Origin of the sequence: Streptomyces sp. L-9-10 (assembly GCF_004151105.1) — a bacterium.
In the GTDB taxonomy this organism is placed as follows: Bacteria; Actinomycetota; Actinomycetes; order Streptomycetales; family Streptomycetaceae; genus Streptomyces.
On sequence record NZ_PHRF01000095.1, the window covers coordinates 228232 to 342773 of the forward strand.

The following is a 114542-nucleotide window of genomic DNA, read 5'->3' on the forward strand; positions in this document are numbered from 1 at the left end:
CTCGTCGTCCGGGTGCGCGTGCACCAGCAGCAGACGGCGGGCGGGTAGATCGGTCATGGGGACAGCCTACGAGCCGGCACCCGAAACCCCTCGGCCAGTGGGCGACGACGGTGGCCGAGGGGCGGCGAGCAGCGGACAGTGCCGGATATGCCCGACTTCAGGACATGGTGAAGTTGACCGGATGAGAGCGGAAGTTGGCTAGAACTTGATCCCGCCGATCATCCCTGCCACGTTCGTGGTCAGCTCGCTGATGGTGGGAGCGATGGATGAACTGGCGATGTAGAAACCGAGCAACATGCAGACCACCGCGTGTCCGGCCTTCAGTCCGGATTTCCGGATCAGCAGGAAGACGACGATCGCCAGCAGCACCACCGCCGAAATCGAGAGTGCCACGGCGGTTCACCTCCATAAATATTCAGTCGGAAAATCGCAGCATGCATGTGCCCGGCGGATTCATACCCACCTAACGCTACGGATCATAACTATCCGTGCGGACGCATTGATCGGTGCACGGCAGCACACTGGGGGCGCACGGCCATCGCCCAGTAGGTTCGTTCCATGACCTTGAGGCAACAGCTCTCGTTCCCGCGCCGGCACGCCAGGACCCAGCGCTTCACCCTCGGCGCCCCACGGGCGTTCACGGCCTCCCCCGACGGTGCGCGGGTGGTCTTCCTGCGCTCCTCCTCGGGCACGGACCGGGTGAACAGCCTCTGGGTACTGGATCTTGCGGACTCCGCCGCCGGTTCCGGTGAGGGGCGTGAGCGGATCGCCGCGGATCCGGACGTGCTCCTGGGCGGCGCCGCCGAGCGGCTCTCCCCCGAGGAGCGGGCCCGGCGCGAGCGGAGCCGTGAGGGCTCGGGAGGCATCGTCGGCTACGCGCTGGACGGTGCGGGGCAGCTGGCGGCGTTCGCGCTCTCCGGACGGCTGTTCACCGCCGAGCTGCTCGCCGGGACGACCCGCGAACTTCCCGTACGGGGCCCGGTGATCGACCCGCGGCCCTCACCGGACGGACGCCATGTCGCGTACGCGGCCGACGGCGCCCTCCGTGTGATCGGCGCGGACGGGGAGCGGGACCGCGTGCTGGCGGGGCGCTCGGCGGACGAGGGCGAGGACATCACCTACGGGCTGGCGGAGTTCATCGCCGCCGAGGAGATGGGCCGCACGCGCGGCTACTGGTGGTCCCCCGAGTCCGACCGGCTGCTGGTCGCCCGTGCCGATACGACGCGGGTACGGCGCTGGTGGATCTCCGACCCCGCGCACCCGGAGCGGGAGCCCGTCAAAGTCGCCTACCCGGCGGCCGGCACCCCCAACGCGGACGTACGGCTCTATCTGGTCGACGTGGAGGCGGCGGAGGGGTCCGGCGCGGCCGAGGGCGCGGACGGCGCCGAGGGGTCCGGTGGGGCGCGTACAGAGGTCGTCTGGGACCGCGCCCGCTACCCGTATCTGGCCCGGGTGCACTGGTCGGCCGCGGGCGCGCCCCTGCTGCTCGTACAGAGCCGTGACCAGCGCGGTCAGCTGTATCTGGCGGTGGACACGGCGACCGGCGCGACGAGGACCGTGCACCGGGACGAGGATCCGGCCTGGCTGGAGCTCTTCGCCGGGCTGCCCGCCTGGGCGCCGGACGGACGGCTGGTACGGATCGCCGACGAGGGCGGCGCGCGGGTCCTGGTGGTCGGCGACCGGCCGCTGACCGGGCCGCAGTTGCATGTCCGCGCCGTGCTGGACATCGGCGAGCACGACGTCCTCGTCTCGGCGTCGGCGGGCGAGGAGGCGGCCGATCCCGAGATCGGCGAGATCCACGTCTATCGGGTCAGCGAGCTGGGCGTCGAGCGGCTCTCGGAGGGCGCGGGGGTGCACTCGGCCGTACGGAGCGGCGAGGTGACCGTGCTGGTGTCGGCCCGGCCCGACACCCCCGGAACGTCCGCGCGGGTCCTGAAGGACGGCAAGCGGCTCGCCGCGGTCGCGTCGTACGCCGAGCAGCCGGCGCTCACCGCCCGGCCGCGGCTCACCGAGGCGGGCACGCACCGGATTCCGAGCGCCGTACTGCTCCCGACCGGCTACCAGGACTCGGACGGCCCGCTTCCGGTGCTGCTGGACCCCTACGGGGGCCCGCACGGGCAGCGTGTGGTGGCCGCGCAGAACGCGTATCTCAGCTCGCAGTGGTTCGCCGACCAGGGGTTCGCGGTGATCGTCGCGGACGGCCGGGGCACTCCGGGCCGTTCGCCTGCCTGGGAGAAGGCGGTCAAGCAGAATCTGCTGCTCAGCCTGGACGACCAGATCGAGGCGCTGCACGCACTCGCCGAGCGGTTCCCGCTCGATCTGGGGCGGGTGGCGATGCGCGGCTGGTCCTTCGGCGGCTATCTCGCCGGGCTCGCGGTCCTGCGCCGCCCGGATGTCTTCCACGCGGCGGTCTCCGGCGCTCCGGTCACCGATCTGCGGCTCTACGACACCCACTACCAGGAGCGGTACTTCGGCGGCGGCCCGCAGGACGTCCCCGAGGTCTACGCCCGGCACTCACTGGTCACGGACGACGGTCTCTCGGCGCCGGAGAGTCCGGCGCGGCCGCTGATGATCATCCATGGGCTCGCGGACGACAATGTGGTCGTGGCACACACCCTCAGGCTCTCCGCGGCCCTGCTGGCGGCGGGTCGGCCCCATGAGGTCCTGCCGCTCACGGGTGTGACCCATATGACGCCGCAGGAGGAAGTAGCCGAGAATCTGCTGCTGCTCCAGGTCGACTTCCTCAAGAGGTCGCTGGGCATGAGCCGAGCGCGGGCCGAGGACGGGGACGTGCAGAACCCGGAATGAGCCCGGAGTGAGCACGGGCGACCGGCCGGGACCCTGGGAGTCCCGGCCGGTCTACGGCACCCGCACGGCCGTACGCTGTCCAGCCTGACGCGTTCGTATATCGGTGTCGGGTCGGCGAAGTTGCCTGCGTGTTAACGAAATTGATGCGCTTTATTACGCTTCGCCCCCCGAATCCCGACCCTGCGGGATACCTCCGCCTCCGGCCGGCACGATCTGCCGTTCCTCCGCGAAGTGGCAGGCGGAAAGGTGCGCGGCGGGCCCCTGCCGCCCTCGCAGGACCTCCGGGACCGCCAGTCCGGGCACCTCCACCGCGCACCGTTCCCGCGCCTTCCAGCACCGCGTACGGAACCGGCAGCCGGACGGCGGGTTCGCCGGGGACGGCACATCGCCGGTCAGAATGATCCGGTCGCGGTGCTCGCGCGCCGTGGGGTCGGGCAGCGGCACGGCCGAGAGCAACGCCTGGGTGTACGGATGCGTGGGGTGCTCGTAGATCTCCGCGTCCGAGCCGATCTCGGCCAGCCGCCCCAGATACATCACGCCGACCCGGTCGGAGATGTGCCGGACGATCGACAGATCGTGGGCGATGAAGACGTACGAGAGGCCGAACTCGTGCTGGAGCCGTTCCATCAGATTGATGACCTGCGCCTGGACGGAGACGTCGAGGGCCGACACCGGCTCGTCGGCGACGATGATCTCGGGCCGGAGCGCCAGCCCCCGGGCGATGCCGATGCGCTGGCGCTGGCCGCCGGAGAACTGGTGCGGATAGCGGTTGATGTACTCCGGGTTGAGACCCACGACATCCAGCAGCTCACGGACCCGGCGCCGCCGGTCGCCCTTCGGCGCCACCTCGGGGTGGATCTCGTACGGCTCCCCGATGATGTCGCCGACGGTCATCCGGGGGTTGAGCGAGGTGTACGGGTCCTGGAACACCATCTGGATGTTGCGGCGCACCGCCTTCAGCGCGCGGCCCGACAGCCGGGTGATGTCCTCGCCCTTGTACCGGATCGCACCGGACGTCGGCCGTTCCAGGTTCACCACCAGCTTCGCGACGGTCGACTTGCCGCAGCCCGACTCCCCCACGATGCCGAGGGTCTCGCCGGCGGCCAGCGCGAAGGAGACCCCGTCGACCGCCCGCACCGCCCCGATCTGCTTCCTGAACAGGATGCCGCGGGTCAGCGGGTAGTGCTTGACCAGGTCCTGGACCTCCAGAATGGGTTCAGCCATGGAGCGTCTCCTCCCAGAAGTAGCAGGCGCTCCGGCGCCCCTCGGCCGCCCCCGGCACGTCCCCCACGTCGAAGAGCGGCGGCACCTCCCGGCGGCACACGTCCCGGGCCGAAGGGCAGCGGGGGCTGAAGGCGCAGCCGGGCGGGACGCGCAGCAGATTCGGCGGCAGGCCCTTGATCGCGTAGAGCTCGCGGCCCTTCCGGTCCAGCCGCGGGATCGACCGGAGCAGACCGCGGGTGTAGGGGTGGGCGGGCGCCCGGTAGATCTCGTGCACCGGGGCGGTCTCCACGATCCGGCCCGCGTACATCACGGCGATCCGGTCGGCGACGTCGGCGACCACCCCGAGGTCGTGGGTGATCAGGATCAGCCCCATGTCCAGCTCGCGCCGCAGCTCGGCGAGGAGATCCATCACCTGGGCCTGGACGGTCACATCGAGCGCGGTGGTCGGCTCGTCGGCGATGATCAGCGAGGGTTCCAGCGCGAGCGCCATCGCGATCATGATGCGCTGGCGCATCCCGCCGGAGAACTGGTGCGGATAGTCGTCGACCCGTTCCCCGGCCGCCGGGATCCTGACCCGGTCCATCAGCTCGACGGCCTTCGCCCGCGCCTGTTTGCGGGACATCCCCCGGTGCACGGTGAACATCTCGCCGAGCTGGGCGCCCACGGTGAGCACGGGGTTGAGCGAGGACAGCGCGTCCTGGAAGATCATCGCCATCTCGGCGCCGCGGACCCTGCGCCGCTGCTCCTCCTTGAGCTTCAGCAGATCCCGCCCCTGGAACAGCACTTCACCGCCAGTGATCCGGCCGGGCGGCATGTCGAGGATTCCCATGACCGCCTGCGCGGTGACGGACTTCCCGGAGCCCGATTCGCCCAGTACGGCCAGTGTCTCGCCGGCGTCGACGGAGTAGCTGACGCCGTCGACGGCCCTGGCGACCCCGTCCCGGGTGCGGAACTCCACCTGTAGATCGCGTACTTCGAGCAACATGGGCGGGCTCCTCAGCGCAGCTTGGGGTCGAGGGCGTCGCGTACCGCGTCGCCGAGCATGATGAACGCGAGCACGGTGACCGCCAGCGCTCCGGCCGGCCAGAGCAGCATGTGCGGGGAGTTGCGGATGTACGGCGAGGCGTCGGAGATGTCGATCCCCCAGGAGACGGTCGGCGGTTTGAGGCCCACGCCGAGGTACGAGAGGGTCGCCTCCAGCGCGATGAACGTACCGAGCGCGATGGTCGCCACGACGATCACCGGCGCGACGGCGTTGGGCAGGATGTGCCGCAGCATCAGCCGGGGGCTGGAGGCGCCGAGCGCCCGCGCCGCCTGGACGAAGTCGTTCTGTTTGACGGTGATGACGGAGCCGCGCGCGATCCGCGAGATCTGCGGCCAGCCGAGCAGCACCATGAAGCCGATCACCGGCCAGACGGTGGAGCTGGTCACCACGGACAGCAGCACCAGACCGCCGAGGACCACCGGGATGCCGAAGAAGATGTCGGTGACCCGGGAGAGGACCGCGTCCCAGAATCCGCCGTGGAAGCCGGCCAGTCCGCCGAGGACCGAGCCGACGACGGCGACCCCGAGGCTGGCGAGGACGCCGACGACGACCGACGTCCTGGCTCCATGGACGGTACGGGTGTAGACGTCGCAGCCCTGCCCGTTGAAGCCGAAGGGGTGGCCGGGCCGGGAGCCGTCCTGGGCCCTGGCGAGATCGCAGGAGAGCGGGTTGCCACTGGTGATCAGCGAGGGCCAGAGGGAGATGAGGACCAGGAAGACGATGACGAGCCCGGAGAGGACGAAGACGGGGTTGCGGCGCAGATCGCGCCAGGCGTCGGACCAGAGGCTGTGCGGGCGCCCCGTGGACTCGCCGCCGGGTCCGGCCTCGGGTCCGGAGCCGCGTCCGCCGTCGGGTCCGCCGTCGGGGCCTCCCCGCTGCCGCTCCAGGGTGCCCCCCTCGCTGGTGGCGAGGTCCATCGCACCGCCCGCCCCGGTCGCCGCGATGGCTCCGCCGTTGTCGTCGGGGCGTGGGGACTGCGGCTCAGGCATAGCGGATCCTCGGGTCGAGTACGGCGTAGAGGAGGTCGACCAGCAGATTCGCCACCAGGAAGACGATGACCAGCACGGTCACGAAGCCGACGACGGTCTGGGTGTTCTGGCGCAGGATGCCCTGGTACAGCTGGAATCCGACGCCATGGATATTGAAGATCCGCTCGGTGACGATCGCGCCGCCCATCAGGGCGCCGATGTCCGTACCGATGAACGTGACCACGGGGATCAGCGAGTTGCGCAGCAGATGCCGGGTGATCACCCGGTGCCGTGGCAGGCCCTTGGCGACGGCGGTACGGACGTAGTCGGAGCGGGCGTTCTCGGCGATCGAGGTCCGGGTCAGCCGGGTGACGTAGGCCAGGGAGACGGACGCGAGCACCAGCCCCGGCAGGATCAGCTCGTCGATCGGGGCCGCCGGGGAGACCGACGGCCTGATGAGCCGCCAGTTCACGCCGAACACGAGCTGCGCCAGCAGACCGGTGACGAAGGTCGGTACGGCGATGACCACCAGCGTCAGCAGCAGTACGGAGGTGTCGACGGGGCGGCCCCGGCGCAGCCCGGTGATCACGCCGAAGGCGATCCCGATGATGATCTCGAAGACGATGGCCACGATCGTGAGCCGGATGGTGACAGGGAAGGCCGAGGCCATCAGGTCGATGACCTTCTGGCCGTTGAAGGCGGTGCCGAAGTCGCCGGAGAAGACATGTCCCATATAGGTGAGGTATTGCTGCCACACCGGCTGGTCGAGGCCGAACTCCTGGCGCAGCCGGGCCTCGGTGGCCGGATCGCACTGCCGCTCGCCGCAGAGGCCCGCGACGGGGTCGCCCATCACATTGACCATCAGGAAGATCAGCAGGGTGGCGCCGATGAAGACGGGGATCATCTGCAGCAGACGCCGGATCACATAACGTCCCATGGAGGGCTCCGGGGTTCGGGGGAGGGCGCGGGCGGGCCCGGGGCGTCAGCTGACCGTGATCTCGTCGTAGACCGGGACGCTGAAGGGGTTCAGTTCGACGTGGGAGACACGGTCCGAGTAGCCGGCGCTGCCGTTCTGGTACCAGAGCGGGATGGCCGCCATCCGGTCCCGTACGACGCCCTCCGCCTCCTGGAACTTTCGGATCGCCGACTTCGTGTCCGCGTCCGCGTTGGCCTCGTTGACGAGCCGGTCGAACCGGGGGTCGCTCCACTTGCCGTCGTTGGACGAGGCGTTGGTGTAGTAGAGCGGCTGAAGGAAGTTCTGGATCAGCGGGTAGTCCATCTGCCAGCCCGCCCGGAACGGCCCCCTCAGCTTCCGCTGGCCGATCCGGTTGCGGAAGTCCGCGAAGGTGCCGACCGGGCTCCCGGCACACGCCTTGTCGTTGCCCAGCGCGTTGTTGATGCTGTTGCAGACCGCGTCGACCCACTCCTTGTGGGAGCCGCTGTCGGCGTTGTACGTGATCGTCAGCCGGCCGCGCGGGATGCCGCCGCCCCGCCGGATCAGCCGCTTGGCCGCGGCCGGGTCGTAGTCGCAGGCCCGGCCGCACAGCCCCGCCAGGTAGCCGCCGTCCGCGCCGAGGACCGGGGAGGTCCAGTCGGTCGCCGGGGTGCGGGTCCTGCGGAAGATCGTGTCGGTGATCTGCCGGCGGTTGATCGCCATGGAGAGCCCGGTGCGCACCTGGGCGGCCCCCGGGGTGTTCCACTCCTTGTCGTAGTACGGGAAGGCGAGGGTCTGGATGATGCCGGCCGGGCTGTTGATGTACCGCCCGTCGAGGTCGGACCGTACGTTCTTGAGCTGTGCGGCGGGGACGTCGTCGACCAGATCGAGGTTCCCCGCGACCAGATCGGTGTACGCGGTGTTGTTGTCCGTGTAGACCACGAGGTCCACGCCGCCGTTGCGCGGCTTGTCGGCGCCCGGGTACCCCTTCCGGGTGCGCAGGGACATCTGGGAGCCCTTGGTGTAGTTCCGCACCGTGTAGGGGCCGTTGCCGACGGGTTTGGCGAGCCAGGCGGCGTGGTGGTCGTAGAACGCCCTGGGCAGCGGCGCGAACGCCGGGTACCCCAGGGTGTCCGGCCAGGTGGAGAAGCGCTGCGACAGCCTGACCGTGAACGTCCTGGGGCCGGTGACCTTGAGCCCCGACAGGGTCCGGGCGGTGGGCTGCCCCTTGGCCGGGTGGACCGTGTCGTATCCGTCGATGTACTGGAAGAAGTAGGCGTTCTTCTGGTTGTTGTCGAGGTACGCGCCGTAGTTCCAGGCGTCCACGAAGGACTTCGCGGTCACCTTCTCGCCGTCGCTGAAGGTCCAGCCGTCCTTGACGGTGACGGCGAAGTGCGTCGAGTCCGTCGTGTCGATCCTCTCGGCGAGGGCGTTCTCGGCCTTGCCGGTCTTCGGGTTGTAGCGCTTGAGCCCCCGGAAGATCATGTCGAGGACCTTGCCGCCCTGGACCTCGTTGGTGTTCGAGGGCTCCAGTGGATTCTGCGGATCACCCCAGGAGGAACGCACCACGCCGTCGGGACCGCCGATGACGTCGGCCGCCCCGCCGCAGCCGGACGCGGCGAGGACGACGGCCGCCGCGCAGGCGGCCCGTCCGGCGTGTACGGCTCCTCGCATGGATGCGCCTCCTCGGAGTATGTGGTCTCGCTCAGACCAAAGATCGGACCATCAGGGACGGTCCGCACACTCAGCCCACCCAGATGGGCGAAGGAGAACGGAAAAATCATCAGCATCGGTGAGGGGCAACGCCTCCCGGCCGCCACGGGCCGCCACCACGCGAAGCGGCGCCCGGAACCTTTCGGTTCCGGGCGCCGCTCGCTTGCTCGTACGCGTACGTTCCCGTACGGCTACGGGTCACGCCGCGTGGACGACGTCCCTCTCCTCCGCGAAGTGGCACGCCGACTCGTGGGCGGTGTGCCCGTCCGTGCCCTTGAAGCGCTCGGGAATGGCCAGCAGCGGGACCTCCGTGGCGCACTTGTCCTGCGCCTTCCAGCAGCGGGTCCGGAAGCGGCAGCCGGAGGGCGGGTTGGCCGGTGACGGGACGTCACCGGTGAGGATGATCCGGTCACGGCCCTCACGGGCGTCCGGGTCGGGCACCGGAACCGCCGACAGCAGCGCCTGGGTGTAGGGGTGCGTCGGGTGGTCGTAGATCTGGGTGTCCGTCCCGATCTCGGCCATCTTGCCGAGGTACATCACGCCGACCCGGTCGGAGATGTGCCGGACGATCGACAGGTCGTGCGCGATGAAGATGTAGGAGAGGTTGAACTCGTCCTGGAGCTTCTCCATCAGGTTGATGACCTGGGCCTGGACCGAGACGTCCAGGGCCGAGACCGGCTCGTCGCAGATGATGATCTCGGGGTTGAGGGCGAGACCGCGGGCGATGCCGATGCGCTGGCGCTGGCCGCCGGAGAACTGGTGCGGATAGCGGTTGATGTACTCCGGGTTGAGACCCACGACATCGAGCAGTTCCTGGACCTTGCGGCGCCGGTCGCCCTTCGGAGCCACCTCCGGGTGGATGTCGAAGGGCTCGCCGATGATGTCACCGACGGTCATCCGGGGGTTGAGCGAGGTGTACGGGTCCTGGAACACCATCTGGATGTTCCTGCGGACGGCCTTCAGCGCGCGCCCGGACAGCCTGGTGATGTCCTGGCCCTTGAAGAAGACCTCGCCGGCGGTCGCCTGCTCCAGCGTCATCAGCAGCTTGGCCACGGTGGACTTGCCGCAGCCGGACTCTCCGACGATGCCCAGCGTCTCGCCCTGGTAGAGGTCGAACGAGATACCGTCCACGGCCTTGACCGCGCCGACCTGCTTCTTGAACAGGATGCCCTGGGTCAGCGGGAAGTGCTTGACCAGGTTGCGCACCTGGAGGATCGGCTCGCCCCGCTGTGCCGGCGCCTCGATGGCGGCGACGGAGTCGTCGACCGTGACGGCGTCGGCCGTCTCGACCGCGGTGACGTTCGGGGTGGCGTCCATGGAGTCGTCACTCTTCTTCGGCTCAGCCATGGATCGTCTCCTTCCAGAAGTGGCACGCGCTGCCGCGGCCCGGCAGTGCCGCGCCGTCCCGCTCGGTGACGGAATGCAGCACAGGAACGTCCGTACGGCAGATGTCCTGCGCCGAGGGGCAGCGGGGGTTGAAGGCGCAACCGGACGGAATCCGCGTGAGGTTGGGCGGAAGTCCCTTGATCGCGTACAGCTCCTGGCCCTTCTGGTCCAGGCGCGGGATCGAGTCGAGCAGACCGCGGGTGTACGGGTGCGCGGGACGCTTGTACAGCTCGTGCACGGGGGCGGTCTCCACGATCCGGCCCGCGTACATGACCGCGATCTTGTCCGCGACGTCGGCGACGACGCCGAGGTCGTGGGTGATCAGGATCAGACCCATGTTGAACTCGCGCTGCAACTCCGCGAGCAGGTCCATGACCTGGGCCTGGACGGTCACGTCGAGCGCGGTGGTCGGCTCGTCCGCGATGATCAGGTCGGGTTCCAGGGCCAGCGCCATGGCGATCATGATGCGCTGGCGCATACCGCCGGAGAACTGGTGCGGGTAGTCGTCGACCCGGTCCTTGGCCGCGGGGATCCGTACGCGGTCCATCAGCTCGATGGCCTTGGCCTTGGCGTCCTTCTTGGACAGACCCTGGTGGACGCGGAACATCTCGCCGAGCTGGTAGCCGACGGAGAGCACCGGGTTGAGCGAGGACAGCGCGTCCTGGAAGATCATCGCGATCTTCTGGCCGCGGATGAGCCGGCGCTCCTCGTTGCTCATCGTGAGCATGTCCCGGCCGCGGAAGAGGATCTCTCCCTGCGGAATGCGCCCCGGGGGCATGTCGAGGATGCCCATGATCGCCTGCGCGGTCACGGACTTGCCGGAACCGGACTCGCCCAGCACGGCGAGCGTCTCGCCCGCGCTGACGCTGTAGTTGACTCCGTTGACCGCTTTGGCCACACCGTCGCGGGTGTGGAACTCCACGTGCAGGTCACGGACTTCGAGGAGCGGTCCGCCGTCCTCCGGCGAGCCGTGCGGAGAAGGAACGTCCGCCGTCGTGTCGTCGATGATGGTCATGTACGCCTCCCTCAGCGCAGCTTGGGGTCGAGGGCGTTGCGTACCGCATCGCCGAGCATGATGAAGGCCAGAACAGTGATCGACACCATGACCGACGGGATGATCAGGACGTACGCGGCGTTGCGCAGCTGCTCCTGGCCCGAGGAGATGTCGACACCCCAGGAGACCGCCGGCTCGGCGAGACCGATGCCCAGGAACGACAGCGTGGCCTCGGCCGAGATGTAGCCGCCGAGCGCGATGGTCGCGACCACGATCACCGGGGCGATCGCGTTGGGCATGATGTGCCGGAGCAGGATGCGGCTGGTCGAGGCGCCGAGCGCCTTGGCCGCCATCACGTAGTCCGCCTGCTTGATGGTGAGGACCGAGCCGCGCGCGACACGGGCGATCTGTGTCCAGCCCAGGAAGGCGAGGGACAGGATCACGACCCAGATCGAACGCTCGGTGAAGGAGGTCAGCACCACCATCGCGCCGAGCATGAAGGGCACGGCGAAGAAGATGTCGGTGACCCGGGACAGGACCGAGTCGATCCAGCCGCCGAAGTAGCCGGCGAGCATGCCGACCAGGGTGCCGAGGACGGTCACGAGCGCGGTGACGACGACGGCGACGAGGATCGAGGCCCGCGCGCCGTAGACGACACGGGCGTAGATCGACCGGCCCTGGATGTCGTACCCGAACCAGTCCTCGTCGAAGAAGTGGCCCCAATTGGGCTTCTGGAGATAGTGCTTGGCCAGATCCGCGTAGCGGGGGTCCGCGCTGGTGAACAGCTGCGGGAAGGCCGCCATCGTCAGCAGGAACAGGATCAGGACGGCGGAGATGACGAACAGCGGGTTGCGCCGCAGGTCGTGCCAGGCGTCCGACCAGAGGCTGCGGGGCTTGCCCACCTTGCCGTCGGCCCGCGGGGCGACCGGAGCCTCGGCGGGCTGGTCCTTGACGGTGTCCTTGAGTGCCTCAGGCATAACGGATCCTCGGGTCCAGGACCGCGTAGAGCAGGTCGACGAGCAGGCTGGCGACGAGATAGACGACGACGATCAGGGTCACGATTCCCACGACCGTGGCGCCCTCGCGGTGCCTGAGCGCGTCGAAGATGTTGTAGCCGACACCCTTGACGTTGAAGATGCCTTCCGTGACGACCGCACCGCCCAGCAGGGCGCCGAGGTCGGTACCGAGGAAGGTCACCACCGGAATCATGGAGTTGCGCATCAGGTGTACGCCGATGATGCGGCGGCGCGGCAGTCCCTTGGCCACGGCGGTGCGCATGTAGTCGGAGCGCAGGTTCTCCGCGATGGAGGTACGCGTCAGACGTGCCACGTAGGCCAGTGAGAGGGAGCCGAGTACGACCGCTGGTAGGAACAGCTCGTTCCAGTTCGCTTCCGCGCTCACGTTCGGGTCCACCCAGCCGAGCTGGAAGGCGAAGAAGTACTGGCCGAGGAAGCCGAGTACGAACGAGGGAACGGAGATCAGCAGAAGCGTGAGGATCAGCAGGCCGCGGTCGCGGAGCGTGTCGGCCTTCAGTCCGGCGAAGACGCCGATGGTGATGCCGACCAGCGCGGTGAAGGTGAAGGCGAACAGGGTCAGCCGGACCGTGATCGGGAATGCCTCCGAGATGATGTCGGCGACAGGTCTTCCGCTGGCGATCTGTGTGCCGAAGTCGCCCTGGAACAGGCCGACCAGATAGTTCCAGTACTGGTGCCAGAGCGGAAGATCGAGACCGAGGTCTCTCTTCATCGCCGCGATCTGCGCCGGGTCGACCGTCTGCTCTCCGGCGAGCGCGCGCACGGGGTCGCCGGGCAGGGCGTACATCATGGAGAAGACCAGCAAGGTTGACCCGATGAAGACCGGGATCATCTGGAGCAGTCGCCGCGCGACATATCGCCCCATGTTTGCCTCCGAATGGATAACTGCAGCCCTGGGGGCCGCTCCCGTTGCGGGGAGCGGCCCCGGGGGCCTACCGCCGTTACGTCGACGGCTGATGGCCGAGTGGGGGGATGACCCTCGGGCTGGTTACTTGGCGACCGTGACTTCGGTGATGTTGTAGTCACCGTGGAAGTCGACGGTCACGTTGTCCACAGCCTTGGAGTAGCCGCCGTTGGTCTTGTACTCCCACAGCGGGATCGCCGGCATCTTGTCGACGAGGAGCTTCTCCGCGTCCTGGTAAGCCTTGATCGACTCCTCCAGGGACTTGGCGTTGTCGCCCTTCTTGAAGGCCGCGTCGACGGCCTTGTCGGAGAACCGGCCGTTGTTGGCCTCGGCGGTGGTGCCGTACAGCTCCCGCATGAAGTTGACGTTCAGCGGGTAGTCGGCGACCCAGCCACCGCGGTACATCCCCTTGACCTGGTCGTTGTCACGAGCCTCCAGGTCGGTCTGGAAGTCCGGCTTGGCGTCCGGGACACAGTCCACACCGGTGGCGTTGCGGATCGACTCGCAGACCGCGGTCACCCACTCCTTGTGGCCGCCGTCCGCGTTGTACTGGATCGAGATCTTGTTGCCGGGGACGCCGCCGCCCTCGGTGACAAGCTGCTTCGCCTTCGCCGCGTTGAACGTGAAGACGTCGGTGTCCAGGGTCTGGTTGCCCTCGACGCCCGGCGGGGTGAAGCTGGTGGCGGGCTTGCGGGTGCCGTTGAGGACGGTCTTGGTGATCGTGTCGCGGTCGATCGCCATGGACAGGCCCTGGAGGACCTTCGGGTTGATGTCCTTGAACGTCTTCGAGTAGAACGCCGGCACGATGCTCTGAACGGCCGCGTACGGCTGGTCGATCGCGCGGTCGCCGAGGTCCTGCTTGTACTTCGGCAGGTCCTTCGGGCCGACCTGGCGGATCATGTCCAGGTTGCCGGAGAGGAGGTCCTGGTACGCGGCCTCGACGGTCGCGTAGTTCTTGAAGAGGACACCCTTGTTCTTGGCCTTGTTCGGACCCTGGTAGTCAGGGTTGGCCTTGACCTGGATGAGCTTCTTGTGGTCCCACTTCTCGAAGATGTAGGGACCGTTGCCGACCGGCTTCTGGCCGAACGCCTTGGTGTCCTTGTAGAAGACCTCGGGCAGCGGCGCGAAGGTCGCGTAGCCGAGCTTGTACTCGTAGTACGGCACCGGCGCGGAGAGCCCGATGGTGAAGGTGGTGTCGTCGACGACCTTCAGACCCGACATGGCGTCGGCCTTCGGGTCACCCTTCTCCGGGTGGACGTCGGCGTAGCCGGCGATGTCCTCGAACCAGAAGGCGTTCTGCTGGTTGTTCTTGATGTTGGCGTACCAGTTCCACGCCTTGACGTAGGACTCGGCCGTGACGGGGGTGCCGTCGTGGAACTTCCAGCCCGGCTTGAGCTTGACGGTCCAGGTCTTGTTGTCGGTCGACGTCACCGACTCGGCGTTCGTGTAAACGATCTTGCCCTGCGCGTCGAAGTCCAGCAGCTGGGTGAACAGCGACTGGATCACGTAGCTGCCGAGCGACTCGTTCGTGTCGGCCGGGATCAGCGGCTTCTGCGGCTCACCGACATCGATGGAGACATAGCCCGCGGGCTTCCCCTTCTCCTTCGACGCCGATTCGCCGCTGTCATCTCCGCCGCCACAGGCCGTCGCCGACAGGGCCACGACTATCGCGCCGACTACCCACTTGGCGCTCTTGGCACCACGCATGGGTTCCTCCTCATGAGTCCACTAGTCACAAACGAGAAGGGCATTATCTACGCGCGCTGACACCCCTGACAGCGGGCTCCTCAAATGCCCTGAGTGTGCTCGTGAGTCGGCGCCCCCCATGGCGCATGACCCATTGACCCGAGCTCAATGGAAGCAACTATTAAGTACGGCAGAGCTGTAAACCACACTTAAAGGGTCTCGTTTTGACAACATCGAAGCGCCCTGCACGCCCGAAATCCGGACAAAATTAGCGCAGACAGACACACGCGAAACGGACTGTTAACACATGTTCCGGAGAGCGATGTCCGATATCCGGACAGATCGCCGAGGAAAGCGGTTTGACGAACGTCGGCCCGGTCACCGCGAGTCCGCGGTGACCGGGCCGTCCGTCGTACCGTCCGGGCGTCAGGCGCTGTACGCCGCGAGCCCGGTCGTGTCTCGTGTCAGGCGTGCTTGGCGCGCGAGGCGGTACGGCCGCGCTGCTTCTGGTCCAGGACGACCTTGCGGATCCGGACCGTCTCCGGCGTGACCTCGATGCACTCGTCGTCGCGGCAGAACTCCAGGGACTGCTCCAGCGAGAGCTTCCGCGCCGGCACCACGTTCTCCGTGGTGTCCGCGGAGGCGGCCCGCATGTTGGTGAGCTTCTTCTCCTTGGTGATGTTCACGTCCATGTCGTCGGCGCGCGAGTTCTCGCCGATGATCATGCCCTCGTAGACCTCGGTGCCGGCCTCGGTGAAGATGACACCGCGCTCCTGGAGGTTGACCATCGCGAAGGGGGTCACCGAACCCGCGCGGTCCGCCACCAGCGAGCCGTTGTGACGGGTGCGCAGCTCGCCGAACCACGGCTCGTGGCCCTCGAAGATGGAGTGGGCGATGCCCGTACCGCGCGTCTGGGTCAGGAACTCCGTACGGAAGCCGATGAGACCGCGTGACGGAACGATCCACTCCATGCGGATCCAGCCCGAGCCGTGGTTGGTCATCGTCTCCATACGGCCCTTGCGGGTCGCCATCAGCTGGGTGATCGGGCCGAGGTGCTCCTCGGGCGAGTCGATCGTCATGCGCTCGATCGGCTCGTACGTCTTGCCGTCGACCTGCTTCGTGACCACCTCGGGCTTGCCGACGGTCAGTTCGAAGCCCTCACGGCGCATGGTCTCGACGAGGATGGCCAGCGCCAGCTCGCCGCGGCCCTGCACCTCCCAGGCGTCGGGGCGCTCGGTGTCCAGGACGCGCAGCGAGACGTTACCGATCAGCTCGCGGTCGAGACGGTCCTTGACCTGGCGGGCGGTGACCTTGTGGCCCTTGCCGCCCTTGCCGACCAGCGGCGAGGTGTTGGCGCCGATGGTCATCGAGATCGCGGGCTCGTCGACCGTGATCAGCGGCAGCGCGACCGGGTTCTCCGGGTCGGCCAGGGTCTCGCCGATCATGATGTCCGGGATACCGGCGATGGCGCAGATGTCGCCGGGGCCGGCCTTCTCGGCCGGCTTGCGGGTGAGCGCCTCGGTCATCAGCAGCTCGGTGATCCGGACGTTGGACATCGTGCCGTCACGCTTGATCCAGGTGACGGTCTGGCCCTTCTTCAGCTCGCCCTGCTCGACGCGGCACAGCGCGATACGGCCGAGGAAGTTGTCGGCGTCCAGGTTGGTGACATGGGCCTGGAGCGGAGCGGCCTCGTCGAACTCGGGCGCCGGGACATGCGCCAGGATCGTGTTGAAGAACGGCTCCAGGCTGTCGCTGTCGGCCGGGACCGTACCGTCCTCCGGCTTGGTCAGCGAGGCCACGCCGTCCCGCGCGCACGCGTAGACGATCGGGAACTCGATCTGCTCCTCGGTCGCGTCCAGGTCCAGGAAGAGGTCGTACGTCTCGTCGACGACCTCGGCGATCCGGGAGTCGGGGCGGTCCGTCTTGTTGATACAGAGGATGACCGGCATCTTCGCCTGGAGCGCCTTGCGGAGCACGAAGCGGGTCTGCGGAAGCGGGCCCTCCGACGCGTCGACGAGGAGCACGACGGCGTCGACCATCGACAGACCGCGCTCGACCTCGCCGCCGAAGTCGGCGTGGCCGGGGGTGTCGATGATGTTGATCGTGATGGGGTCGCCACCCGTCTTCGGGTGGTACTTCACGGCCGTGTTCTTGGCCAGGATCGTGATGCCCTTCTCACGCTCCAGGTCGTTCGAGTCCATCATCCGGTCATCGAGTTGCTCGGCGGCGTGCGCGGCGAAGGCGCCGGCCTGCTTCAGCATGGCGTCGACCAGAGTGGTCTTGCCATGGTCGACGTGGGCGACGATGGCGACGTTACGGATGTCGTGGCGCGTGGGCATGCTGGCTGGCGCTTCTCTCGATCGTGGGATGCGGCGTTGTTTCCTCGTACGCCCGCCGGGCGGACACGCCACGGCTAGTCCCATGGTACGGGGCCGGGGCGTCGGGGGCTTCCCAGCCCGATTGGAGAGGCCGAAATCACGGTGTGCGGGGCCGCGGGGTGGCGAGGGGGACCGCGCGGGAGGCTGCGCCGGGGACGCGCGGGAGGGGTGGAGCTGCCCGGGTCGGGGACAGGAACGAGCTTGCCCGCCGGGGAGGCCGGCGGGCAAGCCAATTGATGGGGTTCTGAGCTTCCGAAAACGCCCTGACCTGCGATTTCGGGAACCAGTCCGTTTTTTCTTCTCGCGATCTTCGCCGAACGTACGCTTCCGTCGCCGGTTCCGTCGCCGATTCTTCGCTACTTCTTCTTCTTGGAGTCCGGGCCCGCGGCCCCGCCCTCCTTGAACCCGATGTCCTGGTAGCGAGGGGTCTGGAAGCCGAAGGCGCCCGCGTTCACCACCGTCGGCTTCACCGCGACCAGCTGCGGACGCTGGTAGAGGGGGATGGATCCGGCCGCGGCCCAGATACGGGCATCGGCCTGCCGGACCAGATCGCGGGACTTCTTCTCGTTGAGCTCGGCGGCGGCGCTGGCGAAGAGCTGGTCGATGTGGTCCGTACCGACACGGGTGTAGTTCTGCTCCACCAGCAGCGAACCGTCGCTGGCGGGCACGGGCTTCGCGTAGATCGGCCGTCCGTCGGTCGCCGGGAAGGCGCTGGCCGGCCAGGAGTAGAGGGCCAGGTCGTAGTGGCCGGAGGCGATGTGGTCCTTGAAGTACTCGTCGTCCGAGACCTTGGTGATCTCCGTACCGACACCGATGCGGTCGAGCATCCGCGAGATCCGCTCGCCGACGGAGCGGAGCGACTCCGCGCCCTCACCCGCGGGCAGGACGAAGCGGAGGCTGAGCGGCTTCCCGTCCTTGCCGAGCGGGCCGCTCGGCAGGGTCGCGGCGGAGGCGGAGGGCGACGTGGAGGAAGAGGGAGCGGCCGTGCCGCGCGGGGCGTAGGCGCCCGCCACACCGCCCGGCTTCTTGTCGGAGTCGTCCACGGCGGCGGCCTGCCGGAGCAGCACGTCCCCCTGGAGGCGGGCGACGGAGGCGGGGGAAAGGACATGCGCGGACTCGGGGCGGGGGGCGGACCTGCCCGGCTTGTTGTCCCCGACGATGTACAGGCCCTCGTCCGAGGGGACGTCGCTGCCCGCGTCCGTGTCGTCGGCCTTCTTCTTCGCCGCGGCCGCGTCCTTGTCGTCGTCCTTGTCGCCCTTCTTCTTCTCCTCGGCCGCGACCTTCTCCTCGTACTTCCGCTTCTGCTCCTCGGCCTTCTTCTTCTCGGCCTCTTCCGTCTTCGCGTCGGGGCGCTTGGCCTGGGCCGCGGCCTCCGCTTCCTCCTCGCTCAGCTCCTCGTCGCCCTCCTCGCCCTCCTCACCCTCCGCGCGCTTCTTCTGGGCCTTGCTGCCCGCCTTGGCGGTCACCTTCTTCTTGGCCCCGTCCGGCGTCCAGCCCGCGTCGGCCAGCAGGGCCTGCGCCTCAAGCGTGTCCTGCTTGCCGAGCGCCTCGCTGCTGTCCGCGTACGCCTTCTGTCCCATCAGCGCCAGATGGCTGCCGGGCGGCTTCGCCTGTAGTCCGAGCGGCTGGAGCACCGTGTCGGCCAGTTCCTGACGGTTGATCGCGCGGGCGACCGCCCGCCGTACCCGCTCGTCCGCGAGCGGCCCGGACTCGCCGTTCAGCGCGAGCTGCGTGAACGCGGGCTCCAGCGACCTGCGGATCTCGTAGCCGCGCAGTCCCTTCTGCTCCCGCGCGTACCGCGCGATGGACTCGGCGGTCCGCTTGCGCGCCTCCGCGGCCTCCTCGGCCTGCTCCTCGTCGGAGCCGTTGGCCAGCGCCCAGGACCGGAGCGCGGAGCCCGGGGTGATCGCGGCGCCAGGACCGTGGGTGAGCGGCTGCCCGCCGCCGGATTCGGCGTGCTTCCCGCCGTGCTTCTCGGTGTCCTTCTCCGCTTCTCTCTCCGCTTCCTTCTCCGCTTCCTTCTCCGCCAGGGCCATGCGCTTGACCACGGTGCTGTCGATCTCGACGATGTCGACCTTGCGGGCCGCGATCGCCCCCGCGGTCTCCTTCCTGGGGACCGTGCGCATGATCAGCTGGTCGAGCTTGGCGGGCTCTCCCCACCAGTGGGGGTTGCGCGCGAGCGTGGTCTCCTTGGCCTTTCCGTCCACCTTCTTGACGGTGAAGGGTCCCGCCGTCACCTTCAGGTTCTTCCTGGCGCCGTCGTTGAACGCGTTGGGCGTCCCCATCACGTCCTTGGGGTAGAGCGGGCTGAACAGCGACTCCCAGTCGGAGTACGGCTTGTTGAAGGTGACTCTGACCTCAAGGTTGTTGGCACCGCGCTCGATCTTCTCGATCCGCTCGTACCCGGCGTTGCGTGCCGTCCAGTAAGCGGAGTCCTTGCCGCGCAGCGCACGCCACTGCGCCACGAAGTCCGGTGCCCCGATCTCCCGGCCGTTGCTCCACACCGCCTGCTGGTTCAGCTTGTAGAGCACGACCTGCTTGGGCTCACGCTCGACGATCTTGGCGGACTCCAGATAGTCGGGGTTCCGCTGGGGCCGGCCGCTCTTGTCGAGCGTGAAGAGGGCCGGCAGTACGGCACCGGCGATCCGGCTCGTGGCCGCGTCCGCGTCGGCCTGGTAGGTGTTCAGTGTCGCGGGCATGGTGTCGACCGCCCAGCGCATGGTGCCGCCCTGGGCGACTCCTTCACGTTTTACGGCCGAGATGTCCGGGGCGGCGGCGGCCGAGGGCTCGCTTCCGTCCTCCTCCGAGGTGCACGCGGACAGGGCCCCCAGTGCCAGCACACCGGTGGTGAGAAGCGCGACGGAGCGGAGCGTTCGGGAGCGGAGCGTTCGGGAGCATGTCCTCCCGCGTGGGGCGCCGACGTGGGACATGGCTTGTACCTCTTCGTCCTGTTTGTGGAATTTAGAGATGATCACACCTATTTGCCCACTCACTGAAGGGGACCGCGAGTCAGCGGCGGCGCAGACACGTCGTGACGTGCGATCAAACCCACCCGAGCGGCCCAATGCGCCCGGCCGCGGGGCTTGGCTCAAACCGCTCCCGGAACGGGCCCGCGCACCGGAAAACAAGTGACCTACGGCTTCACAACGGGGGATGTGACACGGAACACTCTCAGGCGCACACAGAGAGCGAGAGAACCGAGAGAGCCGAGAGAGAGCCGTCTGAGGGGATCCGTCAGAGGGGATTCCCGCGACCCCGCATGCCACCCGAGCCCCTGGAAGTGAGGGCAACTCATGTCCCTGCAGGACGATGTGACAGCGATCAGGCGATGCCTCGACGACCTGGTCCGCACGGTCGACCGGCTGGAGCGGAATCTCGCGCTCCTGCGTGAGAACGAGTCCCGGCCCCAGCCGGCCGGCCGCGTCGAAGACCTGGTGACCATCCCCGACACCCCGTACAACAGCGCGCTGTGGACGGACTCGGACGACGAGGGCCTGGGCGTACGCGACCGGCGGGCTCCCTAGATCCCTTCCGTCAGGAGTCCTCGTTGGCCACCGGTACCGAACCCCCAGCCGTCAGTACGGGCTCATCCGGCGGTACGGGCGTGCGCGGCGCCTCGCGCGCCGCCATCGCGCCCCGCCACCTGCGGACGGACCGCTGGTGGCTGGCGCCCGCCGTGACCGCCGCCGGACTGCTCGCCTTCATCGTGTACTCGACCTGGCGAGCGTTCGCGAACAGCGACTACTACGCGGCGCCGTATGTCTCGCCGTTCTACTCGCCCTGTCTGGCGGAGAGCTGCGCGCCCATGCGGAACGGTCCGAACTGGGAGATCTTCGGCAGCTGGTGGGGCCTGTCCCCCGCGCTGCTGATCCTCATCTTCCCGCTGGGCTTCCGGCTGACCTGCTACTACTACCGCAAGGCGTATTACCGCGGCTTCTGGGCCTCGCCGCCCGCCTGCGCCGTCGCCGAGCCCCACGCGAAGTACACCGGTGAGACCCGCTTCCCGCTGATCCTGCAGAACATCCACCGGTACTTCTTCTACGCGGCCGTACCGGTCGCGGGCATCCTCACGTACGACACCGTGCTCACCTTCCGGGACGCGGAGTACGCCTGGGGCCATATGGGGCTCGGCTCGCTGATCTTCCTCGTCAACACCGTGCTGATCTGGGCGTACACGCTCTCCTGCCACTCCTGCCGGCACATCATCGGCGGCCGGCTGCGGCACTTCTCGAAGCATCCGGTGCGCTACCGGCTGTGGGGCTGGGCCGGACGGCTCAACAACCGCCATATGCAGCTCGCGTGGGCCTCGTTGATCAGCGTCGCCGCCTGCGACTTCTACGTGTACCTGCTCGCCACCGGAACCTTCGCCGACCCGCGCCTCTTCTGACGATCCGCGCCTCTTGTAGGGAGAGCCTTCCGAAATGACGCAACTCGAACGCCGGCAGTGGGACGTCGTGGTGGTGGGTGCGGGAGGAGCGGGCCTGCGCGCCGCCATCGAGGCGCGCGAGCGGGGCGCTCGTACCGCCGTCATCTGCAAGTCCCTCTTCGGCAAGGCCCATACGGTGATGGCCGAGGGCGGGATCGCCGCCTCCATGGGCAATGTGAACTCCGGCGACAACTGGCGGGTGCACTTCCGCGACACCCTGCGCGGCGGGAAGTTCCTCAACCAGTGGCGGATGGCGGAGCTGCACGCCCAGGAGGCGCCGGACCGCGTCTGGGAGCTGGAGACCTGGGGCGCGCTGTTCGACCGTACGCCCGACGGAAAGATCTCCCAGCGCAACTTCGGCGGGCACGAGTACCCGCGGCTCGCCCATGTCGGCGACCGTACGGGCCTGGAGCTGATCCGCACCCTCCAGCAGAAGATCGTCGCCCTGCAGCAGGAGGACTTCCGGGAGTACGGCGACTACGAGGCGCGGCTCAAGGTCTACCAGGAGTGCACGGTCACCCGGATCCTCAAGGAGGAGGGTGCGGGAACCGACGGCGGGCAGGACGGCGGCCGGGTCGCGGGGGCCTTCTGTTACGAGCGGGAGTCCGGCCGCTTCTTCGTGCTGGAGGCCCCGTCCGTCGTGCTCGCCACGGGCGGGATCGGCAAGTCCTTCAAGGTGACCTCGAACTCCTGGGAGTACACGGGCGACGGCCACGCGCTGGCGCTGCTCGCGGGCGCTCCCCTCCTCAACATGGAGTTCGTGCAGTTCCATCCGACGGGCATGGTCTGGCCGCCGTCGGTCAAGGGCATCCTGGTCACCGAATCGGTGCGCGGTGACGGCGGTGTCCTGCGCAATTCCGAGGGCAAGCGGTTCATGTTCGACTACATCCCGGACGTCTTCAAGGAGAAGTACGCGGAGTCGGAGGACGAGGGCGACCGCTGGTACGACGACCCGGACCACAACCGGCGTCCCCCCGAACTGCTCCCCCGCGACGAGGTGGCCCGCGCCATCAACTCCGAGGTCAAGGCGGGCCGCGGCTCTCCGCACGGCGGCGTCTTCCTCGACGTCTCGACGCGGATGCCCGCCGAGGTGGTCCGGCGCCGGCTGCCGTCGATGTACCACCAGTTCAAGGAGCTGGCGGATGTCGACATCACGGCGGAGGCGATGGAGGTCGGCCCGACCTGCCACTACGTGATGGGCGGGATCGCCGTCGACTCGGAGACCGCCGCCGCGCCCGGGGTCGCCGGGCTGTACGCGGCGGGCGAGGTCGCGGGCGGCATGCACGGTTCCAACCGGCTCGGCGGGAACTCCCTCTCCGATCTGCTGGTCTTCGGCCGGCGGGCGGGGCTGCACGCCGCCGCGTACGCGGCCGGGCTCGACGCACGCCCCGCCCTGGACGAGGGACAGATCGACGCGGCGGCGGCCGAGGCGCTGCGCCCGTTCGGCGCGGACGGCACATCGCGGGGCGACGGGAGCGGTCCGGGCGGCCGGCCCGCGGAGAATCCGTACACCCTCCATCAGGAGCTCCAGCAGACGATGAACGACCTGGTCGGCATCATCCGGCGGGAGCAGGAGATGGAGCAGGCGCTGGAGAGGCTGGCCGAGCTGCGCGTACGGGCGGGCCGGGCCGTGGTCGAGGGGCACCGCCAGTTCAATCCCGGCTGGCACCTGGCGCTCGACCTGCGGAACATGCTGCTGGTCAGCGAGTGCGTCGCACGGGCCGCCCTGGAACGTACCGAGAGCCGGGGCGGGCACACCCGGGAGGACTGGCCCGGCATGGACGCCGACTGGCGCCGGGTCAATCTGTACTGCCGGCTCACCGGCACGGAGGAGAGCACGGCCACCGGATCGGGGGGAGCCGCGGCCACCGGATCGGAGGGAGCCGCGGCCACCGGTCCCACGCCCGGCCGGATCGCGCTCACGCGCCGGACGACCGAGCCCATACGTCCCGACCTGCTGGCCCTGTTCGACAAGGAAGAGCTGGTCAAGTACCTCGCCGAAGAGGAGCTTCACGAGTGAGTGCGAGTACGGGTACGAGCGCGAGCGCGTCGACGACATACGAGGCGAAGTTCCGGGTCTGGCGGGGCGACGCCGACGGCGGGGAGCTGAAGGACTTCGCCGTCGAGGTGAACGACGGGGAGGTGGTCCTCGACATCATCCACCGGCTCCAGGCGACCCAGGCGGCGGATCTGGCCGTCCGCTGGAACTGCAAGGCGGGCAAGTGCGGTTCGTGCAGCGCGGAGATCAACGGCCGGCCGCGGCTGATGTGCATGACCCGGATGTCGGTCTTCTCGCGCGAGGAGACGATCACGGTCACCCCGCTGCGTGCCTTCCCGGTGATCCGCGATCTGGTGACGGACGTCTCCTTCAATTACGCGAAGGCGCGGGAGGTGCCGTCGTTCGTACCGCCGCCGGGGGTGGCCGCCGGTGAGTACCGGATGCAGCAGGTGGATGTGGACCGCTCACAGGAGTTCCGTAAGTGCATCGAGTGCTTCCTGTGCCAGGACACCTGCCATGTGGTGCGGGACCACGAGGAGAACAAGACCGCGTTCGCCGGGCCACGCTTCCTGATGCGGGTGGCCGAGCTGGATATGCATCCGCTGGACGCGGCGGAGGAATCGGGGCTCGACCGGAAGAAGACCGCCCAGGACGAGCACGGCCTCGGCTACTGCAACATCACCAAATGCTGCACCGAGGTATGCCCTGAGCACATAAAGATCACCGACAACGCGCTGATCCCGCTCAAGGAGCGGGCCGTGGACCGGAAGTACGACCCGCTGGTGTGGCTGGGCAACAAGATCCGGCGGCGCGGCGAATGACGTAGCCGTGGAGACGGGAGGGGCCCGTGATTCCGGGCCCCTCCCGGCCCCTCCTGTTGCCACTGGTGGTGCCGTCAGCCGAGGAGCTTCACGATGGCCTCGGTGGTGCCGGTCTCGCCGAGCCTCGGGAAGATCTTCTCGACGCTGTTCCGGTGCGCGCCCCCGTCCATGTCGGCGACCGCGTCGACGGCGATGGTGACGTGATAGCCGTGCTCGTACGCGGCGCGGGCGGTGGACTCGGCGCCGATGCTGGTGGCGATGCCCGTCACCACGATCTGGGTGACGCCCCGGCGGCGCAGCTGGAGGTCGAGATCGGTGCCGTGGAACGCGCCCCACTGCTGCTTGGTGACCACGATGTCGCCGTCCTGGACGCCCAGTTCGGGCACGAGGTCGGCCCAGTCGGCGGCGGGCTGCCCACCGCGCATCTGAGCCTCGGTACGGCCGGGCGCGCCGCCGGTGACACGGACGAACACGACGGGCAGCCCCTTGGCGCGGAAGGCGGCGGCGAGCTCGGCGGAGCGCGCCACTACCTCCGCGGCCGGGTAGGGGGCGGTGGGCAGGGCGACGACGGCCTTCTGGAGGTCGACGACGACCAGGGCGGTCTTGGGGTCGAGGGTGGTGACGGTCATGGTGGTGCTCCTTGCGGTACGGAATGCGGTAGGGGGTGTGGTCTCGGGCGTGGTCTCGGATAGGGCGGTTGGGGCGGTTATCGGTGGTGGGCGCGGAGCGCCCGGTCTGTGACGGTCAGGATGATCAGCAGCACGCAGAGGACGGCGGAGGCGCCCGCCATCAGATGCAGTCCGCTGTCGCTCGCCGCCTGTCCATAGGCGAGGGCGATCAGGCTCGATGCCGATATGGCACCGATGTACTGCGCGGTGCGCTGGAGCCCGGCCGCAGATCCGATGCTCTCGGGCGGGGCATGCGCCTGGACCGCCGCCTGGTTGCTCGTACCGATCAGCCCCTGCGGAACGCCGAAGCACGCCCCCGCGAGCAGCAGTACGGCGATCGGGGTGCTGTCGTCGACGAAGAGCAGCAGGCCCGCGCCGCCGGTGAGCAGCAGGCAGCCGAGGACGAGCGGGCCGCGGATGCCCTTGGTACGGGCCCCGAGCAGCGAGCAGACCAGCGCGGTCACCGACATCGGGAGCATGAGCAGTCCGCTCTCACCGGAGGAGAGGCCACGGCCCTCCTCCAGCCACTGCGTGAAGCCGTACATGACGCAGTAGATGACCAGATAGCTGACGCCGTGCCGCAGATAGGTGCGCGCGAGCGGGCCGTTGCGCACGATCATCCGCAGATCTATGAACGGCAGCGGCCTGCGCAGCTGCCACCACACGAGCACGGCCGTCAGGACGCCGAAGGGCGCGAGCAGCCACCACATCGGATGGGCGAGATCGAGCAGGAAGAAGACGAGGAGCGTCAGGGCCGTGGCGAACAGCCCGATGCCGAGTGGGTCGAGCGTGAGACGCGGTGAACGGCCGGCGGCCGCGGCGGCGGGCTCGCGCGGCGGGTCGGCGGGGATCCAGATGAGCCCGGCGACGAAGGCGATCAGCGCGATGGGCAGGTTGACGGCGAAGATGCCGCGCCACCCGACCAGGGCGACAAGGAGTCCGCCGAGCGTGGGACCGACGGCCGCGCTGCCGAGCGAGGCGAAGGAGAGCCGGGCCAGCACGGTACGCGGGGCGGGATGTCCGACCCGCCGGCCCTCGTCGCGCAGGACGGACATGGCCGCCGGATAGGCGGCGGAGGTACCGATGCCGAGCAGCAGCCGGGAGACGATGAGCCAGCCGAAGGACGGTGCCACCGCGCCGACCAGGCCGGAGGCGAAGACGACGACCAGGCCCGCGAGGAAGATCCGGCGCGGGCCGAGCGAGTCGGCGAGCTTGCCGAGTACGGGCTGTGCGACGGCGCTGGCGAGATAGAGGACGGAAATCAGCCAGGCGGTGTCGGCGGCGCCGATCCCGAAGCTGTGTCCGATCGCCACCAGCGCGGTGGAGATCATGGTGGTGTTGAGCGGGTTGAGCAGCGAGCCCAGGAGCAGCGGGGCGGTGAGACGGCCTCGGAAACCGGGGGTCCTGGGGCCGCTGCCGCTGGGCTCGCCGGGCGCCGTCAGGTCCGTATGCGTATGGGTGTGTGTCTGCGTGTGTGCCTGCGTGTGTATCTGTGTCTGCTGTACGTCGGGTGCGCCTTCTTCCGTCCCGCGGGCTTCCGTGTCACTCACTCCTCTCCACCAGGCGTCCCAGCAGGGCCGCCGCCTCGGCCAGCGCGCGGCGTTCCGCGCCGTCCAGTTCGCCCGCGATCGCTTCGGAGAGCCAGCCCTGCTTGGCCGCGCGGGCCGAGGCGAGCGTGGCGTGGCCGGCGTCCGTGACCGAGACGACGGACTGCCGCCCGTCGTCGGGGTCCGGCGTCCGCTCGACCAGGCCCTGTTCCTCCAGGACGCCGAGGGTCAGCCGCATGGACTGCGGACGTACGTACTCCGCGCGGGCCAGCGCGGCCGTGGTCGACGGCCCTTCGCCGTCCAACCGCGCCAGGACCGATTGCTGGGACGGCGTGAGCCTGCTGTCCGGCGTTGCCGTGCGCAGCCGTCGCACCAGCCTGCGGACCACCGCGGTGACATCGGCGGCGACCTGCTCGGCGGTCGGGTCTTCGGACCTCTCGAACTCCTCGGGCATACGCTCACCGTAGAGATAGACAGGTAACCTTGCAAGTTACCCTGTCATTCTTGGCTGGATCCCGGCCCTGGCCGGGAGGGCCCGCCTTGCTCCCCGGACGGCGCGGCGCCTAGGGTGAATGCGCTTTCATGAAACACGCGGGCAACAGTGAAGAAGAGAGAGAAGGGGACGGGTCGGTCGGGTGAGTGCCCCCACGGTGTACGACGTCGCCGAGCGGTCGGGCGTCTCCATTGCGACGGTCTCGCGGGTCTACCGGAACCCCGACTCCGTACGCGCCCAGACCCGCGACCGGGTACTGGAAGCGGCGCGCGCGCTCGGGTACGTACCGAGCGGCAACGCGCGCGGTCTGGCCAGCAGGACCACCGGCGTGCTCGGGCTCTGCTTCCCCGACTACTCCGATCCGGACGCCGAGACGGACGCCGAGGCGGACGACACGTACGACGACTCCGCGGTGATGCTCTACTCCGACCAGATCATCCGGGGCATGGAGCGGGCCGCGCGGCGGCACGGCTACGCGCTGCTGATCGCCGCGTCCCTGAAGGGCGGGCCGGAGTCGCTGGTGGCGAAGGTCGCGGGCCGGGTCGACGGATTCGCCGTACTGGCGCGGACCGTCCCCACCGAGGACCTTGAGGTGATTTCGCGCCGGCTGCCGGTGGTGATGCTGGCGGGGCCGCGCGAGATCGACCATCTCGACCACATCGAGGTGGCCAACTCCGACGGCGAACGGGAACTGACCCGCCATCTGATCCGCGACCACGGCCTGCGCGGACTGGTCTTCGTCGGGGGCGAGAAGGACTCACCGGACGCGGAGGCGCGGTTCCGGGGATTCAGGGACGCCTGCGCCGAGGCCGGGCTGCCGGTCCCGGACGAACCCGATCTGCGCACCGTGATGATGACCCAGGCCGAGGGAGAACGAGCCGCGGAAACACTGCTCGACCGCGCCGACCGGGACGGGGGCCGCCCGCAGGCGATGCTCTTCGCCAACGACCAGATGGCGATCGGCGCGCTCCACGCGCTGGAGCGGCGCGGGGTACGGGTACCCGAGGACATCGCGGTCACGGGGTTCGACGGGATCCCCCTGAGCCGCATGGTGCGCCCGGCGCTGACGACCGTACGCCAGCCGATCCGCCGGCTCGGCGAGGAAGCGGTGGAACTGCTCGTCCGACGACTCGCGGAACCGACCCGCGAACCGGTCTCCCTGATGCTCCCGGTCGCGGTGGCCCGCAGGGCCAGCTGCGGCTGCGGGTAGCGGGGGTGGGGGCAGGTCAGGACCGAGGGGTAGTCCGGGTGGGTCGGGGGGTTTGATGGCGGGTGGGGCCGCCCCTGATCTTTGAGTTTCGCGGTTGCGGGTCGGGCGTCAAGGGCGCTCCTTCGTCGCGTCGGCTACGCCGATTCCGCTTCGCTCCACCCTTGACTCCCGCCCCTCCACCGCAAGTGCTGCTTTGAGGGGGGGCGGCCCCGGGGGGAGGGGTCCCCGGGGGAAGCACCTCTGTCGCGGGGGCCCGGTTGCCGACCGCAGGTCGGTGGGCCCTGCGGGGCTGCGCGGCAGTGGAGTGGGGCGGCCCGGCACCGGCTCAGCGAGCAGAGGTGAGTGGGCAGTTGGGCCTCATGCCCCGCTGGTGAGGCTCCGTTGCTGGCTGCTGCTGTCGCCCGAGGCGGACGAGACCCGCAGCATGCCCCCTATGCCCCAGTTTGGCGGTCCCTTTGGAGGGCCCTTGGACCGGTGATGCGTCCTGTGTCCACTTGACCTGGATCCACGGCACATCACGGTCTCTCAGGGGCCCACTCACCGCCTCTCCCGTCACACCCACCCCACCGCCCACACACCGTCATCAGCGGGGCATGAATCCCAGCCCCTCACCTGCGAACAGTCGCTGAGCCGGGGCCGGGCCGCCCCACTCCACTGCCGCGCAGCCCCGCAGGGCCCACCGACCTGCGGTCGGGAACTGGCCCCAGGAACAGAGGTGCTTCCCCGGGGACCCCTCCCCCCGGGGGCCGCCCCCCTCAAAGCCGCACTTGCGGTGGAGGGGCGGGAGTCAAGGGTGGAGCGCAGCGGAATCGGCGTAGCCGACGCGACGCAGGAGCGCCCTTGACGCCCGACCCGCAACCGCGAAACTCAAACCTCAGGGGCGGCCCCCACCCGCCATGATCAATTCCGGGTCACCACGACTACCCCTCGGTCCTGACCCTCACCCCAGCCTCTCCCCGAAGAAGCGCTCATCCGCCGCCCGCAGCTCCCGTTCCTCCCGCTCGCTCCCCTCGTGCTCGAAGTGGCCGGCCGTCAGTACGTGCAGTTCACGCGGGCCCGCGAGCGCGTTGTAGACGGCGAACTGGCCCGGCGGCGGGACCGATGGGTCGAACAGGGCCGGGGCGACCAGCGTCGGGATCCGGATCCGGCTCGCCGCCGTGGCGGCGTCGAAGTACGGGAGTACGTCCATGATCCCGGGGTGATCGCGGTAGTGGGCCCGTACCGCCTCGCCGCTCCCGACGGAGGGCAGCGTCAGCCGCAGCGGATGGTCGCCGAAGGTCGGTACGGTCAGCCGGCCGCAGGCGAAGCGGTCGTCCCAGGGCAGCGCCAGCGCGCCGAGGCCGCCGCCGAGGCTCTCGCCCGCGTAGGCGAGCCGGGGACCTCGCGCCGTCACCAGTTCCGGTACCAGGTCGAGCAGCGCGGACGCGGCGCACCACAGGTCGGCCACGCAGTCGCCGAGGACATACGTGTCACGGGACTCGATGCCGTGCAGGACATGGCGGTCGGCGTCGCCCGGGATGCCCGGTCTGCGGCTGCGGGACCCCATCCCCCGTACGCACGGCAGGATCGCCGCGCCGCCCGGCAGCGGAAGCGGCACGTCCCGGCCGGCCTCCTGGCGTCCGCCGTAGCCGTGGCCGATGACGAATCCGTACCGCACCGGCCCTTCGGCGGGCAGGACGAGCCAGCCGCCGAGGCGCAGCCCGCCGACCGAGGTGAACGACACCCCGAAGATCCGGAATCCGTCGCGCTCGTCCTCCTGGGGGCCCACCGCCGGTGCCGTCCCCACCCGTAGCGCCGCCTCGTAACGATCCCGCCAGAACGTGTCGAATCCGTCAGGCGGGGCAGGCGCCGCGATGACGAGCAGCTCATCAAGGGTCCGGCCGTACGCCGGATCAAAGGGAAAGCCGTGCACGAACGCGGACATGATCGCGACAGTAGCCCACCGGACACAACGAGACACACTCGGCCGGACACCAGCGGAAACCGCCCGACCACGCGCCGCACGCACGCCTCTCCCCCGCACGGATACCTGAACAGCTGTCGCACGCACAGATGTCGCACATGTTGCACGAGTGTGACCAAGGCACCTCTTGCGGATTCCCGAAGCGCGGCGGCAGAGTGATGTATGCGCTTACAGGCAGCGCATACATCGGGGAGCTCAAGGAGGAGCCGTCCATGCACCGCACCGCCAGAACCGCCTCTGCCGCCACCGCGCTCGCGGTGGCATTCGGACTCACCGCGTGCGGAAGCTCGGGGGGTGAGGGGGTCGCCGCCGACAAGGAGCAGACGCTCACCGTCTGGGCCATGGGCGCCGAGGGCGAGAAGCTCGCGGACGTCGCCAAGGTGTACGAGAAGGCCAACCCGCACATCACGGTCAAGGTCACCCCCATCAGCTGGGACGTCGCGCACCAGAAGCTGGTCTCCGCGGCCGCCGCCGGCACCCTGCCCGATGTGGCGCAGATGGGCGGCACGTACATCGGTGAGTTCTCCGAGCTGGGCGTTCTGGAGCCGGTCGACACGAAGGCCTTCGAGAAGGACGACTTCTTCCCCGCCGCCTGGAAGCAGGGAGAGGTGGACGGCGAGGTGTACGGCGTCCCCTGGTACGTCGACACCCGCGTCCTCTACTACCGCACCGACCTCGCCGAGAAGGCCGGCGTCAGCAAGGCCCCGGCCAACTGGCAGGAGCTGGGGCAGCTCGCCACCGCCTACCAGGACAAGGCGCGTACGAAGTGGGGCCTCTACCTCCAGCCCAGCGGTCTGGACACCGTACAGAGCTGGTACCCCTTCCTGTACTCGGCCGGCGGCGAGATCGTGTCCGAGGACGGCAAGGCCGTCTTCAACAGCCCCGAATCCATCAGGGCCATGACGGAGTACGCCTCGTACTTCGACAAGGGGCTCACCAAGAAGAGCACCCCGCCCGGCTACGAGGTGCTGAAGGACTTCAACTCCGGCGATGTGCCGATGTTCTTCTCCGGCCCCTGGATCATGACCCTGATCAATGACGACTACCCCGACCTCAAGGGCAAGTGGGGCGTCGCGAAGGTCCCCGGTGACAAGGCGTCCGTCTCGATGGCGGGCGGCTCCAGCCTGGTCGTCTCCAAGGACAGCACGCACAAGGCCGCGGCCAAGGACTTCATCACGTACCTCACGGACACCGAGGGCCAGAAGGACTGGTTCACCCGCACCAGCGACCTGCCCGCCAACACCAGCGCCTGGGACTCCGGCAAGCTCTCCGACGACCCGGGGCTCCAGGTCTTCCGTGAGCAGATGGAATCCGCCAAGGGCACGCCGGTCCTGGCCAAGTGGAGCGAGATCACCTCGAAGGTCGACGAGGCCCTCGGCGCGGTGACCCAGAACAAGTCCTCGGCCAAGGACGCCGCCGACAAGGCGCAGTCCGAGATCGAAGGGCTCGTGGAGTAGCCGCCATGACCACCACGACCGAATCCGCCGCGGACGCCGCCCCGGCGCCGGCCGGGGCCAGTCCGCCGACGAGCGGCGCGAAGGGCCGTGAGCCGCGCTCCCTGGGGGTGCAGAATCTGGCCGGGTGGCTGTTCTCCACCCCGTTCCTGGTGCTGTTCACGGTCTTCATGGCCTTCCCGATCGTCGCCACGCTCGCCATGAGCTTCACCGATTTCGGGCTGCGCAATGTGACCGACCCGCTCTCCGCGGAGTTCATCGGTTTCGAGAACTACACGAAGCTCTTCGGCGACGAGAAGTTCCTGAAGGCGCTGTTCAACACGGCGTACTTCGTGGTCGTCGGCGTACCGCTCACCATCGGCGCGGGACTCGCCGCCGCCGTCCTGCTGAACAGCGGGATCGACCGGGCGCGGACCTGCTTCCGGGTCGGCTTCTACGCCCCGGTGGTGACCAGCATCGTCGCCGTCGCCGTCGTCTGGACCTTCGTCCTCGATCCGTCCGAAGGACTGATCGCGGGCCTGGCCTCCGAAGTCGGGCTCACCACCCCCGACTTCCTCGGCTCCGAAGCGCTGGCCATGCCGTCGCTGATCCTGATGGCGGTCTGGCGCAACCTCGGCACGGTGATGGTGCTGTTCATCGCGGGCCTCCAGGCCATTCCCGCCGACGTACGGGAAGCCGCGCGGCTGGACGGTGCCGGTCCCTGGCAGGAGTTCCGCCGGATCACCGTGCCGCTGCTGCGGCCGACGATGCTGTACGCCACGGTCATCACCACGATCGGCTATCTCAACGTCTTCGAGGAGCCGTTCGTGATGACCGAGGGCGGCCCCTCGAACAGCACCCTCACCGTCTCGCTGAACATGTACCGCGAAGGCTTCAACTTCTTCCACATGGGCTACGCGAGCGCCATGGCGTATGTGCTCTTCGTCGTCATCATGGGCATTACGGTGCTCCAGCTCCGTCTGCTGAAGGACAACACGAAATGAGTGCCGCGGAGACTTCGACCCAGCAGGCCGCGCCGCGCCGGAACGGGCGCACCGGCCGACGCGGGAAAACCGGCGTGTACGTCCTGCTGTCGCTCGGTGTGCTGGTCATGTCGGCGCCGTTCCTCTGGATGGCGCTGTCCGCCTTCAAGACCGACCGCGAACTGGCGGCCAGCCCGCCGGTGTGGCTCCCCACCGACTGGACCCTGGCGCACTTCTCGCGCCTGCTCGACCGGCTCGACCTGCCGCTCTACTTCTTCAACTCCGTGCTCGTCGCCGTGCTGGTGACGGTCTCCAATCTGGTGTTCTGCTCGATGCTGGGATACGCCCTGGCCAAGCTGCGGTTCGCCGGCCGGAACAAGCTGTTCGCGCTGGTGCTCGGCGCGCTCATGGTGCCCGGCAACCTGATGCTGCTGCCGCTCTTCGTCCTGATGAGCAAGTTGCGGCTGATCGACTCGTACGCGGGTCTGGTGCTGCCGTTCGCGGCGGGGGCCTTCGGGGTCTTCCTGATGCGGCAGTTCATGCAGTCGATCCCGGACGAGCTGCTGGAAGCGGCCAGGATGGACGGCGCCGGTGAGTGGTACATCTTCTGGCGGATCGTGATGCCGCTGGTCAAACCCGCCCTGGCGACGCTCGCGATCCTCACCTTCCTGGGCTCCTGGAACAACTTCGTCTGGCCGCTGATCGCCACCAACGACCCGGGCAAATACACCCTTCCGGTGGCGCTGGCGACCTTCGCCACCGACCCCAACCAGTCGGAGGGCTCCAACGGAATGCTGATGGCCGGCTCCTTGCTGGTCGTGCTGCCGGTGCTGCTCGTCTTCATGGTGCTCCAGCGGTACTTCACCCAGGGCATCGCCACGGCCGGCATCAAATGAGCGTCACGGCCGCCGTCATGTAGTCGCCGGACCCTCGACGCGTCTCCGCGTGTCTCCACGGCTCCCGCGCGTCTCCACAGCTCTCGCGTGTCTCCACAGCTCCGCGCCCGTCCGTAACTCCGCGCCCTTCCTCAACTTCCGCGCTTCTCCGGCTCCACACCCCCCTCCGAGAAAAGGTTTGTACAGTCATGACCGAAAAGTCCGCCGCTCGCGCCGACTGGGAGTCGCGCATCGGGAAGCCCAGTGACGGGCGGCTCCTCGGCATCGGGGAGCTTCCCGCTCCCACCGGTCTGTCCGCCGACGACGGCACCGGCCATGTGCTGCTGACCTGGCGTCCGGTGCCGGGCGCGCTCGGATATCTGGTGCACCGCGCCGACTCCGCCGAGGGCCCCTTCGAGCCGCTCGACCACCTCGGCGGCGATGTGCTCGCCGTACCGCACCCGCCGTACGCGGACACGCTGGCCCAGCCGGGCCGCGGCTACTTCTACAAGGTCGCCACCTGGTCGGACACCGGTGCCGGCGCGCTGTCCGAGGCGGTGCCCGGCTCCGCCAGGGCCGCCGGCTCGCGCGCGGCCGAGGTCACCGTGGCCGTGGACGCGGCGGCCCCGGCCACCGAACTCCCGGGCGTCTGGAACCGGATGATCGGCGCCGAGCACTTCTCGCTGCTGACCTGGGACAAGCCGGGCGCGGGCGGCTCCGATGTCGCGAAGGAGTACGGCGAGGCGCTGGCCATCGTCCGCGACGAGATCGGCGTACGCTCCGTCCGCGCGCACGGCACCTTCCTGCCCGAGACCGTGACCGTACGCGGCGACGGCTCGTTCGACTTCTCCGGTCTCGACGCCGTCTACGACCGTTTCCTGGCCACCGGCCTCAAGCCCGTGGTCGAGCTCTCCTTCATGCCGAGGGAACTCGCCTCCGACCCGCACTACACGGTCTTCGACTACAAGGCCCTGGTCTCCACCCCCGCGCGGTGGGAGCGCTGGGGCGATCTCTGCCGCGAGCTGACCGTCCACCTCCAGGAGCGGTACGGCCGCGACACCGTCGCCGGCTGGGAGTTCGAGGTCTGGAACGAGGCCAATCTGGAGGTGTTCTGGAACGGCACCCAGGACGACTACCACCGGCTGTACGAGGTCGCCGTACGCGCCGTGAAGGGCGTGGACGAGCGGATCAGGGTGGGCGGGCCCTCCTCCGCCGCGGCCGGCTGGGTCGGCGCGCTGCTGGAGTACTGCCAGGAGCACGACGTACCGGTCGACTTCGTCTCCACCCACACCTACGGCAACGCCCCGCTGGACTTCCGCCCGATGACACGCGCCTTCGCCGAGGCGACGGGCAGGCCCGAGCCGGAGATCCTGTGGACGGAGTGGGGCGTCACGCCCACGCACTTCCACCGCGTCAGCGACTCCGTCTTCGCCGCGCCGTTCGTGCTGCGCGGCATGAAGAGCGCACTGTCGTCCACCGACTGCCTCTCCTACTGGGTGGCCTCCGACCAGTTCGAGGAGCTGGGCTGGCCGCCCCGGCTGTTCCACGGCGGTTTCGGGCTGCTGACGGTGGGCAATCTGCGCAAGCCGCGCTTCTGGGCGCTGTATCTCCTCTCCCAGCTCACCGGCGGCCGGATCCCCGCGGCGGTCGGCGGCGACGGCGCGGGCGCGCTCGTCGAGTCCCTCGCCACCCGCGCGGAGGACGGCTCGACCGTGGACGTCCTGCTCTGGAACGGCACCCTCGACCAGTCCAAGATCGACGGCGCGGCCGTGCTCGACCGCGCCGCGACCGTCCGCGTCACCGGCCTCGAACCGGGCGCCGTCCACACCGTCGAGTCGCGCAGGGTCGACGAGCACCATGCCAATATCCAGGCCGTCTGGAAGGACCTCGACGGCGGTGACTGGCCCGACGACCAGCAGTGGCGGAAGCTGCGCGCCGCCGACGAACTGCCCGTCGAGACGCTCGCGCCCGTCACCGCGGACGCCGAGGGCACCGCGGTGCTGACCGTCGAGCTGCCCAACCCCGGCATCCGCTTCCTGCGGCTCGCCCGCGGCTGAGACCGCGACCGGGACCGCGACGAGACCGCGGCTAGATCGCGGCTAGATCGCGGCTAGATCGCGGCTAGATCGCGGCTGAAACCCGCGGCTGAGCCACCCGCCGCCACAGACCCGGGGGCCGACGGCACCTGACCGTCGTCGGCCCCCGTCGTACCACCACCGCACCTCCACAACCCCACAACTCCACACCCGCCAACAGGAGCTGGACTCTCATGGACCGTCGCACGTTTCTCGCCGCAGCGGGAACCGGGGCCGCCGCTCTGTCCCTCGGAGCCGTATCCACGCCCGCCCTCGCCGCACCCGCCCCCTCCGGACGGGCCGTCACCGCGCCCTCCTCCGATCTCCCCCTGCTGCACCGCTGGTTCCAGGACACGTACCGCTCGATCGAGGCGATGACGACCGACCACGGTCTCACCGCCGACAAGATCGACGTCTCCGGGCCCGGTACGCCCGTCCCCTCGCGGAACACCTCACCGACCAATATCGGCTGCGGCCTGTGGTCCACCGTCGCCGCGGCGGGCCTCGGCGTCATCGGCCGCGACACCATGTACCGCAGGCTGGCGCACACCGTCTCGGCCGTCGAGCGGCTCGAACGCCACCACGGCTTCTGGCTCAACTGGTACGACGCGTACGACGGTTCCGTCCTCACCAGCTGGCCCGGCACCGGCGACCCGGTCCGCCCCTTCCTCTCCTCCGTCGACAACGCCTGGCTCGTCACCGGCCTGCGGATCGCCGCCGACGCGGAACCCCGGCTGCGCGGCCGGGTCGCCGCGCTCCTCGCGACCGCGGACTGGTCGTACTACTACACGCCGTACGACCCGGCCGACCCGGTGAAGGGCCCCGGCCAGCTCCGCGGCGGCTTCTGGACCGACACCGGTGAACCCACCGCGCACCACTACGGCGCTCTCAACACCGAGCCCCGCATGGCCAGTTACCTGGGCATCGCCGACGGCACGCTCCCCGGCGACCACTACTGGCACATGCTGCGCACGATGCTCCCCGAGCACGGCCAGGAGCAGCCGCCGGGCGGCGCGTACGAGACCATCGACGGTGTCCGCCTCTGGCAGGGCCACTACACCTACCGGGGCCGCAAGCTCGTCCCCACCTGGGGCGGCTCGATGTTCGAGGCGCTGATGGTGCCGCTCTTCGTGCCCGAGACCGAGTGGTCGCCGCGCTCCTGGGGCACCACCCACCGCCGCTACGTCCGCTCCCAGATCGAGCACGGTCTCGAGGAGGCCGGGTACGGCTACTGGGGCTTCTCCCCGTCCAATGTGCCCGAGGACGGCTATCAGGAGTACGGCGTCGACGCGATCGGGATGCAGACCGACGGGTACGCCTCCAACACCGACCGCACCTTCGTCACCCACGGCGAGCCGCTGCCGCCGGCGTCCGCGTACACCAACGGGGTCGTCACCCCGCACGCGTCGTTCCTCGCGCTGCCGCAGGCGCGTGGGGAGGCCATCGCCAATCTGAAGGCGATCGCGGCCGACTTCGGCGCGTACGACGAGCGCTACGGCTTCCGTGACTCCGTCAATGTGGGGACGGGCCGGGTCAGCGACTTCGTCCTCGCCCTCGACCAGGGCATGATCGCCGCCGCGCTGGCCCAGGAGCTGCGTCCCGGACTGCTCCAGCGGCCGTTCCGTACGGGCGGGTTCACCTCGCGGGTACGGCCGCTGCTGGCGAAGGAGCGCTTCAGCATCTGAGGCCGGTCCTACTCGCCGGACGTACTCGCCGGACCTACCCGCCGGTCGTGTCGAGACGTCCCCAGCCGTCTCGGTAGGACGTCCAGTCCTTCTCGGTGGCCGCGAAGTCGACGTAGATCGCGACGCCGAAGCGGTCCCGGTCGCGGTCCGTGCGCCCCAGGCCCAGCCTGACGCCGCGGACCGCGGCCGCGACGGTCTCCGCGTGGCCGTGGTGGCTCATGTCGTCCTCGTAGTAGAAGGGCAGCCCCATCAGCAGGTCGGTGCCCTCCGGCGTGACTTCGAGGGCGAGCGTGGTCTGCTGCGCGACATAGCCGCCGTACAGGCTCTCCAGCGGCATCGCCGTGTCGTACGACATGACGGCGATCTGGTCGACCCGCCGGGCGACCTGCGCGAAGAACGCCTGCGACCACCATTTGGGGTGCCCGGTGAGCGCGTCGGCGACGGAGTGCAGCGCGGGCAGCGGATCGATCTGGTGGGCGGCGACGGAGAGCGGCACCTGACGGGCCCGGGTGAGGGCGCGCAGGTCGTCGAGGAGCGAGAGATAGTCGCGGTCGCCGGAGTGCAGCGGCTCCAGATCGAAGTGGACGCCGTCGAAGCCCGCGTCCAGGATCTGCCGGGCGGAGCCGACCACGGCGGCGCGGGACGCGGCCCGCTCCAGCCGCAGCCCGTCGGGCGTCTCGGTCGCCAGCTTGTCGCCCAGCCAGGCGTGGACGCGTACGCCCGGGATCTCGCGGTGGACGGCGTCGATCAGCCACCGTGCCCGGGGGTAGCGGGCCGTGGGGAGAGTGCCGTCGTGCTCCAGCGGCCCGGCGTGGACATACAGGTCGCGTATCCCGGTCCCGCGGATCCGCGCGGCGAAGGCGTCCAGGTCGGCGTCCTTCTTCCGGCCGTCCACCCAGGCGTGGCCCAGCCAGATGGCGTCCTTGCCGCGGGTGCGGGTGCCGTCCTGGAGGTCGCCCGCGTAGGTGAGGCGCAGGGCGGCGGCGCCGGTGAGCGCCGGTACGAGGAGCAGGACGGCGAGCGCCAGCGCGACCCGCTTGGGCCACCGCGCGCGGGGCGCGCGCCAGGCCCGTATCAGTGTCCGTCCGAATCCGCGCAGCTGTGCACGCAAAGCCGTTACCTCCCCCGTATGCCCATGACCGGCCGGTCATGGAGACGCTCAGGCTATGCGCCGGGGGCCATCTGATGACGCCACAGCACCCCGTTCCAGCAGGCGCTACGTCCGGTCGCGCCCTCCCTTGGCGCGACATAACCTCCCAAATGTGACGTCACTCGTAAGCCGCCCCGGGCCCGGTCGCCCCGGGCCCCGTCGCCCCACGCCCTGTCGCCCCAGGACCCGTATAGCCGTCAGGGCTCTCGTGGCCGCGCTGGTGACGGCGTGGTGGCTTGTCGTCCCCGCCGCTCAGCAGGTGGCCGCCGAGCAGCCGATCCCGCTCGACCGGCAGAGCCAGATCACCGACAAGGTCGGGGCGCTAGGCAATCAGCGGACCGCGGTGAGCCGGGCGCTCGACCGCCTCTACAACGACCGGCGGGTGCAGCTCTTCGTCGTGTACGTACGTGACTTCTCCGGGCACGCGCCGCAGAGCTGGGCCGACACGACGGCCACCCGCAACGGCCTCGGCCGTGACGACCTCCTGCTCGCGGTCGCCACCCACGACCGGCGGTACGCCTACTCCGCGGACATCGACTCGCCGCTCACCGCCGGCCAGCTCGCCACGGTCGCCCGCACCGCCGTCGAACCCGCGCTGCGGCAGAACGACTGGTCGGCGGCGGCGACCGGCGCCGCGAACGGATTCGACGCGGTGCTCGCGGGCCGGCCGGTGCCCACGCCCGCCATCACGCCCGGGGTGGCGGACCCGGGGGGCCCGGCGGCCGACGGAGGCGCGGCGACCAATCTGGTGCTGCCCGTCGTCGTGGTGGTCGGGGCGGCGGCCATCGGCGCGTACAGCTTCGCCAAACGGAAGCGGCGGATGGCGGTCCGTACGACACCACGGGGCGAGCGGCAGGGCTGGGGCTCCCCCGGCGGTACGGAGCCACCGGCGCCGACTCCGCTGCCCGAGCTCGACAGCCGGGCGAAGCAGGTCCTCGTCGAGACGGACGACGCGCTGCGCACCAGTCAGGAGGAACTGGGCTTCGCCACGGCGCAGTTCGGCGAGGAGGCGGCGGCACCGTTCACCGACGCCGTGGCCTTCGCGAAGGGCCAGCTGACCCTCGCCTTCCGGCTGCGCCAGCAGCTGGACGACGCCTTCCCCGAGGACGACCGGACCCGCCGCCGCATGCTGGACGAGATCATCGCCCGCTGCGCGGAGGCGAACAGCCGGCTCGACGCCGAGTCCGAGGGTTTCGACCGGCTCCGGGCCCTGGAGCGGAACGCGCCGCAGGCCGTCGAGACGGTCGGGGGCACCTTCCGCGAGCTGAACGGGCGGGTCGCGACGGCGCGGGACACGCTCGCCGCGATGCGCGAGCGGTACGCCGACTCGGCCTCCGCGCCCGTCGCGGACAGCGTCACGCAGGCCGAGGACCGGCTCGTCTTCGCGTCCACCGCTCTGGACGAGGCACGCGGCTTCACCGACGCGGGCGACAACGGCAGGGCGGCCGTGCACGTACGGGCGGCGGAGGCGGCCGTCGGGCAGGCGGCCACGCTCGTCGAGACGGTCGAACGGCGCGCGCAGGAGCTGACGGACGCGGCCGGGAAGCTTCCCGGCGCGCTGACCGAGACGGAGACGGATCTCGCCGACGCGCGCGGGCTGTTGAAGGGAACGACGCCGGGGGTGCCCACGGCCGACCTCCAGGGCCGGATCGGCCGCGCCGAGGCGGTGGTCTCGGGGGTACGGCGCGAGCTGGACTCGGGACGGTACGACCCGATCGACGCGCTGCGCCGGGTCGAGGAGGCGGACGCGGTCCTCGACGAGGCGCTGACCGGGGCGCGGGAGCGCGCGGAGGGCAGCCGCCGGGCGGGCACGCTCCTCGATCAGGCGATGCTCACCGCACGCTCGGCGATCGGCGCCGCCGCCGACTACATCGGCACGCATCGCGGGGCGGTCGGCAGCCAGGCCCGTACCCGCCTGACGGAGGCTCAGCGGCGGCTGGAGCTGGCGCACGCCACGTCGGTGTCGGGCGATACGCAGGGCGCGCTGGCCGAGGCGCAGCGGGCGGACGCGCTGGCCAGGACGGCGCAGGACCTCGCCGAGCAGGACGTGCGGTCGTTCGGGAGCCGGTACGGCGGCGGCGGTGTCCAGGGAACGGGGGGCGGACTCGGTGGCGCCGTGCTCGGCGGAATCCTCCTCGGCGGCCTGTTCGGCGGCGGGGGCGGACTCGGTGGAGGCGGCATAGGCGGGGGCGGGGGGTTCGGCGGGGGCTACGGGGGCGGCGGCGGACCCGGCAGCTTCGGCGGCGGCGGCACGCGCGGCCGGATGGGCGGCGGCGGCCGGTTCTGACGTCGTCCCCTGCCCCATCAGCACCTTTCTCCATCACCACCTTTCCCCGTCGCCTTTCCCCACAAGGCCACACCGCGTACGGGGCCACGAGGCAACAAGGCCATAAGGAGAAGAGCCATGACCAAGCAGACCATCCTCGGCCGGGTCAGCCAGCTGGCGAAGGCCAACATCAACGCCCTGCTGGACCAGGCGGAGGATCCGCAGAAGCTGCTGGACCAGCTGATCCGCGACTACACCAACAACATCGCCGAGGCCGAGGAGGCGGTGGCCGGCACCATCGGCAATCTGCGGCTGCTGGAGCAGGACCACACGGAGGATGTGGCCGCGGGCCGTGAGTGGGGCGAGAAGGCGCTCGCGGCCAGCAGGAAGGCGGACGAGCTGCGCGCGGCCGGGCATACCGGCGACGCGGACACGTTCGACAACCTCGCCAAGGTCGCGCTGGAACGCCAGCTCCAGTCCGAGAAGGAGGCGAAGACCGCGGAGCCGACCATCGCCTCCCAGACGGAGGTCGTGGACAAGCTCAAGACCGGTCTGGAGCGGATGAAGGCGAAGCTGAACGAGCTGAAGGCGAAGCGCGACGAGCTGGTGGCACGGTCCAAGTCCGCCCAGGCGCAGAACCGGATGATGGACGCGGTCAAGAACATCAACGTCATGGACCCGACCAGCGACCTCGGCCGGTTCGAGGACAAGGTGCGGCGCGAGGAGGCGAGGGCGATGGGCAAGCAGGAGCTCGCCGCCTCGTCGCTGGACGCCCAGTTCGAGCGGTTGGACAGTGTGGGCGACAGCGCGGAGGTCGAGGCGCGGCTGGCGGCGCTGAAGAGCGGCTGACGGGAAGGAGCGGCTGACGGCACGGCCCCGGGCCCAGTCGTCCCGGGCCCGGCGTCAGAACATGCTCAGCAGCTGCTCGACGGTCGGCTCGGCCGACGAGTCACCGTCGGGCAGGGCCAGTTCGAACCAGACCGTCTTGCCGCGCGGCGTCCGGCGCGAGCCCCACGCCGCGCTCAGCAGCCCGACCAGCTGGAGACCCCGGCCGCCCTCGTCGGTGTCACGGGCCCGCCGCCGCCTCGGCTGCACCAGCCCCGCGTCCCACACCTCGCAGACGAGGGTACGGTCGCGCAGCAGCCGCAGCCGGATCTCCCCCTCGCCGTAGCGCATGGCGTTGGTGACCAGTTCGCTGACGAGCAGCTCCACGGTGTCCACCAGCGGTTCGAGATCCCAGGCGAGCAGCTGCGTACGGGCGAGTTCCCTGGCCCGGCCCACCGAGCGCGGCTCGCGGGGCAGCAGCCAGTCGCCGACCGCTTCGGCCGGCAGCCCCTGGATACGGGCCATCAGGAGGGCGATGTCGTCCTCGCCGTGCCGGGTGTCGAGCGTGTTCAGCACGTGGTCGCAGACGTCCTCCAGCGGACGGGACGGATGGGCGAGAGCCGCGCGGAAGGCGTCCAGGCCCTCGTCCAGCGGCTGGTCCCTGGATTCGACCAGCCCGTCCGTGTAGAGCGCGAGCAGCGCGCCCTCCGTCACATCGACCTCCACCTGCTCGAACGGCTCGCCGCCCACACCGAGGGGCATCCCGGGCGGCACGTCGAGCAGCAGCGCCTCCTCGCCCGGTTCGACGAGGACGGGCGGCAGATGGCCGGCGTTGGCGAACGTGCAGCGCCGGGTGACCGGGTCGTAGACGGCGTACACGCAGGTGGCGAGATAGACCTCGGCGAGGTCCGCGTCGCGCGACTTGTGGGCGACGCGCGAGGCCTGCTGGGCGCCGCTGGGCGAGCCCAGTCCACGGGCGATCTCGTCCAGCGCGGAGAGCACTTCCGCGGGCTCCAGATCGAGCAGCGCCAGCGTGCGTACGGCGGTGCGCAGCTCGCCCATGGCGACGGCGGCCCGCAGGCCGCGCCCCATGACGTCGCCGACGACCAGCGCGGTGCGGTGGCCCGGCAGTTCGATGACGTCGAACCAGTCGCCGCCCACTTCGGTGGCCGTGTTGCCGGGCAGATAGCGGCAGGCGATGTCCAGCCCCGCGGCCTCCGGGTCGCCGGGCGGGAGCAGGCTGCGCTGGAGGATCAGGGCGCGTTCGTGCTCCCGGCGGTAGAGGCGGGCGTTGTCGATACAGACCGCGGCGCGCGCGGCGAGTTCCACGGCGAGGGCCCGGTCCCGTTCCCCGAACGGCTCGCTGCCCTTCGTACGGGAGAACTGGACGAGCCCGATGACGCTGTCGTGGGCGACCATCGGGACGGCGAACGTGGACTGGACGAGGCTGCCGGCCTCGCCGGGGATGGTCTGCACGCGGCCGGTGCGCAGCGCGCCCGCGCTGAGCGAGCTGAACGGGAAGCGGTGGACGGCGCCGACCTCGGGCGGGACGTATCCGTCGCCCTCGCCGCCCGGCCCGGTCAGCGGTACGTCGGAGACGGCGCTGGCGAAGGCGACCCGGCGCAGCCGGGCACTGCCGCCGCCGGAATCGGCCCCCGAGGAGCCCCAGCGTCCGGGCGGCGCCTCCTCGCCGGTGAGCAGGCTCTGGTAGAGGTCGACGGAGGCGAGGTCGCAGAAGCCGGGGACGGCCACGCCGAGCAGCTCGCGCGCGGTGGTCTCCAGATCCAGGGAGTTGCCGATACGGGCGCTGGCCTCGTTGAGGAGGGCGAGGTTGCGGCGGGCGCTCGCGGCTTCCCTGGCGGCTATGTGACGGCGTGTGACATCGGTGGCGACCCCGGCGACCCCGATGGAGCGGCCGGAGCCGCTGTGTACCCGGTAGAGGTTGATCGACCAGTGCCGGCGTTCCGCGTCGCCCGGCCGGGTGCCCACGATCTGGAGGTCGGTGACGGACTCCCCGGTCTTCAGGACCCGTTCCAGGGCGGCGGTCATCCGCTCGGCCTCGGGGCGCGAGAGATAGTCGTGGACCGTACGGCCGCGGTGGTCGTTGGCCTGGCCGCCGAAGACGGTGGCGAAGCGCTGGTTGGCGCGCTGCACCTTCAGGTGGGTGTCGAACAGCAGGAAGCCAAAAGGAGATTGGCCGAAAATAGCCTGCGAGGAGGCGAGGTCGGTCTCGATCCGGCGCAAGGCCCTGACGTCGACGACGATACAGAGCGCGGCGCGTTCGCCACGCTCCGTCTCGCTCGGCATCACATAGATCTCGGCGATCCCGTGCGGTTCGGCGCCGCCGTCCGTACGGAACGGAACGAGGCCGGTCCATTCCTTGCCGTCGAGGATCTCCTTGATCTTGCGATGGCCTCGCGACCGCTGGCCGGCCGGCATGAACACCTCGACCGGGTCCCGGCCCCTGACCTTGTCGGCATCCACTCCGAACAGCTCGGCGGCCCGCTCGCTCCACTGGTCGACCAGCCCGTCCGGACCGATCGAGAACGAAGCGACCTTGATGTAGTCATAGATCGAGCCGGGCGGACTGCTCTGCCATACGACGTCGCCCGCCGCCCCAGATATCTCGCTCACGCGACCGTCCCCTCCAGCTCACGCACCGGACCGGCCATGCCCGCAGTATTCAGCACTACGGCCCCAGCCGACACGGCGTTCACGATCACAGCACGGTCTCGTTCTTTTTGAGCCGAGCCCGTCGTGATCGTTCTCCCTCCCAGACTTCTAACCAGGGAGGGGCAGCTCGAACCACACGGTCTTACCGGTCTTCCCACGACGTGTACCCCAACGCCGGGCGGTAACCGCCAGAAGCTGGAGTCCCCGGCCCCCTTCGTCGTCGGGACCGGCGGGGCGTTCGGTCGGTGGATCGGGCAGCGGATCGGAGACCTCCACCAGCAGCGCGGCACGCTCCGTGACGGCGGCGCCGTCGGCGCCGTCGGGACCGCCCGGGTCCCCGGGCCCCGGCTCGACGGGGCGGACGGCGAGCCGGACCCCGATCGGCCCCGAGGTGTAGCGCAGGGAATTGGTCACCAGCTCGCTCACCAGCAGGACCGCCATATCGCCGACCGACTGCGGCAGACGCCAGGCGTGGAGCGTGTCACGGACGGCATGGCGGGCGGAGCGTACGGCATCGAGTTCGGCAGGGAAGGTCCATTCGGCGCATGCGTCACCCTCTGTGTCGATCAAGCCGATCACTTCCCCAGACCGACGGCAGACCCGCGTCCCGTTTAGGGGGGTTAATCAGCACATACCCGATATCCGTCGCGGCTACCGTCACAGCCGCCGTCACAGGGGAGGCCGCATCGGCACAAACGGACTACGCCCTCTCCGCACATGACGTACCGCTCGTCACACCGCCGCGCACTCCTCACGCACGTCCCGTACGCTTCGCCGCGCGTTCTTCGTGCGTTCTCCACGCCCCGCCCGGTGCCGAGTTCAGGGGATCCGGCGGGTCGGCGCGGCGGCGGCGCGCAGCCGGCGGGCCGCTTCGGCCACGGCCGGACGGTCCTGGTCGAGCCAGTCGACCGTATGGATCTCGTCAGGGCCCAGCCAGCGGAGTTCGTCGTGGTCCTCCAGCGGCCTGGGCTCGCCGGAGAGCAGCCGGGCCATCCACACCTGGAGCACATAGCCGGGCTTGAGCTGCCATTCGCCGGGGATCCGCTCCACCGGCTCGGTCTCCACGCCGAGTTCTTCCCGCAACTCACGCACCAGCGCCTGTTCTGGACCCTCCCCCGGCTCCAGCTTGCCGCCCGGCAGTTCCCAGCGGCCGGCCAGCTCGGGGGGCGCGCTGCGCCGGGCGGCCAGCAGCCGCCCCCGGTCGTACACGGCGCCCGCCACCACCACACGATCAGTCATGCGCCGGAGCGTAACGCGCACTCGGCCAAGGGCGTGGCGTACGGCGCACCGGAACGGCCTACCCGGCGGCCTGGCTGACGCGCTCCACCCAGTAGATCCGCTGCTGTCCGCGGCCGTCGAGGCTCTCCACTATCTTCTGCGCCTCGTCCTGGGTGGCATATCTGCCGACGCGATAGCGGTTGCCGTTGCCGTCCTCCCGTATGACAAGCCACGGGAGCATGGCTCCGCCGTCGTTCATCGCGTTCCTCCCTGCACCGACCTGCATCTCTCCGAAGATCCCCGGGAAACCGCATTCCGCATATGCCGGAGCCTACGCCTGACCTTCACAGAGCGGATACGGGTTTGTACAAAGAGATACGCATCCGGCCAAGAAAACGCCGAAAAACGGAGGCGGCAACCGACCGCGCGCGCCCCCTGCCGCCCCCGCACGCCCGATCGGGCCCTGAATCATGCCCGTACGGCCGGACGCGGGCAAGTCCGGCCGACCCGTACGCGCCGTCAACTCCCCACGCGCGCCGGGCCGTCGGTCCGGCCGTACGGCCGGACCCGCCGGTCACTTCACGGAGAGGTGGTACGCGATCCGGTACCGGTCCGCGGGGACGACGACCTCAGCGGTCTCCACGGCCCTCCCCGACGCGTAGTACGTCCGCTCCAGGACCATCACGACATGGCCGGGCACCCCGCCGAGCGCCATGAGCTCCTCCGCCAGCCCGGGGCGCGCGCCGACCTCCTCCAGCACGTTGTCCACGACGATGTCGATGGCCGCCATCCGCTCGACCACCCCGCACCCGCCGAGCGGCCCCTCCTCGGGCAGCATCACCGGCGTACGCCCCGTGACCGCGAGGGGTTCCCAGGAGGTGGAGAGCATCATCGGCTCGCCCGCCTCCCGGAAGACGTAGCGCGTACGCATCACACGGTCGCCCGGCTCGATCCCCAGCCGGGCGGCGATCTCCGGCCCGGCCTCGTCCTGCTCGCTGCGGGACTCCCAGGTGCCCCGCGCGCCCGTCGCCGCCTGCTCCTGGCGGAACGGACTGGAGCCGGACGGCGGCCGGTACCCGGACCGGGCGATCCGGCGGGGGACGGGGCGCTCACGGACGTACGTACCGGATCCGGAGCGGCCCTCGACCAGCCCCTCGGCCATCAGCACCTTGCGCGCTTCCAGCGCGACCGTGTCGGAGACGCCGTACTCCTCGCGGATACGGGCCTGCGAGGGCAGCCGGGTATGCGGCGGCAGTGCGCCATTGGTGATCTTCTCTCGAAGATCGCTCGCGACGCGGAGATAGGCGGGCTGCTCACCGAAGGCCACGGGCCACTCCCATCAGGTTGACAGACAGCAACAGCGTGGCAACCGTCGGTTGATCACCGCAAGCATGGGCCAGAGTTTCACCCGAAGTGATTACTCGCGTTTAAGCAGGTCTTTACCGCAGGTGCGCCCCGTCGCGCCCTGCTGCCACGCCGGGCGCACCACCGCGCGACCGGCCCGTGCCGGCCCCGTGCGGACCGTGAAACTGCGATGCTGACGATCATGACCACGATGTACGTCTGCCCGGTCGACGGCACCCGTTCACCCGTCGCGTCGCTCGCCTGGTGCTGCCCCGTCTGCCGAGGTCCCTGGGATCTGGACTTCGAGGCGTCGGCCGTACCCCTGAAGCCCCTTTCCTCCCGGGTCGATTCGCTCTGGCGGTACGAGGAGGCACTGCCGCTCGCGGCGCCCGTCACGACGCTCGGCGAGGGCCGTACCCCGCTCGTACCGCTCACCCCGTCCGTCTCCGCCAAGCTCGACTTCCTGATGCCGACGCTCTCCTTCAAGGACCGCGGCGCCGTGATGCTCGCCGAGCTGGCACGACGGCTCGGCCCCGAGCGGGTGACAGCCGACAGCAGCGGCAACGCGGGCACGGCGATCGCCGCGTACTGCGCGCGGGCCGGGCTGCCCTGCACGGTGTACGTGCCCGAGGCCACCTCGCCCAAGAAGACGGAGCAGATCCGGGCCCACGGCGCGCGTCTCGAACGCGTCCCCGGCGACCGCGAGGCCACCGCGCGGGCCGCCCGCGCCGCCGCCGACGAGCCGGGCACGTTCTACGCGAGCCATGTCCACAACCCGTACTTCCTGCACGGCACCAAGACCTATGTCTACGAGCTGTGGGAGGACCTCGGCGGACGCCTTCCGGAGACGCTCGTCGTCCCCGTCGGCAACGGCACCCTGCTCCTGGGCGCGGCGCTCGCGATCGCCGAACTGTCCGCGCACGGGCTCATCGGCGAACGCCCCGCGCTGATCGCCGTCCAGGCCGAGGCGGTCTCACCGCTGGCGACCGCCTTCCGCGCGGGCGCCGAGGAGCTGCTGCCCGCACCGGCCGGGAGCGCCCCGACCCTGGCCGAGGGCATCGCCATCCCGAACCCGCCGCGCGCCCGGCAGATCCTGCGGGCGGTGCGGGCCTCCGGCGGCACTTTCCGTACCGTGACCGAGGATCAACTGCGCGCCGCCCAGCTCGATCTGGCCTCGCGGGGACTGTTCGTGGAGTCCACGGCCGTCGCCTGCTGGGCGGCGGTACGCGACGGTGCCGACGGGACGGACGGGACGGACGGGACCGACGCGACGGACCGGGCAGGCCGGGCCGCCCGCACGGACCTCCGCGCCGTCGTACCGCTGTGCGGCGCGGGCGCGAAGACCGGGCTCGCGCCGGCGGCCGGGGCGGGCGGTCCGTCCGCCCCGTAGGTGTCGTGCCGGACGGAGAGGGCCCTCCTCACGGGCGCGGCAGCCGCCACAGCTTGCGTGCCGGGCATGCGGACGTTGTACTGAAGGACGCTGTACCAAAGGCGACAAAACGCACGCCTCCAGGTACCGGTCATGCCGCGGCGCGAGAAGAAGAGAGTGACCATGCGGTATCCGCATCCACGTCCCACGATCAGACAGCGTTCTCCGCGTGCGGCAGGGTGCACGGCCGACACGGGCGCCGGCTGGACCAACGCCGGGCTGCTCGCCCTCCGCGTCGTCGTGGGAGGGCTGATGACCGCCCACGGACTACAGAAGACGACGCACCGGCTGGGCGGAGAAGGCCTGGCGGGCGGTGCCGAGGAGTTCCGGCACGACGGCTTCCGCGGCGGGCGGCTCACCGCGGTGGCGGCGGGACTCGGCCAGACCGGCGGGGGCGTGCTGCTCGGGGCCGGGCTGCTGACGCCCCTCGGGGTGGCGGCCGTCGCCGGTGTCATGACCGTCGCGGTCACGGTGAAGCTCCCGCACGGGCCGTGGGTCCAGAACGACGGATACGAGTACCCGCTGGTCCTGATCCTGACCGCGGCCGTCACCGGGCTCGCCGGGCCGGGCGACTGGTCGCTCGACCGGCTGGCGGGCGTCAAGTGGCCCGCGTACGCGGGCATCGCCGGATGTGCGGCAGGAGTACTGGGGGGCCTGGCCACGCGGCGTGCGCTGTGGCGGGCGGGCCCGCGGTACGGGGAGCCCGAAGCGACGAGCAGCCCCTGAAACCACCCCCTGGGACGAGCACAGCCCCTGACTGAAAGCCCCCTCCGACAGGCGCTTCAGCCCTGGGTCCGCGCGAGCAGCTCCCCGAGATGGTCGCACCAGATCTCGGCGACGTGGAGCGTCTGGTGCCCGCGCGATTTCGGGCCGGCCGGAAGCGTCATGCCTCGTCCGTTCGGAACCTTCGCGACGGCTCTCTCAAGACCTCCGAGTTCGACGGGGTTGAGCCCGTCGTCCTCGAAGTTGAGAGCCAGCAGCGGCGCCCGTATGGCCGGGAGGCCGGGCGCCGGATCGTAGTCACGGGACGCGTCGAACTCCCAGATGACGTCGTTGGCGTCTTCACCGTCCAGTGCCCGCGTCTCGGTGCGGTCGATCTGTGTGTCGGCGGCGTCGATGGAGGGCAGATCGGAGGCCATGCGCCCCGCGCTTCCCGCCATGAGCTGGAACAGCGCCATCGCGTGGCCGAGTCCGGCCGGCTGCTTGTTGTAGCGGCCGTCGGCGTATCCGGGATCGGACTCGATCAGATGGATGAGCATCCGTCGCCAGAGCAGGTTCCGCCCGGTGATGCGTTCGGGAAGGCTGGCGATCGTCATCAGCGCCCGCGGAACGTCGGGATACCGCTCACCCCACATCCACGTCTGCATCCCGCCCATCGAGGTGCCGAGCAGCAGCCGCAGCCGCTCGACGCCCAGCCCCTGTACCAGCAACCGGTGTTGCCCCTCGACGATGTCGCCGTAGCCGTAGCGCGGGAAGTCGGGCCCCAGCCCGTCGCGGGGGCGGCTCGATCCCCCGTGCCCCATGGCGTCCGGCATGATCACGAAGAATCTGCCCACATCGAGGGGCCGGCCGCTCCGGAACAGGAAGTCGGCGGTCGTCGGCTCCAGGAACTGCCGTCCGGATCCGGTCGTACCGTGCAGGAGCATCACGGCGTTGCCCGCGTCCGCGTCCAGGGACCCGAGTGTGTGGTACGCCAGAGTCACATCGAGGCGGCGTCCGTCATCGAAGGGAAAGTCGCTGACCGTGTGCCGGCCCGGCTCGGCTTCGCTTTTCCAGTCGGTCATGGCTTGGCCTCTCTAGAAGAACGAGAGGGTCTCGATGCCGACGCCTGCTTGCACGGTACGCAGGACCTCGCCGCGTTCGAGATTGCACACGGCCAGCGAGCCCTCGTTGTGATTCGCGATGAGCACCGTTTCCCCGTCCTCGTGGAAGGCCATGTTCATGGGGCCCTGGCCGAGGTGCAGCAGCGACTGGGACTTGAGGTCCTCGGAGAAGACCGTGGCCAGCGGCTCCTCGAAGTTCGTGACCACGAGGTACCTGCCGTCGGGGCTGTAGCGGGCGATCTGGGCCGCCTTCTCGTGCCCGTCGAGTGTGACCGTCGCGCGGGTCTCGTCCGACGCCGTGTCGACGATGAAGAGCTGCGGCTGCTCCGCGTCGACGAGGACGAGCGTCTCCCCGTCAGGAGACATGCCGATTCCCGCGGAACCGTTCGGCGTGGGAATTTTCTTGATCACGCTTTTCGTGGCGAGATCGACGACCGACGCGAAGGGGTCTTCCTCGTTCTCGGTGTAGAGCTTGCTGTTGTCCGGCAGCACTTCGACGCGGTGCGCCTTGTTGGAACCCACCTCGATCACGGTCTCGATCTCACCGTTCTCCGGGTCCATTTCGAGCACCACACCGCTGTTCTCGCACACGCAGTACAACGTTCCGTCCGCGCCCCAGCGCAGGCCGTGCGGGGCCAGATGCGGAAACGTACTGAGGTCCCCGACGTGCTTCCGTTCCCGCAAGTCGAACTTCGCGACCAAGTGGCCCGGATGCGGATTGTCCCCGTGGATACCGGCGCCGTATATGGGCGCATAGGCGAAGCGGTGATCGGGCGAGATCAGCAGCTCGTGCACCCTCGGCGCGAAGCCTTCGAGGGTCAACTCGACCTCATAGGTGTCCGGATCGAGGAAAAGAACATGATTCCCGACCTTGTCGATTGCCACGAGCCCCTTGCCGCCTGTCGGAAAATTCGCGTCTGGCATGACGCCCTCCTGTTCCCACGCATCGCCGAGGCGCCCTCGTCGGGCGCCCCTCAGCCAGTGCCGACTTCGATACCGAACTGCCTCCCGACCGCCGTCAGCCGGTCCAGATCTCCTCCCGGATCGCTGTCCGGCCCGGGAGCCGGACGACACGCACCGCGGTAGTAATCCTCGATTCCACCGGGCACCGTCAGATCGAACAGCCTTACCGTCCGATCGGTGCGGTTGCGCACCGAGTGATGAACGCCCCAGGGCACCAGCACCACCGCTCCGGCGGAGGCCTCGTATTCCTCTCCGTCGACCAGCGCGGTGGCGGTTCCTTCCAGGACGTAGAAGGCTTCCTCATAGCGGGCATGGCGGTGGGCGGGCATGCTGCCGCCCGGCTCAAGCGTGATCTCGGTGACCGTATAGGCGCCCGCGGTCGCGAGCCCCGCCGCTTTGATGGTGTACGTCGCTCCCGCGGCGTACCGGCGGTCGCCTTCACCCGGGAGCACCAGCGTGGGACCGCGCCCTTCACCGATCGGAAGGGGCCTCGCCGACCCGTCGGAGCCGTTCTCCACATACGTGACGCCATAACGCGGGGTCCGGGCGTTGATCTCCTGGACCGGCATCGTCCCGCGCTTCCCCGGAGGCCCGTCGCCCGGTTCGCCCAGCTCCAGAAAGAAGCCCTCATTACCGCCGGGGGTGGTGAAGGTGAGGAGTTGCGCGCTCTCCTCTCCGACATTGCGCCATTCATGAGCGATACCACGGGGCGCCGCGAAGAACGTGCCGTCCCCGACGGTGGTGTGTATTCCCCCCGCTTTCAGTTCGAGTGTCCCGCGGAGCAGGAAAAAGCCCTCCTCCTCGCGCGAATGAACGTGCCGGGGCGGGCCGGTTCCGGGCGGTGGACAGTCGAGCCAGAAAGCGTACTCACTTCCCGTGTCCTCACTGACAGCGGAAAAGGTGATCAGGTCATCACCCATCCACCAGATCGAGACGCCCTCGCCCGGCTCCACCAGCTTCCCGCGCCTGAGCAGAGGGGCGTCCTGCCGGATAGGCCTGTTCAGGTCCTGTGGTGTCCTGGCCTTGGCCATCGCTCACCCGTCCCGTCCGAGGTCCGAGCGCGCGCCCTCTACTCACACGTGGCGGGCGATTCCGTGGCCTGTTCGATGGGCCGGGCCCCGGACCTCGTAGTCGCACACCCATCAATTCTCGCCCGGTAGGAGCCGCTGTCAAAACGTACGGACCGGGCTCCGCTACCTGCTTTTGGCTCGGCGGGAGTCGGACCGGCGGGAGTCAGCTCGGCGGGAGTCAGCTCGGCGGGAGTCAGCTCGGCGGGAGTCAGCTCGGCCGCGCCGGCGCAGCCGAGCTGCCGCCACGACCGCCGACCAGTGCGGCGAAGCCGTCGAGATGGCGTTCCAGTCCGTACTCGAACAGGACGTCCAAGTCGGGCGCCGTGTCGTCCGGGATGGTCGCCAGGAGGGGAAACCTTCCGCTGGTGAGGAGCTCCCGGCGGTGGGACCGCCGAGTTTCGGACCAGCGGTTCGATGTCATGCCGGTGGTCCTCTCGGCCTGGGCCTCGTCGGCCTTGGACAGTCCGATGGTCACGACGAGCGCATGCAGGGTGAGCGCTTCCTGAAGTCGGATGTCCATGGGGAGATCGAGCCCGTCGAGGGCCCTCAGCGTCCATTCGGTGTGGGCCATCATGTGGGGAACCAGGACGGGTCGGGTGAACGAGACGACCTGAGGCAGCCACAGGTGCCGTCGACACAGCCGCCATTGCTGACGGGCGACGAGTTCGAGTTTGGCGCGCCACCCCTGCGGACCTTCTTCAGGCAGACTGAGATCACCGAACACGAGGTCGGCCATCTGCGTCAGCAGTTCCTCCTTGCCTGTGACATGGCGATACAGGGACATCGGCCCGAGGTCGAGCTCGGCCGCGAGCCGGCGCATCGTCAGCGCCTGAAGCCCGTCGGCATCGGCGAGTTCGATGGCGGTCCTGAGAATGCGCAGCCGTAGCGACTCCTGATCGGGCGTCTCGGCTCCCCGCGCGGCCGGAGCGGCGCCGTGAGCCGAGGGCGCCCGTTGACGGCCGGCCTGTGGGCTGACCACCGTGCCGGAACCGACGTTCGTCTCGACGAGCCCCTCGTCGCGCAGGGCGGCTGTCACCTTGGTCGCGGTCGCGATCGCGACGCCCCACCGCTGCGCGATGGCCCGGATGGACGGCACTCGGTCACCGGGACGGAGATCACCGCTGACGATCCGGGAGCGAATCTCCGCGGCGATCACGCGGTAGGGCGGTTCGGTGTACTGCGCTGACGGCACGTGATCCTCCGCTGACGTGGGCCCGCATCCAGGATGTCAGAGCATGGTGAACTAGTTCGCTTCGGTGGCCACACTAGTTCACTACGTACCCTCTTCCTCTTATTTTCAGTGACACTACTCCCATACGTTGTACGCAAGGCACCGCGCGAAACAGCGTATGGCGGACGGAAGAGAGACGGAGGAGATGGACGTATGGAGAATCGGAACATCCTCGTGTCAGGGGGTGGCATCGCCGGAACGGCCCTGGCGTACTGGCTGGCCCGGTACGGGTTCCGGCCGACCGTGGTGGAACGCGCCCCTGCCCCTCGCACGGGTGGCCACGCTGTCGATATCCGCGGCACCGCGCGACAGGTGATCGAACGCATGGGTCTCGTCACGCAGGTCCGAGACGCTCGGATCGGTGCCCGCGGCATGGCCTTCATCGATGAGAAGGGCAAGCCGGTGGCGAGGCTGGGCACCGACGTGTTCGGGCCGTCCGGCGGACCTGTCGCCGAGTGGGCGCTCCTCCGTACCGACTTGGCCCGGATCCTCTACGACACGATCCACGACGACGTCGAGTATGTCTTCGGCAATGCGATCACCAGCGTGCGGCAGGACGAGGACGGCGTCACTGTCGCGTTCGAGGAGGGCCGGTCCAGACGGTTCGATCTGCTCGTGGGAGCGGATGGCGTGCATTCCGCCGTGCGTCGGCTGACGTTCGGCCCTGAGGACCGCTACATACGTGACCTCGACTCCTTCATCGCGCTCTTCTCCCTCGCGACGGATGTCGATCTTGACGGCTGGCAGTTGATGTACACCATGCCCGGTGGCGCGGGCCGGCCCGGCAGAACAGCGGGTCTGCGCCCGTTGGCCGAACCGGGCAGGGCGCTCGCGGGGTTCTTCTTCCGCGCCCCCGGACTCGACTTCGACCGGCGTGACATCGCCGCGCAGAAGCGAATCGTCGCTCGCCATTTCGAGGACGCCGGGTGGGAGGTTCCGGGTTTCTTGCCGAAGATCTGGGACGCGCCCGACTTCTACTTCGACCGGGTGGAGCAAGTGCACGTCGACACCTGGTCGATCGGCCGGACCGTGCTGGTCGGCGACTCCGCTTTCTGCGCTTCTCCCATGTCCGGGATCGGCACCAGCCTCGCCCTGGTCGGCGCCTACATCCTGGCCGGCGAACTCTTCAAGGCCGGGGGCGATCACCGTCTGGCCCACGCCGCGTACGCATCGGGGATGCGCGAGTTCGTCGACCGCGCCCAGGAATTCGCCCGCGCATCCGGCGACGGCGGCCTGATGCCTGACTCGCACGCCCAGATGTGGCTGCGGAACCAGTCGGTGCGGGCCCTGCCGTACCTGCCCCGACGCATCGTCGGCCGGGGGCTGGAGAAGGTGGCCGACACCGTCGTGCTCGACAGCTACGCCGACCCGGCACCTCACCGAACCATCAAGCCGTAGGAGAAAGCACCATGCGCGTCAGCACCTTTCTGTGGCTCGACGGCCAGGCCCAGGAAGTCCTGGACCGCCTCCTCGCCACTGCCGCCCGCAGGGGCCGACTCCCGAAGGAGCCGACCCCTTGCCACCTGCGGACTCAACGACCGCCTAGCCGACAGTAATAAAGCGATTACGCATTGAAGCGGAACGCGGAGTACAGGGCTTTCACCTGCGGCAACGTGGTTCAGCGGGCTCCAGGTCAGCACAGAATCAGCACCGGAAGACGAGGTCGACGTTCCCTCCCCGCGACCGGGTCGGCGGATCAGAGCTTCAGTAACGCGGCATGTTCGGGATCGCCTTCTCCGCGAGTTCGATGAGCGCCTCCACTTTCGCCAAGTCGCCCGCAACCTCCTCCGGCGTCACAGCGGGGGCCTCTGACGACCGGTACTCGACTTCGTTGCGCCGGGCGCGCATGCGGTTGAAGGGTCGCAGCATGGACCCGAGCGGTGGGTCGAGCTGCGCCCGCACGGCCTCATAGATGACGATATGGCCACCACGACTGGTCGCACGCAGTCCCTGATTCTGCAATACCGCGGCCAGCGCTCTGCGCGCAGCGTCATAAGCCAGCGTGTACGCACCCTCCGGGTCCGTGGCCGCCAACTGCCGCGCGGAGCCGACATGCACCCGTGCCCGGACCAGTTCCGCTTCGGCGGCCTCCTGAGAAGCGGGGACTCGTTCAAGTCCGCCGCTGGCGATGAGCGCGTCAACCGTCGACCGCCCTTGATTCCAGCGCGTCATTGCGCCTCCAAGTCAAGGTTCAGCCGTACCAGCGGACGTCCGCGAACGCTGGTGAGGAACGGATCGTCCGTCCGGGCCTCCCACGCCGCGGCGGAGACCCGATGCACGTTGACCTCACGACGCAAGCGCCGTGACGCTTCCTCGGCGAGGTCGAAGATCGCGTCGGCATCGGGGGCACCCACAACGAGGACGTCCACATCAGCAGGCGGCAGCCCCGGCTCACCGTTGTACCGAGCGGCCCACGAGCCGTAGATGTAGGCCCGTTCCACGCCTTCGAGCCCAGCGAGCGCGTCAGTGAGCACGGGCACGGGGCCGAAGGAGACGGACATGAGCTCGCTCAGCGGACGGTACAACGGAGTGTCCGTGCGGGCCTTGACGAGGCGGCTGCGCCCCACGCGCCGATCAAGCAGGATGCCCCCGCCGGTCAACCTGTCAACTTCTCGCAGGACAGCCGTGGGCGTCACACCGACCTCGGCGGCGAGCTCGGTGATGCTGTACTCGCGTTCCGGATGCAGGAGCACGAGCGCAAGGAGTTCGCCTTGCATACGAGATCGGAGGATGGGGAGCAGGCTCGGCGATACTTTCATTGGGCGCAGGATATCAAGCGCCCAATGAAAGTAACAATCCGGAGTTATTCGATCACCTGAACGCCACGGATACCTGTCGGGAGGGGCCCGCAGGTCAGCACCTAGTCAGCACGGGAACACGGAAGGGGCCGGGCTCATGGGAGCCGAGCCCCTTCTGACCTGCACACTTGACCACATGGATAGCTCGTAGTAACGAGAACGCTACACGTTGAACCGGAATTCGACTACGTCGCCGTCCTGCATCACGTATTCCTTGCCCTCCATGCGCGCCTTGCCCGCCGCGCGGGCGTCCGCCACCGAGCCCGTTTCGACCAGGTCGGCGAAGGAGATGACCTCGGCCTTGATGAAGCCCTTCTGGAAGTCGGTGTGGATCACACCGGCCGCCTCGGGGGCCGTCGCGCCCTTCTTGATCGTCCAGGCGCGGGACTCCTTGGGGCCGGCCGTGAGGTACGTCTGGAGGCCCAGGGTGCGGAAGCCGACGTGGGCGAGGGTGGCGAGGCCCGGTTCTTCCTGGCCCACCGACTGGAGGAGTTCGAGGGCCTCGTCGTCGTCCAGTTCGGCGAGGTCGGACTCCAGCTTGGCGTTGAGGAAGATCGCCTCGGCGGGGGCGACCAGGGCGCGCTGTTCGTCCTTGAAGGTGTCGTCCGTCAGCTCGTCCTCGTCGACGTTGAAGACGTAGAGGAAGGGCTTCGTGGTCAGCAGGTGCAGCTCACGCAGGGGCTCGGCCTTCTCCGTGCCCTGGAGGATGCCGGCCGAGAAGAGGGTCTCGCCGGTCTCCAGGATGGCCTGGGCCTCCTCGATGGCCTTGACCTGGGCCACGACCTCCTTCTTGATGCGCGACTCGCGCTGGAGGCGCGGGAGGACCTTCTCGATCGTCTGGAGGTCGGCGAGGATCAGCTCGGTGTTGATCGTCTCGATGTCGTCCTTGGGCGAGACCTTGCCGTCGACGTGGACGACGTTCTCGTCCTTGAAGGCCCGGATGACCTGGCAGATCGCGTCCGATTCACGGATGTTCGCCAGGAACTTGTTGCCCAGGCCCTCACCCTCGGAGGCGCCGCGCACGATGCCGGCGATGTCGACGAAGTCGACCGTGGCCGGGAGGATCTTCTGCGAGCCGAAGATCTCCGCGAGCTTGTCCAGACGCGGGTCCGGCACGCCGACCACGCCGACGTTGGGCTCGATGGTGGCGAACGGGTAGTTGGCCGCCAGCACGTCGTTCTTGGTCAGGGCGTTGAACAGGGTCGACTTGCCGACATTCGGCAGGCCGACGATTCCGATCGTGAGCGACACGTTGGCGACTTCCTGAAGTGAGGACTGGCTGATGGCCTGTGTGACCCGGGCGGGCCGATCTCCCAGTTTACGGGCGGGCCGAAGCCGCCACCGACGCGCGCCGGTGCGGGCCGAAGCCGTTACCGACGCGCGCCGGGCACCTCGTTCCGGCCACCGAACGTCGAACTCAACGCCAAGCTCGGCCAAAGGGCGTGTCCAACGCCCGCCTCGTCGCCCCGGGCCACCTACGTTGGTCCGGTGGAGCAGCACAGGACACGTCAACCGCAGCAGCGTCGGCAGCGCCCCCCGAGCACCTTCGCCGGGACCAGACCCGGGACGACCGGTGGCTACCGGGTACCGGTGACGCCCCGTCCACGTGTGTCGCCCCTGGCCGCGCGGCTGCGCGGACTGCCCAACCCGCGGTTCACCGGGCTCGGCGCGGGACTGTTCGCCACCGCGACGATGCTGGCCTTCGCCTTTCTGGACCGGCTGCTCCTCGACGGCGAGCCCGTGGTCTACGGGGTGCTGTTCCTGCTGGTCAGCGCGGTGACCGCGCTCTGGGTGCGTACCGCCGACCTGGTCACGGCGCCGATCAGCGTGCCGATCGCCTTCGCGGCCGGCGCGTATCCGATCGCCGGCGGCACCGGCGGCTTCGGCGGGCAGATGATGGCGCTCATCACCACCCTGGCCCTGCACGCGGGCTGGCTGTACGGCGGCACGCTCATCGCCGGGCTCATCGCGACCGTACGGAAGGTACGGCAGATGGGCCGGCGCCAGAGCGCCCGTGACGCGGCGGCCAGGGCGGGGGTGACCCGGGCCGGGGCCACGGCGTACCGAGCGGCCGGTCCCGGCCATGGCTCGGGGAGCCCGGGTCCCGGACATGGCTCCGGGAGTCCGGGTTCCGGGGCCGGACCCGGGCCCCGGGCTCCCCGAGCCACCGTGCCCAGGGCCGCGCGGCGCGGCTAGAGCGCGTCCGGTTCTGCCTACCTGCCCGCCGCCGCCATCGCCGCGCCCACGATCCCCGCGTTGTTCTGGAGCTCCGCCGGGAGGATCTCCGCCCTGATCCCCTCGATCAGGGGGATGAACTTGTCGGCCTTGCGGCTCACCCCGCCGCCGATGATGAACAGCTCGGGCGAGAACAGCATCTCCACATGGGCCAGATACTTCTGGACGCGGTGCGCCCAGTGGTGCCAGCTCAGGTCCGCGTCTTCCTTGGCCTTCGTCGAGGCGCGCTTCTCCGCCTCGTGGCCGTCCAGCTCCAGATGGCCCAGCTCGGTGTTGGGCACCAGCTTGCCGTCCACGAAGAGCGCGCTGCCGATGCCCGTACCGAAGGTCAGCAGGAATACCGTGCCCTTGCGGCCCCGGCCCGCGCCGAAGGCCATCTCGGCCACCCCCGCCGCGTCCGCGTCGTTGAGGACCGTGGTCCGCAGCCCCAGCCGCTCGCCGAGCACCTGCCCCGCGTCCGTATCGATCCAGGCTTTGTCGACATTCGCGGCGGTACGGATGACCGAGCCCGTGACCACCCCCGGGAAGGTGATGCCGACCGGGCCCGACCAGCCGAAGTGCCGGACGACCTCCACCACTCCGTCGGCGACGCTCTCGGGCGTCGCCGGGTGCGGGGTCAGCACCTTGTACCGCGGTTCGACCAGATCGCCGCGCTCCAGGTCAACGGGCGCACCCTTGATGCCCGAGCCACCGATGTCCACTCCGAAGACGTTCATGGACACAACGTTACGGGCAGATGCCGACAGCGACTTCCCGGACGGCGGCTTTGGCCTTGTCCGCGTACCAAGTACCGTCCGGGCCCTACTTCTCCGAGAGCGCCGCCGCCTCGGCGCGCAGGTCGCGGCGCAGCTCCTTCGGCAGCGAGAACGTGATCGACTCCTCGGCCGCCTTGACGATCTCGACATCCTCGAAGCCGCGCTGCGCGAGCCACTCCAGCACGCCTTCGACCAGGATCTCCGGCACGGACGCGCCCGAGGTGACACCGACCGTGGAGACGCCGTCGAGCCATGCCTCGTCGATCTCGTCGGCGCCGTCCACCAGATGGGAGGCGCCGGCGCCGGCGCCGAGGGCGACCTCGACCAGCCGGACCGAGTTGGAGGAGTTCTTGGAGCCGACGACGATCACGAGATCGGCGTCGGCGCCCATCTGCTTGACCGCGATCTGGCGGTTCTGCGTGGCGTAGCAGATGTCGTCGCTCGGCGGCGAGATCAGCTGCGGGAACTTCTCCTTGAGCGCTCCGACCGTCTCCATCGTCTCGTCCACCGAGAGCGTGGTCTGCGAGAGCCAGACGACCTTCGACTCGTCGCGCACCTCGACGTTGGCGACATCGTCGGGGCCGTCGACCAGCGTGATGTGGTCCGGGGCCTCGCCCGACGTACCGATGACCTCTTCGTGGCCGTCGTGGCCGATGAGCAGGATGTCGTAGTCCTCGTCCGCGAACCGGACGGCTTCCTTGTGCACCTTGGTGACCAGCGGGCAGGTCGCGTCGATGGTGGCGAGCCTGCGGTCCGCCGCCTCCCGGTGGACGACGGGCGCGACGCCGTGGGCAGAGAACATGACGATCGAGCCCTCGGGGACCTCCGCCGTCTCCTCGACGAAGATCGCGCCCTTCTTCTCCAGGGTCTTGACGACGTACTTGTTGTGGACGATCTCGTGACGGACGTAGATCGGCGCCCCGTACTGTTCCAGGGCCTTCTCCACGGCGATCACGGCGCGGTCGACACCGGCGCAGTAACCACGGGGAGCTGCGAGCAGGACGCGTTTGCCGGCGCGGCGCGCGGCGTCTCCACTAGGGGTGGCGGCGGGCGACGGGCGGGACGGTGCAGTCATGTCTCCCATCGTAAGGCCGTCCACAAGAGGCTCGTAAGGCCGTCCACAAGAGGCGGAACGGCGGGCGGCGGCCCGAGACTGGGCCTACGCGATCGACGGAGGGACGCGATGGCCGAGACCGGCGCCGGTACGGACGGGCCGTCAGAAGGGCCGCCGGGAGGGACGTCGCGAGAGGCGTCGGGAGGACCGTCAGGAGGGTCGTCGGAAGGGACGTCAGAAGGCCGCCCGGAAGCCCGGCCGGGGGCAGCGACCCGGCGGCCCGGTGACGACGGACTGCGGCGGACGCTGGGCTTCCGTGACCTTGTCGTCTACGGGCTCCTCTTCATCGCCCCCATGGCGCCCGTCGGGGTCTTCGGCACGCTCGACGCCAAGTCCCACGGCGCCGTGGCCCTGGTCTACGTCGTGGCGACCGTCGCGATGGCGTTCACCGCCTTCAGTTACGCGCAGATGGTGCGAGTCGCCCCGCAGGCCGGCTCCGTCTTCGCGTACGCGCGCAAGGGGCTCGGCGAAGGAGCCGGATTCATCGCCGGATGGATGGCGATGCTCGACTATCTGCTGATCCCGGCGGTCGCCTATCTCTTCGCCGGAATCGCCATGGAGGCGCTGGTTCCGTCCGTGGACCGCTGGGTGTGGACCGCGATCGCCGTCGTGATCACCACTCTGCTCAACCTCTGGGGGGTACGGGCGGCGGCCCGGGTCGGGATGGCGGTACTCGCCATGGAGATCGTCGTCCTGCTGGTGTTCGTGGTGTCGGCCGTCGCGGTGCTCGCGCAGGACGGCGGGACGCGCGGCTGGTCCACCCCGTTCACGAGCGACGTGGGCTTCTCCCCGGCCGCCGTACTCGGCGGGGTGTCGGTGGCCGTGCTGTCGTATCTGGGCTTCGACGCGATCGCGTCGTTCGCGGAAGAGGTGACGGGCGGCTCGCGGCAGGTGGCGCGCGCCGTGCTGTTCTGTCTGGTGCTCGCGGGCGCGCTGTTCATCGCGCAGACCTATCTGGTGGCGCTGCTCGAACCGATGTCCTCGGCGGAGCTGGCCGCGGATCCGGCCGCGCAGGGCTCCGCTTTCTATGACGCGGTGGACACCTCGGTCGGCGCCTGGCTGCACGATCTGGTGGCGGTCAGCAAGGCGATCGGCGCGGCGTTCGCGGCGCTGGCCGCGCAGGCGGCGGCCGGACGGCTGCTCTTCGCCATGGGCCGCGAGCGCCGGCTGCCGCACGTACTCTCCCGTACGGACTCGGGCGTGCCCCGGGTGGCGCTGCTGCTGGCCGCGGTGGTGACGCTGCTGGCGGCCGTGTGGGCGGCCCGGCGTCCCGACGGGCTCGACCGGCTGGTCTCGGTGGTGGACATCGGGGCGCTGACGGCGTTCGTGCTGCTGCACGCGTCGGTGGTGGGGTGGTTCGCGGTACGGCGCCGGGAAGGGCCGGTGCGCTGGTTCACCCACGTGGTGCTGCCCGTGATCGGCGCGGCGATCCTGATCGCGGTGATCGTGGAGGCGGCGGGCTCGGCGCGGCTGGCGGGTGCGATCTGGCTGGCCGTGGGTCTGGTGGTGCTGCTGGTGCAGCGGGGACGCGGCCGGCCGGCCTCGCTCGTCGACAAGCCGTAGCCGAAGGCGTGGCCAAGCCCGGGGGCCGGAAGGCCGGGGGCCGTGGGCCGGAAGGCCGTAGCGGCGGGTCCGTCCCGTAATGCCGTTTTCGGAGCGATGTCACAGGCGGCCGATACGCTCCCGGGTATGGCTCTCAATACATCCGCGGACGCTCCGCTGCCCGTCGGCGAGGTGTCGCGGCTCATCGGCGGGTGGATCGACCGGCTCGGCGCCGTCTGGGTCGAGGGACAGATCACCCAGCTCTCGCGCAGGCCGGGGGCGGGCGTCGTCTTTCTGACGCTGCGCGACCCGTCGTACGACATCTCGGTGAGCGTGACCTGCTACCGGCAGGTCTTCGACGCGATCGCCGATGTGGTCTCCGAGGGCGCGCGGGTCGTGGTGCAGGCCAAGCCCGAGTGGTACGCGCCGCGCGGGCAGCTGTCGCTGCGGGCCACGGAGATACGGCCCGTCGGGATCGGTGAACTGCTCGTCCGGCTGGAGCGGTTGAAGAAGTCCCTGGGCGCCGAGGGGCTGTTCGCCGCCGACCGCAAGAAGCAACTGCCCTTCCTGCCGCAGCTGATCGGGCTGGTGTGCGGGCGGGCCTCGGCGGCCGAGCGCGATGTGCTGGAGAACGCGCGGCGGCGGTGGCCCGCGGTGCGCTTCGAGGTCCGCAACACCGCGGTGCAGGGGGTCAACGCGGTCGCGCAGGTCGTCCAGGCGGTCAAGGAGCTGGACGCGCTGCCGGAGGTGGATGTGATCGTCGTGGCGCGCGGCGGCGGCAGCGTGGAGGACCTGCTGCCGTTCTCGGACGAGCAGCTGGTGCGGGCGGTGGCCGCGTGCCGTACGCCCGTGGTCTCCGCGATCGGCCATGAGCCGGACGCGCCGCTGCTCGACCTGGTGGCGGATGTACGGGCCTCGACGCCGACCGACGCCGCGAAGCGGATCGTGCCGGACGTCGGGGAGGAGCAGGACCGCGTACAGGCCCTGCGGGACCGGGCGCTGCGGACGGTACGGGGGCTGCTCGACCGGGAGGAGCGCGGTCTCGCCCACGCGCTGGCGAGGCCCGTGATGGAGCGGCCGCACCGGATGGTGGACGAGCGCGCGGCCGAGGTGGACGCGCTCGCCGACCGGAGCCGGCGCGTGCTGCGGCATCTGCTGGACCGCGCGGACTCGGAGCTGTCGCACACCCGGGCCCGGGTGGTCGCGCTGTCGCCCGCGGCGACGCTGGAGCGCGGGTACGCGGTGCTCCAGCGGCCGGACGGGACGGTCGTCCGTTCCGCGGAGGAGGTCACCGCGGCCGAGGAGCTGCGGGCCAGGGTGGCGGAGGGTGAGTTCACGGTGCGGGTCGCCGAGTGAGCCCGGACATGATCGCTGACGTGATCGCTGACGTGATCGCTGACGGAAACGTAGTCGGACCGCGCGCACGCGCGCGTAACTAGGGTGGATCACATGGCCAGGACGGACGAGGGCACGACGCTCGGCTACGAGCAGGCGCGGGACGAACTGATCGAGGTCGTACGGCGGCTGGAGGCCGGCGGTACGTCCCTGGAGGACTCGCTGGCGCTGTGGGAGCGGGGCGAGGAGCTGGCGAAGGTGTGCCGCCGCTGGCTGGAGGGTGCCAGGGCGCGGCTGGACGCGTCCCTGGCGGACGAGTCGGCGGAACAGGACGGCAGCGGCGGTGCCGAAGCACAGTGACCTGACGTCCGGGGCTTCCGGGGCCTCCGGGGCTTCGGGAGCCTCCGGGGGGGCTCCGGGCCTCCGGGGGGCTCCGTGGCCTCTGGGGCTTCCGACACCGCCGATGCCGCCGATGCCGCCGAGGGGCTGTGAGTCGGGTCACCACGACCGGGCTTTAGTTGAAGGTTCACACATCCGGTTGTACGGTGAAGCTGTTTGCCTGATCCAACGCGCCCCCCGGAAGGTATTTCCATGTCCCTTGTTCTCGACCCCGCCGCTCAGGACCTCCTCTTCCGTGAGGCACGTACGGCCAATACGTTCTCCGACGAGCCGGTGACCGAGGAGCAGGTACAGGCCATCTACGACCTGGTCAAGTACGGCCCCACCGCCTTCAACCAGTCGCCGCTGCGCGTCGTCCTGGTCCGCTCCGCCGAGGCCCGCGAGCGTCTCGTGCCGCACATGGCCGAGGGCAACCAGGCCAAGACCGCCACCGCGCCGCTGGTCGCGATCCTGGCCGCCGACAACGAGTTCCACGAGGAACTCCCCCAGCTCTTCCCCGCCTTCCCGCAGGCCAAGGACGCGTTCTTCAGCGAGCGCCCGGCCCGTGAGCGGTCCGCCTCGCTGAACGCCGCCCTCCAGGCCGGCTACTTCATCGTCGGTGTCCGCGCCGCCGGTCTCGCCGCCGGCCCCATGACCGGCTTCGACGCCGCCGGTGTCCAGAAGGAGTTCCTGGACGGCGACCACACCCCGCTGGTGATCGTCAACATCGGCAAGCCCGGCGAGAACGCCTGGTACCCGCGCTCCCCGCGCCTCTCCTTCGACGAGGCCATCACCACCGTCTGAGCCGGCCCAGAGCCCGGCGGACGACGAGGCCGCTGCCCCGTACATCGCGTACAGGACAGCGGCCTCGCCCGTCAGGACTCCCCGACGTCAGACTTCCCGGCCTCAGATTTTCCCCGACTCCGGCGTCCCGGCGTCGGATGTCCCGGCCTCCGGTTTCCCGGCCTCCGGCTTCTCGGCCTCCAGCGCGGCGGCCATCTCCGCCAGCCGTTCATAGGACGCCGTACCCGTCACCACGGTCGTCGCGTCCCCCTCCGTCCGGACCAGGGCGTCGTACTTCGGCCCCTCCCAGCGCTGCCACGTCTCGCCCGCCACCTGCTGCGTCTTGCCCGTGTCCGCGGCCTGCTGGCTGACCTCCGCGGCGTACTTCTCCGGGGCGCTCGTCGACTGCTCGACCGCGACGTACTCGCCGTCCGGGGCCAGGTAGCCGAGGTGCCAGGCGTTGCCGCTCTCGCGCTTGTACGAGACGGACGTCGGCTTCCACGTCTCCGCCAGGCCCGCCGGCGCCAGCACCGGATACGGCGCCGCGCGCCGCGCGGTCAGCAGTTCGACCCGGTAGTCGACCGCCTTGACCGGGATGCCCTTCTCGTCGTGCGGGATGAACACATAGATCCCCGCGACGACGAGCCCGATGACCGCCATCGACAGGAACAGGTCCCGCACCGTCTGTTTGCCTCGCTTGCTCGCCACCGCACCATCGTCGCATCACGGCGTGGCGCTCATCCGTGGGGCCCTCTGCTCAATTTGTCGATGTACGGATAGAGTCGGATCACCCTCTTTTCCGGCCGTCGCCGTACAGAAAGGTGCGCTCCGATGACCGAACATCAACTACCTCATCCGCTTGAGGTGTCTCCCGAGGCACCCGACCGCAACCTCGCCCTGGAGCTGGTCCGGGTCACCGAAGCAGCCGCCATGGCGGCCGGCCGGTGGGTCGGGCGCGGTGACAAGAACGGCGCGGACGGCGCCGCGGTGAACGCCATGCGCACGCTCGTCTCCACCGTGTCGATGAACGGCGTCGTCGTCATCGGCGAGGGCGAGAAGGACGAAGCCCCGATGCTGTTCAACGGGGAGCATGTCGGCGACGGCACCGGCGCCGAGGTCGACATCGCCGTGGACCCCATCGACGGCACCACCCTGAACGCCAAGGGCATGCCGAACGCGATCGCCGTCCTGGCCGCCGCGGACCGCGGGGCCATGTTCGACCCGTCCGCGGTCTTCTACATGGACAAGCTGGTCACCGGCCCCGAGGCGGCCGACTTCGTCGACATCAACGCGCCTGTCGCGGTCAACATCCGCCGGGTCGCCAAGGCCAAGCACTCGTCGCCCGACGATGTCACCGTCGTCATCCTCGACCGCCCCCGCCACGAGGGCATCGTCAAGGAGATCAGGGAGACGGGCGCGCGGATCAAGTTCATCTCCGACGGCGATGTGGCCGGTTCGATCATGGCCGCGCGCGAAGGCACGGGCATCGACCTGCTGATGGGCGTCGGCGGCACCCCCGAGGGCATCATCTCGGCGTGCGCCATAAAGTGCCTCGGCGGGGTCATCCAGGGCAGGTTGTGGCCCAAGGACGAGGCCGAGCGGCAGCACGCGATCGACGCCGGGCACGATCTGGACCGCGTCCTGTCCACGGACGATCTGGTCAGTGGCGACAATGTCTTCTTCGTCGCCACGGGCATCACGGACGGCGAGCTGCTGCGCGGGGTGCGCTACCGCTCGGAGACCGCGACCACCCAGTCCCTGGTCATGCGCTCGAAGTCGGGCACGATCCGGCAGATCGACTCGACCCATCGGCTCTCGAAGCTCCGCGCCTACAGCACGATCGATTTCGACCGCGCCAAGTAGTCACCGCGCGTGACGTATACGGAGGGGGCTGCCCCAGCTGTGCGGCGGGGCGCCCCCTCCGTATACGTACCGCCGTATACGTACCGCCACGCTTCAACCGGCGGCGGCGATGCGGTCGCCCGCCGCGGCGGCCTTCCGCAGCTCCACCTCGCGCCGCCGGCGGCGGGCCAGCACCACCCGGCGCTCGGCAGCGGTCAGGCCGCCCCACACGCCGTACGGCTCGGGCTGGAGCAGGGCATGCTCCCGGCAGTCGACCATGACCGGACAGCGGGCACAGACCCGCTTCGCGGCCTCCTCCCGCGCCAGCCTCGCGGCTGTCGGCTCCTTGGAAGGGGCGAAGAACAATCCGGCTTCGTCCCGGCGGCACACCGCCTCCGAATGCCAGGGCCCGGCCTGATCCTCCCGAGCGGGACTCCGCTGGGGCGGTACGGCGGCGACCTGCAGGGGCTGATGCGGCAGTTGCAGCACGGTCTACTCCTGACGACGGCTTCGCGAGCGAGAGACGATGAAGCTTTCCCTACCCGCTGTACGCACGCCTATGCACTGAGTGGCAGCCAGTTCGGAGTGCGGAACGCGGTACGGCATTCCGGACGCGCCCCCGCGACGGGACGTCTTCGACCAGAAGCAGCCGAGCCGGACGAGCGGAACAAGCCGCACGAGCCGGACCAGACGCATGAGTCACGCCAGACGCACAAGCCACACGAGCCGTGCGCGTCAGTGGCCGAAGTGCTTGCGGAGCTGATTGCGGAGATCGGCGATGAACTTGCCGCGCTTCGGTTTGGCCTCGACATTGCCGAACACCGAGTAGCCGTTCACGATCACCGTCGGCGCGTCCCGCTCCTCGGCCTCCAGCGTGACCACCTCGAAGTTGCCGAAGATTCCGGTGCCGTTGCCGCGCAGCGAGATGTTCTCGGGGACCGTGATCTCGACATTGCCGAAAATGGACGTCGCGTTGATCACAGTGGTCCGCTGCCCGAAGAGCGCCTCGGTCAGGTCGATCTCGATATTGCCGAAGAGCGAGAAGGCGTTGGTCTTGCGGCCGATACGCCAGCGGCCCCTGCGGGTCGAGCTGCTGAAGATCGCGACGAGGTTCTCGGCGGGGGCCGTGGGGTCCTCCGGACCGTATCCGTACGAGCCCGACACGGACTCGCCCGGCGCGGGCCGCCGGCCGTCGGCTCCGGTGACCGGCAAGTCGCGTACCAGCGGCTCCAGTTCGGCGACGGTCTTGGCCCGGTAGACGGAGTCGATCCGCTCGGCGTGCTCCTCGGCGTCCAGCCGGCCCTCGGCGAGGGCCTCCCGAAGGATGTCCGCGATCCGGTCACGGTCGGCGTCGGAGGCCCGGATGGCCGGCGGCTCCGCCGACGCGACCGGCTTCTGCGCGACCGGCTTCTGAGGGTGCTTTTCGAGGTCCACGGACCCAGGGTAGCGAAACGCGATAGATCGCGACTAGGGGCAGAACCGCCACGCGCCGCGAGTCGTCGCGACTGGGCCTTACCGCACAGCACTGAGCCTTACCTCACAGCACCGCTGTCGGTGCCGCGTCCTACGCTGGAGGTCGCGTCGCCAATGGAGGCCACGCCGCTGTCTGTCGAGTGAGGAATGGCCGTAATGCCGGAGTTTGCGTACTCGGATCTGCTTCCGCTGGGAGAGGACACCACGCCGTACCGGCTGGTGACCGCCGAAGGTGTCTCCACCTTCGAGGCCGACGGCCGTACGTTCCTCAAGGTCGAGCCGGAGGCGCTGCGTACGCTCGCCGCCGAGGCGATGCACGACATCTCGCACTATCTGCGCCCGGCCCATCTCGCTCAGCTGCGCAGGATCGTGGACGACCCCGAGGCGTCCTCGAACGACAAGTTCGTGGCACTCGACCTCCTCAAGAACGCGAATATCGCGGCCGCGGGCGTGCTGCCCATGTGCCAGGACACCGGTACGGCGATCGTGATGGGCAAGCGCGGGCAGAACGTACTGACGAGCGGCGGCGACGAGGAAGCCCTGTCGCACGGCATCTACGACGCGTACACGAAGCTGAATCTGCGCTATTCGCAGATGGCCCCGCTCACCATGTGGGAGGAGAAGAACACCGGCTCGAACCTGCCCGCGCAGATCGAGCTGTACGCGACCGACGGCGGCGCGTACAAGTTCCTCTTCATGGCGAAGGGCGGCGGCTCCGCCAACAAGTCGTTCCTCTACCAGGAGACCAAGGCGGTCCTGAACGAGTCCTCCATGATGAAGTTCCTGGAGGAGAAGATCCGTTCGCTCGGTACGGCCGCGTGCCCGCCGTACCACCTGGCGATCGTGGTGGGCGGTACGTCCGCCGAGTTCGCGCTCAAGACCGCGAAGTACGCCTCCGCGCACTACCTGGACGAGCTGCCGTCCGAGGGCTCCCCGACCGGCCACGGCTTCCGTGACAAGGAGCTGGAGGAGAAGGTCTTCGAGCTGACGCAGAAGATCGGTATCGGCGCGCAGTTCGGCGGCAAGTACTTCTGCCACGACGTACGGGTGGTGCGGCTGCCGCGGCACGGCGCGTCGCTGCCGGTCGCGATCGCCGTCTCCTGCTCGGCCGACCGGCAGGCCGTCGCGAAGATCACCGCCGAGGGCGTCTTCCTGGAGCAGCTGGAGAAGGACCCGGCGCGCTTCCTCCCGGAGACCACCGACGAACACCTCGATGAGGGACAGGTCGTCCGGATCGATCTCAACCGTCCGATGGACGACGTCCTCGCCGAGTTGACGAAGTATCCGGTCAAGACGCGGCTGTCGCTCACCGGCCCGCTCGTGGTGGCCCGTGACATCGCGCACGCCAAGATCAAGGAGCGGCTCGACGCGGGCGAGGAGATGCCGCAGTACCTGAAGGACCACCCGGTCTACTACGCGGGCCCGGCGAAGACGCCCGAGGGGTACGCCTCCGGCTCGTTCGGCCCGACGACCGCCGGGCGGATGGACTCGTACGTGGAGCAGTTCCAGGCGGCGGGCGGCTCGAAGGTCATGCTCGCCAAGGGCAACCGGTCGAAGCAGGTCACCGACGCGTGCGGCACGCACGGCGGCTTCTACCTCGGCTCGATCGGCGGCCCGGCGGCCCGGCTCGCCCAGGACTGCATCAAGAAGGTCGAGGTCGTCGAGTACGAGGAGCTGGGCATGGAGGCGGTCTGGAAGATCGAGGTGGAGGACTTCCCCGCGTTCATCGTCGTGGACGACAAGGGGAACGACTTCTTCACCGAGCCCGCCCCGGCGCCGACGTTCACCAGCATCCCGGTCCGCGGCCCCGGTCTCGCCTGACGCCCGCACCGTCCAAGCCCCGCACGGCCCCTTCGACGCGCCCTCCCCGGCCTTCCTCCGGGGAGGGCGCTCCCGTCTCCACCACACTCCCGGGGGAACGCCCTGCGGGAACGTCCCGCGGGAACACATCGGATCAGCCGGACGCTCACCCTCGCAGGAGGTACGACGACGATGACGACCGACGAGAACCAGTACCGGACCGAGCACGACTCCATGGGCGAGGTACGGGTCCCCGCGCACGCCAAGTGGCGTGCCCAGACGCAGCGCGCGGTGGAGAACTTCCCCGTCTCGGGACAGCGGCTGGAGCGCGCCCATATCGAGGCCCTGGCCCGCGTCAAGTCCGCCGCGGCCAAGGTGAACGCCGAGCTCGGAGTGATCGACAAGGACATCGCGGACGCCATCCAGGACGCGGCGGCCGAGGTCGCGGACGGCCGCTGGGACGAGCACTTCCCGGTGGACGTCTTCCAGACGGGCTCCGGCACCTCCTCGAACATGAACACCAACGAGGTGCTCGCCACGCTCGCCACCGAGCGTCTCGGCCGTGAGGTCCACCCGAACGACCATGTGAACGCCTCGCAGAGCTCCAACGACGTCTTCCCGTCGAGCATCCACATCGCCGCGACCGCCGCCGTCACCGGCGGGCTGATGCCGGCGCTGGACCATCTCGCCGCCTCCCTGGAGCGCAAGGCCGAGGAGTTCCGGGACGTCGTGAAGTCGGGCCGTACGCATCTGATGGACGCCACGCCCGTCACCCTGGGCCAGGAGTTCGGCGGCTACGCCGCGCAGATCCGGTACGCGGGCGAGCGGCTGACGGCCTCGCTGCCCCGGCTCGCCGAGCTTCCCCTCGGCGGTACGGCGGTGGGCACCGGCATCAACACACCGCCCGGCTTCTCCGCGGCCGTCATCGCGGAGGTCGCGCGCGCGACCGGGCTGCCGCTGACGGAGGCCCGTAACCACTTCGAGGCGCAGGGGGCCCGCGACGGGCTCGTGGAGACCTCGGGCCAGCTCCGTACGCTCGCCGTCTCCCTCACCAAGATCGCCAACGATCTGCGCTGGATGGCCTCGGGCCCGCGCACCGGTCTGGCCGAAATCAGCCTCCCCGATCTCCAGCCCGGCTCCTCGATCATGCCCGGCAAGGTCAATCCGGTGATCCCGGAGGCGGTGCTGATGGTCGCCGCGCAGGTCACGGGCAACGACGCCACGGTCGCGACGGCCGGCGCCGCCGGGAACTTCGAGCTGAACGTGATGCTCCCGGTGATCGCCAAGAACCTCCTGGAGTCCGTACGGCTGCTCACGAACGTCTCCCGGCTGCTCGCGGACCGTACGGTCGACGGCGTCACGGCCCATGTGGAGCGGGCCCGCGCGTACGCCGAGTCGTCCCCGTCCGTGGTCACGCCGCTGAACAAGTACCTCGGGTACGAGGAGGCCGCGAAGGTCGCCAAGCGGTCCCTCGCCGAGCACACGACGATCCGCGAGACGGTGCTGGCGGGCGGCTACGTGGAGCGCGGGGATCTCACCCTGGAGCAGCTCGACGAGGCACTGGATGTCCTGCGCATGACACATCCGTGAACACGTGAGGTGTGCCGTGGCGCCCCGCACACCACCGCCCGGGTCCTGTCCGTAAGATCTGCGCATGACAGCGACGGTGAGGGCGACGAACGGGCAGCACTGGGCGCCCGGCACACAGATCCTGTGGCGGTACCGGGAGAACGCCGGGGACCGCGTGCACATCTGCCGTCCCGTCACGGTCGTGCAGGACACCGACGATCTGCTCGCGGCCTGGCTCGCGCCGGACACCCCGTGCGTGAAGCCGGCCCTCGCGGACGGCACCCCCGTCCACCGCGAGCCGCTGGCCACCCGCTACACCAAACCGCGCAGGGTGGTGCGCGACCGGTGGTACGGGATGGGCGTGCTGAAGCTGGCCAGACCCGGCGAGCCCTGGTCGGTGTGGCTGTGGTGGGAGCGCGGCTGGCGGTTCCAGAACTGGTACGTCAACCTGGAGGAGCCGCGCACCCGTTGGGCCGGGGGCATCGACTCCGAGGACCACTTCCTCGACATCGACGTCTATCCGGACCGCAGTTGGCGCTGGCGCGACGAGGACGAGTTCGCGCAGGCGCAGCACGACGGTCTGATGACACCGGCGCAGGCGCGCCGGGTCGGGGAGGCCGGGCGCGCGGCGGTCGAGGTGATCGACGCGTGGGGCGCCCCGTACCGCGACGGCTGGGAGCACTGGCGGCCCGAGCCGCACTGGCCGGTGCCCGAACTGCCGGCGGACTGGGACCGTACGGCGGCGCGGCTGACGCCCTGAGGAAGCCCGCCGGAACGACCGTGGTGACGTGACTGATTCACGTCCGGGAACGCGCTCGGGCGCATACGACCTCGTGAGATCCTTGATACGCCCCCGGGGTTGAAACGTAGGATCGTCCTCCGGAAGACCGGTGTGGGGCAACGGGCCCGTACGGAAAGCCGGCTGACCGTTGGTCACACCGCGCACGGCACCACACGTCACACTGTTCGGCACTATTCGACTCGACACTGTTCGCCCGCAACGACCGCACAACAACGACCGTGAGCCACTACGAGGGGGTGGAGCCGTGCGTAAGGGCTGCCGCCCTGTCGACGCCGCCTGCCGCGCGGTAGTTTCGCCTGTCGGAACGATCGCATCGCACCCCCGGCCCGGACGGACGGAATCCCACGCGTGACGGAGCATCCCCCCTCCCACGAAGGCCGGCAGCCACTGGTTGCCCGGTCGCAGGAACGCACCAGGCCGCGGCAGGAGGCCGGCGCCTCCGCCGCGCCGCAGCCCGTGGTGCCGGCGCCGGCGCCGGACCCCGTCGCGACGGCGCGGCGCGAGGGCGACCGGCTGCGCTTCGTGGGGGCCGCGACCCGGCGTATCGCGCGCGGCATAGACCTGGACGAGATCGTGCTCGGGCTGTGCCGGGCGACCGTACCGACGTTCTCCGACGCCATACTGGTCTATCTGCGTGATCCGCTGCCCGTCGGTGACGAGCGCCCGGTGTCGCCGTTCGTGCTGCGGCTGCGGCGTACGGACCGGCTGCGGCTGACGGACGACGACACGGAGGGCACCGGCGGTATCCCGGTCCAGATCAGCGAAGGTCTGCGGCTGCCGATCCTCGACCCTCAGTCGGATGTGATGCCGGCCGCCGAGCTGTGCGAGGTGCGTTCCGGCGGCGCGCTCTCCGAGGTGCTGCGGGGCGTACGTCCGGTCTTCGGCGACTCGGCCGCGGCCCGCGCCGCGCTGCCCGAGCTGCTCGGCGCCGACCGCACCGTACCGTCGGGACACCGCGCGATCCTCGCGCCGCTGCGCGGCCGGCGGCGGGTCATCGGCGCCGCGGTCTTCCTGCGCAGACCGGACCGCGCCGCCTTCGAGCCGAACGATCTGCTCGTCGCGGCGCAGCTGGCGACCCATACGGCGCTGGGCATCGACAAGGCGGTGCTGTACGGCCGCGAGGCGTATATCGCCGATGAGCTCCAGCGCACGATGCTGCCGGAGAACCTGCCCCAGCCGACCGGCGTACGGCTGGCCTCCCGCTATCTCCCGGCCGCCGAGACCGCGCGGGTCGGCGGCGACTGGTACGACGCGATCCCGCTGCCCGGCAGCAGGGTCGCGCTGGTCGTCGGCGATGTCATGGGCCACTCCATGACCTCCGCGGCGATCATGGGCCAGCTGCGGACGACCGCGCAGACCCTGGCCGGGCTCGATCTGCCGCCGCAGGAGGTGCTGCACCATCTGGACGAGCAGGCCCAGCGGCTCGGCACGGACCGGATGGCGACCTGCCTCTACGCGGTGTACGACCCGGTCTCGCACCGGATCACCATCGCCAACGCCGGTCACCCGCCGCCCATACTCCTGCACCTGGGCGGCCGGGCGGAGGTGCTGCGGGTACCGCCCGGGGCGCCGATCGGGGTCGGCGGGGTGGATTTCGAGGCCGTCGAGCTGGACGCGCCCGCGGGAGCGACCCTGCTCCTCTATACCGACGGGCTCGTCGAGTCCCGGCTGCGGGACGTGTGGACGGGGATCGAGCAGCTGCGGGAGCGGCTCGCGGCCACCGCGCAGCTGACAGGACCCGACCATTCGCCGCCGCTGGAGGCGCTCTGCGACGACGTCCTCGATGTCCTGGGCCCCGGCGACCGGGACGATGACATCGCGCTGCTCGCCGCCCGCTTCGACGGGATCGCGCCCAGTGACGTCGCGTACTGGTTCCTGGAACCGGAGGACGCTGCTCCGGGCCGCGCCAGGCGGCTGGCCCGGCGGGCGCTGGCCCGCTGGGACCTGGAGGAGCTGAGCGACTCGGTCGAGCTGCTGATCAGCGAGGTCGTGACCAACGCCGTCCGGTACGCGGAGCGCCCCGTGACGCTGCGGCTGCTCCGTACGGACGTACTGCGCTGTGAGGTCGGGGACGATTCGCCGCAGCTGCCCCGGCAGCGGCGGGCCCGCGACACCGACGAGGGCGGCCGTGGGTTGTTCCTGGTCAACCGGCTGGCGCGGCGCTGGGGTGCGACCCGGCTCTCCACCGGCAAGGTGGTCTGGTTCGAGATCCCGACGCGGGCCTAGGGAAGACCCGGGGAAATAATGGACAAAAAGCACTAAGGGCACATGTTGCCAATGGGGTGTCGTAGAGGTTAGCTGGGGCAGGCGGCCGTAGTGACCGCTGTCCCAGCCCGGGACAGGGCCTGGGATCACTCCCCGGTTCCTGGTCCCCGTTCTCCCGGGCTCTATCGACGGGAGGCCCGCTCGTGACCGCGTCATCCCCCAAGACTCCGTACACGACGAACAACGCCGGCATTCCGGTGGAGAGCGACGAGCACTCGCTCTCCATCAGCCCCGACGGCCCGATCCTGATGCAGGACCACTACCTCATCGAGAAAATGGCCCAGTTCAACCGGGAACGGGTCCCCGAGCGGGTGGTCCACGCGAAGGGCGCGGGCGCGTACGGGTTCTTCGAAGTGACCAATGACGTCAGCCAGTTCACCAAGGCCGACCTCTTCCAGCCGGGCAGGCGCACCGACATGCTGGCCCGGTTCTCGACGGTCGCGGGCGAGCTGGGCTCGCCCGACACCTGGCGCGACCCCCGTGGCTTCGCGCTGAAGTTCTACACCGAACACGGCAACTACGACATGGTCGGCAACAACACGCCGGTCTTCTTCGTACGCGACCCCATGAAGTTCCAGGACTTCATCCGCTCGCAGAAGCGCCACCCGGCCACCGGGCTGCGCAACAACGACATGCAGTGGGACTTCTGGACGCTCTCCCCCGAGTCCGCGCACATGGTCACCTGGCTGATGGGCGACCGGGGCATCCCGAAGTCCTTCCGGCACATGAACGGCTACAGCTCGCACACCTATATGTGGGTGAACGGCGCCGGTGAGCGGTTCTGGGTGAAGTACCACTTCAAGACCGACCAGGGCATCGGCCATCTCACCCAGGCCGACGCGGACGCGATGGCCGGCTCGGACGGTGACCACCACCGCCGTGATCTGTACGAGTCGATCGAGTCCGGGAACGCGCCGAGCTGGAGCCTGAAGGTCCAGATCATGCCGTTCGAGGACGCGGCCGACTACCGCTTCAACCCGTTCGATCTGACCAAGGTGTGGCCGCACGGCGACTACCCCCTGATCGATGTCGGCCGGATGACGCTCAACAAGAATCCGGACAACTTCTTCATCCATATCGAGCAGGCCGCCTTCGAGCCCTCGAATCTGGTGCCGGGCATCGGCCCGTCCCCGGACAAGATGCTGCTCGGCCGGCTCTTCTCGTACCCGGACACGCACCGCTACCGGATCGGGCCGAACTACGCCCAGCTGCCGCCCAACAGGGCGCGCTCGCAGGTGAATTCGTACGCCAAGGACGGTCCGATGCGGTACGAGGCGGCGAACGCGGCGCGGCCGTACGCGCCGAACTCGTACGGCGGACCCGCGGCCGATGTGGACCGGTTCGGCGACCCGGCGGGCTGGGCGGCGGCCGGTGAGATGGTGCGCGAGGCGTACAAGCTGCACCGCGAGGACGACGACTGGGGACAGGCGGGCACGCAGGTCCGTCAGGTGCTGGACGACGCGGCGCGCGACCGGCTGGTGTCGAATGTCTCCGGGCATCTGGCGCAGGGGGTGTCCCGTCCCGTTCTGGACCGGGCGCTCCAGTACTGGCGCAATATCGACAAGGTGATCGGCGACCGGATCGCCAAGAAGGCGAACGGCGGCTGACGTGGGAACGCGGTCGCCGGACGCACTGATCACCGTGCGTCCGGCGACCGCGTCCGCAGGGAGAGCGCGGGTTACGGGCGGCCCCGCGGCGACCCGTCGTCGGGGCTGTCCGCGGCCGGCGGGGCGTCGCTGGACTCACCGCCTCCCGGGCTGCTCGGGTCTCCACCACCGGGCTCGGTGCTCGGTGAGCTGTCCCCGGTCGGCTCGGAGGGGGGCGGGCTCGATGCCGAGTCGGACGGGGTGGGCTCCGAGGACTCCGACCGCGAGGGCGTCGGGGACGGGCTCTGTTCCGGGCTGCTCGGGGCCACTGGTGCCGACGGCGTCTCCCGCACGGGGGTGGCGATGTCCAGGTCGAACCTCGCGTCGGAGCCGCCGTTCAGCGCGCTCAGGGTGTAGTCCGCCCAGATCCTGGCGGGGAAGCCGCCGCCGTTGGCCCGGCCGGAGTTGGCGGTGCCGGTCAGGCTGACCTGCCCGCCGCCCTCCTTGGGGGACTCGCCGAACAGCGCGACGACCGTGGTGAGCTGGGGGGTGTAGCCGGAGAACCAGGCGGACCAGTTGTTCTCCGAGGTGCCGGTCTTGCCCGCCGCCTCATAGGCGGGGGTGCTGGCCTCGAAGCCCGTGCCGTTGTCGACGACACCCTGGAGGACATGGGTGACGGTGTCGGCCGTCTCCCGGCTGATCACCTGCTTCCCGACCGGGTCGGGGATCTCGACCGTACGGTCCTTGTGCTCGGCGGACTTCACGATCGTCGGCGTGATCTTCCTGCCGTGGTTGTCGAGCGTCGCGTACACACCCGCCATGTCCCAGGTGGAGGCGTTCATCGTGCCGAGGGTGATCGCGGGCCGTTCGGGGAAGCCCTTGTCCCGCATCCCGAGGTCCAGGGCGGTCTTCTTGACCTCGGGCGGGCCGACGTCCACGACCATCTGCGCGAAGACGGAGTTGATGGACTTGTTCATCGCGGTCTGGACGCTGACCCGGCCGTAGTCACGGTCGTCCTCGTTCTGCGGGGCGTAATAGGTGTCGCTGCCCTCGACCGGCCGCTCGCTGGTGCCGTCGTACCGCGTGTTGACGCCGATCTTCCGGCCGTCCTGGGTCTCGGAGCCGTTCTCCAGCGCGGAGGCGAGCACCACCGGCTTGAAGGTCGAGGCGGGCTGGTAGTCGGTGCGGGTGGCGTTGGATATCCAGTGCTCGGTGGCGCCCGTACCGCCGTAGAGCGCGACCACCCGGCCCGTCTTCGGGTCGACGGAGGTGGCTCCGGCCTGCACCGTCGCGTCCGTCTTGTTGTCCTTGCGGTCGAGCTTGCTCTCCAGCTGCTTGTCGACCGAGCGGGCAAGCTCCTGCTGCCGCTTCTTGTCGATGTTGAGGGTGATCGTCCAGCCGCCCTTGGCGATCTCCGCCTTGTCGACGCCCTGGCGGGCCAGCTCGTCGTTGGCGGCCTCGACGAGATAGCCGGCCTGGCCCTCCATCCCCGGGGCGGCCTTCGGCGTCCGGGGCACCGGGAACGTCAGCCCCGAGCGGGTGGCGGAATCCAGCCACTTCTGCTCGACCATGTTGTCGAGGACATAGTTCCAGCGCTCGGTGACCAGCTTCCTGCCGGTGGCGGTGGCCGCCGTCCAGTCGTACTGGCTGGGGGCCTGGAGCAGCGCGGCGAGATACGCGCCCTGGGCGACGTTCAGCGCGGAGGCGTCGATCCCGTAGTACGCCTGGGCCGCGGCCTGGATGCCGTACGCGCCGCGGCCGTAGTAGCTGGTGTTGATGTACCCGGCGAGTATGTCGCTCTTGCTCGTGTTCCGGTCCACCTTCAGGGAGATCACCAGCTCCTTGAGCTTGCGGGTGACCGTCTGGTCCTGGTTCAGGTAGTAGTTCTTGACGTACTGCTGGGTGATGGTCGAGCCGCCCTGCTTGCCCTTGCCGGAGAGGGTGTTGATCAGGCCGCGGGTCGTGCCTTTGATGTCGACGCCGGAGTCCTGGTAGAAGGACTTGTTCTCGGCGGCGACGAAGGTGCGCTGGACGTCCTTGGGGATCTTCTCCAGGCCGACGATCTCGCGGTTGATCTCGCCGGTGCGGGTGAGGATCGTGCCGTCGCTGTACTTGTAGACGTTGCTCTGCATCTCGGCCTGCGCGTTGGCGCTCGGCACGGGGACCAGTACGTAGAGCACGATCAGCCCGCCCATGGCGAGCAGACAGAGCCCGAAGAACGCACCGAGCAGTCTTCTCAGCGTGAAGAAGCCGCGTATGCCGCCCGGCCCGGCGGCGCGGCGCGCTCCGTGCCGGCCCGCCCTTCTGTCTTCCGCTCGGCCCATCGCCGTCCACGCCCCGCTCTCTCGTCCGCTCCGCCAGGACTCCCCGTAGCTGCTCACCCACCGGAATCAGCTCAGAAAGCTAACACCGCTTGCTGTGACAAAGGGCAACCGATCAGGTCTTTTGGGACGTGACAATCAGCACCTATCCCACCTGAACCGACTCCTGGGAGCGCCCGAGGGTTGCGCCGGGGCATAATGTGTAATCACAATGCTAGCTACCGCCCATCGGCGGCAGTGAACCGACAACGGGGACAGAACATGGCTTCCACCAGCACACCTACGGCTACGACCATGACGGACGACATACCGGAGATGCCCGCACCGCGGGTCCGGGAGAATCCCGCGCACAGCATCGGCGGCGGGCTCGCCCTGCTGCTCGGGCTGCTCGGCCTCGTCGCCGGCGTCGCCCTTTCCGTTCTGGGAGGCATGGCGGGCTCGGCCGGGCTGAAGGCGGCACTGATCACGGTCGGCGTACTCGTCGCGATCGCCGCGTTCTTCGCGATGTGCGGACTGAACATGGTGGCGCCGGGCGAGGCCCGGGTCGTCCAGCTCTTCGGCCGCTACCGCGGCACGATCCGTACGGACGGACTGCGCTGGGTGAACCCGCTCACCTCCCGCACCAAGATCTCGACGCGGGTACGGAACCACGAGACGGCCGTCCTCAAGGTGAACGACGCCTACGGCAATCCCATCGAGCTGGCCGCGGTCGTCGTCTGGAAGGTCGAGGACACCGCGCAGGCGATGTTCGAGGTCGACGATTTCCTGGAGTTCGTCTCCACGCAGACCGAGGCGGCCGTACGGCACATCGCCATCGAGTACCCGTACGACGCCCACGAAGAGGCCGGTCTCTCGCTGCGCGGCAACGCCGAGGAGATCACCGAGAAGCTCGCCGTCGAACTGCACGCGCGGGTGGAGGCGGCCGGCGTCCACATCATCGAGTCCCGCTTCACGCATCTCGCCTACGCGCCCGAGATCGCCTCGGCGATGCTCCAGCGCCAGCAGGCGGGCGCCGTCGTCGCGGCCCGCCGGCTGATCGTGGACGGCGCGGTCGGCATGGTCGAGGCGGCGCTCACCCGCCTCACCGAGCAGGACATCGTGGAACTGGACTCCGAGCGCAAGGCCGCGATGGTGAGCAATCTGCTGGTCGTGCTCTGCGGGGACCGGGCCGCCCAGCCGGTCGTGAACACGGGCACGCTCTACCAGTGACCGAACGCAAGCAGGTTCTCCTGCGACTGGACCCGGCGGTGTACGACGCCCTCGCACGATGGGCGTCCGACGAACTTCGCAGCGCGAACGCGCAGATCGAGTTCCTGCTCCGCCGGGCCCTGGGCGAGGCGGGCCGGCTGCCCACCGACGCGGCACCCATCCCGCGCCGGGGGCGGCCCCCGAAGACGGCGGAGCCGGGGCCGCCCGAGGGGAAGTCGGAGGACGGAACACCGGGCGGGCCGTCGACCGGGCGGACTGTTTAAGCGTCACGCCCTGGTCAAGGCGCCGATCTTCAGCACCCATGCGGGCCCGCTGTCACCGAGCCGGGCAGACGTACTCCCTGCGCTCACGGTGCGGACTGCAAGCGATCAGGTTGACGGACAGGAATCGGCCGCCGGTCGCCCACCAACCGCCGACGACATCCGCGCGGGCCGCCAGGCGCCGGGCGATCTCGTCGGAGGCAGCAAGGGGGGCGTAGCTGCCGGTGAACGTCTCGGCGTGTCGTGCCAGTTGTGCCATGTACCAGTCCGTCGCCTCTTGGGGTTCAGTGAACGTCGCCTCGATCCTGGACGCGCTCTTGAGTAGCCAGTCCGCGCTTTCCAGCGGCATTACCTGCGCCGACGCGAACTCGGGATGTCCAGGGCGCCGATGCGCGTGGTGGCCCGAACCCGTTCCGGCCGGCCTTTCCTTCGCCGGGAGTCCGGCCGGAAACGGGGGTTCTATGGGGCGAACTGATCGCTGGCGATCGTCAGGACGAACACGAGAAGCGCGGACAGCGCGATGACGAGAACCGTCAGCGGAGGCCGGTGACGTCTCGTCACCAGCGGGTTCGTACGCCGGTGGCGCCCACGAGCGCTCTTCCGGCCACGGCGGACCGCCGTATGTACGTATCGATGGCGTCCCGGCTCGCGCCCAGCGGCATGGCATCGAGTCCGAGGGTGATGCATGTCATTCCGCCCCGGGTCAGGTGGGCGCGCCAACGAGGGCCGGGGTCCGGGAGGCGCAGAAGGCAGTCGGGGTGTCCGTAGTCGAGAGCGATGATCGGGCCCCGGATCAGCAGGCGTTCACCGACGTACGGCACGCTCTCGACGACGCGCCGCAGCCCCATCGCGGCGGCAACGCTCCGCAATCCGGCCTCGACACTCTCCGCCGACTCACCCCGACGACGCGGCGGTGGATGTCCGAGCAGCAACCACGCCACCGGGCCCGCCCGTGTGACGTCGAGCCATGTCGAGACGACACACCCCGCGACGAACCCTGCGCCCGGGACAGTGGATTGGCCGGTCGGCGACTCCGTCACCGTGCCACCACTGCCCATACGGTCTTGCCGAACGGCTGGTCGACCACACCCCAGCACTCCGTCAACGCCTCAACGATGAACAGCCCACGCCCCCGATCGCGTTCATGTGAAACGGGCTTGAAGGACGGCCGCCGCCGTACGGGGTCCCGCACCTCGATACGGACACGGGTGGCCGTGCCGCTCAGGCCGACGAGCACGGAGTCGCCGGGCTCGGTCCCGTACCGAACGGCGTTGGTGACCAGCTCCGAGACCACAAGTTCGACATCGGCCGTGTGGGCGGGTGCCAAATCCGGCAGGTGGTACGCGATGAACTCGCGTACGTAGGCACGAGCGGCCCGGACGGACTCCGGAGCACCGCCGAGCATGAGCTGGGGCGGAGGCCCCGCCGGTGGCCGACAACCGGTTTTTTCGTACTGCTTCGGGAGCATGGTCACCATGCGATTCCCCTCGGTAGTCCTGTACTGACCAGCACTCGCCCCACTCGCACTTCGGTTACTTTCCGTGGCGAACTGGGCACATGAGGTGGTGGGTGTCGATCGTCGCAACGCGGCCAACGCAGATCTACCGACAGATCCACGTCATTCCTGCGCGAGCAGAGCGAGGAAGGAGACAAACCCTCGACAGAGCGACGACAGAGTTCCGACAGATTCGTCAGGAACCCAATGAACAGGCCTGGTTGCAGGCATCGCGGGCGTAACGTCACCCTATCGCGCTGGACAGCACAGGGGGATTCCATGGCCACGCTCCTCCGGTCCCTGATCGACGAAAAGGGATGGAAGGACTACCGAACCTTCATCGATCAGTACCACCAGGCAGCACAAAGCTTGGCTGCGAAGGTTCGGGACTCTTCTCTCACCACGCACACGGTGTCGGACAGGACCTATGAGCGCTGGTACTCGGGGAGAGTGACGCCTCAGAACGATGCCCGGAGAATTCTCGCGCACCTTTTCATGAGACCGATCCATGAACTCTTATCCGAGGCTCCAGCCAAGGAACGTCTACTCATGGGGAACAGGTTTTCTGGGCAGTTCAGCTTGTCGGACACCAACGTCCGTGCCGCTTCCGGCGCGGAACAGCAGAAGATGGGACGGGACGCAGCTATGGCCGCACGACGCGCCATTGAATTCGCCATGGGGGCGGAGCACAACGAGGTAGGGCCGGAAACCATGGCCTACCTTCAGGATGAAACCCGACGCATTGCCGGCATCTATACACGCGTCCCCCTGGGCGCTGTCCTGGACGACTTGACCCAACTCCAGGATCGCGCCTTTCGGTTGCTCGAAAGCGGCCGCGCGAAGCCGTCGCAGACCAGGGACCTCTACTTTCTTGCCTCACTGCTGTCCGGAATGCTGGCCAAGGCGAGTCACGACCTCGCTGACCCGGCGTCGGCCATGATGCAGGCGCGAACTGCGGCTGTGTGTGCGGACAAGGCCGAGCACATCGGCATGAGCGCTTGGGTTCGGGGGCTCCAGTCCCTCATTTCGTACTGGGCCGAACGTCCTGAGGACGCTCTGCACTTCGCTCGCCAAGGAGCATCGGCCGCGACGGACCTCACGGGAAGCGTGACCGTATGGCTCGCCGGTCTGGAGGCCCGAGCCGCTGCCGTCCTCAGGGACCCGGAAAGCGTGGCCGCCGCCAATCTCCGTGGACGCGAAGCCAGAGACCGGACGGCGAGCGATGACCTCGACGAGTTGGGCGGCAACTTCGTCTTTCCCGCTTGCCGACAGGACTACTACGAGGTGGAGGCAACCGTGCTCCTCGGCCACTCCGACGCCGTGCCGGGCCTGGTGACTCGTGCTGAGCAAGCCGTACAGGGATTCAGCGATCCGGACGATCCGCACTGGGCATTCGGCGACGCGGCGGGCGCGCAATCCAATCTTGCTCTCGCGCGTCTCGGCTCAGGCGACCTGGATGGGGCCGCCGCCGCGGTTCAGCCTGTGCTGGATCTACCTCCCGCGCAGCGCAACGCCGGCATCATCGGCTCCGTGGACCGCGTACGGGTATCGCTCCTGCGTGAACCGGTGCGTGACGCCGTGGTCGCGAGGGATCTGCGCGATGAAATCGCCATGTTCGGTCGGCAACTCCCACTTGCCCTGCTCCGTTGAAGCACGCCTGCCGAAAGGCCTGTCGGCGCCGCCGTGCCCTCAAGCGCGGAAGCGTCGGCGGGCTCGTGCAGTTCGAGCGCAACAGCCAAACACCTCTCGCACCAAGCGCCGCTTGGATGCCCTCAGCCTGCACTAGCATCGGTCAGCATGTATCCGGTCGATCGTCACAGCGCGCGTCTCTCGCTCCGCGAACTCGTCATCGATGACGTAGAAGCGGTCCATTCCATCTACGGCAGCCCCGAAGTCACCGAGCACCTGAGCTTCGCGCCGCGCTCACGCACCGAAGTCGAAGGAATCGTCTCTCGTTCCATAGCGTCCGCGACTGCCTCGCCACGGGACGAGTACGCCCTCGCTCTTGTCGCGCGGGACAGTGGCGAACTCACCGGATACGTCCGTCTCGCCCTCGACCCCCATCAGCAGCGCGCAGCCACGATCGGAGGCGCGCTGCGATCCGATTCCTGGGGACGCGGCTACGGTAGAGAAGCTGTGCGACTGCTCCTCGCCCTGGGGTTCTTGGACCTGGACCTTCATCGCGTCTGGGCAGCTCGCGCTCCGATGAACACCGCGTCCGCGAAGACACTCCTGGCCTCAGGGATGACCGAGGAGGGAGTAATCCGCGGACACGTCCATGTCCATGGCGCCTGGCGGGACTCCATCACCTACGGAATCCTTCGCGAAGAGTGGTCGGCAGGCGAAGAGCCGTAGTCGCAAGGCGGGACTGGGCTCCTCCACACATCTATACACCGCGTGTACAGTGAGGGAATGTCCATCGGTCACACCCTCCTCGGGCTTCTGGAGTCCGGCCCGCGCCACGGATACGACCTCAAGCGGTCCTTCGACGATCAATTCGGCCGCGACCGCCCCCTGCACTACGGACAGGTCTACTCGACCATGTCCCGGCTGCTGAAGAACGGGCTCGTCGTGGTCGACGGCGTCGAGGCCGGTGGCGGCCCCGAGCGCAAGAGATACGCGATCACCGAGGCCGGTGTCACCGATGTCGGCAAGTGGCTCGCGCAGCCGGAGAGTCCGGAGCCGTACCTCCAGTCGACCCTGTACACGAAGGTCGTCATCGCGCTGCTCACCGGCCGCAGCGCCGCCGATCTGCTCGACGCCCAGCGCGCCGAGCATCTGCGGATGATGCGGGACCTGACCGCGCGCAAGCGTGAGGGCGACCTCGCCGACCAGCTGATCTGCGATCACGCGCTGTTCCATCTGGAAGCCGATCTGCGCTGGCTGGAACTGACCGCGGCCCGGCTGGACCGGCTCGCCACGGCGATACGCCGATGACGCCCGCCGGCTCCCTGCTCATCGCCGACGATCTGCGCAAGTCGTACGGACCGACCCCCGCGCTCGACGGCGTGACGTTCTCGATCCACCCGGGCGAAGTCGTCGCCGTCATGGGCCCGTCGGGCTCGGGCAAGTCCACGCTGCTGCACTGCCTCGCCGGGATCGTGCCCCCCGATTCGGGCACGATCAGCTATCGGGGCCGGGTGCTGACCGATATGCCGGAGGCCGAGCGCAGCGCCCTGCGCCGCAGCGAATTCGGCTTCGTCTTCCAGTTCGGCCAGCTCGTACCGGAACTGACCTGCCTGGAGAACGTGGCGCTGCCCCTGCGGCTCACCGGCGTCCGGCGCAAGGACGCCGAACGCGCCGCGCGCGAGTGGCTGGAGCGGCTGGAGGTCGCCGGCATCGGGTCCCAGCGCCCCGGCGAGGTCTCCGGTGGACAGGGCCAGCGCGTCGCGATCGCCCGTTCCCTGGTCACCTCGCCGCGCGTGATCTTCGCCGACGAGCCGACCGGCGCGCTCGACTCCTTCAACGGCGAGCGGGTGATGGAGCTGCTGACCGAGACGGCCAGGGCCACCAGCGCCGCCGTCGTCCTGGTCACCCACGAGGCGCGGGTCGCCGCGTACTCGGACCGTGAGGTGATCGTGCGGGACGGCAGGGTCCGCGAGGCGGAGTTCACCGTATGACGCTCCTCGACCGGACCAGGCCCCCCGCCTACGCTCCCCCGGTCCCGAAGCGGGCGCCCGGCCGGCTCCGCACCTGGGCCCGTGACCTCGGGCTCGGGGTACGGTTCGCCGCCGCGGGCGGACGCGAGGGCTGGATCCGTACGCTGCTGACCGCCGTGGGGGTCGGGCTCGGTGTCACGCTGCTCTTCCTCGCCGCGTCCGTACCGGGGGTGATCGACGCGCGCGCCGAACGGGACGCCGCCCGCGCCGTCGCGGAGACGGCGGACGGGGCTCCGGTGCCCCGCTCGGACACGACGATGGTGTGGATCAACGCGGAGACCGAGTACCGCGGCGACACCGTCGGCGGTCAGCTGCTGCGCCCGGACGGCGCCCGCCCGCCGCTGCCGCCCGGTGTCGCGAAGGTGCCGGGGCCCCGGGAGATGGTGGTCTCCCCCGCGCTGCGGAAGCTGCTGGACTCGCCCGACGGCGCGCTCCTCGCGGAGCGGCTCGGCCACCGCGTCGTCGGCACCATCGCCGACGCCGGTCTGCTCGATCCGGAGGAACTCCGCTTCTACGCGGGCAGCGACACCCTCACGAAGGCCCAGGGCGGCCATCGGACGGCCGGTTACGGCTCCGGCGGCCAAGCGGATCCGATGAACCCGTACCTGGTCGTGCTGATCGTCCTGATCTCCGTGGTGCTGCTGATGCCGGTGGGCATCTTCATCGCCACCGCCGTCCGCTTCGGCGGTGAGCGCCGGGACCGCAGACTCGCCGCGCTGCGGCTGGTGGGCGCCGATGTCGCGATGACCCGCCGTATCGCGGCCGGGGAGGCGCTGTTCGGCGCGGCGCTCGGTCTGCTCGCCGGGTTCGCGTTCTTCCTGGCGCTTCGGCCGCTGGCGGGCGGGGTGCGGCTGTGGAATCTCACCGCCTTCCCCGCCGACCTGGTCCCCGCGCCGAGGCTCGCCGCGCTGATCGTGGCGGCCGTGCCGGTGGTGGCGGTCGGGGTGACGCTGGTCGCGCTGCGCTCGGTCACCATCGAACCGCTGGGTGTCGTACGCGAGGCCCGCCCCCGGCGCCGGCAGCTGTGGTGGCGGCTGCTGATGCCCGTCGCCGGTGTCACCATCCTGAGCACGGTCGGAACGGTCGGCGAGGCGACCGCCGTCGATCCGTACCCCATCGCGGCCGGCGCGGTGCTGGTGCTGACCGGTCTGACCACCCTGCTGCCCTGGCTCGTCGAGGCGGTGGTGGCGGGACTGACCGGCGGACCGGTGCCGTGGCAGCTCGCCGCCCGCAGGCTCCAGCTGAACAGCGGTCCGGCGTCCCGGGCGGTCATCGGGATCACCGCGGCCGTGGCGGGCGCCATCGCCGTTCAGATGACGTTCGCCGGGATGCACGAGGACTTCGTCAGGCCCACCGGTCAGGATCCGACGCGGGCGAACATCACCATCGAGGCGTTCTACGGCAGTGCGCGGCTGGCCCAGGAGATGACCGACGGGTTCCGCGACACCAAGGGCGTCACGGCGGTCGTCGCCGTGGCCGAGAGCTATGTCGTCAGGCCGGGGCCCGTGGCCCCGCACGAGATCCAGCCCACCACCATCCTGACCGTCGGCAGCTGCGCCACCCTGCGGGAGCTGGCGAGGCTGCCGTCCTGCGAGGACGGGGACACCTTCGTGTCCCATGTCCCCGGGAAGAAGAAGCAGAACGACTGGGTCGACAAGACGGCCCGGCCGGGCGAGCCGGTCGATCTGGGCAGCCGCACCGTGAACGGCGTCACGCTGCCCGCGCTGTGGACACTGCCCGCGTCGGCCCGGACCGTCGAGGCCAGGACGGACCCGGTCGGCCGTGAGAACGACGGCATCCTCGCCACCCCGGGCGCCCTCGACCCGAGCCGTATGCCCGACGCGCGGACCAGCGCCACGATCCGGACCGACGAACGGGTCACGGACGCCGAGGAGTACGTACGCAACACCGCGGCGGCGCTCGATCCGACGATGTGGGTCCACACGTTCAAGGCCGTCGAACGCGACAAGCAGTACGCGAGCGTGCAGACAGGTCTGTTCATCGGCGGCACCGCCACGATGGCGCTGATCGCCGCGAGCATGCTGGTCTCCCAGATCGAGCAGCTGCGCGAGCGCAGACGCCTGCTGTCGGTCCTGGTGGCCTTCGGGACGCGCCGCTCGGCACTCGCCTGGTCGGTGCTCTGGCAGACCGCGATCCCGGTCGCGCTCGGCACGCTGCTGGCCATCGCGGGCGGGCTGGCCCTCGGTGCCGTACTGCTGAACATGACCGCCAAACGGGTCGCCGACTGGTGGGTGTTCGCGCCCTTCGCGGGCGCGGGCGTCGCGGTGGTCCTGCTGGTGACGGTGGCCAGTCTGCCGCCCCTGTGGCGGATGATGCGGCCGGACGGACTGCGGTCGGAGTGACCGTACGGCGGGTGCGGCGTCAGCTCGCGGTGTCAGCCTCCCCGGTGTCAGCTCGCGGTATCAGCTCTGACGCGGCACACGCGGGGGGTGCGGTGACGGGGCGCTCAGGCGTACCGGGAGCGGGCGCAGGGACTCCCGCAGGGCGTCCGCGAAGGTCTCGAACTCGCCGCCCCGCGCCGCGCCCGTGCGCATCGCCAGCGCGATCCTGCGCGCCGGGGCGGGGTCCGCGAAGTATCCCGTGGCGAGCCGGTCGTTGCGGCCGGTCTCGACCTGTACGGCCGTACGCGGCAGCAGCGTGACGCCGAGGCCGCCCGCGACGAGCTGCACCAGCGTCGACAGTCCCGCCGCCGTGGTCGTCACGGGCACGCCGTCGGCGCGGCCGGCCTCCCGGCAGATGTCCAGCGCCTGGTCGCGCAGGCAGTGGCCCTCGTCCAGGAGCAGCAGCGGCAGCTCGCGCAGCGCCTCGCGCGGCAGGTCGCGGCAGCCGCCGAGGGGGTGGTCGTCGGGGGTGACCAGGACGAAGTCCTCGTCGAACAGCGGCAGTTCGGTGACCGAGGGCTGGCCGAGCGGTACGGCGAGCAGCAGCAGATCCAGCCGGCCCGCCGCCAGACCGTCCAGCAGGGACGAGGTCTGCTCCTCGTGCACCTGGAGGTCGAGCTCCGGGTAGCGCTCATGGACCAGCCGGAGCACGGCCGGCAGCAGATACGGGGCGACGGTCGGGATCACGCCGAGCCTGAGGACTCCGGTGAAGGGCGCCCGTACCGCCTCGGCCTCGTCCACCAGCGCGCCCACCGCGTCCAGTACGGCCATCGCCCGGGACGCCAGCCGTTCACCGGCCGGGGAGAGCAGCACCCTGCGGGTCGTGCGTTCCACGAGCTGTACGCCGAGGACCTCCTCCAGCGCCGAGAGCGCGCCGGAGAGCGCGGGCTGGCTCATCCCGATCGCGGCAGCCGCGTCCCGGAAGTGCAGATGCTCGGCCACGGCCGCGAAGGCCCGCAGCTGCGACAGACTGGGCTGTTTGCCGCGCGGGCCTGACGGCCTGACGTGCTGCGTCACTGGCACCCGACCCGCTGACACCGGACCCGCCGGCACCGAACCCACCGACACCGAACCCACTGAACCGACCTTACTGATAGGCACCTCCGATCACGGCGACCGAGTCTAGCTATTTCTATGATCAATGCCGACTGTGCCACCATCAGTGAGCCGTCCAACCACCCGGAAGACCTCAAAAAGGGACTTCCCGCCCCCACAAGGAGAGTCCGTGCTCACCGTTGGTGACAAGTTCCCCTCGTTCGAATTGACCGCCTGTGTCTCCCTGGAGAAGGGCAAGGAGTTCGAGGAGATCAACCACAAGACCTACGAGGGCAAGTGGAAGGTCATCTTCGCCTGGCCCAAGGACTTCACCTTCGTGTGCCCGACCGAGATCGCGGCCTTCGGCCGGCTGAACGACGAGTTCGCCGACCGTGACGCCCAGGTCCTCGGCTTCTCCGGCGACTCCGAGTTCGTGCACCACGCCTGGCGCAAGGACCACCCGGACCTGCGCGACCTGCCCTTCCCGATGCTCGCCGACTCCAAGCACGAGCTGATGCGCGACCTCGGCATCGAGGGCGAGGACGGCTTCGCGCAGCGCGCCGTCTTCATCGTGGACCCCAACAACGAGATCCAGTTCACGATGGTGACCGCCGGTTCCGTGGGGCGTAACCCCAAGGAGGTCCTGCGGGTGCTCGACGCCCTCCAGACCGACGAGCTGTGCCCGTGCAACTGGAACAAGGGCGAGAACACCCTCGACCCCGTCAAGCTCCTGTCGGGCGAGTGATCTCCGATGGCCCTCGATGAACTGAAGTCGGCCCTGCCCGACTACGCCAAGGACCTGCGGCTGAACCTCGGTTCGGTGATCGGCAACAGCGGGCTGCCCGCGCAGCAGCTCTGGGGCACCGTGCTGGCCTGCGCGATCGCCTCGCGCTCGGCGCGGGTGCTGCGCGAGCTGGAGCCGGAGGCCAAGGCGAACCTGAGCGCCGAGGCGTACACCGCCGCCAAGTCGGCCGCCGCGATCATGGCGATGAACAACGTCTTCTACCGGACCCGGCATCTGCTGTCGGACCCCGAGTACGGGACGCTGCGCGCCGGTCTGCGGATGAACGTCATCGGCAACCCGGGTGTGGAGAAGGTCGACTTCGAGCTGTGGTCGCTCGCCGTCTCCGCCGTCAACGGCTGCGGCCAGTGCCTCGACTCGCACGAGCAGGTGCTCCGCACGGCCGGTGTGGACCGCGAGACGATCCAGGAAGCCTTCAAGATCGCCGCGGTGATCCAGGCGGTCGGCACGACGCTCGACGCCGAGGCCGTGCTCGCCGGGGCCGTACTCGCCGAGTAGTGGCCCGAAAGGAACCGGCCCCCGCCCTCCACGACACCGTGGAGGGCGGGGGCCGGTTCCGTTTGTCCGTACCGCGGTCACTTCCTGACCGCGGCCATCAGCGCCTTCATGTCCTCGACCATCGCGGGTTCGAGGACGGCGGGATCAATTGGTTCCGTTTCCGGTGGTGTCACCTGGCCGCCGCCGGGCGGGCCCTCGGTGACGGACTCGCTCGCGACCTCGATCGAGAGCACGGCCCGGCCGTCCAGGACCTTCAGCTCGGGGCCGTATCCGTCGGAGTCCGTCATCAGATAGGCACGCTCGCCCAGTTCCGGGATCCGCTTGGTCCTGCGCTCGATGACCTGGGAGAGCGCGAGCGGGGTCAGCGTCGCCTCGAACTCCGGTTCCGGATCTGTCTCCTTGTGCAGGGTGTAGTGGACGGTGACGGACGCGTACGACCTCGTCAGGACGTCGTCCTTCGCCTCGGGCGGCCGGCCCGGCGCCATCGTGACGTTGCAGAAGGACCGGTCGATGGTGCGCTGTTCCTCCACCGCGGGCCGAGGGGAACTCTTGCCGCCGAGGAGCGCGGAGAGCGCGGACAGATCGGCGTCCCGGCAGAGGTCCTCGCTGATCCGGTAGCCGCGCAGATCCGGCCCCGTCCGGTCGTACGCGTACAGTCCGCCCGCCCAGACGGCGGAGGCGACGACCGCGCCGCCCAGGGCCCAGAGCCACCGTAAGCGGCGCGGCGGCAGCACGGGGACGTCGTCGCCGACGACCGTCCCGGGCCCGTCGAGCGGTTCGGCAGCCCGCGGGGACAGCGGCGGCAGCGGGGACGGCGAGGACCGCGGGCCGCTCTGCCCGCCGTCCTCGCCTTCCAGTTCCGGCTCGGATATCACTCCCGGCCGTCCCCGGCCTCGGCGGTGGCGGGCCTGGCCACCGGCGCCACGGCCGGGGCTTCCGGAGCCTGAGCCTCCGCGGAGGACGGGGACGAGGAGGACGGGGAGGCCGGGGAGGGGGACGAGGAGGAGGATGACGAGTCGGCGGGGTCCTGCGCCGGCGGCCGGGGCAGCGCCTGTTCCGCGCTGTACGCCCGGAGATAACCGACCACCGTATTGGTGACGGCCACCACCGGCACCGCCACCACCGCCCCGCCGATGCCCGCGACCAGACTGCCGATCGCGACGGAGAGCACGACGGCGAGCGGATGCACCCGTACCGCACGGCCCAGGATGAAGGGCTGGAGCACATGCCCCTCGATCTGCTGGACCCCGAGGACGACGCACAGGACCATCAGCGCCGTGAACACGTCCTGTGTGACCAGCGCGACGACCACGGCCAGCGCGCCCGACACCAGCGCGCCCACCAGCGGGATGAAGGCGCCGAGGAAGATGAAGACGGCCAGCGGCACGGCCAGCGGGACATTGAGGAAGTAGAGCCCGAGACCGATGAAGAGCGCGTCGATCAGCGCCACCAGGACCGTGCCGCGCACATACGCGGTCAGGGTGCGCCAGGCGCGCGGCCCGGCCCCTGCGACGCCCTCACGGGCCTGCGCCGGGACGAGCTTGAGCGTCCAGTGCCAGATCTTCCTGCCGTCGTACAGCAGGAAGAGCGTCGAGAACATCGCGAGGACGATCCCGGTCAGCAGCTCGACGATCACGGTCAGGCCCTGCAACCCGGCGGACGTGATCTTCTCGGTGTTGGAACCGACCGCGTCGCTCAGCGTCTTCGCGATGTCGTTGATCTGGCCCTCGGTCACATGGAACGGGCTGTCGAGCAGCCAGCGCTTCAGCTCGTTGATGCCGTCCGTGACACGGTTGGAGAGATCGTCGATGTTCTCCATGACCTGCCACACCACGAACCAGCCGACCAGCCCCATGAGGACGAATCCGGCGACCGCGGTGAGGGCCGTGGCCAGTCCGCGCGGCATCCCGTGCCGCTTGAGCCAGGCGACCGTGGGCTGGAGGAGCGCCGTGATCAGCAGACCGGCGGCGAAGGCCATGACGACCAGCTGTACGGCGCCGATGACCCGCATCAGCACCCAGACCAGCCCGGCGAGGACGAGCAGCCGCCAGGCCGCCTCACCCGCGACCCGCATCCCCCAGGGGATGGCGGCGACGGGGTCCGGCTTGGCCGCGACGGAGGGCGCGTACGCCGGGGGCGGGGGGACGTTCTCGGGCGCGGTCCGCGGTACCGGCCGGTCGTCCTCCTCGGCCTCCGCCCGGCGCTGGTCCAGGCGCTCCCCTATACGGGTCAGTTCGGCACCGACCTGACCGAGCCATGCGGGTACTTTCGACATGAAGCTTCCTCTTCCCCCTGTGCTGTCCCCAACTCACTCCCCTGGGAGCACGGAGCACGTCCGAACCGACCGTACACGTGCGAAGCCCCCCGCCGTAGGACGGCGGGGGGCTTCGTGAGGTTGAGCGCCGGAAGGACCGGGTTCAGCCGGTCACGGCGGTTAGTACCAGCCGTTGGCCTGCCAGAACGCGAAGGCCTGGCAGGGGCTGCCGTAGCGATCCGAGTTCATGTAGTTCAGGCCCCACTTGATCTGCGTGGCCGGGTTGGTCTGCCAGTCGGAGCCGACCGAGGACATCTTGGAGCCGGGAAGCGCCTGCATCAGGCCGTAGGCACCGGAAGACGGGTTCTGCGCCCGGTAGTTCCAGGTGGACTCGCGCTCCACGATGCTGCTGAAGCACTGGAACTGATCGGCGGGAACGATCTGCCGTGCTATCGCCTTGACCTCGGCGACGGTGTACGAGGCCTGCTGGGTGAAGGACCCGGACGAGGACTGGGAACGGACCTCGTCACGGCTCGCGCGCTCCTTGGCCTCCTTGGCCTTGCGCTCACGCTCGGCCGCGTCGTCGGCGGCCTCCTTCTTCGCCTTGGCGTCCTTGGCAGCCTGGATACGGGCCGCTTCCTCCGCTGACTTCTTGGCGGTCGCGTCGGCGGCGGCGGCCTGTACGTCGGCCTGCTGCGTCAGCGACGCGGTCTGCACCTGGGCCTGCTGGCCCGCGGGGATGTCAGCGAGAAGCGTCATGTCGGCTGCGGTCGCCTCGAAATTGTCGTCCGAGACCTGGGGGTCGCCCGAGGCGACACCCACGACAGCGCCGACGGTGGTGACCGCAGTGGCAGATGCCACGGCGAATCCCCGGACCGAGATCCGGCTCACACGGTGTCCTTCCAGCAACATCCGCACACGTGACCTCGCGGACGCAATCGTGCCCCCTGGCACTGGTCTCCGTACTACGGCGTCACGGGAGACACGGGCCCGGTGGGCAACCCCCCTGCGGGGACTGCCGCGTGGTGCGCGGGCGGCATGCGGCGGCAGTTGTTGAGTTGTGTGGTGCCACATCACTGAAGATGCGCGTGTGCCGCATGCGGGGCCTGACGGAAGCAAGACTCTGCCGGAAGGTAACGGCGCGAGGCAATTCTTCGTTGCGTGGGAAAGCTCACACTCCGTTTGTGCCAGGAGAATCGAGGAAAGAGCGCGCAGCACAGCGCCGCCCGGCTAAGCTGCTGCGCTTTCGCCGGGCGGCGCCAAGTGTGGTGATACGGGGTTAGATCTGACCGTCCTCCAGCATTTCGGTCACGAGCGCGGCGATCGGTGAACGCTCGGAGCGGGTGAGCGTGACATGCGCGAAGAGCGGATGCCCCTTGAGTTTCTCGACGACGGCGACAATTCCGTCGTAACGCCCCACCCGGAGATTGTCGCGCTGGGCGACATCATGCGTGAGCACCACCCGGGAGTTCGCCCCGATACGGGACAGAACGGTCAGCAGTACGTTCCGTTCCAGGGACTGGGCCTCGTCGACGATGACGAACGCGTCGTGCAGGGACCGGCCGCGGATATGCGTGAGCGGCAGCACTTCGAGCATGCCGCGCCCCAGCACCTCCTCGATGACCTCACGGCCGGCGACCGCGGAGAGCGTGTCGAAGACGGCCTGCGCCCACGGGCTCATCTTCTCGGCCTCGGTGCCGGGCAGATAGCCCAGCTCCTGCCCGCCGACCGCGTACAACGGCCGGAAGACCATCACCTTCTGATGCTGTCTGCGCTCCAGGACCGCCTCCAGCCCCGCGCACAGGGCCAGCGCCGACTTGCCGGTGCCCGCCCGGCCGCCCATCGACACGATGCCGATGTCCTGGTCGAGGAGGAGATCGAGGGCGATGCGCTGCTCGGCGCTGCGGCCGTGGATCCCGAATGCCTCACGGTCGCCGCGGACGAGCCGGACATGGCCCTCGGCGGTGATCCGGCCGAGCGCCTTGCCGCGCTCGGACTGGAGCACCAGACCCGTGTGCACGGGCAGATCGCTCACCTCGGGCACGAAGAGGGAGTCCTCGGTGAACAGGAGGTCCACCTGATCCGCGGCGAGCGACACCTCGCTCATCCCCGTCCAGCCGGAGGAGCCGGTGGATTCGGTGATGGCGAGCTCGGCACGGTACTCCTCGGCGAGGAGCCCGACCGAGGACGCCTTGATACGCAGCGGCAGATCCTTGGAGACGACCGTGACGTCGTACCCCTCGGCCTGCAGATTGCGGGCCACCGCGAGAATCCGTGAGTCGTTGTCCCCCAAGCGGAAGCCGGCGGGCAGGATGCCGGGATCAGAGTGGTTGAGCTCGACGCGCAGCGTGCCTCCCAGGTCGCCCAGAGGGATGGGGGCATCGAGACGGCCGAACCGGATGCGGAAGTCGTCGAGCAGGCGCAGCGCCTGCCGGGCGAAGTAGCCGAGCTCCGGATGATGCCTCTTGGCCTCCAACTCCGTGATCACCACGATCGGGAGCACCACTTCGTGCTCGTCGAAGCGGGACATGGCGTTCGGATCGGCCAGCAGGACGCTGGTGTCGAGAACGTAGGTGCGCCTGTCGGGCATGCGGCGCTTTGTGCTGGTCACCACGGAAGGACGTACCCCCTCGGATGAGGTCGGGGTGCGACGGCGTCGCGGGCGGGTGGGCCGGGTCCTGACCCCATGCGCGGGCCGGACTCCGGCCCTCCATGTCGCCCGTACGACTCGGCGCACGGTCGTCCTGGTGCAAAGGGCCTCCCGGGCGGACGGCCCCATGCCGTCCGCTGAGATGCGACGTCCACTGACTTGTTTTGGACGTCGACCTGGGGGAGGTATTCCCTCGAACACGCGCCGCCATGCCAGGGCGTAGGGCGGACGGTGGATGAACCGTGGGTGAAGCGGGCGGTCCTGCCCGGCGGAATCGGCCGGGCACCGGCCGGCGCCGAGTCGCCGTCTCGCGGCGTCCTTACGGGAGAAGGGGGAGGTCAGGTCCCGTAGCGCCGGTGACGTGCGGCGTAATCGCGCAGCGCGCGCAGAAAGTCGACTTTACGGAACGCCGGCCAGAAGACTTCGCAGAAGTAGTACTCCGAATGGGCGCTCTGCCAGAGCATGAAGCCGGAGAGACGCTGCTCGCCGCTGGTGCGGATGACCAGGTCCGGGTCGGGCTGGCCGCGCGTATAGAGATGGGACGAGATCAGATCGACGTCGACGATCTCGGCGAGTTCCTCGAACGAGGTGCCCTTGCTCGCGTGGTCCATCAGCAGGGAGCTGACCGCGTCCGCGATCTCCTGCCGGCCGCCGTACCCCACGGCGACATTGACGAGTATTCCCTCATTGCCGTGGGTGGCCTGTTCGGCCTCCTTGAGAACGGTCTGCGTATGGGCGGGCAGCAGATCGAGCGTGCCGACGTGGTGCACCCGCCAGCGGCCGTCGGCCGCCAGATCGCGGACCGCGTTCTCGACGATGCCGACCAGCGGGGTCAGCTCGTTCTCGGGACGGTCGAGGTTGTCCGTGGAGAGCATCCAGAGGGTGACCACCTCGACCTTGGTCTCGGAGCACCAGCCGAGCAGTTCCTGGATCTTGTTGGCGCCCGCCTTGTGTCCTTGCTCGGCCGTGCCGCCCGCCGCCCGCGCCCAGCGACGGTTGCCATCGAGGATGACTCCGATGTGCTTGGGCACCTGGGTGTGGTCGAGGCGGCCTTCCACCCGGCGTGCGTAGAGCCGATACACCAGGTCGCGCAGGTTCACTGAGTCCACCCTCTCGATTCCGTGGGGACCGGCGCATCCACTGACGGGATCCTGGGGCCGGCCCGGGGACCCCGAAGCCGTCACATTACTGCGCGGGCCCCTTGGGGACCCAACCCGGTCTGTCACAAGTACGTGATAGGGAGAGAAGCGTGACTGATTTTCCCTCATACCTCGCAGCCGACGACCGGTACGACTCCATGGAGTACCGGCGCAGTGGACGCAGTGGCCTGAAACTGCCCGCCATCTCGCTCGGCCTCTGGCACAACTTCGGCGACGACCGCACCCTCGATTCGCAGCGCGCGATCCTGCGCCGCGCCTTCGATCTCGGCGTCACGCACTTCGACCTGGCGAACAACTACGGTCCGCCCCCGGGATCCGCCGAGCTGAATTTCGGCAAGATCTTCGCGCAGGACTTCTCGGCCTATCGGGATGAACTCATCATTTCGACCAAGGCCGGTTATTTGATGCATCCCGGCCCCTACGGTGAATGGGGTTCCCGTAAGTATCTGCTGTCGTCGCTGGACGCGTCCCTGAAGCGGATGGGGCTCGACCACGTCGATATCTTCTACTCCCACCGCTTCGACCCGAACACTCCGCTGGAGGAGACGATGGGGGCGCTGGCCTCCGCCGTGCGGCAGGGCAAGGCGCTGTACGTCGGTGTGTCGTCGTACACGGCGGAGCAGACCGCCGAGGCGGCCGGGCTGCTGAAGGAGATGGGCGTGCCCGCGCTCATCCACCAGCCCTCGTACTCGATGATCAACCGCTGGACCGAGGACGACGGACTGCTGGACACCCTGGAGACGGCCGGGATGGGCTGTATCTCCTTCGTGCCGCTCGCCCAGGGGCTGCTGACGGACAAGTATCTGAAGGGCATCCCGGAGGGCTCGCGGGCCACCCAGGGCAAGTCCCTGGACCCGGATCTGCTGTCGGACGAGGTCGTGCGGCGGCTGACCGGGCTGAACGAGATCGCGCGGCGACGCGGTCAGTCGCTGGCGCAGCTGGCGCTGACGTGGGTGCTGCGTGACCCGCGTATGACGTCCGCGCTGATCGGGGCGTCGAGTACGAAGCAGCTGGACGAGAACGTCGCGGCGCTGGCCGGGCCGGAGCTCTCCGCCGAGGAGCTGAAGGAGATCGACAGCTTCGCGGTGGACACGGCGGGCACGAACATCTGGGCCGGGCGGGGCTGACTCGCCGGGCCCGGGACGGACTCGCCGGGGGGGCCGGCTCCGTTGCGGGGGCGACTCGCCGGGCGGGGCCGGCTCCGGGCGGGGCTGATACAGAAAAACGGGCCGGTCCGTGGGGGGGATACGGACCGGCCCGAGGGGGGGTTTCCACCATAACCCTTCATAACTGATGGTGGGCGTCGCGACGGGCCGTGCCGGTGCTCCGAAAACCGCGGCCGGCCGCGCGAGGCCCGTAGTACCAGGCATTTCAGGGGTTCCGGCGCCCGGAGTGGCGAGTAGTTGCCACCCCGCGCCGTTACGCTCGGGAGCGGCCTCCGCGCTTGACCGCCTCGATGAGGAAGCGCGTCGTGGTCGCGACGAAGGGCCCCTCGGCCTCGATGCGGCGATGCAGCGCCGCCAGCCGGTCGCGGTACCGCTCGATGGTGAAGCCGGGCACCATCCAGATCACCTTGCGCAGGAAGTAGACGACGGCCCCGATGTCGTGGAACTCCGTACGGAGCGGGGCCGTGCGCAGATCGACCACGTCCAGTCCCGCCGCCCCGGCCGCCTCCCGCGCCCGCTCGGGGTCGCGGGCGGACCGCGTCTCGGGAGGCTGCGGCCCCAGGAAGTACTCGACGAGCTCGAAGACGCTCGCCGGTCCGACCTCCTGGGAGAAATAACGGCCGCCGGGGCGCAGGACCCGCGCGATCTCCTCCCACCAGGCGTGTACGGGGTGGCGGCTGACGACCAGATCGAAGGCGCCGTCCGCGAACGGCAGCGGCGGCTCGTCCGGGTCGGCGACGACCGCGACGCCGAGCGGGTGCAGCAGGGCGGTGGCACGGGCGAGATTCGGCGGCCAGGACTCGGTGGCCACGGTGAGCGGCGGGCGCGTCGGTACGGACGCGAGGAGCTCGCCCCCGCCGGTCTGGATGTCCAGGGCGGCGGTGGCCCGGGACATCCTGTCCGCCATCGACCGGGCGTATCCCCAGGCAGGGCGTTCCTCGGTGGCCCGGCCGTCCAGCCAGGAGAAGTCCCAGCCGTCGACGGAGACGGCGTCGGCCTCGGCGATCAGGTCTTCGAAGGTGCGGGAGCGGGCGGGAGACATGGGGCGATCGTGGCAGCGGCGCCCTGGGTTCGCGAACGCTTTTCGGGCCGTACGGTCGGCCGCGCGGCGGCCCCCGGTCGTACGGCGGTCGGTCGTACGGCGGTCCGTTCACGCTGCGGTCGGTCGTACGGCGGTCCGTTCACGCTGCGGTAGGTCGTACGGCGGTCGGGTACCGGCGGTCGGTCGTACGGCGGCCGTCACGCTGCGGCGAGAGCGCCGAGGAGGATGCCGATCAGCGCGCCGACGATCATGAAGGGGCCGAAGGGGAACGCGGACTTGCGCCCGGCCCGGCGCAGCAGAATGAGCCCGAAGCCGTAGAGCGAGCCCAGCAGGAACCCGGCGAAGGCCCCGACGAACAGGACCGTCCAGCCGTACCAGCCGAGCACGACGCCGAGGGAGAGAGCGAGCTTGACGTCGCCGAAGCCCATGCCGTTCGGGTTGATGAGGAAGAGCACGAAGTAGCAGACGCCGAGGGCGAGTCCGCCGAGCAGCGCGGTCCCCCACGAGCCGCCGGGACCCGTGCGGTCGCCGCCGCCGTCGGGCAGCAGCGCGGCCAGCCCGAGCAGTACGACGGCCGCCGCCGCGAGCGGCAGGGTCAGCTGGTCCGGCAGCCGGTGCACATTGCGGTCGACGAGCGCCAGCAGGACGGCGAAGGGCGCGAGCAGCAGCCAGACGGCGAGTTCGGGGCGGGGGCCGGTGGCGGCGGCGAGGACCACGCAGGCGAGGGCGGTGAGGAGAGGTACGGGGAGGGAGGGCGCGTAGCGGACGCGGGCGCCGGATCCCTCGCCGGATCCCTCGACCGCCGGTTCGGCCACTGAGCCGGCGGAACCGACCGCGGATCCGGCCACCGGCCCGGCCGCTGAGCCGGTCGCGGAACCGGTCTCGGAACCAGGCTCCGAACCGGTCTCCGAACCGGTCTCCGAACGACTCGCTGTGGTGACAGGAGCGGCGGCGCGGCCGGTACCGACGCCGGGGCCTTCGGCATGGGACCCGGAACTCTCCGCCGTACCGGAGGGCGCGGCCACCGCGCAGCCCGTACACCTCGCGACGCCGAGCCACCCGTCGGCGGGCCCCGTGATCGGGTGCCCGGCCGGGCAGTTGTCCCGCCACGCGTGCTCCGGCTCGACGGAGAGCCGGTAGGCGGCACGCGGCAGGAACAGTCCGGTGGCCGCACCCCAGAGCGCGGCGACGACGATCAGCGTGGCGTACACAGCACTGACCTTAGAGCTCCCCGACGGACCCGGTCATGGGTCCAGGGGCCCACTCCCGGTGCCCCAGGGGACCCATCCCGTTCCCCACCCTCGGGGGCGCGTGGCCGGGCCGCGGGCGCTACGGTCTACCGCCATGGGCACTTGGCGTAACGGCACAGGGCAGTTGACGGTCGCGGGGCAGGACGTTCCGGTGGAGCTGGAGATCGCCGCGTCGTACGGGACACGGCGGCGCGGGCTGCTCGGGCGCGAGGGGATAGCGGGCGCGCTGCTGATCACTCCGTGCAACAGCGTGCACACCTTCAGGATGCGCTTCACCATCGATGTGGCGTATCTGGACAAGGAGTTGAAGGTCATCGACGTCCACACGCTGAAGCCGGGCCGGCTCCCCCTGCCGCGCTGGCGGGCCCGCCATGTGCTGGAGGCGGAGGGCGGGGCGATGGAGCGGTGGGGGCTGCGGCCCGGGGTGCGGCTGAATGTGAACGTGGACGCGGAGCGCGCTGCGTGAGTCGTGGAGCGTGCTCCGCGAGTCGTGAAGCGTGCTCCGCGAGTCGTGAAGCGTGCTCCGCGAGTCGTGGAGCGTGCTCCGCGAGTCGTGAAGCGTGGTGCGTGAGTCCGTGCGTTACGTGAGCTTGGTCGCCTGGGCGGCGAGCAGGGCCGGCGGCATCAGCGGTGTCGCGCCGTTCTCGAAGTTCGCGGTGTAGAAGGTGGCTACCGTGCCGCCCACCCGTACGAGATGGAAGACCAGCGGGACCGGATCGCCCTCGAAGTCCCCCGTCAGCTGATAGGCGAGCGCGTCGTCGCCCGCCTTGACCGTGCTCAACCGCTTGACGCCCGTGTACGTCGAGGGGCCGTCACCGCCGGAGGCCGTAAAGCCGTCCGCACAGGCGGTGACGGCGGCACGCAGCCGGTTGAGCAGGGTGCTCGCGTCCTGTACGCCGTGGGTGGTGAGGAATTCGGAGACGGCCGGGCGGTCGCTGTCGGGGCCGACGAGCTGCCGGTACGCGACAGCTTTCCCGAGCGGTTCCGGCTTGCCGTTCAGTACGGCGGTGAGGGGCAGGCACTCGCTCCTGTCCGCGTTCTCGCCCCGGGGCGGCGGGGCGTCCATCGGGCCTGACCTGAAGCCCGACACGTCGCCGTCGGCGAGGATCGCCCGGTCCAACTCGCCCTGTGTGAGGGCCTTCCCGCCGCTCGCGCCGATTCCGGTGAGATCCGGGCGCGGGGTCGCCGCGAGTACGGGTGCGACCGACGAGGGCGCGGTGGACGAAGGGGCGGTGGACGAAGCGCGTGGGGTGGCCGGTGCCTCGCTGCCGGCCTCCTTCGCGTCGCCGCGCTCCCCGCCTCCACAGGCGCCCATCAGTCCGAGCGAGAGCGCGGCGGTCACGGCGGCCAGGCACACACGCCGTGCCGTCCCCGCCGTGTCCTCCTCCGGCCTGCCTTCGGTGCGTGTGCTCATCCGGTCACTCCTCACTGGCTCGTGCCGCCGGGCGCGTTCATGTCGGCCGGCGTATCGGCCGCCATCACGGCCGGCTCGCCGAGCGGGGTCACCTCGGCGGCGGGGAAGGCGGCCACCGCCGTCTCCACGGCGTCCACGGTGTATATCGGCCGCTCATCCGCCGCGGTCACATCCGGGGCGACCACCGCGGCCACCAGCCGCGCCCGGGTCACCACCGGGGCGGGCGATCCACCGGCCGGGGCCGCCAGCCAGTACGTCTCCGGGTCGACGTGTTCGTCCGGATAGAGCACCGCGGCCCCCGTACGGGCGGCGAGGGCCGCGGCCAGCTCCGCCTCGGTCTCGGGCGCGCCGTACGCGACGGTCGCGGGCTGCACCTGTACGTCCAGGCTCATCACCACATCGCCCCGTACCCGGTGGTGCGTACAGAGGACGAACGCCTCCCAGTCGCGTGCGTCCTGGCCGTCCTCCTCGGCGCACACGTCCACCTGGCCGGGCCGCACGCCTGTGGCGTGCGCCAGTGCGGCGATCAGCTCGGACGGTTCGAGCGGTTGGCTGATCAAGAAGTTGCAGAGCATGTGCACGTTCCCCCGTCGACGACTCCGGCGGCTCGCGCGTGGGCGTCCGGGTTCTGTGTCCTGGACGTACGCGACTCCAGCGATGCGGACGCTATGCGTTCCGGGGCACGTGGTCATGGGCCCTGGGACCCGGTACGCGCGTGGGTCCGGGCCCAAACTCGGCTCCTGGTCCGGCTGATCCGTGCCTGTCCGTTCGGTGCTTGTCCGATCCGTACCGGCCCGCGCTTGCCGGCCCTCGCTTGCCGGCCCTCGTTCATCGGCCCTCGTTTATCGGCCCGGCACGAGCGTGGTCTCGACTCCGCACGCACCGTCCCCGTACAGCTCCACCCAGCACTTCTCCTGCGCCTCGTTGCCGAGCCGGATACCGAACGTCCAGGTGGGGTCGAGGAAGAGCGTGTGGCCGCCCTCGAAGTCCAGGGCGAGGCATCTGCACTCCGCCCCGCCGCCCGGATAGACCCGGATCCGCGTACAGCGCCACTCGCTCCTGCCGTCGCCGAAGAGCTGTTCGCCGTACGAGGCGACGATCACCTCGTCCTCGGCGTCGGCCAGTACCCCGATGTCCGACCAGCTGATGGCCGGCACCCGGGCCGAGGCCAGCCGGTCGTACTGGCCGACGGACTCGAACCGCAGCAGTCCGTCGTCCAGCCGCAGCCATACGGCCATCGGCTGCGGCCGGAACTCCGGTACGTCGCCGTCCCGGTCGACCCAGCCGGGGACGAGCACATCGCGGACATGGTGGGCGCGGAGCGCCTCTTCGACCGGCCGCCACTGGCTACTCATCCCGGCTACCCCTTCTCCCCGTGTTCTTCCGCTGCTTCGGCCACTTCTTCGGCCACTTCTTCGTCTTCTTCTACGGCTTCTTCTTAGGTCTGCTACTTCTTCTTGGGCACCTTCTGGGTGATCTCGATCGAGGTGTCCAGTCCTTCGCCGCTCTTGAGCGCCGTCCAGAAGTCGCCGTTCTCCCGCAGGACGACCGTCACGCCCTTGCCACGATAGATCAGCCCCTCAGGCTCGCCCTTCTTCAACGTACCCTTCCCGACCAGCTCGAATGTGCCGTCCTTGATGGCCTTTCCGATGTCCTCACGGAACCGGGGGCCGTCCTCCTTCAGCTTCTTGTACTTCGTACCGAGGGCGTCCTCGATGAGCTTCTTGTGCCGCAGGAAGTGGTCCTTGAACTTCTTGGCGTCGCCCTCGCCGACGTTCGGCTTCCTGGCCGCGTCGACGTCCTCCGGGGACATGTCGCAGTCGTTGTTGTGGACGAGCGCGGCGGCGGAGCCGATCCCCACGTAGTAGGTGTGGATGCCCTCGACGGTCAGGTCGTAGGTGGTCTGCCGCTGGGTGTAGCGGGAGACGGCGGTGACCGTACGCGTCGAGCCCGTCGGCGTACGCAGCTCGTCACCCGGGGAGATCTCGCCGGCCTCCGCCCAGCGGCGCTCGCCGCTCAGCCAGAACGGGTGCGTGTCCGTGGCCGTGAGGCGCGCCGGTACGCCGCCGTCCAGGACCGTGAGCCGGGTGAAGTGCTTGTCGTCGTACGTGATGATGGTCCGCCGCACCGCGCGGGGCTCCGTCACGCCCGTCAGCGGGTCGGTGGCCAGGACGCGCGTGCCCACGGGGACACGGTCGATGGCCCGTCGTGTGCCATCGGCGAGCAGGACCGGCGTACCGGGCAGGAAGCTGTGCCGGACGGGGCACGTGGTGGGTTTCTTGTCCGGTGTCTCCTTGTCGCCTTCTTTGTCGCCTTCTTTGGGTTTGCCCTTGTTCTCGGCGTCGAGTTTCCGCTTCGCGTCGGCGAGTCTGTCCTCGGCCTCGCTGACGCGTTTGCGGTTCTTGATCAGGCCCTTGATGCCGTCGTACAGATCACCGCCGTGCTTCTTCAGCTTTCTGACCAGCTCGACGGCCTTCTTCCACTTCCATGGCGCCCCGTACTTCGCCGCGAGCTTGCCCACGGCGCCGCCGATGAGGCTGAGCAGTACGTTGACGAGCGTCTCCGTACAGGCGCCCATGTCCCCCTTGGTGACGCAGTCCAGGGCGTCGGTGATCCCCAGCTCGTCGGCCAGGATCTTCGCCAGCTCCTTCGCGGCCTCCTTGGCCTTGTCGGAGTCGGACTTCTCGGCGGCCTGGGCATCCTGGAGTTCCTTGAGGGCGGCCTCGTAGTCGATCTGGGTCTGGGGCTTCTCGCCGCCGGTGCCGCCACCTCTGTCGCCTGTGTCGTCTGTGTCGCTGGTGCCGCTGGTGCCGTCTGTCTCGTCCCCTGGGGCGTCGGTGTTGTCTTCCCCTCCCCCGCCGCCACCGCAGTTGTCGCCACCGGTGATCCGGCACACCTGCGTGCCGAGACCTTCGGCGATCGTCGGCCCCACGCCCGTGACCACCAGCGTGCCGACGATCGCGGCGACGACGGCCACGAGACCGACGTACTCGACGGCCCCCTGTCCCCGCTGCCCCCGGCACCCGCGCCGCGCCCGGCGCAGCCCGAGCAGCCTGGCCTCGGTACGCGGCATGGACTTCCGCACGCGCCGACGCACGCGACCGCGCACACGACGAAACTGACGCACTACCCCCGATGGCGACATACACCCAGGTTAGGTGCGCGTGCCTCCCCCGTCTTGAGTCCCAGGGCCCAAACCCGGACTCGTGCGCGGCAAGCGGAGGACGGGGGTTCGATAGTTTGATCCGGCGCACGTCGTAACAGGTGCAAATGGGGAGGGGCGAGCATGGCGACCGAGGCGTACTCGGAATCCTGGCGAGAGCTGATCGATCTGGCCGGTCAGGAAAGGCAGAGTGCCGCGAGCGGGCCGATGTCGTTGGCATCGGCGGGCGGTTCGGGCGGTTCCGGCGGTTCCGGCGGTTCCGGCGGCGCGGCTTCCCGCAGCGATCTGGAGCACAGCGACGGGCCCTGGACGACCGCGGCCGGCGTCGCCGAAGCCTTACGGACGAGCACCACGACCGCGAAGAGCAGGTTGACGTCCGCTCATACGGGTGTCACGGCGGCCACCGAGGGCCTGGCGAGTTCCGGCGTACTGAAGTCGGTCCTGACCTCCTGGGAGGACCGTCTGAGCTCCGTACGGGACGAGTGCGGGTCCCTGGCCCCGAAGCTGCGCCAGGTCGGCAAGGACTTGGGAGAGCGGGACACGAAGGTGAAATCCTCGCTGCGGGAAATCAACACACCGAGTGAACCGAGTGAACCGAAGGAGAAATGACCGCTGTGCTGACATGGCAGCGATTACGCGACCTGAAGTGGTCGGAGCTCCAGGACGCGGCAGACGGCTGGGGCGAGGTCAGCAACAGGGCCGACGCGGCTCGCGACCGGGTGAGCAACGAGATGACCAACCAGCTCGCGACGTCGCAGAAGGGGGAGGCGGCGACGGCCGCACTCGGGCGGCTGAAGCGGCTCGACAGGAACTTCGAGTATCTCTATACGGAGTGCGGGCTGGTCCGTACGACGCTGAACAGCCTCGCCTTCGAACTGAGCGGCGCGCAGAGGCGGTTGAAAGACGCTCTGGAGGACGCGGCGGACCTGAGGTTCACCGTGCACGCGGACGGATCCGTCAGTTACCCGGCCGGTGGAGAGAACATCATCGACGGCAAGGAGCTCCCGGGCGGCAGCACGAACGGGTCTCCCCTGGGCACGCCGTACGGCCCCTCACCGGGAGCCCCCTCGGGCGGACCGCTGCTCAGCAATCCCAACCCCCACCACGCCAAGGCCCAGGCCATCGCCGACCGTATCCTGCGGGCGGTCAGCGAGGCCCAGGACATCGACACCCGCTTCAGCGCGACACTCGGCAAGCTCAAGGCCGCCCCCGGTCTCACCGTCGACACGAAGACGTGGACGGATGCCGCGGCGGACGCCGCGGCCGTGCGGGGCGCGGCGGACGACTACTTGAAGAAGGACATCCCTAACGACAAGTCCCCGGCGGAACGCAATGCCTGGTGGACGTCCCTCACGCAGGAGCAGCGCGAGGAGTATCTCGCGGTGTACCCGAATGAGATCGGCAACTTGGACGGCATTCCCTCCGAGGTCCGCGACACGGCCAACAGAGACAACTTGCAGTTGCTGATCGGCAAGTTGGAGGGTCAGGACGGGGAGAAGGCACGGGCCCAGCTGGCGGGACTGAAGTCGATCGACGGGCAGTTACGGGCGGAGCCGGAGAAGGGCGTGCCGCCGATGTATCTGCTGGGCATCGGGGACGAGGGCAACGGCCGCGCGATCGTGTCGTTCGGCAACCCTGATGCGTCGAGGAATGTGTCCGCTTATGTTCCGGGGCTCGGGACGTCATTGGATGAGGCGTTCGCGCGCAACGATGTGAAGCGAGCGCGCGACACCGCCAAAGCCGCCAGCGACATCGACGATTCCAGCGCGGCCATCGTATGGCTCGGATACGACGCACCGCAGATGCCCGCCGAGAATGTGATCGACAATGTGGGCGTGATGTTCGAGCGTGACGGCAAGGCCGGGGCCGTCGCGTACAACGACTTCATGGCGGGCATCTCGGTCACGAACCACAATCCTGACCCGCATGTCACCGCCATCGGCCATTCGTACGGTTCATTTACCGTGGGACAGGCAGCGCAGCGGGACGGCGGCATCCCAGGAGCCGACGACATCGTCCTGCTCGGCAGCCCCGGCACCGGAGCGGATTCCGTTGAGGACCTCGGTGTCGGCAAGGGCCATGTGTATGTCGGTGCCGCGGACCACGACCCGGTGACCATGCTGCCGAGTGAGGACGAGTCAAGTGCTCTTGGCGCCGGTGTAGTGGGCGGCGCCTCCGCCGGAGCCGTCCTGGGGCTGGGCGTAGGAGGGCCGATCGGTGGCGTCGTCGGTGGCGTGGCTGGCGGTGTCGTGGGTGGCATAGCCGGATACATGTCGTCGGAGGACGAGAGTCAGCTCTGGTTCGGTACGGACCCGGCGCACGAGGACTTCGGGGCACAACGCTTCAAGGTGGATGACGGACCGCGCCCGTACATCGACGGCCAAGGGGCCACGCCTGCCCACTCGAACTACTTCGACCCCGTAAAGGACCCAATGTCCGCCCAGAACATTGCACTGATCGTCGCGGGGCGCAGCGATCAGATCTCGACCGAGGAGCCTCGGTGAAGGTGTTACGTATTGCTCTGATCACGGCTCTCACGATCAGCACAGCCGGATGCTCCAACCTGGGAATGCCAGGAGAGCAAGGAGAGGAAAAGCACGTGGTCAGCAAGATCAGTCTTCAGAAGGCAGCCGAGAAGGCCGACGCGATCATGCTGAGCACCATGTCGTCGGTCCAGCCGGCTTTGAACTGGGTGCATGACGGATCCACGGACGGCGGGTGCGGCGAATACACCATCGACGGCAAGAAGACCGGCTCCGTAACCCGGCGCACTGCGGTCATGACCATCGTCTCGGAAGCCAGACGCGGCAGTCTGCTCGGCGTGGTGGAACGCCACTGGAAGAAACAGGGGTACACGATCACCAGCATGAACACCAGCAAGGAATTCCCGGCCATCAACGCCAGTACCCCCGAGGACTTCCGCATGAGTGTCCTTGTCGGCGGCAAGGGGCAGTTCTTCTTCAGCGTCGTCACCCCGTGCTTCATCGAGTCGGAGGTCGCCCCACCCAAAACGGAAGCCAACGGGACCCCCTTCGACGGGCCGAAGGTCCCTGATCCCTCCGTCCCCTCCGACTTCTGGTCCGCGACTACCCCGATCCCGTCCCCCTCCCCCTGAAAGCGGCACCGCCTGGACGGTGAGCGTGCGGAGCCCGGGACCCGCAGACAGTACGTCCCGGGCCCCGGCCCCACGATGGTCGGTTCAGAGGCGCACCCCGCCGCGTCCCTCGATGCGCCGACACGGCAGTACCGCCCAGGACTTGACGCCCCGCTGCGGCGGCTCCGCCTCGGCCGTACCCCACTCGCCCCCGCAGTCGTCGACGCACGCGGCCAGCAACCAGAGCGCGTCCCGGCGGCGTGCAGCGCAGAGGCTCACGTCGTCGGGGTCGGTGTGGTGCGGATGCTGGTCCCAGAGGACAAGGCGGAGGGCGCCCGCGCGGTGGCGCAGGGAGAGATGGAGCTCCCGGCCCGGCGTCAGTTTGACGGCTGTGCCGATCAGTTCCGTCGCGGCGAGCGCGGCCAGGTCCGCGTACGGGGCGAGCCCGTGCACGGAGAGCGCGGACCGGATCGCGGCACGCGCGGTCGCCGCGCAGTGCGGTTCGCCGGGAAGAGTGAGGCTGTAAGCCAGGCCCTCAGGGCGGGGCGGGCGGTGGCGGCGGCGGCCGGCGAGCCCCGCGTTGGCGAGGACGGGTTGGGCCACCGGGCAGTGCGTGGCGCGCGTGAGCGGCATGGATGTCTCCCTCGGACGGGGCGAGTTGGGTCGTTCGCCGCGACGCGGCTGAGCAGCGGCTTGTCTCCCTGACGCGGGACCGCCCCTCCCAGGGAAGGAGATACGGGCAGGACCGCGTGACGCACTCCCCACTCATCTGCGTGAGCGGCGCGTTACCGACTGTAGGGCATGCGGGAGTACGTGTACTACTCTTTGATGAACGTCGTCGTGCCGCGGTTGAGCGGGTAAGCACCCACCGGCAGACTGGGATCACTCAGGCAGGAATGGGCGGGAGGGGCGGAATGCCGCCGAGGAGTTCACCCACGGAGCGTCAACGCCGGCTCGGCGCCGAGCTGCGGAAGATGCGCCTGGCTGCGGGTATGACCACGGAGTTCGCCGCCGGGTTGCTGGAGGTTCCGCGCACCAACGTGCCCAACATGGAGTCCGGCCGATCCGGACTCAGCGTCGAACGCGTACGTACGCTCTCCGGCAACTACGGGTGCGAGGACAAGGCCCTGGTCGACGCCCTCGCCGCAATGGCGATGGCCAGAGGCAAGGGGTGGTGGGAGGCGTACCGGGGCGCACTGCCCGAAGGGCTCCTGGACATCGCCGAGTTGGAATGGCATGCCACGCGCCTGAGTACGCTCCAGACAGTTCATCTTCCGGGGCTGCTGCACCTGAGCGAATACGCACGCGCCGTCTTCACCGCGGTGCTCCCTCCGCTCCCCGCGTCCGACATCGAACTGCGCGTCGCCCACCGGCTCGAACGTCGGCGGGTGCTCGACCGGCCCGACCCGGTGCGGTACGCCGGGTACGTACATGAAGCGGCGCTCCGCATGCAGTTCGGGGGCCGCCGCGCCACCCGGGAGCAGCTTCGGCATCTGTGTGCCATGTCCGAGCAAGAGAACATCGAACTCCGCGTACTGCCGGTTCAGGCCGGGGCCTTCCCGGGCGCGGGTCACGCCGTCCTCTATGCCGAGGGACCGGTGCCGCAGTTGGACACCGTTCAGCTCGACTCGGCCCACGGCCCCGTATTCAGCCACGCCGAGGGCGAACTCGTAAAATACCGCGCTCACTTCGCTTGGATGGAGACGCACGCTCTGAGCACCGCACAGTCACGTGACTTCATCCACGGGATCGCACACGAGCTCTGAGAGGTCGACATGTCAGAGATCCACTGGGAAGACGCCTTCTGCGGCGAGGGAAACAACTGCTTCCGCATAGGCACGGACGACGACGGCAACGGCTACATCTCCGTACGCGGCCAGGAGGACCAGTACCTCACCGACAGCAGCGACGCCCTGCGCAATCTGATCCGCGAGATCAAGGCCGGCAAGGCCGACCACCTGCTCTGACCCCGTACGCGCCGAGGGGGCGGGTCCGCGAACCAGTCGCGGACCCGCCCCCTCATCAGCAGCTGAGCCGGAAAGCTGTCAGCTCTCCCCGCGCGGGAAGGAGACCTCCACGCGACGGTTCTTCTTGCGGCCTTCTTCGGAGCTGTTGTCGGCGATCGGGTACTGCTCGCCGTAGCCGCGGATCTCGAAGGTGATCCCGGCGGAGGTCAGTTGCTGCTGCAGAACACCGTGCACGGCTTCGGCACGCTGCTTGGAGAGCACGTCTCCATGCGCGGAGGAGCCGAGGTTGTCCGTGAAGCCGAAGACCCGGACCTTCGTCGCGCCCTGCTTCTTGATCTCCTCGGCGATGGCGGCGATACGGGAGTTCGCGGCGGACGACAGCTTGGCGCTGTCCTTGCCGAAGAGGACCTCGGCCTGGAGCGCGAACTTCACGTTCTCGTTCGTGTCCTCGCGGCGCTCTTCGCCGCCCTCGGACTCGATGACCGAGATGATGTCGAGCACCTTGGCCGGCGCGAGGGTGGCACCCGCGCGGAGCTTGAGGCCGGAAGCGTTGCCGTCGACCTGAGGTGGCGGCGAGGTCGACTCGGTGCCGGGTGGCGTACTGGGGGTCTCGTCGGCGTGCGCACCGGGTGCCATGGTGAACTGCACACTGGCGAAGAGCACGACGGCGGCGAGGGCCGTCGCCGCCGGGCGCCTGGATGCCCTGCGCGCGCGGGGCGTCGTCGTGGCACGCATCAGGAGATCTCAATCGTCGCGGAGGGCATCAGCGGCAGTTGGAGGTCGACCTGGGTCGTGGACGACGGCGGGGCCGGGAACTGGGCGAAGAATGCCTCACTCCCACCGCCGTCGATTCGGCTGATGCCGGTCGTGGTCAGCGGGTAGCCGTCCGTGTCGCGCAGGACGTAGTAACGCTTCTTCTCCGCTTTGTCCACCAGCGTCATACCCGCCAGGGAACGGCCCGTCCGCTTCACCTGCGACTCCGAGCCGTTCCACTGGACCGGGGCCGACTGGTCACTGCCGCTGGTGTTCTTGATCGTCCCCGTCACCGTGAGGAAGCCACCCTCATCGCGGATCGCGGTGTGGATGACGAACTGGAACCCGTTGCTGCCGTTGATCGTCGCCAAGGTCTTGCTGGTATCGGGGACGGTGGTCCCGCCGTCCCCCTCACCCTCCTTGGGCTTCTCGTCTCCAGGAGCGGAGGACGACGCCCCGGCGTTCTGCTTGTTGTCCGCGTCGCCGCCCCCACAGGCTGTCAGGGAGATGCTCAGCGCCACGACAGCGAGAGCGGCCCCGGCCGCCCTACGGGCCTTCGCCCCATGCCACAGACTCATTAATCCTGTTCCTTTGCGTTCACTCGCGGTGGTCAGTCCTGGGCCAGTCGGACGGAGAATAGATCGGCAGAGTCCGGGAGCAGATCGAGGTCATCGAGATGCTCCGGATCGATCTCCCACATAGTGTCGTCACCACAGTCCAGCGAGCCGGGCGACACCGGCTCGGTGTCGCCCGGGTTGTCCTCGTCCGGCGGCGATTCGTCGCCTTCTGTGGGCGGATTCTCCTCATCTTCAGCGGGCACGAAGGTGCACCGGGGTTCCACGACCGCCGTGGCCGACGCTTCGGCCTTCTTGTCCGCGATTCCCGGCAGGATGGTGGCACCCATCGGCTTCTGGGTCCTGACATGGACCTCGAAGCCCCACCTGTCCCCCAAGGGCAGACAGCCGTTGACTTCGCCGTCCAGAACAGCCTCGTTCCGGTCGGCGAAGCGCGCCGCTGCCTGGCACCCGACCGGGGTGCCCACGGGGTTGCCGTTGAAGATGTCGTCCAAAAATTCGGGGTTCAGCAGATTCCCCAGATTCCCCAGGATGTTCAGGCTGACGAAGTCGTCGCGTGACTCCTGGGCTGCCGCCAAGGCCGCGGCGTCCGCCGCGGACTGCGCACCACTGTGTTTCGCACCGGCCTGACCGACCGCGAAGAGCGCGAGCGCGAGAAAGAGCAGGCCCGCCACCATCGTGATGTAGATGGGGGCGGCCTGCCCTGACTCGCGAGAATCGCTCATGGTCAGCTGGCGTCGAGGATCTCGCTGACCTTGTCGGACAGGCCGTTCGCGATGTCGTCCGCCACACCCGTGCCCACGATGGCCACGATGATCAGCGCCACCAGAACGATCACGCCCACGTACTCGACGGCGCCCTGACCCTTGTCGCTGCGGCGCTTCATCGCCGTGACGGCCGTGTTCGCCCAGGTGCCGACGTAGAGCTTGGCGTTGGTGGCGGCCTTCAGCGTGATGTTCGACATGGTGTTCTCCTCCGGTGTCGGCCGGCCGTGTACCGGCCGACTCGTACGAGTCTTTGGTGTCGTTCGCGTTTCCGGCTTCCTCCCGGCCGGTCTCGCTGGCGACATGAGAAACGTACGCCGGGGAAGCACCCCTCAGCATGGGCCTGAGGGCCCAACCCAGGGCCCAACGCGGGGATTGGGCCCCGCCGGGTATCGCGGAGCCCGGCAGCACGGAGCCCGGCAGCACGGAATCCGGTATCCCGGAGCCCGCCGTTCCCGTCGCCTGGTCGTCTCGCGCGCGTTCAGCCATGGCTCGCCGACCCCCCGCGCGTGATGCCGTGCCACAGGGCGATGGCCTCCCCGCGGCTGCCCGCGTTGAGCTTGGCGAAGATGCGATTGATGTGGTTCTTGACGGTCTTCTGGCTGATGAAGCAGGCCGCGGCGATCTGCTGATTGGTCATTCCCGACCCGATCAGGTCCATGATCTCCACCTCCCGCTGGCTCAGTTCGGAGTACAGGGCCGCCGAGGCCCCGGACGGTTGCCGCCCCTGAAGAGAATGTCCCACATTCGCTTGCGAAAGCGAAGGGTCTTGAGCAAATTGTTGTGCGTTCAACTCCGGATCAACCACGCCAGCCTGGACATTGGTTGACGGAAAGTACGGCGGATGCCCCGGAGGCATTGCATGTGCAGACGCAGACGTTTGCTCGGGAACGCTCGGCAAATAACCGGGGCCCGTGAACGCCGTACCCAGGCCCTCCGGCAGCTGCCCGCCCTCCGGCCGCCCGCCGGCACCGCCCCGTACCGTCGCCAGCAGCGCGCTGGACGCGGAGTAGGTGAAGTGGGCCCTGCCCTGCTTGACGTCCCGTACCGCCGCGACCAGTTGGTCCGCCGTGAACTCGCCGTGGACGAGATACCCGCCCGCGCCCAGCCTCAGCGCCTCGTGGACGATCTCGCTCTCACGGCTGTACGTCATCATCAGGACCGGGGCCAGCCGCACCAGATGAGGCAGGGCGGAGATCCCGTCCACCCCCGGCATACGCACATCGAGCAGGATCACGTCCGGCCGGTGCTGTACGGCCTGTTCATACGCCTGGCGGCCGTCCTGGGCCTCCGCGACGACCTCGATGTCGTCGCGTCCGGACAGCAGGACGGTGAGGCCCGCCCGTACCACGGGGTTGTCGTCGGCGACCACGACGCGCAGGGCCGGCGCGGCCGGCATCGTATGGGGGAAGTCGGGGAGTTCTCCGGATGCCGCCGGCGGTGCGGATGCGGGGGCTCCGGCGGTCTGTTCCGAGCTGAGCGGTGTGGCGTGCGAGGACGTGTGCTGCGAGGCATGGGCCTGCTGCGTCCAGTGTTGCCCGGAAGTGCTGGAGATGTCGTCCGGCATGGCTGCGGCCTCCTCTCAAGTGTGGGGACGAATGGGTGGTGCTTCAGGTCTGTTCAGGTCTACTCGGATCGGATCGGATCAGGTTCAGTTCAGCTGCGGGACAGGGCTCTGTGGCCGCTGTTCCTCTCCTGTAGGTCGCAGGGCGTTGAGCGGCAGTTCCAGCCGTACCTCCGTACCCTTCGCGGCCCGGCCCCTGCCGATGCGGATACGCGCGCCGATGGAGGCGGCCCGCTCGACCATGCCGACCAGTCCGAAGTGCCCGGCCCGCCGCAGATCGTTGAGGGTGGTGCCGGGCGGCAGGCCCTGACCGTCGTCGTAGACGCTGATACGCAGCACATCCCCGGCCACGCCCGCCGAGACAGTGACGGATTCGGCCTTCGCGTGGCGCTGCGCGTTCTCCATCGCCTCGGTGGCGATGGTCAGCGCGTGCCGGGCCACGGCATGCGGGATCGGCGGTACGGAGGTGTCACCGAGCCGCCGGAAGGTGGCGGACATGCCGTGGCGGCGGCCGAAGTCATCGGTACGGGAGTGGAGTTCGCCCAGGACGTCGATGCCGCCGTCCAGCCCGGACTCCCGTCGCAGGTCCGAAAGCAGCTCGCGTGATTCGGCGGCGGCCCGGCGCGCCGAGCGTGCCACCAGTTCGGCCTGGTGCTTGATGGTGCGCGGTTCCATCCGGTCCGCCGAGCTCGCCAGGCCGTCCGCCGCCATGGCCAGGCCGTGCAGGGTCTTGGCGACGGAGTCGTGCATCTCACGGGCGAGCCTCGCTCGTTCCTCCTCGACCGCGCCGCTGACCGCGAGCCGGGCGCGGGCCTCGGTCAGCGCCTGGCTCGCGGTGCCGAAACCGAGCATCAGATTGCGCAGGGTGCTGCCGATCGCGCCCGCCATGACGCACAGCCCCGGGAGCAGCAGCGCGTTGAATCCCGCCTCCGCCTCGTTGTTGACGGCGTACGCCCCGGCGACGATCAGCGACTGGAGTACGGCGAAGAGCGCGGCGCCGCGCCAGCCGTACACCAGCCCGGCGAGCAGCGGGGTGCACATGGTGACGTACGCGAGCGTCGAGTCCGGGGACGCCGTGGCCAGCAGCAGGGCGCCGAAGAACGTATCGGCGGCGAGCAGTGCGGGGTGGCGCAGCAGAAAAGGTCCGAAGCGCTCCCAGTCACGCAGCAGGACGTACGAGACCATGAACGTGACGAGTACGGCCGAGCCGACGAGCCAGATCCCCACCCCTGATGCCGTACTCCTGAGGGCGAAGGGGGCGGCGAGCGCGATCATCGCCAGACGGAAACCGAAGACCTGCCGGCACAGCGCCTGAAGGGCGTTCACCTGGATCGGCAGTGCCGGCACGTGCTTCGGGTCGGCGGTGACCGAACGCGGCACCTCACTGCTGTTGCCGCCCGCGAGAATGATGGTCTTCTGGGCCATGATGGGGGTCACCTCCCGTACTGGGGATCGGGCTCACGCGTCACTGGTCGTTGGTCATTGGTCATCGGTGCTGAGGCCATGTGGTGCTGGAGTCACTAGCCGAGGATGTCCCCGAAGTCGACGCCGGAACCGTAGTAGAAGCTGAGGACGATCAACAGCATGGTGGCCGGGAGCATGACCATCGTGACGACGAGCGTGGTCTTCGGGATGGCCTGGGCGGCCCGGCGCCGCGCGTTCTGCGCGTCGGTGCGGCGCATGTCGTTGGCGATCTGTATCAGGGTGTCCACGATCGGGGCACCCAGCTCCTCGCCCTGCTGGAGCGCCGTGACGAACATCGACACCTGCTCGGAGGCGTTGCGCTTGCGCAGCTGGTCGAACGCCTCGCGCCGGCTGACACCCATGTCCATCTGGCGCAGCGTGATGCGGAGTTCGTCGGACCAGGGGCCCTTGTACTTCTCCGCGACGCGCTCCAGCGCCTGACGGAAGCCGAGACCGGCGGAAACGACGACGGCGAGGACATCGAGGAAGTCGGGCAGCGTGCGCTCGATGTCCTCTTTCCTGCGGGCGATGTGCGAGCGGATGATGACGTCCGTCCACACCAGGCCGTACGCGAGCGCGATGAGGGCGATGATCGGCTGCCCGCGCATCACCAGCGCCAGCGCCGCCAGCACGCCCAGGATGCCGTAGACCGCGCGCCGGGCGGCGTAGCGGTCCACCGTTATACCGCCGGGGTTGCCCGCCATGTCGAGGCGGCGCCGCAGCGCGTCGACGCGCTTGGGCCCCATCATGCGGAGCACGGACGGGGCGTAACGCATCCCGAGCCGGTCTATGCCGGAGCCGACGGCGGTGGTGCGGGTGGCGCCGACCTCCAGCGCGATGGCGAGGTCGCTGGGCAGTTTGGCGTCCGCGCGGTAGAGGCGGACGCCCTGGAACGCTCCGTAGACGGACAGTCCGACGACGACCGCGAGCAGTAGACCCATCATGTTCTCTCTCCTCCTTCCTCGGACCCGGAATCAGACCTGGACGCGGGACATGCGCTGGATCAGGAAGAAGCCCACGCCGTACATCGCGAAGGCGACCACGACCGCGGCCTGGCCGA

The 114542-nt window shown here is 69.5% G+C and carries 104 protein-coding genes (2 of these 104 only partly in view); 43 read left to right on the forward strand and 61 right to left on the reverse strand.

The features are described 5' to 3' along the window. Together mshB and CU044_RS22405 are read right to left on the reverse strand one after the other, a co-directional pair. Nucleotides 1–57: the start of an N-acetyl-1-D-myo-inositol-2-amino-2-deoxy-alpha-D-glucopyranoside deacetylase gene (mshB, locus tag CU044_RS22400; RefSeq protein ID WP_129770504.1), read on the reverse strand. The gene continues 948 nt to the left of window position 1, outside the view; only the first 57 of its 1005 coding nucleotides appear in the window; the start codon lies at nt 55–57; its stop codon lies beyond the left edge, outside the window. 141 nt (nt 58–198) lie between these two features. Next, nucleotides 199–393 (reverse strand): hypothetical protein, encoded by a 195-nt coding sequence (locus tag CU044_RS22405; RefSeq protein ID WP_129770505.1) that lies wholly within the window; start codon nt 391–393, stop codon nt 199–201. A 165-nt stretch (nt 394–558) separates the two neighbouring features. Between CU044_RS22405 and CU044_RS22410 the strand changes: the two genes are divergently transcribed. Continuing rightward, nucleotides 559–2808, forward strand: coding sequence for a prolyl oligopeptidase family serine peptidase (locus CU044_RS22410; RefSeq protein WP_129770506.1), 2250 nt, complete (start codon nt 559–561; stop codon nt 2806–2808). A gap of 153 nt (nt 2809–2961) precedes the next feature. Here the strand turns inward: CU044_RS22410 and CU044_RS22415 are convergent, their stop codons facing one another. From CU044_RS22415 to CU044_RS22470, 12 genes are all read right to left on the reverse strand, one after another. Beyond that, nucleotides 2962–4032, reverse strand: a complete 1071-nt coding sequence (locus CU044_RS22415; RefSeq protein WP_129770507.1) for a dipeptide ABC transporter ATP-binding protein — start codon at nt 4030–4032, stop codon at nt 2962–2964. Then, a complete protein-coding gene (locus CU044_RS22420) occupies nt 4025–5017 on the reverse strand; it encodes an ABC transporter ATP-binding protein (protein ID WP_129770508.1) in 993 nt (330 codons plus the stop codon). The genes CU044_RS22415 and CU044_RS22420 overlap by 8 nt, the downstream gene beginning before the upstream one ends. 11 nt (nt 5018–5028) lie before the next feature. Further along, nucleotides 5029–6066 (reverse strand): ABC transporter permease, encoded by a 1038-nt coding sequence (locus CU044_RS22425; protein ID WP_129770509.1) that lies wholly within the window; start codon nt 6064–6066, stop codon nt 5029–5031. Then, on the reverse strand, nt 6059–6982 hold the full coding sequence (locus CU044_RS22430) for an ABC transporter permease (RefSeq protein ID WP_129770510.1): 924 nt from the start codon (nt 6980–6982) through the stop codon (nt 6059–6061). Before CU044_RS22430 ends, CU044_RS22425 begins: the two co-directional genes overlap by 8 nt. Nucleotides 6983–7027: 45 nt before the next feature. Next, a complete protein-coding gene (locus CU044_RS22435; protein WP_129770511.1) occupies nt 7028–8653 on the reverse strand; it encodes an ABC transporter substrate-binding protein in 1626 nt (541 codons plus the stop codon). Nucleotides 8654–8890: 237 nt separating this feature from the next. After that, nucleotides 8891–10039 (reverse strand): dipeptide ABC transporter ATP-binding protein, encoded by a 1149-nt coding sequence (locus CU044_RS22440; protein WP_129770512.1) that lies wholly within the window; start codon nt 10037–10039, stop codon nt 8891–8893. Then, nucleotides 10032–11093 (reverse strand): ABC transporter ATP-binding protein, encoded by a 1062-nt coding sequence (locus CU044_RS22445; RefSeq protein WP_129770513.1) that lies wholly within the window; start codon nt 11091–11093, stop codon nt 10032–10034. The genes CU044_RS22440 and CU044_RS22445 overlap by 8 nt, the downstream gene beginning before the upstream one ends. An 11-nt stretch (nt 11094–11104) precedes the next feature. Then, nucleotides 11105–12049 carry an ABC transporter permease gene (locus CU044_RS22450; RefSeq protein WP_129770514.1) on the reverse strand — a complete coding sequence of 315 codons (945 nt, stop codon included), beginning with the start codon at nt 12047–12049 and terminating at the stop codon, nt 11105–11107. After that, complete coding sequence (locus CU044_RS22455) at nt 12042–12971, reverse strand: ABC transporter permease (protein WP_129770515.1); 930 nt, start codon at nt 12969–12971, stop codon at nt 12042–12044. The genes CU044_RS22450 and CU044_RS22455 overlap by 8 nt, the downstream gene beginning before the upstream one ends. 123 nt (nt 12972–13094) lie before the next feature. Continuing rightward, nucleotides 13095–14717 (reverse strand): ABC transporter substrate-binding protein, encoded by a 1623-nt coding sequence (locus tag CU044_RS22460; RefSeq protein WP_129770516.1) that lies wholly within the window; start codon nt 14715–14717, stop codon nt 13095–13097. A gap of 443 nt (nt 14718–15160) precedes the next feature. Further along, a complete protein-coding gene (gene typA, locus CU044_RS22465) occupies nt 15161–17035 on the reverse strand; it encodes a translational GTPase TypA (RefSeq protein ID WP_129770517.1) in 1875 nt (624 codons plus the stop codon). Nucleotides 17036–17430: 395 nt separating this feature from the next. Further along, nucleotides 17431–20004, reverse strand: a complete 2574-nt coding sequence (locus CU044_RS22470; protein WP_129770518.1) for an ABC transporter family substrate-binding protein — start codon at nt 20002–20004, stop codon at nt 17431–17433. 363 nt (nt 20005–20367) lie between these two features. Here CU044_RS22470 and CU044_RS22475 point away from each other — a divergent pair, with 363 nt between their 5' ends. Genes CU044_RS22475 through CU044_RS22490 form a run of 4 tightly spaced genes read left to right on the forward strand, consistent with a single transcriptional unit; the run spans nt 20368 to nt 24320 of the window. Further along, nucleotides 20368–20598: a hypothetical protein gene (locus CU044_RS22475; protein ID WP_129770519.1), complete on the forward strand. Its 231-nt coding sequence runs from the start codon at nt 20368–20370 to the stop codon at nt 20596–20598. Nucleotides 20599–20621: 23 nt separating this feature from the next. Continuing rightward, the gene (locus tag CU044_RS22480) at nt 20622–21461 is read left to right on the forward strand and encodes a hypothetical protein (protein WP_129770520.1); all 840 of its coding nucleotides are present in this window, start codon (nt 20622–20624) and stop codon (nt 21459–21461) included. 34 nt (nt 21462–21495) lie between these two features. Next, entirely contained in the window at nt 21496–23520 is a 2025-nt protein-coding gene (locus tag CU044_RS22485) for a fumarate reductase/succinate dehydrogenase flavoprotein subunit (RefSeq protein WP_129770521.1), read from the forward strand. Further along, on the forward strand, nt 23517–24320 hold the full coding sequence (locus tag CU044_RS22490; protein WP_129770522.1) for a succinate dehydrogenase/fumarate reductase iron-sulfur subunit: 804 nt from the start codon (nt 23517–23519) through the stop codon (nt 24318–24320). The genes CU044_RS22485 and CU044_RS22490 overlap by 4 nt, the downstream gene beginning before the upstream one ends. Before the next feature lie 74 nt (nt 24321–24394). On the opposite strand, the gene CU044_RS22495 is transcribed toward CU044_RS22490, so the two are convergent. The 3 genes from CU044_RS22495 to CU044_RS22505 all read right to left on the reverse strand — a co-directional run bounded on the left by CU044_RS22495 (nt 24395) and on the right by CU044_RS22505 (nt 26989). After that, nucleotides 24395–24949, reverse strand: coding sequence for an isochorismatase family protein (locus CU044_RS22495; RefSeq protein WP_129770523.1), 555 nt, complete (start codon nt 24947–24949; stop codon nt 24395–24397). A 77-nt stretch (nt 24950–25026) separates the two neighbouring features. Then, nucleotides 25027–26319: an MFS transporter gene (locus tag CU044_RS22500; RefSeq protein ID WP_240045808.1), complete on the reverse strand. Its 1293-nt coding sequence runs from the start codon at nt 26317–26319 to the stop codon at nt 25027–25029. A 211-nt stretch (nt 26320–26530) separates the two neighbouring features. Further along, nucleotides 26531–26989 carry a MarR family transcriptional regulator gene (locus tag CU044_RS22505; RefSeq protein ID WP_129770524.1) on the reverse strand — a complete coding sequence of 153 codons (459 nt, stop codon included), beginning with the start codon at nt 26987–26989 and terminating at the stop codon, nt 26531–26533. A 181-nt stretch (nt 26990–27170) separates the two neighbouring features. Between CU044_RS22505 and CU044_RS22510 the strand changes: the two genes are divergently transcribed. Next, a complete protein-coding gene (locus tag CU044_RS22510) occupies nt 27171–28238 on the forward strand; it encodes a LacI family DNA-binding transcriptional regulator (RefSeq protein ID WP_129770525.1) in 1068 nt (355 codons plus the stop codon). A gap of 940 nt (nt 28239–29178) precedes the next feature. Here CU044_RS22510 and CU044_RS22515 read toward each other — a convergent pair. Next, entirely contained in the window at nt 29179–30162 is a 984-nt protein-coding gene (locus CU044_RS22515) for an acetylxylan esterase (protein WP_129770526.1), read from the reverse strand. A gap of 251 nt (nt 30163–30413) precedes the next feature. Here CU044_RS22515 and CU044_RS22520 point away from each other — a divergent pair, with 251 nt between their 5' ends. The 5 genes from CU044_RS22520 (at nt 30414) to CU044_RS22540 (ending at nt 37252) form a co-directional block, all read left to right on the forward strand. Continuing rightward, nucleotides 30414–31658, forward strand: a complete 1245-nt coding sequence (locus tag CU044_RS22520; protein ID WP_129770527.1) for a sugar ABC transporter substrate-binding protein — start codon at nt 30414–30416, stop codon at nt 31656–31658. Nucleotides 31659–31663: 5 nt separating this feature from the next. Continuing rightward, on the forward strand, nt 31664–32638 hold the full coding sequence (locus tag CU044_RS22525; protein ID WP_129770528.1) for a sugar ABC transporter permease: 975 nt from the start codon (nt 31664–31666) through the stop codon (nt 32636–32638). Beyond that, the gene (locus CU044_RS22530) at nt 32635–33513 is read left to right on the forward strand and encodes a carbohydrate ABC transporter permease (protein WP_129770529.1); all 879 of its coding nucleotides are present in this window, start codon (nt 32635–32637) and stop codon (nt 33511–33513) included. The genes CU044_RS22525 and CU044_RS22530 overlap by 4 nt, the downstream gene beginning before the upstream one ends. Before the next feature lie 188 nt (nt 33514–33701). Next, nucleotides 33702–35549, forward strand: a complete 1848-nt coding sequence (locus tag CU044_RS22535) for a glycoside hydrolase (RefSeq protein ID WP_129770530.1) — start codon at nt 33702–33704, stop codon at nt 35547–35549. A gap of 212 nt (nt 35550–35761) precedes the next feature. Beyond that, complete coding sequence (locus CU044_RS22540; protein ID WP_129770531.1) at nt 35762–37252, forward strand: glucoamylase family protein; 1491 nt, start codon at nt 35762–35764, stop codon at nt 37250–37252. Nucleotides 37253–37286: 34 nt separating this feature from the next. On the opposite strand, the gene CU044_RS22545 is transcribed toward CU044_RS22540, so the two are convergent. Beyond that, the gene (locus CU044_RS22545; protein ID WP_240045809.1) at nt 37287–38330 is read right to left on the reverse strand and encodes a glycosyl hydrolase family 18 protein; all 1044 of its coding nucleotides are present in this window, start codon (nt 38328–38330) and stop codon (nt 37287–37289) included. Nucleotides 38331–38610: 280 nt separating this feature from the next. Here CU044_RS22545 and CU044_RS22550 point away from each other — a divergent pair, with 280 nt between their 5' ends. Both CU044_RS22550 and CU044_RS22555 read left to right on the forward strand, forming a co-directional pair. After that, nucleotides 38611–40689: a TPM domain-containing protein gene (locus CU044_RS22550; protein ID WP_240045769.1), complete on the forward strand. Its 2079-nt coding sequence runs from the start codon at nt 38611–38613 to the stop codon at nt 40687–40689. A 117-nt stretch (nt 40690–40806) separates the two neighbouring features. Beyond that, nucleotides 40807–41517, forward strand: a complete 711-nt coding sequence (locus CU044_RS22555; RefSeq protein WP_129770534.1) for a PspA/IM30 family protein — start codon at nt 40807–40809, stop codon at nt 41515–41517. A gap of 54 nt (nt 41518–41571) precedes the next feature. On the opposite strand, the gene CU044_RS22560 is transcribed toward CU044_RS22555, so the two are convergent. The 5 genes from CU044_RS22560 to CU044_RS22580 all read right to left on the reverse strand — a co-directional run bounded on the left by CU044_RS22560 (nt 41572) and on the right by CU044_RS22580 (nt 46711). Next, on the reverse strand, nt 41572–44127 hold the full coding sequence (locus CU044_RS22560; protein WP_129770535.1) for a SpoIIE family protein phosphatase: 2556 nt from the start codon (nt 44125–44127) through the stop codon (nt 41572–41574). A gap of 147 nt (nt 44128–44274) precedes the next feature. Beyond that, on the reverse strand, nt 44275–44745 hold the full coding sequence (locus CU044_RS22565; protein WP_129770536.1) for an ATP-binding protein: 471 nt from the start codon (nt 44743–44745) through the stop codon (nt 44275–44277). 240 nt (nt 44746–44985) lie between these two features. Continuing rightward, nucleotides 44986–45405 (reverse strand): (deoxy)nucleoside triphosphate pyrophosphohydrolase, encoded by a 420-nt coding sequence (locus CU044_RS22570; RefSeq protein WP_129770537.1) that lies wholly within the window; start codon nt 45403–45405, stop codon nt 44986–44988. Between the two features lie 58 nt (nt 45406–45463). Then, the gene (locus CU044_RS22575; RefSeq protein WP_129770538.1) at nt 45464–45643 is read right to left on the reverse strand and encodes an SPOR domain-containing protein; all 180 of its coding nucleotides are present in this window, start codon (nt 45641–45643) and stop codon (nt 45464–45466) included. 315 nt (nt 45644–45958) lie between these two features. Beyond that, on the reverse strand, nt 45959–46711 hold the full coding sequence (locus CU044_RS22580; protein ID WP_129770539.1) for a GntR family transcriptional regulator: 753 nt from the start codon (nt 46709–46711) through the stop codon (nt 45959–45961). A gap of 219 nt (nt 46712–46930) precedes the next feature. Between CU044_RS22580 and CU044_RS22585 the strand changes: the two genes are divergently transcribed. Both CU044_RS22585 and CU044_RS22590 read left to right on the forward strand, forming a co-directional pair. Continuing rightward, complete coding sequence (locus CU044_RS22585; protein WP_345790146.1) at nt 46931–48118, forward strand: threonine synthase; 1188 nt, start codon at nt 46931–46933, stop codon at nt 48116–48118. Between the two features lie 156 nt (nt 48119–48274). After that, complete coding sequence (locus CU044_RS22590; RefSeq protein WP_275670213.1) at nt 48275–48883, forward strand: DoxX family protein; 609 nt, start codon at nt 48275–48277, stop codon at nt 48881–48883. Between the two features lie 56 nt (nt 48884–48939). On the opposite strand, the gene CU044_RS22595 is transcribed toward CU044_RS22590, so the two are convergent. The 4 genes from CU044_RS22595 to CU044_RS22610 form a co-directional block, all read right to left on the reverse strand. Next, nucleotides 48940–49941 (reverse strand): alpha/beta fold hydrolase, encoded by a 1002-nt coding sequence (locus tag CU044_RS22595; protein WP_129770541.1) that lies wholly within the window; start codon nt 49939–49941, stop codon nt 48940–48942. Nucleotides 49942–49953: 12 nt separating this feature from the next. Further along, nucleotides 49954–50904 carry a WD40 repeat domain-containing protein gene (locus tag CU044_RS22600; RefSeq protein ID WP_129770542.1) on the reverse strand — a complete coding sequence of 317 codons (951 nt, stop codon included), beginning with the start codon at nt 50902–50904 and terminating at the stop codon, nt 49954–49956. A 50-nt stretch (nt 50905–50954) separates the two neighbouring features. Beyond that, the gene (locus CU044_RS22605) at nt 50955–51974 is read right to left on the reverse strand and encodes a cupin domain-containing protein (protein WP_129770543.1); all 1020 of its coding nucleotides are present in this window, start codon (nt 51972–51974) and stop codon (nt 50955–50957) included. Between the two features lie 247 nt (nt 51975–52221). Continuing rightward, nucleotides 52222–53205, reverse strand: coding sequence for a GntR family transcriptional regulator (locus tag CU044_RS22610; RefSeq protein WP_129770544.1), 984 nt, complete (start codon nt 53203–53205; stop codon nt 52222–52224). A 192-nt stretch (nt 53206–53397) separates the two neighbouring features. Between CU044_RS22610 and CU044_RS22615 the strand changes: the two genes are divergently transcribed. Next, nucleotides 53398–54642: an FAD-dependent monooxygenase gene (locus CU044_RS22615; protein ID WP_129770545.1), complete on the forward strand. Its 1245-nt coding sequence runs from the start codon at nt 53398–53400 to the stop codon at nt 54640–54642. Between the two features lie 306 nt (nt 54643–54948). Here CU044_RS22615 and CU044_RS22620 read toward each other — a convergent pair whose 3' ends face one another. The 3 genes from CU044_RS22620 to ychF all read right to left on the reverse strand — a co-directional run bounded on the left by CU044_RS22620 (nt 54949) and on the right by ychF (nt 57293). Beyond that, the gene (locus tag CU044_RS22620) at nt 54949–55416 is read right to left on the reverse strand and encodes a hypothetical protein (RefSeq protein ID WP_129770546.1); all 468 of its coding nucleotides are present in this window, start codon (nt 55414–55416) and stop codon (nt 54949–54951) included. Next, nucleotides 55413–56003: an ArsR family transcriptional regulator gene (locus tag CU044_RS22625; RefSeq protein ID WP_129770547.1), complete on the reverse strand. Its 591-nt coding sequence runs from the start codon at nt 56001–56003 to the stop codon at nt 55413–55415. Before CU044_RS22625 ends, CU044_RS22620 begins: the two co-directional genes overlap by 4 nt. A 201-nt stretch (nt 56004–56204) precedes the next feature. Further along, nucleotides 56205–57293, reverse strand: a complete 1089-nt coding sequence (ychF, locus tag CU044_RS22630) for a redox-regulated ATPase YchF (protein WP_129770548.1) — start codon at nt 57291–57293, stop codon at nt 56205–56207. A gap of 366 nt (nt 57294–57659) precedes the next feature. On the opposite strand from ychF, the gene CU044_RS22635 reads away from it, so the two are divergent. Next, the gene (locus CU044_RS22635; RefSeq protein ID WP_240045812.1) at nt 57660–58238 is read left to right on the forward strand and encodes a DUF6542 domain-containing protein; all 579 of its coding nucleotides are present in this window, start codon (nt 57660–57662) and stop codon (nt 58236–58238) included. Between the two features lie 17 nt (nt 58239–58255). Here the strand turns inward: CU044_RS22635 and CU044_RS22640 are convergent, their stop codons facing one another. Then, nucleotides 58256–58993, reverse strand: coding sequence for a polyphosphate--glucose phosphotransferase (locus CU044_RS22640; RefSeq protein ID WP_129770549.1), 738 nt, complete (start codon nt 58991–58993; stop codon nt 58256–58258). Between the two features lie 85 nt (nt 58994–59078). Continuing rightward, complete coding sequence (locus tag CU044_RS22645) at nt 59079–60107, reverse strand: 4-hydroxy-3-methylbut-2-enyl diphosphate reductase (protein WP_129770550.1); 1029 nt, start codon at nt 60105–60107, stop codon at nt 59079–59081. 108 nt (nt 60108–60215) lie between these two features. On the opposite strand from CU044_RS22645, the gene CU044_RS22650 reads away from it, so the two are divergent. From CU044_RS22650 to CU044_RS22665, 4 genes are all read left to right on the forward strand, one after another. Then, nucleotides 60216–61709 (forward strand): APC family permease, encoded by a 1494-nt coding sequence (locus CU044_RS22650; RefSeq protein ID WP_129770551.1) that lies wholly within the window; start codon nt 60216–60218, stop codon nt 61707–61709. 126 nt (nt 61710–61835) lie between these two features. Then, nucleotides 61836–63044, forward strand: a complete 1209-nt coding sequence (gene xseA, locus CU044_RS22655; protein ID WP_129770552.1) for an exodeoxyribonuclease VII large subunit — start codon at nt 61836–61838, stop codon at nt 63042–63044. A gap of 93 nt (nt 63045–63137) precedes the next feature. After that, the gene (locus CU044_RS22660) at nt 63138–63383 is read left to right on the forward strand and encodes an exodeoxyribonuclease VII small subunit (protein WP_129770553.1); all 246 of its coding nucleotides are present in this window, start codon (nt 63138–63140) and stop codon (nt 63381–63383) included. Between the two features lie 231 nt (nt 63384–63614). Next, nucleotides 63615–64205 carry a malonic semialdehyde reductase gene (locus tag CU044_RS22665; RefSeq protein WP_129770554.1) on the forward strand — a complete coding sequence of 197 codons (591 nt, stop codon included), beginning with the start codon at nt 63615–63617 and terminating at the stop codon, nt 64203–64205. A 102-nt stretch (nt 64206–64307) separates the two neighbouring features. Here the strand turns inward: CU044_RS22665 and CU044_RS22670 are convergent, their stop codons facing one another. Continuing rightward, complete coding sequence (locus CU044_RS22670) at nt 64308–64892, reverse strand: DUF4245 domain-containing protein (RefSeq protein ID WP_129770555.1); 585 nt, start codon at nt 64890–64892, stop codon at nt 64308–64310. A gap of 123 nt (nt 64893–65015) precedes the next feature. On the opposite strand from CU044_RS22670, the gene glpX reads away from it, so the two are divergent. Further along, entirely contained in the window at nt 65016–66047 is a 1032-nt protein-coding gene (gene glpX, locus CU044_RS22675; RefSeq protein WP_129770556.1) for a class II fructose-bisphosphatase, read from the forward strand. 93 nt (nt 66048–66140) lie between these two features. Here the strand turns inward: glpX and CU044_RS22680 are convergent, their stop codons facing one another. Beyond that, a complete protein-coding gene (locus CU044_RS22680; RefSeq protein ID WP_129770557.1) occupies nt 66141–66515 on the reverse strand; it encodes a WhiB family transcriptional regulator in 375 nt (124 codons plus the stop codon). Between the two features lie 246 nt (nt 66516–66761). Next, complete coding sequence (locus tag CU044_RS22685) at nt 66762–67460, reverse strand: DUF1707 domain-containing protein (protein WP_129770558.1); 699 nt, start codon at nt 67458–67460, stop codon at nt 66762–66764. 195 nt (nt 67461–67655) lie between these two features. Here CU044_RS22685 and CU044_RS22690 point away from each other — a divergent pair, with 195 nt between their 5' ends. From CU044_RS22690 to CU044_RS22710, 5 genes are all read left to right on the forward strand, one after another. After that, complete coding sequence (locus tag CU044_RS22690; protein WP_129770559.1) at nt 67656–69320, forward strand: fumarate hydratase; 1665 nt, start codon at nt 67656–67658, stop codon at nt 69318–69320. A gap of 171 nt (nt 69321–69491) precedes the next feature. Further along, the gene (locus CU044_RS22695; RefSeq protein ID WP_129770560.1) at nt 69492–70889 is read left to right on the forward strand and encodes a class II fumarate hydratase; all 1398 of its coding nucleotides are present in this window, start codon (nt 69492–69494) and stop codon (nt 70887–70889) included. 64 nt (nt 70890–70953) lie between these two features. Then, on the forward strand, nt 70954–71628 hold the full coding sequence (locus CU044_RS22700; RefSeq protein ID WP_129770561.1) for a DUF402 domain-containing protein: 675 nt from the start codon (nt 70954–70956) through the stop codon (nt 71626–71628). A 390-nt stretch (nt 71629–72018) separates the two neighbouring features. Continuing rightward, nucleotides 72019–73896, forward strand: coding sequence for an ATP-binding SpoIIE family protein phosphatase (locus tag CU044_RS22705; protein WP_129770562.1), 1878 nt, complete (start codon nt 72019–72021; stop codon nt 73894–73896). Between the two features lie 182 nt (nt 73897–74078). Continuing rightward, nucleotides 74079–75542 (forward strand): catalase, encoded by a 1464-nt coding sequence (locus CU044_RS22710; protein ID WP_129770563.1) that lies wholly within the window; start codon nt 74079–74081, stop codon nt 75540–75542. 71 nt (nt 75543–75613) lie between these two features. Here the strand turns inward: CU044_RS22710 and CU044_RS22715 are convergent, their stop codons facing one another. Then, nucleotides 75614–77845, reverse strand: coding sequence for a transglycosylase domain-containing protein (locus CU044_RS22715; protein WP_129770564.1), 2232 nt, complete (start codon nt 77843–77845; stop codon nt 75614–75616). A 291-nt stretch (nt 77846–78136) separates the two neighbouring features. Between CU044_RS22715 and CU044_RS22720 the strand changes: the two genes are divergently transcribed. Next, the gene (locus CU044_RS22720) at nt 78137–79051 is read left to right on the forward strand and encodes an SPFH domain-containing protein (protein WP_240045770.1); all 915 of its coding nucleotides are present in this window, start codon (nt 78137–78139) and stop codon (nt 79049–79051) included. Continuing rightward, entirely contained in the window at nt 78997–79314 is a 318-nt protein-coding gene (locus CU044_RS22725; protein ID WP_129770898.1) for a hypothetical protein, read from the forward strand. Before CU044_RS22720 ends, CU044_RS22725 begins: the two co-directional genes overlap by 55 nt. 52 nt (nt 79315–79366) lie before the next feature. Here the strand turns inward: CU044_RS22725 and CU044_RS22730 are convergent, their stop codons facing one another. The 3 genes from CU044_RS22730 to CU044_RS22740 all read right to left on the reverse strand — a co-directional run bounded on the left by CU044_RS22730 (nt 79367) and on the right by CU044_RS22740 (nt 80788). Then, a complete protein-coding gene (locus CU044_RS22730) occupies nt 79367–79660 on the reverse strand; it encodes a hypothetical protein (protein ID WP_129770566.1) in 294 nt (97 codons plus the stop codon). A 208-nt stretch (nt 79661–79868) separates the two neighbouring features. Next, complete coding sequence (locus tag CU044_RS39700) at nt 79869–80159, reverse strand: hypothetical protein (RefSeq protein ID WP_240045771.1); 291 nt, start codon at nt 80157–80159, stop codon at nt 79869–79871. A 188-nt stretch (nt 80160–80347) separates the two neighbouring features. After that, the gene (locus CU044_RS22740) at nt 80348–80788 is read right to left on the reverse strand and encodes an ATP-binding protein (RefSeq protein ID WP_345790147.1); all 441 of its coding nucleotides are present in this window, start codon (nt 80786–80788) and stop codon (nt 80348–80350) included. Between the two features lie 297 nt (nt 80789–81085). On the opposite strand from CU044_RS22740, the gene CU044_RS22745 reads away from it, so the two are divergent. From CU044_RS22745 to CU044_RS22765, 5 genes are all read left to right on the forward strand, one after another. After that, nucleotides 81086–82456: a hypothetical protein gene (locus CU044_RS22745; protein WP_240045772.1), complete on the forward strand. Its 1371-nt coding sequence runs from the start codon at nt 81086–81088 to the stop codon at nt 82454–82456. Between the two features lie 147 nt (nt 82457–82603). Continuing rightward, complete coding sequence (locus tag CU044_RS22750) at nt 82604–83161, forward strand: GNAT family protein (protein ID WP_129770568.1); 558 nt, start codon at nt 82604–82606, stop codon at nt 83159–83161. A 57-nt stretch (nt 83162–83218) separates the two neighbouring features. Beyond that, on the forward strand, nt 83219–83743 hold the full coding sequence (locus CU044_RS22755; RefSeq protein WP_129770569.1) for a PadR family transcriptional regulator: 525 nt from the start codon (nt 83219–83221) through the stop codon (nt 83741–83743). Further along, nucleotides 83740–84426 carry an ABC transporter ATP-binding protein gene (locus tag CU044_RS22760; protein WP_129770570.1) on the forward strand — a complete coding sequence of 229 codons (687 nt, stop codon included), beginning with the start codon at nt 83740–83742 and terminating at the stop codon, nt 84424–84426. Before CU044_RS22755 ends, CU044_RS22760 begins: the two co-directional genes overlap by 4 nt. Next, complete coding sequence (locus CU044_RS22765) at nt 84423–86828, forward strand: FtsX-like permease family protein (RefSeq protein WP_129770571.1); 2406 nt, start codon at nt 84423–84425, stop codon at nt 86826–86828. Before CU044_RS22760 ends, CU044_RS22765 begins: the two co-directional genes overlap by 4 nt. 60 nt (nt 86829–86888) lie before the next feature. Here the strand turns inward: CU044_RS22765 and CU044_RS22770 are convergent, their stop codons facing one another. Beyond that, nucleotides 86889–87884: a hydrogen peroxide-inducible genes activator gene (locus CU044_RS22770; protein WP_240045773.1), complete on the reverse strand. Its 996-nt coding sequence runs from the start codon at nt 87882–87884 to the stop codon at nt 86889–86891. Nucleotides 87885–88092: 208 nt separating this feature from the next. On the opposite strand from CU044_RS22770, the gene CU044_RS22775 reads away from it, so the two are divergent. Together CU044_RS22775 and CU044_RS22780 are read left to right on the forward strand one after the other, a co-directional pair. Beyond that, on the forward strand, nt 88093–88647 hold the full coding sequence (locus tag CU044_RS22775) for a peroxiredoxin (protein WP_129770573.1): 555 nt from the start codon (nt 88093–88095) through the stop codon (nt 88645–88647). Between the two features lie 6 nt (nt 88648–88653). Then, entirely contained in the window at nt 88654–89202 is a 549-nt protein-coding gene (locus CU044_RS22780) for an alkyl hydroperoxide reductase (RefSeq protein WP_129770574.1), read from the forward strand. 77 nt (nt 89203–89279) lie between these two features. Here the strand turns inward: CU044_RS22780 and CU044_RS22785 are convergent, their stop codons facing one another. From CU044_RS22785 to CU044_RS22805, 5 genes are all read right to left on the reverse strand, one after another. Continuing rightward, nucleotides 89280–90077: a hypothetical protein gene (locus tag CU044_RS22785; protein WP_129770575.1), complete on the reverse strand. Its 798-nt coding sequence runs from the start codon at nt 90075–90077 to the stop codon at nt 89280–89282. Continuing rightward, nucleotides 90074–91477: an AI-2E family transporter gene (locus CU044_RS22790; RefSeq protein ID WP_129770576.1), complete on the reverse strand. Its 1404-nt coding sequence runs from the start codon at nt 91475–91477 to the stop codon at nt 90074–90076. Before CU044_RS22790 ends, CU044_RS22785 begins: the two co-directional genes overlap by 4 nt. 159 nt (nt 91478–91636) lie before the next feature. After that, on the reverse strand, nt 91637–92347 hold the full coding sequence (locus CU044_RS22795; RefSeq protein ID WP_129770577.1) for a transglycosylase SLT domain-containing protein: 711 nt from the start codon (nt 92345–92347) through the stop codon (nt 91637–91639). A gap of 388 nt (nt 92348–92735) precedes the next feature. Further along, the gene (locus tag CU044_RS22800; RefSeq protein ID WP_129770578.1) at nt 92736–94070 is read right to left on the reverse strand and encodes a PhoH family protein; all 1335 of its coding nucleotides are present in this window, start codon (nt 94068–94070) and stop codon (nt 92736–92738) included. 374 nt (nt 94071–94444) lie between these two features. Next, nucleotides 94445–95206: an isoprenyl transferase gene (locus CU044_RS22805; protein WP_129770901.1), complete on the reverse strand. Its 762-nt coding sequence runs from the start codon at nt 95204–95206 to the stop codon at nt 94445–94447. Nucleotides 95207–95355: 149 nt separating this feature from the next. On the opposite strand from CU044_RS22805, the gene mgrA reads away from it, so the two are divergent. Beyond that, nucleotides 95356–96393, forward strand: coding sequence for an L-glyceraldehyde 3-phosphate reductase (gene mgrA / locus CU044_RS22810; RefSeq protein WP_129770579.1), 1038 nt, complete (start codon nt 95356–95358; stop codon nt 96391–96393). Between the two features lie 292 nt (nt 96394–96685). On the opposite strand, the gene CU044_RS22815 is transcribed toward mgrA, so the two are convergent. Next, complete coding sequence (locus CU044_RS22815; RefSeq protein WP_129770580.1) at nt 96686–97474, reverse strand: class I SAM-dependent methyltransferase; 789 nt, start codon at nt 97472–97474, stop codon at nt 96686–96688. A 197-nt stretch (nt 97475–97671) separates the two neighbouring features. Continuing rightward, nucleotides 97672–98685 (reverse strand): A24 family peptidase, encoded by a 1014-nt coding sequence (locus CU044_RS22820; RefSeq protein ID WP_129770581.1) that lies wholly within the window; start codon nt 98683–98685, stop codon nt 97672–97674. Between the two features lie 133 nt (nt 98686–98818). Here CU044_RS22820 and CU044_RS22825 point away from each other — a divergent pair, with 133 nt between their 5' ends. Continuing rightward, nucleotides 98819–99190, forward strand: a complete 372-nt coding sequence (locus CU044_RS22825) for a DUF192 domain-containing protein (protein WP_129770582.1) — start codon at nt 98819–98821, stop codon at nt 99188–99190. 114 nt (nt 99191–99304) lie between these two features. Here the strand turns inward: CU044_RS22825 and CU044_RS22830 are convergent, their stop codons facing one another. The 4 genes from CU044_RS22830 to CU044_RS22845 form a co-directional block, all read right to left on the reverse strand. After that, entirely contained in the window at nt 99305–100138 is an 834-nt protein-coding gene (locus CU044_RS22830; protein ID WP_129770583.1) for a hypothetical protein, read from the reverse strand. A gap of 11 nt (nt 100139–100149) precedes the next feature. Then, nucleotides 100150–100713, reverse strand: a complete 564-nt coding sequence (locus CU044_RS22835; RefSeq protein WP_129770584.1) for a hypothetical protein — start codon at nt 100711–100713, stop codon at nt 100150–100152. A gap of 267 nt (nt 100714–100980) precedes the next feature. Further along, the gene (locus tag CU044_RS22840; protein WP_129770585.1) at nt 100981–101493 is read right to left on the reverse strand and encodes a hypothetical protein; all 513 of its coding nucleotides are present in this window, start codon (nt 101491–101493) and stop codon (nt 100981–100983) included. Nucleotides 101494–101585: 92 nt separating this feature from the next. Next, nucleotides 101586–103211 carry a polymorphic toxin-type HINT domain-containing protein gene (locus CU044_RS22845; protein ID WP_129770586.1) on the reverse strand — a complete coding sequence of 542 codons (1626 nt, stop codon included), beginning with the start codon at nt 103209–103211 and terminating at the stop codon, nt 101586–101588. Nucleotides 103212–103424: 213 nt separating this feature from the next. Here CU044_RS22845 and CU044_RS22850 point away from each other — a divergent pair, with 213 nt between their 5' ends. From CU044_RS22850 to CU044_RS22860, 3 genes are read left to right on the forward strand one after another with little or no spacing between them, the layout of a single operon-like run. After that, complete coding sequence (locus tag CU044_RS22850) at nt 103425–103910, forward strand: hypothetical protein (protein WP_240045774.1); 486 nt, start codon at nt 103425–103427, stop codon at nt 103908–103910. Then, nucleotides 103907–105805 (forward strand): alpha/beta hydrolase, encoded by a 1899-nt coding sequence (locus CU044_RS22855; protein WP_129770587.1) that lies wholly within the window; start codon nt 103907–103909, stop codon nt 105803–105805. Before CU044_RS22850 ends, CU044_RS22855 begins: the two co-directional genes overlap by 4 nt. Then, nucleotides 105802–106416 carry a hypothetical protein gene (locus tag CU044_RS22860; RefSeq protein WP_240045775.1) on the forward strand — a complete coding sequence of 205 codons (615 nt, stop codon included), beginning with the start codon at nt 105802–105804 and terminating at the stop codon, nt 106414–106416. Before CU044_RS22855 ends, CU044_RS22860 begins: the two co-directional genes overlap by 4 nt. A gap of 84 nt (nt 106417–106500) precedes the next feature. On the opposite strand, the gene CU044_RS22865 is transcribed toward CU044_RS22860, so the two are convergent. Then, nucleotides 106501–107028 carry an ATP-binding protein gene (locus CU044_RS22865; protein ID WP_240045776.1) on the reverse strand — a complete coding sequence of 176 codons (528 nt, stop codon included), beginning with the start codon at nt 107026–107028 and terminating at the stop codon, nt 106501–106503. Between the two features lie 281 nt (nt 107029–107309). Between CU044_RS22865 and CU044_RS22870 the strand changes: the two genes are divergently transcribed. Next, nucleotides 107310–108161: a helix-turn-helix transcriptional regulator gene (locus tag CU044_RS22870; RefSeq protein ID WP_129770588.1), complete on the forward strand. Its 852-nt coding sequence runs from the start codon at nt 107310–107312 to the stop codon at nt 108159–108161. 9 nt (nt 108162–108170) lie between these two features. Next, nucleotides 108171–108362, forward strand: a complete 192-nt coding sequence (locus tag CU044_RS22875) for a hypothetical protein (protein ID WP_129770589.1) — start codon at nt 108171–108173, stop codon at nt 108360–108362. 78 nt (nt 108363–108440) lie between these two features. On the opposite strand, the gene CU044_RS22880 is transcribed toward CU044_RS22875, so the two are convergent. The 8 genes from CU044_RS22880 to CU044_RS22915 form a co-directional block, all read right to left on the reverse strand. Next, on the reverse strand, nt 108441–108998 hold the full coding sequence (locus CU044_RS22880) for an OmpA family protein (protein ID WP_240045814.1): 558 nt from the start codon (nt 108996–108998) through the stop codon (nt 108441–108443). A gap of 98 nt (nt 108999–109096) precedes the next feature. Next, nucleotides 109097–109693 (reverse strand): hypothetical protein, encoded by a 597-nt coding sequence (locus CU044_RS22885; protein WP_129770591.1) that lies wholly within the window; start codon nt 109691–109693, stop codon nt 109097–109099. A 32-nt stretch (nt 109694–109725) separates the two neighbouring features. Beyond that, on the reverse strand, nt 109726–110415 hold the full coding sequence (locus CU044_RS22890; RefSeq protein ID WP_129770592.1) for a pilus assembly protein TadG-related protein: 690 nt from the start codon (nt 110413–110415) through the stop codon (nt 109726–109728). Nucleotides 110416–110417: 2 nt separating this feature from the next. Further along, nucleotides 110418–110654, reverse strand: coding sequence for a hypothetical protein (locus CU044_RS22895; protein WP_030353018.1), 237 nt, complete (start codon nt 110652–110654; stop codon nt 110418–110420). A gap of 281 nt (nt 110655–110935) precedes the next feature. After that, on the reverse strand, nt 110936–112021 hold the full coding sequence (locus tag CU044_RS22900; protein ID WP_129770593.1) for a response regulator transcription factor: 1086 nt from the start codon (nt 112019–112021) through the stop codon (nt 110936–110938). An 84-nt stretch (nt 112022–112105) separates the two neighbouring features. Continuing rightward, nucleotides 112106–113443 carry a histidine kinase gene (locus tag CU044_RS22905; RefSeq protein WP_129770594.1) on the reverse strand — a complete coding sequence of 446 codons (1338 nt, stop codon included), beginning with the start codon at nt 113441–113443 and terminating at the stop codon, nt 112106–112108. 95 nt (nt 113444–113538) lie between these two features. Continuing rightward, nucleotides 113539–114423: a DUF5936 domain-containing protein gene (locus CU044_RS22910; protein WP_129770905.1), complete on the reverse strand. Its 885-nt coding sequence runs from the start codon at nt 114421–114423 to the stop codon at nt 113539–113541. 33 nt (nt 114424–114456) lie between these two features. After that, nucleotides 114457–114542, reverse strand: partial view of a type II secretion system F family protein gene (locus tag CU044_RS22915; RefSeq protein ID WP_129770595.1) — the 3' portion only. 856 nt of this gene lie beyond the right edge of the window; the window shows 86 of its 942 coding nt (coding positions 857–942); its start codon lies beyond the right edge, outside the window; it ends in the stop codon at nt 114457–114459.

What these genes read in the sequence shown, in the direction of transcription:
- CU044_RS22695 (WP_129770560.1), top strand. Translation starts at nt 69,492, where the DNA reads ATGACGACCGACGAGAACCAGTACCGGACCGAGCACGACTCCATGGGC.
- CU044_RS22740 (WP_345790147.1), bottom strand. Translation starts at nt 80,788, where the DNA reads ATGGTGACCATGCTCCCGAAGCAGTACGAAAAAACCGGTTGTCGGCCA.
- CU044_RS22660 (WP_129770553.1), top strand. Translation starts at nt 63,138, where the DNA reads ATGGCCAGGACGGACGAGGGCACGACGCTCGGCTACGAGCAGGCGCGG.
- CU044_RS22880 (WP_240045814.1), bottom strand. Translation starts at nt 108,998, where the DNA reads ATGGCACCCGGTGCGCACGCCGACGAGACCCCCAGTACGCCACCCGGC.
- CU044_RS22570 (WP_129770537.1), bottom strand. Translation starts at nt 45,405, where the DNA reads ATGACTGATCGTGTGGTGGTGGCGGGCGCCGTGTACGACCGGGGGCGG.
- CU044_RS22790 (WP_129770576.1), bottom strand. Translation starts at nt 91,477, where the DNA reads ATGTCGAAAGTACCCGCATGGCTCGGTCAGGTCGGTGCCGAACTGACC.
- CU044_RS22595 (WP_129770541.1), bottom strand. Translation starts at nt 49,941, where the DNA reads ATGACCGACTGGAAAAGCGAAGCCGAGCCGGGCCGGCACACGGTCAGC.
- CU044_RS22845 (WP_129770586.1), bottom strand. Translation starts at nt 103,211, where the DNA reads ATGCCGCGTACCGAGGCCAGGCTGCTCGGGCTGCGCCGGGCGCGGCGC.
- CU044_RS22445 (WP_129770513.1), bottom strand. Translation starts at nt 11,093, where the DNA reads ATGACCATCATCGACGACACGACGGCGGACGTTCCTTCTCCGCACGGC.
- CU044_RS22410 (WP_129770506.1), top strand. Translation starts at nt 559, where the DNA reads ATGACCTTGAGGCAACAGCTCTCGTTCCCGCGCCGGCACGCCAGGACC.
- CU044_RS22870 (WP_129770588.1), top strand. Translation starts at nt 107,310, where the DNA reads ATGCCGCCGAGGAGTTCACCCACGGAGCGTCAACGCCGGCTCGGCGCC.
- CU044_RS22690 (WP_129770559.1), top strand. Translation starts at nt 67,656, where the DNA reads ATGCCGGAGTTTGCGTACTCGGATCTGCTTCCGCTGGGAGAGGACACC.
- CU044_RS22460 (WP_129770516.1), bottom strand. Translation starts at nt 14,717, where the DNA reads ATGCGTGGTGCCAAGAGCGCCAAGTGGGTAGTCGGCGCGATAGTCGTG.
- CU044_RS22575 (WP_129770538.1), bottom strand. Translation starts at nt 45,643, where the DNA reads ATGAACGACGGCGGAGCCATGCTCCCGTGGCTTGTCATACGGGAGGAC.
- CU044_RS22505 (WP_129770524.1), bottom strand. Translation starts at nt 26,989, where the DNA reads ATGCCCGAGGAGTTCGAGAGGTCCGAAGACCCGACCGCCGAGCAGGTC.
- CU044_RS39700 (WP_240045771.1), bottom strand. Translation starts at nt 80,159, where the DNA reads ATGGGGCTGCGGCGCGTCGTCGAGAGCGTGCCGTACGTCGGTGAACGC.
- CU044_RS22760 (WP_129770570.1), top strand. Translation starts at nt 83,740, where the DNA reads ATGACGCCCGCCGGCTCCCTGCTCATCGCCGACGATCTGCGCAAGTCG.
- CU044_RS22850 (WP_240045774.1), top strand. Translation starts at nt 103,425, where the DNA reads ATGGCGACCGAGGCGTACTCGGAATCCTGGCGAGAGCTGATCGATCTG.
- CU044_RS22585 (WP_345790146.1), top strand. Translation starts at nt 46,931, where the DNA reads ATGACCACGATGTACGTCTGCCCGGTCGACGGCACCCGTTCACCCGTC.
- CU044_RS22780 (WP_129770574.1), top strand. Translation starts at nt 88,654, where the DNA reads ATGGCCCTCGATGAACTGAAGTCGGCCCTGCCCGACTACGCCAAGGAC.
- CU044_RS22555 (WP_129770534.1), top strand. Translation starts at nt 40,807, where the DNA reads ATGACCAAGCAGACCATCCTCGGCCGGGTCAGCCAGCTGGCGAAGGCC.
- CU044_RS22700 (WP_129770561.1), top strand. Translation starts at nt 70,954, where the DNA reads ATGACAGCGACGGTGAGGGCGACGAACGGGCAGCACTGGGCGCCCGGC.
- CU044_RS22910 (WP_129770905.1), bottom strand. Translation starts at nt 114,423, where the DNA reads ATGGGTCTACTGCTCGCGGTCGTCGTCGGACTGTCCGTCTACGGAGCG.
- CU044_RS22875 (WP_129770589.1), top strand. Translation starts at nt 108,171, where the DNA reads ATGTCAGAGATCCACTGGGAAGACGCCTTCTGCGGCGAGGGAAACAAC.
- CU044_RS22865 (WP_240045776.1), bottom strand. Translation starts at nt 107,028, where the DNA reads ATGCCGCTCACGCGCGCCACGCACTGCCCGGTGGCCCAACCCGTCCTC.
- CU044_RS22825 (WP_129770582.1), top strand. Translation starts at nt 98,819, where the DNA reads ATGGGCACTTGGCGTAACGGCACAGGGCAGTTGACGGTCGCGGGGCAG.
- CU044_RS22895 (WP_030353018.1), bottom strand. Translation starts at nt 110,654, where the DNA reads ATGTCGAACATCACGCTGAAGGCCGCCACCAACGCCAAGCTCTACGTC.
- CU044_RS22745 (WP_240045772.1), top strand. Translation starts at nt 81,086, where the DNA reads ATGGCCACGCTCCTCCGGTCCCTGATCGACGAAAAGGGATGGAAGGAC.
- CU044_RS22900 (WP_129770593.1), bottom strand. Translation starts at nt 112,021, where the DNA reads ATGCCGGACGACATCTCCAGCACTTCCGGGCAACACTGGACGCAGCAG.
- glpX (WP_129770556.1), top strand. Translation starts at nt 65,016, where the DNA reads ATGACCGAACATCAACTACCTCATCCGCTTGAGGTGTCTCCCGAGGCA.
- xseA (WP_129770552.1), top strand. Translation starts at nt 61,836, where the DNA reads ATGGCTCTCAATACATCCGCGGACGCTCCGCTGCCCGTCGGCGAGGTG.
- CU044_RS22520 (WP_129770527.1), top strand. Translation starts at nt 30,414, where the DNA reads ATGCACCGCACCGCCAGAACCGCCTCTGCCGCCACCGCGCTCGCGGTG.
- CU044_RS22855 (WP_129770587.1), top strand. Translation starts at nt 103,907, where the DNA reads ATGACCGCTGTGCTGACATGGCAGCGATTACGCGACCTGAAGTGGTCG.
- CU044_RS22450 (WP_129770514.1), bottom strand. Translation starts at nt 12,049, where the DNA reads ATGCCTGAGGCACTCAAGGACACCGTCAAGGACCAGCCCGCCGAGGCT.
- CU044_RS22475 (WP_129770519.1), top strand. Translation starts at nt 20,368, where the DNA reads ATGTCCCTGCAGGACGATGTGACAGCGATCAGGCGATGCCTCGACGAC.
- CU044_RS22470 (WP_129770518.1), bottom strand. Translation starts at nt 20,004, where the DNA reads ATGTCCCACGTCGGCGCCCCACGCGGGAGGACATGCTCCCGAACGCTC.
- CU044_RS22715 (WP_129770564.1), bottom strand. Translation starts at nt 77,845, where the DNA reads ATGGGCCGAGCGGAAGACAGAAGGGCGGGCCGGCACGGAGCGCGCCGC.
- CU044_RS22665 (WP_129770554.1), top strand. Translation starts at nt 63,615, where the DNA reads ATGTCCCTTGTTCTCGACCCCGCCGCTCAGGACCTCCTCTTCCGTGAG.
- CU044_RS22515 (WP_129770526.1), bottom strand. Translation starts at nt 30,162, where the DNA reads ATGTCCGCGTTCGTGCACGGCTTTCCCTTTGATCCGGCGTACGGCCGG.
- CU044_RS22625 (WP_129770547.1), bottom strand. Translation starts at nt 56,003, where the DNA reads ATGAAAGTATCGCCGAGCCTGCTCCCCATCCTCCGATCTCGTATGCAA.
- CU044_RS22435 (WP_129770511.1), bottom strand. Translation starts at nt 8,653, where the DNA reads ATGCGAGGAGCCGTACACGCCGGACGGGCCGCCTGCGCGGCGGCCGTC.
- CU044_RS22485 (WP_129770521.1), top strand. Translation starts at nt 21,496, where the DNA reads ATGACGCAACTCGAACGCCGGCAGTGGGACGTCGTGGTGGTGGGTGCG.
- CU044_RS22905 (WP_129770594.1), bottom strand. Translation starts at nt 113,443, where the DNA reads ATGGCCCAGAAGACCATCATTCTCGCGGGCGGCAACAGCAGTGAGGTG.
- CU044_RS22650 (WP_129770551.1), top strand. Translation starts at nt 60,216, where the DNA reads ATGGCCGAGACCGGCGCCGGTACGGACGGGCCGTCAGAAGGGCCGCCG.
- CU044_RS22615 (WP_129770545.1), top strand. Translation starts at nt 53,398, where the DNA reads ATGGAGAATCGGAACATCCTCGTGTCAGGGGGTGGCATCGCCGGAACG.
- CU044_RS22835 (WP_129770584.1), bottom strand. Translation starts at nt 100,713, where the DNA reads ATGCTCTGCAACTTCTTGATCAGCCAACCGCTCGAACCGTCCGAGCTG.
- CU044_RS22540 (WP_129770531.1), top strand. Translation starts at nt 35,762, where the DNA reads ATGGACCGTCGCACGTTTCTCGCCGCAGCGGGAACCGGGGCCGCCGCT.
- CU044_RS22420 (WP_129770508.1), bottom strand. Translation starts at nt 5,017, where the DNA reads ATGTTGCTCGAAGTACGCGATCTACAGGTGGAGTTCCGCACCCGGGAC.
- CU044_RS22720 (WP_240045770.1), top strand. Translation starts at nt 78,137, where the DNA reads ATGACGGACGACATACCGGAGATGCCCGCACCGCGGGTCCGGGAGAAT.
- CU044_RS22765 (WP_129770571.1), top strand. Translation starts at nt 84,423, where the DNA reads ATGACGCTCCTCGACCGGACCAGGCCCCCCGCCTACGCTCCCCCGGTC.
- CU044_RS22730 (WP_129770566.1), bottom strand. Translation starts at nt 79,660, where the DNA reads ATGCCGCTGGAAAGCGCGGACTGGCTACTCAAGAGCGCGTCCAGGATC.
- CU044_RS22755 (WP_129770569.1), top strand. Translation starts at nt 83,219, where the DNA reads ATGTCCATCGGTCACACCCTCCTCGGGCTTCTGGAGTCCGGCCCGCGC.
- CU044_RS22640 (WP_129770549.1), bottom strand. Translation starts at nt 58,993, where the DNA reads ATGAACGTCTTCGGAGTGGACATCGGTGGCTCGGGCATCAAGGGTGCG.
- CU044_RS22645 (WP_129770550.1), bottom strand. Translation starts at nt 60,107, where the DNA reads ATGACTGCACCGTCCCGCCCGTCGCCCGCCGCCACCCCTAGTGGAGAC.
- CU044_RS22495 (WP_129770523.1), bottom strand. Translation starts at nt 24,949, where the DNA reads ATGACCGTCACCACCCTCGACCCCAAGACCGCCCTGGTCGTCGTCGAC.
- CU044_RS22525 (WP_129770528.1), top strand. Translation starts at nt 31,664, where the DNA reads ATGACCACCACGACCGAATCCGCCGCGGACGCCGCCCCGGCGCCGGCC.
- CU044_RS22620 (WP_129770546.1), bottom strand. Translation starts at nt 55,416, where the DNA reads ATGACGCGCTGGAATCAAGGGCGGTCGACGGTTGACGCGCTCATCGCC.
- CU044_RS22425 (WP_129770509.1), bottom strand. Translation starts at nt 6,066, where the DNA reads ATGCCTGAGCCGCAGTCCCCACGCCCCGACGACAACGGCGGAGCCATC.
- CU044_RS22885 (WP_129770591.1), bottom strand. Translation starts at nt 109,693, where the DNA reads ATGAGTCTGTGGCATGGGGCGAAGGCCCGTAGGGCGGCCGGGGCCGCT.
- CU044_RS22830 (WP_129770583.1), bottom strand. Translation starts at nt 100,138, where the DNA reads ATGAGCACACGCACCGAAGGCAGGCCGGAGGAGGACACGGCGGGGACG.
- CU044_RS22840 (WP_129770585.1), bottom strand. Translation starts at nt 101,493, where the DNA reads ATGAGTAGCCAGTGGCGGCCGGTCGAAGAGGCGCTCCGCGCCCACCAT.
- CU044_RS22530 (WP_129770529.1), top strand. Translation starts at nt 32,635, where the DNA reads ATGAGTGCCGCGGAGACTTCGACCCAGCAGGCCGCGCCGCGCCGGAAC.
- CU044_RS22535 (WP_129770530.1), top strand. Translation starts at nt 33,702, where the DNA reads ATGACCGAAAAGTCCGCCGCTCGCGCCGACTGGGAGTCGCGCATCGGG.
- CU044_RS22430 (WP_129770510.1), bottom strand. Translation starts at nt 6,982, where the DNA reads ATGGGACGTTATGTGATCCGGCGTCTGCTGCAGATGATCCCCGTCTTC.
- CU044_RS22440 (WP_129770512.1), bottom strand. Translation starts at nt 10,039, where the DNA reads ATGGCTGAGCCGAAGAAGAGTGACGACTCCATGGACGCCACCCCGAAC.
- CU044_RS22815 (WP_129770580.1), bottom strand. Translation starts at nt 97,474, where the DNA reads ATGTCTCCCGCCCGCTCCCGCACCTTCGAAGACCTGATCGCCGAGGCC.
- CU044_RS22455 (WP_129770515.1), bottom strand. Translation starts at nt 12,971, where the DNA reads ATGGGGCGATATGTCGCGCGGCGACTGCTCCAGATGATCCCGGTCTTC.
- CU044_RS22890 (WP_129770592.1), bottom strand. Translation starts at nt 110,415, where the DNA reads ATGAGCGATTCTCGCGAGTCAGGGCAGGCCGCCCCCATCTACATCACG.
- CU044_RS22605 (WP_129770543.1), bottom strand. Translation starts at nt 51,974, where the DNA reads ATGGCCAAGGCCAGGACACCACAGGACCTGAACAGGCCTATCCGGCAG.
- CU044_RS22415 (WP_129770507.1), bottom strand. Translation starts at nt 4,032, where the DNA reads ATGGCTGAACCCATTCTGGAGGTCCAGGACCTGGTCAAGCACTACCCG.
- CU044_RS22600 (WP_129770542.1), bottom strand. Translation starts at nt 50,904, where the DNA reads ATGCCAGACGCGAATTTTCCGACAGGCGGCAAGGGGCTCGTGGCAATC.
- typA (WP_129770517.1), bottom strand. Translation starts at nt 17,035, where the DNA reads ATGCCCACGCGCCACGACATCCGTAACGTCGCCATCGTCGCCCACGTC.
- CU044_RS22750 (WP_129770568.1), top strand. Translation starts at nt 82,604, where the DNA reads ATGTATCCGGTCGATCGTCACAGCGCGCGTCTCTCGCTCCGCGAACTC.
- CU044_RS22500 (WP_240045808.1), bottom strand. Translation starts at nt 26,319, where the DNA reads ATGATCTCCACCGCGCTGGTGGCGATCGGACACAGCTTCGGGATCGGC.